The 115,343-nt window shown below is 75.0% G+C and carries 68 protein-coding genes, 3 pseudogenes and 1 riboswitch (1 of these 72 running past the window's edge); of the genes and pseudogenes, 36 read left to right on the top strand and 35 right to left on the bottom strand.

From position 1 onward, the window contains the following. Positions 1–23,653: the 5' portion of a type I polyketide synthase gene (locus RM844_RS05720; protein WP_311666148.1), read on the bottom strand. 5,660 nt of this gene lie to the left of the window's left edge; 23,653 of the gene's 29,313 nt are visible here — the first part of the coding sequence; it begins with the start codon at positions 23,651–23,653; its stop codon lies beyond the left edge, outside the window. 98 nt (positions 23,654–23,751) lie between these two features. Further along, a complete protein-coding gene (locus RM844_RS05715) occupies positions 23,752–36,183 on the bottom strand; it encodes a type I polyketide synthase (protein ID WP_311665483.1) in 12,432 nt (4,143 codons plus the stop codon). A gap of 2,047 nt (positions 36,184–38,230) precedes the next feature. Between RM844_RS05715 and RM844_RS05710 the strand changes: the two genes are divergently transcribed. Continuing rightward, positions 38,231–38,911, top strand: coding sequence for a HEAT repeat domain-containing protein (locus tag RM844_RS05710; protein ID WP_311665481.1), 681 nt, complete (start codon positions 38,231–38,233; stop codon positions 38,909–38,911). Between the two features lie 3 nt (positions 38,912–38,914). Beyond that, positions 38,915–39,904, top strand: coding sequence for a HEAT repeat domain-containing protein (locus RM844_RS05705; protein ID WP_311665479.1), 990 nt, complete (start codon positions 38,915–38,917; stop codon positions 39,902–39,904). A 30-nt stretch (positions 39,905–39,934) separates the two neighbouring features. On the opposite strand, the gene RM844_RS05700 is transcribed toward RM844_RS05705, so the two are convergent. Beyond that, positions 39,935–40,375, bottom strand: a complete 441-nt coding sequence (locus RM844_RS05700) for a MarR family winged helix-turn-helix transcriptional regulator (RefSeq protein WP_311665477.1) — start codon at positions 40,373–40,375, stop codon at positions 39,935–39,937. Positions 40,376–40,463: 88 nt separating this feature from the next. Between RM844_RS05700 and RM844_RS05695 the strand changes: the two genes are divergently transcribed. Further along, complete coding sequence (locus RM844_RS05695; RefSeq protein ID WP_311665475.1) at positions 40,464–41,579, top strand: epoxide hydrolase family protein; 1,116 nt, start codon at positions 40,464–40,466, stop codon at positions 41,577–41,579. 80 nt (positions 41,580–41,659) lie between these two features. Here RM844_RS05695 and RM844_RS05690 read toward each other — a convergent pair whose 3' ends face one another. The 4 genes and pseudogenes from RM844_RS05690 to RM844_RS05675 all read right to left on the bottom strand — a co-directional run bounded on the left by RM844_RS05690 (position 41,660) and on the right by RM844_RS05675 (position 47,872). Further along, positions 41,660–43,267: an RICIN domain-containing protein gene (locus RM844_RS05690; protein ID WP_311665474.1), complete on the bottom strand. Its 1,608-nt coding sequence runs from the start codon at positions 43,265–43,267 to the stop codon at positions 41,660–41,662. A gap of 302 nt (positions 43,268–43,569) precedes the next feature. Continuing rightward, positions 43,570–45,000, bottom strand: a pseudogene (locus RM844_RS05685) (alpha-amylase); the annotation flags it as partial. A 187-nt stretch (positions 45,001–45,187) separates the two neighbouring features. Next, positions 45,188–47,518: a protein kinase domain-containing protein gene (locus tag RM844_RS05680; protein ID WP_311665472.1), complete on the bottom strand. Its 2,331-nt coding sequence runs from the start codon at positions 47,516–47,518 to the stop codon at positions 45,188–45,190. A 171-nt stretch (positions 47,519–47,689) separates the two neighbouring features. Beyond that, positions 47,690–47,872, bottom strand: a complete 183-nt coding sequence (locus RM844_RS05675; protein WP_311665470.1) for a hypothetical protein — start codon at positions 47,870–47,872, stop codon at positions 47,690–47,692. A gap of 134 nt (positions 47,873–48,006) precedes the next feature. Here RM844_RS05675 and RM844_RS05670 point away from each other — a divergent pair. Beyond that, a pseudogene (locus RM844_RS05670) lies at positions 48,007–48,117 on the top strand (IS607 family transposase); the annotation flags it as partial. Then, a pseudogene (locus tag RM844_RS05665) lies at positions 48,110–49,765 on the top strand (IS200/IS605 family accessory protein TnpB-related protein). The pseudogenes RM844_RS05670 and RM844_RS05665, both read left to right, overlap by 8 nt. 435 nt (positions 49,766–50,200) lie before the next feature. On the opposite strand, the gene RM844_RS05660 reads toward RM844_RS05665, so the two are convergent. Both RM844_RS05660 and RM844_RS05655 read right to left on the bottom strand, forming a co-directional pair. After that, positions 50,201–51,328, bottom strand: coding sequence for an NAD(P)-binding domain-containing protein (locus tag RM844_RS05660; RefSeq protein ID WP_311665468.1), 1,128 nt, complete (start codon positions 51,326–51,328; stop codon positions 50,201–50,203). A gap of 141 nt (positions 51,329–51,469) precedes the next feature. Continuing rightward, complete coding sequence (locus RM844_RS05655; protein WP_311665466.1) at positions 51,470–52,459, bottom strand: SDR family oxidoreductase; 990 nt, start codon at positions 52,457–52,459, stop codon at positions 51,470–51,472. A gap of 195 nt (positions 52,460–52,654) precedes the next feature. On the opposite strand from RM844_RS05655, the gene RM844_RS05650 reads away from it, so the two are divergent. Beyond that, a complete protein-coding gene (locus tag RM844_RS05650) occupies positions 52,655–53,137 on the top strand; it encodes an SRPBCC family protein (RefSeq protein ID WP_311665464.1) in 483 nt (160 codons plus the stop codon). After that, positions 53,134–54,750 carry a phytoene desaturase family protein gene (locus tag RM844_RS05645; protein ID WP_311665463.1) on the top strand — a complete coding sequence of 539 codons (1,617 nt, stop codon included), beginning with the start codon at positions 53,134–53,136 and terminating at the stop codon, positions 54,748–54,750. Before RM844_RS05650 ends, RM844_RS05645 begins: the two co-directional genes overlap by 4 nt. Before the next feature lie 163 nt (positions 54,751–54,913). Here RM844_RS05645 and RM844_RS05640 read toward each other — a convergent pair whose 3' ends face one another. After that, positions 54,914–55,381: a hypothetical protein gene (locus tag RM844_RS05640; protein ID WP_311665461.1), complete on the bottom strand. Its 468-nt coding sequence runs from the start codon at positions 55,379–55,381 to the stop codon at positions 54,914–54,916. Further along, entirely contained in the window at positions 55,378–57,738 is a 2,361-nt protein-coding gene (locus RM844_RS05635; protein ID WP_311665459.1) for a molybdopterin oxidoreductase family protein, read from the bottom strand. Before RM844_RS05635 ends, RM844_RS05640 begins: the two co-directional genes overlap by 4 nt. 338 nt (positions 57,739–58,076) lie before the next feature. Between RM844_RS05635 and RM844_RS05630 the strand changes: the two genes are divergently transcribed. The 20 genes from RM844_RS05630 (at position 58,077) to RM844_RS05535 (ending at position 71,495) form a co-directional block, all read left to right on the top strand. After that, a complete protein-coding gene (locus tag RM844_RS05630; RefSeq protein WP_311665457.1) occupies positions 58,077–58,403 on the top strand; it encodes a plasmid stabilization protein in 327 nt (108 codons plus the stop codon). Positions 58,404–58,523: 120 nt separating this feature from the next. Next, the gene (locus tag RM844_RS05625; RefSeq protein ID WP_311665455.1) at positions 58,524–58,814 is read left to right on the top strand and encodes a gas vesicle protein GvpO; all 291 of its coding nucleotides are present in this window, start codon (positions 58,524–58,526) and stop codon (positions 58,812–58,814) included. Between the two features lie 39 nt (positions 58,815–58,853). Next, positions 58,854–59,306, top strand: coding sequence for a gas vesicle protein GvpJ (gvpJ, locus tag RM844_RS05620; RefSeq protein WP_311665453.1), 453 nt, complete (start codon positions 58,854–58,856; stop codon positions 59,304–59,306). Then, positions 59,303–60,193 (top strand): GvpL/GvpF family gas vesicle protein, encoded by an 891-nt coding sequence (locus RM844_RS05615; protein ID WP_311665451.1) that lies wholly within the window; start codon positions 59,303–59,305, stop codon positions 60,191–60,193. Before gvpJ ends, RM844_RS05615 begins: the two co-directional genes overlap by 4 nt. Before the next feature lie 3 nt (positions 60,194–60,196). Next, entirely contained in the window at positions 60,197–60,478 is a 282-nt protein-coding gene (locus RM844_RS05610) for a gas vesicle protein GvpG (RefSeq protein ID WP_311665449.1), read from the top strand. Between the two features lie 48 nt (positions 60,479–60,526). Beyond that, entirely contained in the window at positions 60,527–61,246 is a 720-nt protein-coding gene (locus RM844_RS05605) for a hypothetical protein (protein WP_311665447.1), read from the top strand. Next, on the top strand, positions 61,243–61,611 hold the full coding sequence (locus tag RM844_RS05600) for a gas vesicle protein (RefSeq protein ID WP_311665445.1): 369 nt from the start codon (positions 61,243–61,245) through the stop codon (positions 61,609–61,611). The genes RM844_RS05605 and RM844_RS05600 overlap by 4 nt, the downstream gene beginning before the upstream one ends. Beyond that, positions 61,608–62,495, top strand: coding sequence for a GvpL/GvpF family gas vesicle protein (locus RM844_RS05595; RefSeq protein WP_311665443.1), 888 nt, complete (start codon positions 61,608–61,610; stop codon positions 62,493–62,495). Before RM844_RS05600 ends, RM844_RS05595 begins: the two co-directional genes overlap by 4 nt. Then, positions 62,482–62,712 carry a gas vesicle protein gene (locus RM844_RS05590; protein WP_311665441.1) on the top strand — a complete coding sequence of 77 codons (231 nt, stop codon included), beginning with the start codon at positions 62,482–62,484 and terminating at the stop codon, positions 62,710–62,712. The genes RM844_RS05595 and RM844_RS05590 overlap by 14 nt, the downstream gene beginning before the upstream one ends. A gap of 14 nt (positions 62,713–62,726) precedes the next feature. Next, positions 62,727–62,990: a gas vesicle protein K gene (locus tag RM844_RS05585; RefSeq protein WP_311666147.1), complete on the top strand. Its 264-nt coding sequence runs from the start codon at positions 62,727–62,729 to the stop codon at positions 62,988–62,990. A gap of 363 nt (positions 62,991–63,353) precedes the next feature. Continuing rightward, positions 63,354–63,554 carry a hypothetical protein gene (locus RM844_RS05580; RefSeq protein ID WP_311665439.1) on the top strand — a complete coding sequence of 67 codons (201 nt, stop codon included), beginning with the start codon at positions 63,354–63,356 and terminating at the stop codon, positions 63,552–63,554. Between the two features lie 423 nt (positions 63,555–63,977). After that, positions 63,978–64,142 carry a hypothetical protein gene (locus RM844_RS05575; protein ID WP_311665437.1) on the top strand — a complete coding sequence of 55 codons (165 nt, stop codon included), beginning with the start codon at positions 63,978–63,980 and terminating at the stop codon, positions 64,140–64,142. 35 nt (positions 64,143–64,177) lie between these two features. After that, the gene (locus RM844_RS05570) at positions 64,178–65,221 is read left to right on the top strand and encodes a LacI family DNA-binding transcriptional regulator (protein ID WP_311665435.1); all 1,044 of its coding nucleotides are present in this window, start codon (positions 64,178–64,180) and stop codon (positions 65,219–65,221) included. Continuing rightward, positions 65,214–66,020, top strand: coding sequence for an ABC transporter ATP-binding protein (locus RM844_RS05565; RefSeq protein WP_311665433.1), 807 nt, complete (start codon positions 65,214–65,216; stop codon positions 66,018–66,020). Before RM844_RS05570 ends, RM844_RS05565 begins: the two co-directional genes overlap by 8 nt. Further along, positions 66,007–66,879: an ABC transporter permease gene (locus RM844_RS05560; RefSeq protein ID WP_311665431.1), complete on the top strand. Its 873-nt coding sequence runs from the start codon at positions 66,007–66,009 to the stop codon at positions 66,877–66,879. The genes RM844_RS05565 and RM844_RS05560 overlap by 14 nt, the downstream gene beginning before the upstream one ends. Positions 66,880–66,993: 114 nt before the next feature. Then, a complete protein-coding gene (locus RM844_RS05555; protein ID WP_311665429.1) occupies positions 66,994–68,106 on the top strand; it encodes an ABC transporter substrate-binding protein in 1,113 nt (370 codons plus the stop codon). 75 nt (positions 68,107–68,181) lie between these two features. Further along, entirely contained in the window at positions 68,182–69,006 is an 825-nt protein-coding gene (locus RM844_RS05550) for an N-acyl homoserine lactonase family protein (protein WP_311665427.1), read from the top strand. A 17-nt stretch (positions 69,007–69,023) separates the two neighbouring features. Next, positions 69,024–69,791, top strand: coding sequence for a glutamine amidotransferase (locus RM844_RS05545; RefSeq protein ID WP_311665425.1), 768 nt, complete (start codon positions 69,024–69,026; stop codon positions 69,789–69,791). Then, on the top strand, positions 69,784–70,686 hold the full coding sequence (locus RM844_RS05540; RefSeq protein WP_311665423.1) for a PfkB family carbohydrate kinase: 903 nt from the start codon (positions 69,784–69,786) through the stop codon (positions 70,684–70,686). The genes RM844_RS05545 and RM844_RS05540 overlap by 8 nt, the downstream gene beginning before the upstream one ends. Before the next feature lie 332 nt (positions 70,687–71,018). Continuing rightward, positions 71,019–71,495 (top strand): Rieske (2Fe-2S) protein, encoded by a 477-nt coding sequence (locus tag RM844_RS05535; protein ID WP_311665421.1) that lies wholly within the window; start codon positions 71,019–71,021, stop codon positions 71,493–71,495. Between the two features lie 88 nt (positions 71,496–71,583). Here the strand turns inward: RM844_RS05535 and RM844_RS05530 are convergent, their stop codons facing one another. The 3 genes from RM844_RS05530 to RM844_RS05520 all read right to left on the bottom strand — a co-directional run bounded on the left by RM844_RS05530 (position 71,584) and on the right by RM844_RS05520 (position 75,562). Further along, the gene (locus RM844_RS05530) at positions 71,584–72,753 is read right to left on the bottom strand and encodes a glycoside hydrolase family 64 protein (protein ID WP_394814452.1); all 1,170 of its coding nucleotides are present in this window, start codon (positions 72,751–72,753) and stop codon (positions 71,584–71,586) included. Between the two features lie 302 nt (positions 72,754–73,055). Further along, positions 73,056–73,961, bottom strand: coding sequence for a LysR family transcriptional regulator (locus tag RM844_RS05525; RefSeq protein WP_311665417.1), 906 nt, complete (start codon positions 73,959–73,961; stop codon positions 73,056–73,058). A 269-nt stretch (positions 73,962–74,230) separates the two neighbouring features. Next, entirely contained in the window at positions 74,231–75,562 is a 1,332-nt protein-coding gene (locus RM844_RS05520; protein ID WP_311665415.1) for an aminotransferase class I/II-fold pyridoxal phosphate-dependent enzyme, read from the bottom strand. A 57-nt stretch (positions 75,563–75,619) separates the two neighbouring features. On the opposite strand from RM844_RS05520, the gene RM844_RS05515 reads away from it, so the two are divergent. Both RM844_RS05515 and RM844_RS05510 read left to right on the top strand, forming a co-directional pair. Further along, entirely contained in the window at positions 75,620–76,285 is a 666-nt protein-coding gene (locus RM844_RS05515; RefSeq protein ID WP_311665413.1) for a pyridoxamine 5'-phosphate oxidase family protein, read from the top strand. Between the two features lie 205 nt (positions 76,286–76,490). After that, positions 76,491–77,207, top strand: a complete 717-nt coding sequence (locus tag RM844_RS05510) for a DUF4232 domain-containing protein (RefSeq protein WP_311665411.1) — start codon at positions 76,491–76,493, stop codon at positions 77,205–77,207. A 61-nt stretch (positions 77,208–77,268) separates the two neighbouring features. Here the strand turns inward: RM844_RS05510 and RM844_RS05505 are convergent, their stop codons facing one another. Continuing rightward, positions 77,269–78,093 carry a CPBP family intramembrane glutamic endopeptidase gene (locus RM844_RS05505; protein ID WP_311665409.1) on the bottom strand — a complete coding sequence of 275 codons (825 nt, stop codon included), beginning with the start codon at positions 78,091–78,093 and terminating at the stop codon, positions 77,269–77,271. 52 nt (positions 78,094–78,145) lie between these two features. Then, positions 78,146–79,633, bottom strand: coding sequence for a glutamate--cysteine ligase (locus tag RM844_RS05500; RefSeq protein ID WP_311665407.1), 1,488 nt, complete (start codon positions 79,631–79,633; stop codon positions 78,146–78,148). Between the two features lie 273 nt (positions 79,634–79,906). Here RM844_RS05500 and RM844_RS05495 point away from each other — a divergent pair, with 273 nt between their 5' ends. Further along, positions 79,907–80,476 (top strand): hypothetical protein, encoded by a 570-nt coding sequence (locus RM844_RS05495; protein WP_311665406.1) that lies wholly within the window; start codon positions 79,907–79,909, stop codon positions 80,474–80,476. A 57-nt stretch (positions 80,477–80,533) separates the two neighbouring features. Here RM844_RS05495 and gcvP read toward each other — a convergent pair whose 3' ends face one another. Then, entirely contained in the window at positions 80,534–83,425 is a 2,892-nt protein-coding gene (gene gcvP, locus RM844_RS05490; protein WP_311665404.1) for an aminomethyl-transferring glycine dehydrogenase, read from the bottom strand. Positions 83,426–83,605: 180 nt separating this feature from the next. After that, positions 83,606–83,703: riboswitch (glycine riboswitch) on the bottom strand. A gap of 154 nt (positions 83,704–83,857) precedes the next feature. Between gcvP and RM844_RS05485 the strand changes: the two genes are divergently transcribed. Then, on the top strand, positions 83,858–84,247 hold the full coding sequence (locus RM844_RS05485; RefSeq protein WP_311665402.1) for a PRC-barrel domain-containing protein: 390 nt from the start codon (positions 83,858–83,860) through the stop codon (positions 84,245–84,247). Here the strand turns inward: RM844_RS05485 and RM844_RS05480 are convergent. The 9 genes from RM844_RS05480 to RM844_RS05440 form a co-directional block, all read right to left on the bottom strand. After that, positions 84,151–85,638, bottom strand: coding sequence for a DNA polymerase IV (locus RM844_RS05480; protein ID WP_311665400.1), 1,488 nt, complete (start codon positions 85,636–85,638; stop codon positions 84,151–84,153). The genes RM844_RS05485 and RM844_RS05480 overlap by 97 nt on opposite strands. 85 nt (positions 85,639–85,723) lie before the next feature. After that, positions 85,724–86,344 carry a MerR family transcriptional regulator gene (locus RM844_RS05475; RefSeq protein ID WP_394814446.1) on the bottom strand — a complete coding sequence of 207 codons (621 nt, stop codon included), beginning with the start codon at positions 86,342–86,344 and terminating at the stop codon, positions 85,724–85,726. Between the two features lie 143 nt (positions 86,345–86,487). Then, the gene (locus RM844_RS05470) at positions 86,488–86,961 is read right to left on the bottom strand and encodes a bifunctional nuclease family protein (RefSeq protein WP_311665398.1); all 474 of its coding nucleotides are present in this window, start codon (positions 86,959–86,961) and stop codon (positions 86,488–86,490) included. 73 nt (positions 86,962–87,034) lie between these two features. Continuing rightward, complete coding sequence (locus RM844_RS05465; protein WP_311665396.1) at positions 87,035–87,739, bottom strand: FHA domain-containing protein; 705 nt, start codon at positions 87,737–87,739, stop codon at positions 87,035–87,037. A gap of 114 nt (positions 87,740–87,853) precedes the next feature. After that, positions 87,854–88,723 (bottom strand): DUF881 domain-containing protein, encoded by an 870-nt coding sequence (locus RM844_RS05460; RefSeq protein ID WP_311665394.1) that lies wholly within the window; start codon positions 88,721–88,723, stop codon positions 87,854–87,856. Positions 88,724–88,728: 5 nt separating this feature from the next. After that, positions 88,729–89,061, bottom strand: a complete 333-nt coding sequence (locus RM844_RS05455; protein WP_311665392.1) for a small basic family protein — start codon at positions 89,059–89,061, stop codon at positions 88,729–88,731. Beyond that, the gene (locus tag RM844_RS05450) at positions 89,058–89,993 is read right to left on the bottom strand and encodes a DUF881 domain-containing protein (protein ID WP_311665390.1); all 936 of its coding nucleotides are present in this window, start codon (positions 89,991–89,993) and stop codon (positions 89,058–89,060) included. The genes RM844_RS05455 and RM844_RS05450 overlap by 4 nt, the downstream gene beginning before the upstream one ends. Positions 89,994–90,047: 54 nt before the next feature. Further along, complete coding sequence (locus tag RM844_RS05445; protein WP_311665388.1) at positions 90,048–92,543, bottom strand: mannose-1-phosphate guanyltransferase; 2,496 nt, start codon at positions 92,541–92,543, stop codon at positions 90,048–90,050. Between the two features lie 136 nt (positions 92,544–92,679). Next, positions 92,680–93,288, bottom strand: a complete 609-nt coding sequence (locus tag RM844_RS05440; protein ID WP_311665386.1) for a CDP-alcohol phosphatidyltransferase family protein — start codon at positions 93,286–93,288, stop codon at positions 92,680–92,682. Positions 93,289–93,490: 202 nt separating this feature from the next. Here RM844_RS05440 and ptsP point away from each other — a divergent pair, with 202 nt between their 5' ends. After that, complete coding sequence (gene ptsP, locus RM844_RS05435; RefSeq protein ID WP_311665384.1) at positions 93,491–95,167, top strand: phosphoenolpyruvate--protein phosphotransferase; 1,677 nt, start codon at positions 93,491–93,493, stop codon at positions 95,165–95,167. A gap of 20 nt (positions 95,168–95,187) precedes the next feature. Here the strand turns inward: ptsP and RM844_RS05430 are convergent, their stop codons facing one another. Together RM844_RS05430 and RM844_RS05425 are read right to left on the bottom strand one after the other, a co-directional pair. Further along, a complete protein-coding gene (locus RM844_RS05430; RefSeq protein ID WP_311665382.1) occupies positions 95,188–96,126 on the bottom strand; it encodes a hypothetical protein in 939 nt (312 codons plus the stop codon). A 546-nt stretch (positions 96,127–96,672) separates the two neighbouring features. Beyond that, positions 96,673–98,697 carry an acetoacetate--CoA ligase gene (locus tag RM844_RS05425; RefSeq protein ID WP_311665380.1) on the bottom strand — a complete coding sequence of 675 codons (2,025 nt, stop codon included), beginning with the start codon at positions 98,695–98,697 and terminating at the stop codon, positions 96,673–96,675. A 146-nt stretch (positions 98,698–98,843) separates the two neighbouring features. Between RM844_RS05425 and RM844_RS05420 the strand changes: the two genes are divergently transcribed. Next, complete coding sequence (locus RM844_RS05420; protein WP_311665378.1) at positions 98,844–99,587, top strand: M15 family metallopeptidase; 744 nt, start codon at positions 98,844–98,846, stop codon at positions 99,585–99,587. A gap of 235 nt (positions 99,588–99,822) precedes the next feature. Here RM844_RS05420 and RM844_RS05415 read toward each other — a convergent pair whose 3' ends face one another. Together RM844_RS05415 and RM844_RS05410 are read right to left on the bottom strand one after the other, a co-directional pair. Then, a complete protein-coding gene (locus RM844_RS05415) occupies positions 99,823–100,260 on the bottom strand; it encodes a roadblock/LC7 domain-containing protein (protein ID WP_311665376.1) in 438 nt (145 codons plus the stop codon). Positions 100,261–100,286: 26 nt separating this feature from the next. Next, entirely contained in the window at positions 100,287–102,710 is a 2,424-nt protein-coding gene (locus RM844_RS05410; protein WP_311665374.1) for a sensor histidine kinase, read from the bottom strand. Positions 102,711–102,939: 229 nt separating this feature from the next. Here RM844_RS05410 and RM844_RS05405 point away from each other — a divergent pair, with 229 nt between their 5' ends. Beyond that, complete coding sequence (locus tag RM844_RS05405) at positions 102,940–103,362, top strand: hypothetical protein (RefSeq protein ID WP_311665372.1); 423 nt, start codon at positions 102,940–102,942, stop codon at positions 103,360–103,362. On the opposite strand, the gene RM844_RS05400 is transcribed toward RM844_RS05405, so the two are convergent. The 3 genes from RM844_RS05400 to RM844_RS05390 form a co-directional block, all read right to left on the bottom strand. Continuing rightward, on the bottom strand, positions 103,254–107,960 hold the full coding sequence (locus RM844_RS05400; protein ID WP_311665370.1) for a coiled-coil domain-containing protein: 4,707 nt from the start codon (positions 107,958–107,960) through the stop codon (positions 103,254–103,256). The genes RM844_RS05405 and RM844_RS05400 overlap by 109 nt on opposite strands. A gap of 76 nt (positions 107,961–108,036) precedes the next feature. Beyond that, complete coding sequence (locus RM844_RS05395) at positions 108,037–108,885, bottom strand: hypothetical protein (protein WP_311665368.1); 849 nt, start codon at positions 108,883–108,885, stop codon at positions 108,037–108,039. Further along, positions 108,882–110,438: a hypothetical protein gene (locus RM844_RS05390; RefSeq protein WP_311665366.1), complete on the bottom strand. Its 1,557-nt coding sequence runs from the start codon at positions 110,436–110,438 to the stop codon at positions 108,882–108,884. The genes RM844_RS05395 and RM844_RS05390 overlap by 4 nt, the downstream gene beginning before the upstream one ends. Before the next feature lie 211 nt (positions 110,439–110,649). On the opposite strand from RM844_RS05390, the gene RM844_RS05385 reads away from it, so the two are divergent. Further along, a complete protein-coding gene (locus RM844_RS05385) occupies positions 110,650–111,027 on the top strand; it encodes a nuclear transport factor 2 family protein (RefSeq protein WP_311665364.1) in 378 nt (125 codons plus the stop codon). A gap of 48 nt (positions 111,028–111,075) precedes the next feature. Here RM844_RS05385 and RM844_RS05380 read toward each other — a convergent pair whose 3' ends face one another. Next, positions 111,076–113,706 carry an ATP-binding SpoIIE family protein phosphatase gene (locus tag RM844_RS05380; protein WP_311665362.1) on the bottom strand — a complete coding sequence of 877 codons (2,631 nt, stop codon included), beginning with the start codon at positions 113,704–113,706 and terminating at the stop codon, positions 111,076–111,078. A gap of 220 nt (positions 113,707–113,926) precedes the next feature. On the opposite strand from RM844_RS05380, the gene RM844_RS05375 reads away from it, so the two are divergent. Then, positions 113,927–114,397, top strand: a complete 471-nt coding sequence (locus RM844_RS05375; RefSeq protein ID WP_311665360.1) for a cyclic nucleotide-binding domain-containing protein — start codon at positions 113,927–113,929, stop codon at positions 114,395–114,397. Between the two features lie 16 nt (positions 114,398–114,413). Here the strand turns inward: RM844_RS05375 and RM844_RS05370 are convergent, their stop codons facing one another. Then, a complete protein-coding gene (locus tag RM844_RS05370; RefSeq protein WP_311665358.1) occupies positions 114,414–115,061 on the bottom strand; it encodes a nitroreductase family protein in 648 nt (215 codons plus the stop codon). Positions 115,062–115,343 lie beyond the last annotated feature (282 nt).

Below are 115,343 nucleotides of genomic sequence, written 5' to 3'. Positions count from 1 at the left end.
ACCCCAGCTCGCGGAAGGCCCGTTCGGGGTCCACCGCGTCGGCCGACGCGTGCCCCAGCACGGCCGCCGCCTCCGCCAGCACCAGCGCGCGCACCAGCTCCCCGCGCCGCGCCGGGTCCAGGCCGGCGAGCCGGGCCCGCAGCGCGGCCCCCGCGCCGCCGTCCCCATCACCGGAACCGTCACCGGCCCCGTCACCGTTCCGGTCGGCGAGCGCGGCCCGCGCCTCCGGCAGCTCGGCCAGCAGCCGGCTCGGCCGTCCCACCGTGAACGCCGGCGCGAACCGCTCCCAGTCCACGTCCACCAGCACCGTGCCGGCCGCGCCGCCGCCCACCGCGTCGGCGACCGCGTCCACCGCCAGCTCCGGGGCCAGCGCAGGCAGCCCCCGCCTGGCCAGCTGCCGGCGGGCCTCCGCGTCCGCCATCCCGCCGCCGTCCCAGGGGCCCCAGGCCACCGCCGTGCCCGGCAGCCCGCGCGCCACCCGGTGCGCGGCCAGCGCGTCCAGGTAGGCGTTGGCCGCGCCATAGGCGCCCTGCCCGCCACCGCCCCACACGCCGGCGATCGACGAGTAGGCGAGGAACGCGTCCAACGGCACGTCCGCCAGCAGCTCGTGCAGGTGCGCGGCGCCCGCCACCTTGGCGGTGACCGCGTCCGCGAAGCCCGTCAGGTCCAGCTCACCCACCGGCGCCCCGTCGTCGGTACCGGCCGCGTGCACCACCGCGCGCACCTGGTCGCCGGCCGCGGCCAGCCGGTCCAGCAGCGCCGCCAGCCCGTCCCGGTCGGCGATGTCCACCGCCGCCACCGTCACCCGCGCACCCAACGCCACCAGCTCGGCCTCCACCTCGGCGGCACCCGCCGCCGCCGGGCCGCGCCGGCTCACCAACACCAGATGCTCCGCCCCCCGCTCCGCCAGCCACCGCGCCGTCCTGGCACCCAACGCCCCCAGACCACCGGTCACCAGCACCGTCCCGCGCGGCACCCACCCGGCGCCGTCCGCCGACCGCCCGGCCCGCCGCAGCCGCCGCGCGAACCCGGCCGCGCCGCGCACCGCGACCTCGTCCTCCCCGCCGCCCAACAGCCCGACCAACCGGTCGGCCACCGTCCCGTCCCACACCGCCGGCAGATCCACCAACCCGCCCCACCGGTCCGGGTGTTCCAACGCCACCGCCCGACCCAGCCCCCACACCAACGACTGGCCGAAGCCCGTCACCTCGTCGCCCTCGACCGCCGCCGCCGCGCCCGCCGTCAGGCACCACAGCGGCGCCGACAGCGCGGCATCACCCAACGCCTGCACCAGCGCCAGCGTGGCCGCCACCCCGTTCGGCACCGCCGGGTGCGCCGGGTGCGGTGCCTCGTCCAACGCCAACAGCGAGAGCACGCCGTTCAGTTCGCCGTCCGCCCCGGGGGCGACGGCGGCGGTCAGCGCCGCCGCCAGGCCGGCGCGGTCCCACGCGTCCGGCTCGACCAGCGTCAGGTCGAGACCCCGCTCGGCAAGCAGGCCACGCAGCACGGCGGCACGCTCCTCGCCCGGCGGTGCCACCAGCAGCCAGCGGCCGACCGCCGGCACCAGGGCCCGAGCCTGGACCGGCTGCCACTCGACGGCGTAACGCCAGCCGTCCACCGTCGACTTGGCCCGGTTCGCCCGCCGCCACGAGGACAACACCGGGGCCGCCGCGCGCAGCGCCTCGGCCGCCGCCTCGTCGGTGATCCCCAACGACGCGGCCAGCCCGGCCGCCTCCGCGCCAGCCGAGTCCGCCGAGTTCTCCAAGTCCTCCAACGCGGCCCAGAACCGCGCCTCGTCCACATCCGCCGGCCCGGGCTCGCCGGCCCCGGCCGGCGCGTCCAGCCAGTAACGCTGGTGCTGGAAGGCGTAGGTCGGCAGCTCGAGCCGGGGGGCGTGGGCGGTGTCGAGGACGGTCGGCCAGTCGACGCCGATGCCTCGGGTGTGGGCTTGGGCGAGGGCGGCGAGCAGCGCCGGCTCCTCCTCGCGGTCGGCGCGCAGCGCCGGGACGAACGCGGCGTCGAGGCCGTCCGGCGTGGCCTCCTGGCCGAGGGTGGTGAGGGTGCCGCCGGGGCCGATCTCGACGAAGGTGCGGATGCCCTGGTCGGTGAGGGTGGCGATGGCGTCGGCGAAACGGACCGTCTCGCGGACGTGCCGGACCCAGTAGTCGGGGGTGGCCAGTTCCTCGGCGGAGACGGGCTGGCCGGTGAGGGTGGAGACCAGGGGGAGGGTGGTCGGCTGGTAGCTGACGCTGTCCAGCACGTGGCGGAAGTCAGCCAGCATGGGGTCCATCAGCGGGGAGTGGAACGCGTGGCTGACCCGCAACCTGGTGACCTTCCGGCCCTCGGCCTCCCAGTGGGCGGCGACGGTGGCGATACCGTCCTCGGCCCCGGAAACGACCACGGCCGACGGTCCGTTGACGGCGGCGATGCCGACGCCGTCGGTGAGGGTGTCCGTGATCTCGGCCTCGGTGGCGCGGATGGCGACCATCGCGCCGCCGGCCGGCAACGCCTGCATCAGGCCGGCCCGGGCAGCGACCACCTTGGCGGCATCCGCCAGGGACCACAGCCCGGCCACGTGGACGGCGGCCAGTTCGCCGATGGAGTGGCCGGCCAGCACATCGGGCCGGATACCCCAGGACTCCAGCAGGCGGAAGAGCGCCACCTCGATGGCGAAGAGGGCGGGTTGGGTGAAGCCGGTCTGGTTCAGCGCCTCCTGGTCGTCACCGAACAGGGCCTCCCGCACGGTCGGGTCGAACTCGGCCAGCACCTCGTCCAACGCCGATGTGAACACCGGGTAGCGGGCGGCGAGTTGACGGCCCATGCCGAGCCGTTGCGAGCCCTGCCCGGAGAAGAGGAAGCCGACGCCACCGGTGGCAACGGAGCCGCTGAAGACGCCCGTTGACGGCCGGCCCTCGGCCAGCGCGGCCAGCCCGTCCAGCAGCGCCGCCCGGTCCTGGCCGAGCACCACCGCCCGGTGGTCGAAGGCCGTGCGTGCGGTGGCCAGCGAGTGAGCGACATCGACCGGGCTGAACTCCGGCCTGATGCTGAGGTGTTCGCGCAGTCGGGCGGCCTGGGCGCGGAGCGCCTCGGGGCCGCGGGCGGAGACCAGCCACGGCACCAGCCCGTCGCTCGACCGCGGAGCGTACTCCGGCTCCGGGACCTGCTCGATGATGGTGTGCGCGTTGGTACCACTGACGCCGAACGAGGAGACGGCCGCCCGGCGTCGCTGCCCCGTCGCCGGCCACGGCCGGGCCTCGGTCAGCAACTCGACTGCCCCCGCCGACCAGTCCACGTTGGCCGAGGGCGCACCGACGTGCAGGGTCGGGGGCAGCTGACCATGGCGCATCGCCATCACCATCTTGATCACCCCGGCGACGCCGGCCGCCGCCTGGGTGTGCCCGATGTTCGACTTGATGGAGCCCAGCCACAGCGGCTCGTCCCCCGACCGGTCCTGACCGTAGGTGGCCAACAGCGCCTGCGCCTCGATCGGGTCACCCAGGGTGGTGCCGGTGCCGTGCGCCTCCACCGCGTCCACATCCGCAGCCCGCAACCCGGCCGAGGCCAACGCCTGCCGAATCACCCGCTGTTGGGACGGGCCGTTCGGGGCCGTCAGGCCGTTGGACGCGCCGTCCTGGTTGATCGCCGAGCCCCGGATCACCGCGAGCACCGGGTGCCCGTTCCGGCGCGCGTCCGAAAGCCGCTCGACCAGCAGCATCCCGACGCCCTCGCCCCAGCCGGTGCCGTCCGCGTCGTCGGAGAACGACTTGCAGCGGCCGTCGGCGGCCAGGCCGCGCTGGCGACTGAAGTCGACAAAGGTACCCGGCGTGGCCATCACCGCGACGCCGCCGGCCAGCGCCATCGAGCACTCCCCCGACCGCAGGGCCTGCGCCGCCCAGTGCAGCGCGACCAGCGAGGACGAGCAGGCCGTGTCCACGGTCACCGCGGGGCCTTCGAGGCCCAGCGCGTAGGCGACCCGGCCGGAGGCGATGCTGCCGGCGCCGCCCGTTCCGAGGTAGCCCTCGACGCCCTCCGGCACCTCCCCGAGCCGGGCCGCGTAGTCGTGGTACATCATCCCGGCGAACACCCCGACCGCGTTGCCCCGCATCGACTCGGGGTCGATGCCGGCCCGTTCGAACGCCTCCCAGGAGGTCTCCAGCAGCAGCCGCTGCTGCGGGTCCATCGCGAGCGCCTCACGCGGCGAGATCCCGAAGAACGCCGGGTCGAACTGGTCCGCGTCGTGCAGGAAGCCGCCCTCGCGGGTGTAAGAGGTGCCGGTGTGGTCGGGGTCGGGGTGGTAGAGCGCGTCAAGGTCCCAGCCCCGGTTGGTGGGGAACTCGCTGATCGCGTCCACACCGTCGAGCACCAACCGCCACAACTCCTCGGGGGAGTTGACGCCGCCCGGGTAGCGGCAGGCCATGCCGACGATCGCGATCGGCTCGTCCGTCACGGTGGTCGCGAGAGCGGTGCGGCCGTGGTCGGCCGCGTCGAGCACCTCGCCCAGCAGCTCGGTGCCCAGGAAGGCCGCGAGGGCGGCGGGCGTCGGGTAGTCGAAGACCAGGGTCGCGGGCAGCCGCAGTTCGGTGGCCGCGTTGAGGTGGTTGCGCAGCTCGACCGAGCTGAGCGAGTCGAAGCCCAGCTCACGGAAGGCACGTTCGGGCGCCACGGCGTGCACGGAGCTGTGGCCGAGGACCGTCGCGGCATGGGTGCGGACCAGCTCCAACAGCGCCTTCTCCCGCTCCGCCTCGCTCAGCGCGGCGAGCGACTGGGCCAACGCCGAGCCGGCGGCTGCCGAACCGGCGGCGGCCGTCCGGCGGGCCGGGGCGCGCACCAGGCCGCGCAGCAACGGCGGAACGGCCTGCGTACGCGCCTGGCGGCGCAGGGTCGGCAGGTCCAGCGGCAGCGGAACGAGGGCGGGCCGCTCCGTCGAGCCGGCCGCGTCGAGGAGGGCCAGGCCCTCGGCGGGACCGATGGGGACCAGGCCACTCCCGGTGATCCGCCGGGTGTCACCCGCGTCCAGGCTGCCCGCCATGCCACCGTCGGTGTCCCACAGACCCCAGGCCAGCGAGGTGGCGGGCAGACCTTCGGCGGCGCGCTGTTCAGCGAGGGCGTCGAGGAACGCGTTGGCCGCCGCGTAGTTCCCCTGACCCGGGCCGCCGAGCACACCGGCCACCGAGGAGAACACCACGAAGGCCGCGAGGTCCAGGTCCTTGGTCTGCTGGTGCAGGTGCCAGGCGGCGTCCACCTTGGGGCGGAAGACCGCGTCGATGCGCTCGGGGGTGAGCGAACCGATCGTGCCGTCGTCCAACACGCCGGCGGTGTGCACCACCGCGGATATCTCCCTGCCGGCCAGCAGCTCGGCCACGGCGGCACGGTCGGCGACATCACAGGCCGCGAAGGCCACCTCAGCACCCAGCACTTCGAGATCAGCACCCAGTTCGGCAGCACCCTCCGCATCGGCACCGCGCCGACTCACCAACAGCAGCCTCCGCACGCCCCGTTCAGCCACCAGATGCCGAGCCACCAGACCGCCCAGCGTGCCCGTCGCACCCGTCACCAACACCGTGCCGTCACCGAAACCGGGGTCCTCCACCGCCCGTTGGGGGACTCGGGCCAGCCTCGGTATGCGTATCTCGCCCTCGCGCACGGCCAGTTGTGGCTCACCAGTCGCCAGCACCACCGGCAACACCGCGTCCAAAACGCCCTGCTCGTCCAGATCCAGCAACACGATCCGGTCCGGATTCTCCGACTGCGCCGACCGCACCAACCCCCACACCGCCGCCTGCGCCACATCCGACACCGGCGCGACCGCACCCCGCGTGACCACCACCAACCGGCCGTCGTCGGCCGCACTCTCGTCCGCCAACCAGGACTGCACCGCCTCCAACGCCCAGTACGCCGCCGCGCGCGCCTCACCCACCGGATCAACACCGGAGCCGACCGGGCAGGATGCCACCCGCACATCGACCAGCCTGGAATCCACGTCCTCCGGCATCGGCAGCGCGAGCCAGTCGATGCCCAACAGCCCTTCTACGCCCGCCTGTTCGATAGTCGCCGGCCGCAACACCACCGAGTCCACGGAGGCGACCGGCGCGCCGGTGCCGTCCGCCACCACCAGCGACACCCCACCGGTGGCCAGCGAGGCCAGCCGGACCCGCAGCACCGTCGCCCCGGCCGCGTGCAGCCGCACACCCGACCAGGCGAACGGCAACCCACCGGCCTCGCCCGTCAGCCCGACGGCGTGCAACGCGGCGTCCAACAGCGCCGGATGCAGCCCGAAGCCCGCTGCCTTCACCCCGTCTGGGAGGGCAACCTCGGCGAACACCTCACCACCCGAGCGCCAGGCGGCCCGCAGACCCCGGAACACCGGACCGTAGCCGAAGCCGCCGGCGGCCATCCGCTCGTAGAACCCGTCCAGGTCGAGCGCCTCGGCCCCGGCCGGCGGCCACTCCGCCAACGTGCCCGCCGTCGACCGGCCACCAGCCCGCAACACACCCGTCGCATGCCGCGTCCACGCCCGGCCATCATCGTCAGACTCGGCATCGCTGGAGTGGAAGGTCAGCTCGCGCCGCCCCGAGCCGTCCTCGGCACCAACCCACACCTGCACCCGCACCGCGCCACTCGCCGGCAGGACCAGCGGCGTCTCCAACGTCAACTCCTCCACCAGATCACACCCGACCTGGTCACCCGCCCGCACCGCCAACTCAACAAACGCCGTACCCGGCAGCAGAACCTGACCCTGGACCGCGTGATCAGCCAGCCACGGGTGCGTCCGCACCGACAACCGCCCCGTCAACAGCGTCCCGTCCGTGCCCCCCACTGCCACCGCCGCACCCAGCAGCGGGTGCTCGGCCGCGCCCAACCCGGCCGCCGCGACATCGCCGATCAGCGGCAGCGCGTCGGGCCAGAACCGCTGGTGGCGGAAGGCGTAGGTCGGCAGGTCGACCCGGCGGGCGCCGGTACCGGCGAAGAACGCCGACCAGTCCACGGGAACGCCGCGCACCTGCGCCTCGGCGAGGGCGCTGAGCAGCGCCGCCGGCTCCGGCCGGTCCGCGCGCAGGGCCGGCATGAAGGCGGCGTCGGGCGCGGTCTCCTGACCGAGGGCGGTCAGCGTGCCACCCGGGCCGACCTCGACGAAGGTCCCGACCCCCTCCCCCAGCAACGAGCCCACCGCGTCGGCGAACCGGACCGTCTCGCGGACGTGCCGCACCCAGTAGTCGGGGGCGGCCAGTTCATCGGCGGAGACCGGCTGGCCGGTGAGCGTGGAGACCAGGGGCAACGCCGGCGTGCGGTAGGTCACCGACTCCAGCACCCGCCGGAACTCCGCCAGCATCGGCTCCATCAACGGCGAGTGGAAGGCGTGGCTGACCCGCAGCCGGGTGACCTTCCGCCCCTCCGCCTCCCAGTGCGCGGCGACAGTGGCGATATCGTCCCCGGCACCGGAAACAACCACGGACGACGGCCCGTTGACCGCGGCGATACCCACATGGCCCGTCAGGGTCGGCGCGACCTCGGCCTCGCTGGCCCGGATCGCCACCATCGCCCCACCGGCCGGCAACGCCTGCATCAGGCCGGCGCGAGCGGCAACCACCTTCGCGGCGTCGGCCAGGGACCACAGCCCCGCCACATGGGCGGCGGCCAACTCACCGATGGAATGGCCAGCGAGGACGTCCGGCCGGACACCCCAGGAATCCAGCAACCGGAAGAGCGCCACCTCGACGGCGAAGAGCGCCGGCTGGGTGAACCCGGTCTGATGCAACGCCTCCTCGTCATCGCCGTGCAGGGTTGCGCGGACCGTCGGATCGAACTCGGCCAGCGCCTCGTCCAACGCCGACGCGAACACCGGGTAGACAGCGGCCAGCTCACGCCCCATACCCAACCGCTGCGAGCCCTGACCGGAGAAAAGGAAAGCCACCCGGCCCGGCGCGTCCGCGATGCCGCTGGTCACCGCGCCGCTCGGCCGGCCCTCGGCCAACGCGGTCAGCGCCTCCCGGAAGGTCGCCAGATCGTCGGCCACCAGCACCGCCCGGTGCTCCAACACCGACCGGGACGTCGCCAACGAGAACCCGATGTCAGCCGGCGCGTGCTCGTCCACCACCGCGAGCAGCCGCACCGCCTGCTCCCGCAGGGCCGCCGCGTCCCGGGCGGAGAGCAGCCAGGGCAACACCGCCGGAGCCACGTCGACCACCGGAGCCGGCGCCGACTCCACCTCCGCCACGGCGGGGGCCTGCTCGATGATGGTGTGCGCGTTGGTGCCACTGAACCCGAAGGACGAAATCCCGGCCCGCCAGGGGTGCCCGTGCTGCGGCCAGGGGCGGGCCTCGGTGAGCAGTTCGACGCTGCCGGCCGACCAGTCCACGTGGCTGGACGGCTGGTCCACGTGCAGGGTGCCGGGCAGCACACCGTGCCGCATCGCCATCACCATCTTGATCACGCCCGCGACGCCAGCCGCCGCCTGGGTGTGCCCGATGTTGGACTTCACCGAGCCGAGCCACAGCGGCTCACCGCCGGCCCGGTCCTGGCCGTAGGTGGCCAGCAGCGCCTGCGCCTCAATCGGGTCGCCGAGCCGGGTGCCGGTGCCGTGCGCCTCCACCACGTCCACGTCCCCGGCCTGGAGTCCGGCCGACGCCAAAGCCTGCCGGATCACCCGCTGTTGAGAGGGGCCGTTGGGGGCGGTCAGCCCGTTGGACGCGCCGTCCTGGTTGACCGCCGAACCCCGGACGACAGCCAGCACCTGGTGCCCGTTGCGCCGCGCGTCCGAGAGCCGTTCGACGAAGAGCATGCCGACGCCCTCGCCCCAGCCGGTGCCGTCCGCGGCGTCCGCGAACGCCTTGCACCGGCCGTCCAGGGACAGCCCGCGTTGCCGGCTGAACTCGATGAACGCGCCCGGCGTGGACATCACCGTCACGCCGCCGGCCAGGGCCAGCTCGCACTCGCCGGAGCGGAGCGCCTGGACGGCCTGGTGCAGGGCGACCAGCGAGGAAGAGCAGGCGGTGTCCACGGTGACCGCCGGGCCCTCGAAGCCGAAGGTGTAGGCGAGCCGGCCGGAGATGACGCTGGCGGCGTTGCCGGTGGCCAGGTAGCCGCCCACCTCCTCGGCCGCGCCGCCGAGCAGCGTCCCGTAGTCCTGCACGTTCGAGCCGACGAAGACGCCCACCCGCTCTCCGCGCAACGCCTCCGGATCGATGCCGGCGCGCTCCAGTACCTCCCAGGAGGTCTCCAGCAGCAGCCGCTGCTGCGGGTCCATGGCCAGCGCCTCGCGCGGCGAGATCCCGAAGAAGTCGGCGTCGAAGCCGCCCACGTCCGACAGGAACGCGCCCAGCCGCAGGTAGGTCGTGCCGGCCGCGTCCGGGTCGGGGTCGTAGAGCGCCGCCAGGTCCCAGCCCCGGTCGGTGGGGAACTCGGCGACCGCGTCACCGCCCTCCATCACCAGACGCCAGAGGTCCTCGGGCGAGGCGACGCCGCCGGGGAAGCGGCAGGCCATGCCGACGATGGCGATCGGCTCGTCCGTCGCCCCGGTGACCGCGAGGGGCGTGGTCGGGGTGGTGCCGGTGCCTACCAGTTGGGTGCGCAGATGGCCGGCGAGGGCGGTGGCGGTCGGGTAGTCGAAGACCAGGGTGGCGGGCAGCGCCACGCCCGTCGCCTCGCTCAGCCGGCCGCGCAGCTCCACCGCGGTGAGCGAGTCGAAGCCCAGCTCGCGGAAGGCGCGGGTCTCCGGTATGCCGGCGCCGGAGGCGAGGCCGAGGACGGCGGCGGCCTCGTCGCGGATCAGCTCGGTGAGCTGCCGCCGCTGCTCGGCCTCGTCGAGCCCGGCCAGCCGGGCAGCCAGTGCGGAGGGGGCGGCGTCCGTCGTGTCGCTCTCGAACGCGGCCTGGAAGGTGGGGAGTTCGCTGAGCAGTGGGCTGGGACGCTGGGCCGTGAAGGTGGCGGCGAACCGGTCCCACTCGACGTCGGCGACCACCAGGTTGCCGTCGCCGCGCTCCAGGGCGGTGGCCAGCCCGGCGATGGCCACGGCCGGCGGCATCGTGGGCAGGCCGAGGCGGCGCAGCTGCCCGGCCACGTCCTGGCCGGCGTTGGCGACCATGCCGCCGTCGGCCCAGGGGCCCCAGGCGATGGCGGTGGCCGGCAGGCCATTGGCCCTGCGGTGCTCGGCGAGGGCGTCCAGGTAGGCGTTGGCGGCCGCGTAGGCGCTCTGCCGGCCGCTGCCCCAGACGCCGGCGATGGAGGAGAAGAGGACGAAGACGTCCAGCGGGCGGTCGGCCAGCAGCTCGTGCAGATGACGGGCGCCCTCGACCTTGGCGGCCAGCACCTCGGCGAACTCGCCCGGGTTCTCCGGGTCCACCTCGGCCAGGGGGCCGGAACGCTCGATGCCGGCGGCGTGCACGACGGCGGTCAACGACGGGATACCGTCGAGGAGTTCGGCGACCGCGGCGCGGTCGGTGAGGTCGCAGGCGGCGAACGTCACCTCGACACCCAACGCGGTCAGTTCGGCGTACAGCTCCTCGGCACCGGCGGTGGCCCCGCCCCGACGGCCGACCAGCACCAGGTGCTCGGCGCCATGCGCGGCCAACCAACGGGCGGTCCGCGTACCCAACGCGCCCAGGCCGCCGGTCACCAGCACCGTGCCGCGCGGCGTCCAACCCCCGCCAGGTGCGGTGGTGTTGACCGGCGCGGGAACCAACCGGCGGGCCAGCAGCCCACCGGCGCGCACCGCCACCTGATCCTCACCGCTGCCCCCGGCCAAAACCGCCGCCAGCAACTCCCCGGCACGCTCATCCCACTCCGCCGGCAGGTCCACCAAACCACCCCAACGACCCGGCAGTTCCAGCGCCGCCACCCGACCCAGACCCCACACCACCGCCTGCTCAAAACCGCCGACCGAATCACCCGCCACGGCCCACACCGCCCCCGACGTCACCGACCACAGCGGCACCGACACACCCGCCGCGCCCAGCACCCGCAACGCCGCGACGGTGTCGAGCAACCCCGTCTCGGCCAGGCCCAACAGGGAGACCACGCCGGTCAGTTCGGGCAGGTCGTCCGTCAGGTCGTCCACCGTGCCGAGCTGAACCTGCGCGCCGTGGGCGGCCAGCACGTCCCGCACCCAACCGGCGCGCTCCTCACCCGCCGGCGCGACCACCAACCAGACACCGTCCAGCGTCGCGGGCCCGGCGGCCACCGGCCGCCACTCCACCCGGTACCGCCAGCCGTCCGCGGTGGTCTGGTCCTGCTGTTCCTGCCGCCAGGTGGCGAGCCGGGGCAGCGCGGCGCTCAGCGGCTCGTCGGCCGACAGGTGCAGGGTGTGGCCCAGTTCGGTCAGGTCGCCGTCCTCGACGGCGGCCCAGAAGCGGGCCTCCACCGGCGACATCGGCTCGCCGCCGCCCGTCGCGGGGGCCGCGGCGGCCAGCCAGTACCGCTCGCGCTGGAACGGGTAGGTCGGCAGGTCGACACGTTGGGCGCCACTGCCGGCGAAGAACGCCGACCAGTCCACCGGCACGCCCCGGGCATGGAGCGCGCCGACCGTGCTGACCAGCGCGTTCTCCTCCGGCCTGGCCGCGCGCAGCGCGGGCAGGAACACCGCGTCGGGCGCGTTGCCCAGGCCGAGGGCGGCGAGGGTGCCGCCGGGGCCGATCTCGACGAAGGTGCGGACGCCCTCGCCGGTCAGCGAGGTGACGGCGTCGGCGAAGCGGACCGTCTCGCGGACGTGCCGCACCCAGTAGTCGGGGGTGGCCAGTTCCTCGGCGGAGACCGGCCGGCCGGTGAGGGTGGAGACGAGGGGAAGGGATGTCGGTTGGTAGCTGACGTCTTCGAGTGCGCGGCGGAAGTCGGCCAGCATGGGGTCCATCAGCGGGGAGTGGAACGCGTGGCTGACCCGCAGCCGGGTGACCTTCCGCCCTTCCGCCCGCCAGTACTCGGCGACCTCCGTGACCTCCGCCTCGGCGCCCGAAACGACCACCGAGGACGGCCCGTTGACCGCCGCGATGCCGACGGTTGCCGGCAGCCCGGGCAACACCTCCGCCTCGCTGGCCTGGAGCGCGACCATGGCGCCGCCGGCCGGCAACGCCTGCATCAGGCCGGCGCGGGCGGCCACCACCCTGGCGGCGTCGGCCAGGGACCAGAGCCCGGCGACATGGGCGGCGGCCAGTTCGCCGATGGAGTGGCCGGCCAGTACGTCGGGCCGCACGCCCCAGGACTCCAGGAGCCGGAAGAGCGCCACCTCGACGGCGAAGAGCGCCGGCTGGGTGACCCCGGTCTGATTCAGCACATCCTGGTCGTCACCCTCGATGGCCGCACGGACCGCCGGGTCGAACTCCCCCAGCACCTCATCCAGGGCCGACGCGAACACGGGGTAAGCGGCGGCCAGTTCGCGCCCCATACCGAGCCGCTGCGCGCCCTGCCCCGCGAAGAGGAAGCCCAGTCGGCCAGGCTGGTCGGCGACTTCACCGCGCACCATGGCGCCGGTGGAGCGGCCCTCGGCCAGCGCGGCCAGGGCCTCCCGGAAGGTCGCCAGGTCGTTGGCCACCAGCACCGCCCGGTGCTCCAGCGCCGACCGGGACGTCGCCAACGAGAAGCCGACGTCGAGCGGGTCCAGCTCCGCCACGCCGGCGTCCAGCCGCTCGGCCAGCTGCCGCAGCGCCTCCGCGTTCCGGGCCGACAGCACCCAGGGCAGCACCCTGCCCTCGGGCCAGCGGGGTGCGGGCTCCGTCCCCCGCACGGCCTCGGGGGCCTGCTCGATGATGGTGTGCGCGTTGGTGCCGCTGAACCCGAAGGACGAGACGCCGGCCCGCCGAGGCCGGTCAACGGCCGGCCAGGCGCGGTCGTCGGTCAGCAGCTCGACCGCGCCGGCGGACCAGTTGACATGCGAGGACGGCTCATCGACATGCAGGGTGCGGGGCAGCACGCCGTGCTTCATGGCCAGCACCATCTTGATCACGCCCGCGACGCCGGCGGCCGCCTGGGTGTGCCCGATGTTGGACTTCACCGAGCCGAGCCACAGCGGCTCGTCGCCGGTCCGACCCTGGCCGTAGGTGGCCAGCAGCGCCTGCGCCTCGATCGGGTCGCCCAACGTGGTGCCGGTGCCGTGCGCCTCCACCACGTCCACGTCCCCGGCCTGGAGTCCGGCCGACGCCAACGCCTGCCGGATCACCCGCTGTTGAGAGGGACCGTTGGGAGCCGTGAGGCCGTTGGAGGCGCCGTCCTGGTTTACCGCCGAACCCCGCACCACGGCCAGCACCTGGTGCCCGTTGCGCCGCGCGTCCGAGAGCCGCTCGACGAAGAGCATGCCGACGCCCTCGCCCCAACCGGTGCCGTCCGCGCTCTCCGCGAACGCCTTGCACCGGCCGTCGACGGCCAGGCCACGCTGCCGGCTGAACTCGACGAAGGCGCCCGGCGTGGACATCACCGTCACCCCACCGGCCAGCGCCAGCTCGCACTCGCCGGAGCGGAGCGCCTGAACGGCGAGGTGGAGGGCGACCAGCGACGAGGAGCAGGCCGTGTCCACGGTGACCGCCGGGCCCTCGAAGCCGAAGGTGTAGGAGAGCCGGCCGGACATGACACTCGCCGAGCTGCCGGTGGCCAGGTAGCCACCGGTGTCCTCGGCCGCGGCGCCCAACACCCTGCCGTAGTCCTGCATGTTGGAGCCGACGAAGACGCCCACCCGTTCGCCGCGCAGCGTGCCGGGGTCGATGCCGGCCCGTTCCAGCAGCTCCCAGGAGGTCTCCAGCAGCAGCCGCTGCTGCGGGTCCATGGCCAGCGCCTCACGCGGCGAAATGCCGAAGAAGGCGGGGTCGAACTCGGCCGCCCGGTCGAGGAAGGCGCCCCGGCGGCTGTAGCTGGTGCCGGGGTGGCCGGGCTCCGGGTGGTAGAGCGCCGCCAGGTCCCAACCCCGGTCGGTGGGGAAGTCCGAGATGGCGTCCCCGCCGGAGCGCAGCGCCCGCCACAGGTCCTCGGGGGACCCAATGCCGCCGGGAAAGCGGCAGGCCATGGCCACGATGGCGATCGGCTCGTCCGCCACGCCCGAGACGGCGGTCGGCGTGTCGAGGTCGGCCACCGTGAGGTCAGTGCCGGCGAGTTCGGCGCGCAGGAAGCTCGCGAGGGCGGCGGCCGTCGGATAGTCGAAGACCAGGGTGGCCGGCAGCGTCACGCCGGTGACCTCGCTCAGCCGGCCGCGCAGCTCCATCGCGGTGAACGAGTCGAAACCCAACTCACGGAACGCGCGGTTGGCGGAGAACGCGTCGCCGGAGACGTGCCCCAGGACCGTCGCCGCCTCGTACCGCACCAACTCGGTCAGCTGCCGCTCCTGCTCGGCCGCGTCCAACCCGGCCAGCCGCTCCGCCAACGCGGAGACACCGGCGTCCGTCGCATCGCTCTCGAACGCGGCCCGCACCTCGGGGAGTTCACCAAGCAGCGGGCTGGGCCGCTGGGCCATGAAGGTGCCAGCGAACCGGTCCCAGTCCACGTCCGCCACGACGACGTTGCCGTCGCCGTGCTCCAGTGCGGTGGCCAGGGCGGCGATGGCGGCCTCGGGGGCCAGGGGTGCGAGGCCGAGGCGGCGCAGTCGGCCGGCCGCGTCGCCGCCGGCGTTGGCCACCATGCCGCCGCCGTCCCACGGGCCCCAGGCGATGGCGGTCGCCGGCAGGCCAACGGCCCCGCGATGCTCGGCGAGGGCGTCCAGGTAGGCGTTGGCCGCCGCATAGGCGGCCTGTCCCCCGCTGCCCCAGACGCCGGCGATGGAGGAGAAGAGCACGAAGGCGTCCAGCGGGCGATCAGCCAGCAGCTCGTGCAGATGCCGCGCCCCATCGACCTTGGCCGCCAACACCTCGGCGAGTTCAGTCGCGTCGAGGTCGGCGACGGCGGCCGAGCGTTCGATGCCGGCGGCGTGCACGACGGCGGTCAACGACGGGATACCGTCGAGGAGCTCGGCGACGGCGGCGCGGTCGGTGAGGTCGCAGGCGGCGAACGTCACCTCGACACCCAACGCGGCGAGTTCGGCGGCCAGTTCCTCCGCGCCGGCGGTGGCCCCGCCCCGACGGCCGGCCAGCACCAGGTGCTCGGCGCCATGCGCGGCCAACCAACGGGCGGTCCGCGCCCCCAACGCGCCCAGTCCGCCGGTCACCAGCACCGTGCCGCGCGGCGTCCAACCCCCGCCAGATGCGGTGATGTTGACCGGCGCGGGAACCAACCGGCGGGCCAGCAGCCCACCGGCGCGCACCGCCACCTGATCCTCGCCACTGCCCCCGGCCAGGACCGAAGCCAACAGCTCCCCGGCCCGGTCGTCCCACTCCGCCGGCAGGTCCACCAAGCCACCCCAGCGGCCCGGCAGTTCCAGCGCCGCCACCCGACCCAGACCCCACACCACCGCCTGCTCAAAACCGGCCACCGGATCACCCGGCACGGCCGCCACCGCCCCCGACGTCACCGACCACAGCGGCACCGACACACCCGCCGCGCCCAGCACCCGCAATGCGGCAATGGTGTCCGCCAAATCCAACAGCGAGACCACGCCCGCAAGTTCCGGCAGCTCAGCCGACAGGTCGTTCACCGTGGCGAGCTGGACCTCGGCGCCGTGCGCGGTCAGCGCGTCGCGCACCCAGGTTGCGCGCTCCTCACCGGCCGGCGCGACCACCAGCCAGACACCCGACAGCATTGCGAGCTCGGCCGTCACCGGCCGCCACTCCACGCGATACCGCCAGCCCTCCGCCGCCGACCGATCCCGCTGTTCCCTCCGCCAGCTCGCGAGCCGGGGCAGCACCGCGCTCAACGGCTCGTCCGAGGACACGTCGAGGGCGCGGGCCAGCTCAGTGAGGTCGTTGCCCTCCACGGCGTCCCAGAAGCGCGACTCAACCGGCGACATCCGCTCGTCGCCAGCCACGCCGGCGGCGGGCGCGTCCAGCCAGTACCGCTCCCGTTGGAACGCGTACGTCGGCAACTCGACCCGCCGGGCACCACCACCGCCGAAGAACGCCGACCAGTCCAACGCCACACCCCGCACATGGAGTTGGCCCACCGCCGTCAACGCGGCCACCGGCTCCGCCCGATCCGACCGCAACACCGGCACAAACACCGCCTCCGGCGCCGACTCCACCCCCAACGCCGCCAACGTCCCACCAGGACCCACCTCAACAAAGGTCCCCACACCCTCACCGACCAGCGAGGACACCGCGTCCGCGAACCGCACCGCCTCCCGCACATGCCGCACCCAGTACTCCGCCGACCCCAACTCCTCAGCCGACGCCAACCGCCCCGTCAGCGTGGAGACGATCGGCAGGGTCGGCGCCCCGTACGACACCGACTCCAACACCCGCCGGAACCCATCCAACATCGGCTCCATAAGCGGCGAATGGAACGCATGACTGACCCGCAACCGGGTCACCTTCCGCCCCTCCGCCCGCCAGTGCTCTGCCACCACCTCGACATCCTGGGCCGCACCCGAAACGACCACCGACGACGGCCCGTTGACCGCCGCGACACCCACCTCCCCGGTCAGCGTCGGGGCCACCTCCGCCTCACTCGCCCGGATCGCCACCATCGCCCCACCCGACGGCAACGCCTGCATCAGGCCGGCTCGCGCCGCCACCACCCGCGCCGCATCCGCCAACGACCACACCCCCGCCACATGCGCAGCCGCCAACTCACCAATCGAGTGCCCGGCCAACACATCCGCCCGCACCCCCCACGACTCCAACAACCGGAACAACGCCACCTCGACCGCGAAAAGCGCGGGCTGTGTGCACCCGGTCTGGTGCAACGCCGCTTCGTCCTCGCCGAACAACGCGTCCCGGACCGACGGCTCGAACTCCCCCAACACCTCATCCAACGCCACCCCGAACACCGGGAACCGAGCCGCCAACTCCCGCCCCATCCCCAACCGCTGCGAACCCTGACCCGAAAACAGGAAACCCAACCGACCCGGCTCGTCAGCGACCCCGGTAACCACGGCGCCACTGCTCCGGCCCTCGGCCAAGGCGGCCAACGCGACCTGGAACTCCGCCCGTTCGCCGGCCACCAGCACCGCCCGGTGGTCCAACGTCGCACGCGAGGTCACCAGCGCGTGGCCGACGTCAACCGGCTCGACCGCATCGAGGTCGGCAACGGCGGCGGCCAACCGGGCCGCCTGCGCCCGCAGCCCCGGCGCGCTGCGGGCCGACAGCACCCAGGGCAGGACGGTCCCGAGCGGCAACTCGACCGGCCGGTCAGCGGTTTGGGACGCCTCGGGGGCCTGCTCGATGATGGTGTGCGCGTTGGTGCCACTGAACCCGAACGAGGAGATCCCGGCCCGCCGGGGGCGGTCCACGGCCGGCCAGGCGCGCCGGTCGGTGAGGAGTTCCACCGCGCCGGCCGACCAGTCCACATGGCTGGACGGCTGGTCCACGTGCAGGGTGCCGGGCAGCACCCCGTGCCGCATCGCCATCACCATCTTGATCACGCCCGCGACGCCGGCCGCCGCCTGGGTGTGCCCGATGTTGGACTTCACCGAGCCCAACCACAGCGGCTCGTCGCCGGTCCGACCCTGGCCGTAGGTGGCCAGCAGCGCCTGCGCCTCAATCGGGTCACCAAGCCGGGTGCCGGTGCCGTGCGCCTCGACTGCGTCCACGTCCCCGGCCTGGAGCCCGGCCGACGCCAACGCCTGCCGGATCACCCGCTGTTGGGACGGACCGTTGGGGGCGGTCAGCCCGTTGGACGCGCCGTCCTGGTTGACCGCCGAACCGCGCACCACGGCCAGCACCTGGTGACCGTTGCGCCGCGCGTCCGAGAGCCGCTCGACCAGCAGCATCCCGACGCCCTCGCCCCAGCCGGTGCCGTCGGCGGCGTCCGCGAACGCCTTGCACCGGCCGTCGACGGCCAGGCCACGCTGTCGGCTGAACTCGATGAAGGCGGCCGGCGTGGACATCACCGTCACCCCGCCGGCCAGCGCCAGCTCGCACTCCCCGCGCTGGAGCGCCTGAACGGCGGAGTGCAGGGCGACCAGCGACGAGGAGCAGGCCGTGTCCACGGTGACGGCCGGGCCTTCGAGACCGAAGGTGTAGGACAGGCGGCCGGAGATGACGCTGGCCGCGTTGCCCGTGCCGGCGTAGCCCTCGACGCCGGGCTGGGTGGCGGCCAGCGTCGCGTAGTCCTGGCCGTTGGTACCGACGAAGACGCCGGCCCGGCTGCCCCGCACGGTGTCCGGGTCGATGCCGGCCCGTTCGAACGCCTCCCAGGAGGTCTCCAGCAGCAGCCGCTGCTGCGGGTCCATGGCGAGCGCCTCGCGCGGCGAGATCCCGAAGAACGCCGGGTCGAAATCGGCCGCCCGGTCGAGGAAGGCGCCCAGCCTGCTGTAGCTGGTGCCGGGGTGCGTCGGGTCCGGGTGGTAGAGCGAGGACAGGTCCCAGCCCCGGTCGGTGGGGAACTCGGCGACCGCGTCGCCACCCTCGACGACCAGTCGCCACAGGTCCTCGGGGGACTCGACGCCGCCGGGGAAGCGGCAGGCCATGCCGACGATGGCGATCGGCTCGTCCGTCGCCGCCGGGGCCGGCCCCTCGGGGGCGGCGGCCAGTACCCCGCCGAGCAGTTCGGCGCCCAAGTGCGCGGCGAGCGCGGCGGGGGTCGGGTAGTCGTAGACCAGGGTGGCGGGCAGCCGGAGTTCGGTCGCCGCGTTGAGCCGGTTGCGCAGTTCCACGGAGCTGAGCGAGTCGAAGCCCAGCTCCTTGAACGGGCGGTCGGGGGTGATGGCCCGCGTGGAGCTGTGGCCGAGGGCGGCGGCCACCCGGTCGCGCACCAGGTCCAGCAGCGCCTTCTCCCGCTCGGCGGCGGTCAGGCCGGCGAGCGACTGGGCCAGCGCGGACCCGGCGACGGCGACGGCGGAGCCGGCGGCGGCCGTCCGGCGGGCCGGGGCGCGGACCAGGCCGCGCAGCAGTGGCGGGACGGGCTGGGTACGCGCCTGGCGGCGCAAGGTCGACAGGTCGAGCGGCAGCGGGACGAGCGCGGCCCGGCCGGTCGTGGCGGCCGCGTCGAGCAGCGCCCGCCCCTGGTCGGCGCCGATGGGGACCAGACCGGCGTCGGTGATGCGCCGCACGTCGCCCGCGTCGAGGCTGCCGGCCATGCCGCCGCCGTCGGCGGCCCACAGGCCCCAGGCGAGGGAGGTGGCGGGCAGGCCGGCGGCGTGCCGGTGCTGGGCGAGGGCGTCGAGGAAGGCGTTGGCCGCCGCGTAGTTGCCCTGCCCGGGGCCGCCGAGGACGCCGGCGGCGGAGGAGAAGAGCACGAAGGCGGCCAGGTCCAGGTCGCGGGTGAGTTCGTGCAGGTGCCAGGCCGCGTCCACCTTCGGGCGGAAGACCGCGTCGATGCGGTCGGGGGTGAGCGAGCCGATGGTGCCGTCGTCCAACACGCCCGCGGTGTGCACCACCGCCGATATCTCCCGGCCGGCCAACAGCTCGGCCACCGCGTCCCGGTCGGCGACATCGCAGGCCGCGAAAACCACCTCAGCACCCAACGCTTCGAGATCAGCGCCCAGTTCAGCCGCACCCTCAGCATCGGCACCACGCCGGCTCACCAACAGCAGACTGCGCACACCCCGTTCGGCCACCAAATGCCGAGCCACCAGACCACCCAGGGTCCCCGTCGCACCCGTCACCAACACCGTGCCGTCACCGAAACCGGGGTCCTCCACCGCCCGTTGAACGACCCGGGCGAGCCTGGGTATGCGTATCTCGCCCTCGCGCACGGCCAGTTGTGGCTCACCAGTCGCCAGCACCACCGGCAACACCGCGTCCAAAACGCCCTGCTCGTCCAGATCCAGCAACACGATCCGGTCCGGATTCTCCGACTGCGCCGACCGCACCAACCCCCACACCGCCGCCTGCGCCACATCCGACACCGGCGCGACCGCACCCCGCGTGACCACCACCAACCGGCCGTCGTCGGCCGCACTCTCGTCCGCCAACCAGGACTGCACCGCCTCCAACGCCCAGTACGCCGCCGCGCGCGCCTCACCCACCGGATCAACACCGGAGCCGACCGGGCAGGATGCCACCCGCACACCGGCCAACTCCGAAACCGCACCCTCAGGAGCCGGCACGGACACCCAGTCGATACCGAACAGCCCCTCGACACCGGCCTGTTCGACCGTCGCCGGCCGCAGCACCACCGAGTCGACGGATGCCACGGGGGCACCCGCGCCGTCGGCCAGGGCCAGCGACACCCCGCCCGTGCCGGTGGCCGCCAGCCGGACCCGCAGCACCGACGCCCCGGCCGCGTGCAGCCGCACACCCGACCAGGCGAACGGCAACCCACCAGCCTCGCCCGTCAGCCCGACCGCGTGCAACGCGGCATCCAGCAGCGCCGGATGCAGCCCGAAGCCGTCGACCCCGACCCCTTCGGGGAGGGTGACCTCGGCGAACACCTCGTCGCCGCGCCGCCAGGCGGCCCGCAGGCCCTGGAAGACCGGGCCGTGATCGAAACCCGACGCGAGCAGCCCGGCGTAGAGGCCGTCGAGGTCGGCGACCTTGGCGCCGGCCGGCGGCCACTCGGCGAGCGACGCCCCGACCGCCGGCGGGCCGTCCCGCAGCACGCCGGTGGCGTGCCGGGTCCACGACCGGCCGTCGTCATCGGACTCGCCCTCGCTGGAGTAGACGGTCACCTCGCGCCGCCCCGTGGCATCCGCCGCACCGACCCACACCTGCACCCGCACCGCGCCACTCGCCGGCAGGACCAGCGGCGTCTCCACCGCCAACTCCTCCACCAGATCACAACCGACCTGATCACCCGCCCGCACCGCCAACTCAACAAACGCCGTGCCCGGCAGCAACACCACGCCCTGGACCGCGTAGTCGGCCAGCCACGGGTGCGTCCGCACCGACAACCGACCCGTCAACAGCACCCCGTCCGTGCCGCCCACCGCCACCGCCGCACCCAACAACGGGTGCTCGGCCGCGCCCAACCCGGCCGCCGCCACATCGCCGACCAGCGCGGGCGCGTCCAGCCAGTACCGCTCCCGTTGGAACGCGTACGTCGGCAACTCGACCCGCCGGGCACCACCACCGCCAAAGAACGCCGACCAGTCCAACGCCACACCCCGCACATGGAGTTGGCCCACCGCCGTCAACGCGGCCACCGGCTCCGCCCGATCCGACCGCAACACCGGAACGAACACCGCCTCCGGCGCCGACTCCGCCCCCAACGCCGCCAACGTCCCACCAGGACCCACCTCAACAAAGGTCCCCACACCCTCACCGGCCAGCGTGGCCACCGCGTCGGCGAACCGCACCGCCTCCCGCACATGCCGCACCCAGTACTCCGCCGACCCCAACTCCTCAGCCGACGCCAACCGCCCCGTCAACGTGGAGACGATCGGCAGGGTCGGCGCCCCGTACGACACCGACTCCAACACCCGCCGGAACCCATCCAACATCGGCTCCATAAGCGGCGAATGGAACGCGTGACTGACCCGGAGCCGGGTCACCTTCCGGCCCTCCGCCCGCCAGTGCTCGGCGACCGCCGCAACATCCAACTCGGCACCCGAAACCACCACCGACGAGGGCCCGTTGACCGCCGCGACACCCACCTCCCCGGTCAGCGTCGGGGCCACCTCCGCCTCACTCGCCCGGATCGCCACCATCGCCCCACCCGACGGCAACGCCTGCATCAGGCCGGCTCGCGCCGCCACCACCCGCGCCGCATCGGCCAACGACCACACCCCCGCCACATGCGCGGCCGCCAACTCACCAATCGAGTGCCCGGCCAACACATCCGCCCGCACCCCCCACGACTCCAACAACCGGAACAACGCCACCTCGACCGCGAAAAGCGCGGGCTGTGTGCACCCGGTCTGGTGCAACGCCGCTTCGTCGTCGCCGAACAGCGCGTCCCGGACCGCCGGGTCGAACTCCCCCAACACCTCATCCAACGCCGCCCCGAACACCGGGAACCGAGCAGCCAACTCCCGCCCCATCCCCAACCGCTGCGAACCCTGACCCGAGAACAGAAACCCCAACCGGCCCGGGGTGACCTGGCCCAGGGTGAGCCCCGGGTGGTCGTCGCGGCCCTCGGCCAGGGCCGCCAACCCGGCCTGGAACTCGGCCGGTTCGGTGGCGACCAGCACCGCGCGGTGTGGGAGGGCGGTGCGGGTGGTGGCCAGGGCGTGGCCGACGTCGGCGGGCCGCTGGTCGCTGAGGGCGGCGGCGAGGCGGGCGGCCTGGGCGCGGAGCGCTTCGGGGGTGTGGCCGGCGAGCGGCCAGGGCAGCGGCACGGCGTCGCCGGGGTGCGGGTCCGCCTTGTCGGCCGGGGGCGCCGGGTCGGCGGGGGGTGCCTGTTCGAGGATGAGGTGGGCGTTGGTGCCGCTGACGCCGAAGGAGGAGACGCCGGCGCGGCGGGGTTCGCCGGTCTCCGGCCAGGGGCGGTGTTCGGTGAGCAGTTCGACCGCGCCGGCCGACCAGTCGACGTGGCTGGACGGCTGGTCCACGTGCAGGGTGCGGGGCAGTTCGCCGTGCCGCATGGCGAGGACCATCTTGATGACGCCGCCGACGCCGGCGGCGGCCTGGGAGTGGCCGATGTTGGACTTGAGGGAGCCCAGCCAGAGGGGTTCGCCGGTGCGGCCCTGGCCGTAGGTGGCGAGCAGGGCCTGCGCCTCGATGGGGTCGCCGAGGGTGGTGCCGGTGCCGTGTGCCTCGACCGCGTCGACCTGGGCTGGGGTGAGGCGGGCGGACGCCAACGCCTGGTTGATGACGGCCTGTTGGGCCGGGCCGTTGGGGGCGGTGAGGCCGTTGGAGGCGCCGTCCTGGTTGATGGCGGAGCCGCGGATGACGGCGAGGATCGGGTGGCCGTTGCGGCGGGCGTCGGAGAGGCGTTCGACGAGCAGCATGCCGACGCCCTCGCCCCAGCCGGTGCCGTCGGCGCCTTCGGCGAAGGACTTGCAGCGGCCGTCGACGGAGAGGGCGCGCTGTCGGCTGTACTCGACGAAGGTGCGCGGGGTGGACATGAAGGTGGCGCCGCCGGCGAGGGCGAGGGTGCACTCCTCGCGGCGGAGCGCGACCATCGCGAGGTGCAGGGCGACGAGGGAGGAGGAGCAGGCGGTGTCGACGGTGACGGCGGGGCCGGTGAGGCCGAGGGTGTAGGCGACGCGGCCGGAGGCGATGCTGGCGGCGCTGCCGTTGGAGAGGTAGCCCTCGTAGCCTTCCGGGGCCTGGGGCAGTCGGGTGGCGTAGTCGTTGTAGACGAGGCCGGCGAAAACGCCGGTCCTGGTGTCCCGGGCGCTGGCGGGGTCGATGCCGGCGCGTTCGAACGCCTCCCAGGAGGTTTCCAGCAGGAGCCGCTGCTGCGGGTCGGTGGCGAGGGCCTCGCGGGGGCTGATGCCGAAGAACGCGGGGTCGAAGTCGGCGGCCCGGTCGAGGAATCCGCCGTGTCGGGTGAGGGAGGTGCCGGCGTGGTCGGGGTCGGGGTGGTGGAGTTCGTCGACGTTCCAGCCGCGGTCGGTGGGGAACTCGGTGACGACGTCGGTGCCGGCGCGCAGCACCCGCCACAGGTCTTCCGGGGACTCGACCCCGCCGGGGTAGCGGCAGCTCATCCCGATGATGGCGATGGGTTCGTGGTCCCGCTCCTCGACCTCGCGCAGCCGGCGGCGGGCGCTGCGCAGGTCGTTGGTGGCCCGCTTGAGGTAGTCGCGGAGCTTGGCCTCGTTCTCCATCTGGGGTGTGCTCCTTAGCGCGGTGCGGGTCGCGGTGGGGCGGGTCGCGGTGGGGCCGGCGGGTTCGGCGGCGTCGGGTTCGGCGGGGTGCTGGTCGGTCACGAGGTCTCTAGCTCGTTGTCGAGGTAGCCGAAGAGTTCGTCGTCGGTGGCCTCGTCGAGGTCGGCGCCGGGGTGCGGGTCGGGGCCGGTCTCGGGGGTCTGGCCGCCGCCGGTCCTGGTGTCGCTCCAGCGGGCGAGGAGGGCGCGCAGCCGCAGGTCGACCTTGGTGGCGGTGCCGTCGTCCGCGAGGTCGAACAGGGCGTGCTCCAGCTGGTCGAGCTGGTCGAGGAGGCCGGTCTCCCGCGCGGGTTGGCCGCCGGGCAGCAGGGTGAGCAGGTGCCGGCTGATGGCGGCGGCCGAGGGGTGGTCGAAGACGAGGGTGGTGGGGAGCCGCAGTCCGGTGGTGGTGGTGAGGCGGTTGCGGAGTTCCACCGAGGTGAGGGAGTCGAAGCCGAGGTCGCGCAGGGCGCGCCCGGGGTCGACCTGGCTGCCGGTGGCGTGCCCGAGTACGGCGGCGACCTGGGCGCAGACCAGGTTGAGCACGGTCTGTTCGCGGTCGGCCGGCGGCTGGCCGGCGAGGGTCTCGGCGAGGGTCTCGGAGGCGGCGGGTCCGGTGTCGGTGGCGCGGCGGGCGGGGGCGCGGACCAGGCCGCGCAGCACGGGCGGCAGGGTGCCGTCGGCGGCCTGGCCGCGGAGGGTGGCGGTGTCGAGGAGCACGGGGACGAGGGTGGGGCGGTCGTGGTGGGTGGCGGCGTCGAGGAGGGCGAGGGCGTCGGCGGTGGGCAGCGGGCGGATGCCGGAGCGGCCGAGCCGGGCGCGGTCGCCGGCGTCGAGGCCGGCGGTCATGCCGCTGGCGGCGGCCCACATGCCCCAGGCGAGGGAGACGCCGGGCCGGCCGGCGGCGCGCCGGCGTTGGACGAGCGCGTCGAGCGCGACGTTGGCGGCGGCGTAGCTGGCCTGGCCGGCGCTGCCGAGGACGCCGGCGGCGGAGGAGAAGACGACGAACGCGGTGAGGTCGGCGTCGCGGGTGAGGGCGTCGAGGTGGCGCAGGCCGTCGACCTTGGGGCCGAGGACCCGGTCGAGTCGTTCGGGGGTGAGGGCGGGCAGCACGCCGTCGTCGACGACGCCGGCGGCGTGCACGACGGCGCCGAGGGGTCGGTCGAGGGCGGCGAGCAGGGCGGCGACGGCGGCCCGGTCGGCGAGGTCGCAGGCGGCGACGGTCACTTCGGCGCCGAGGGCGGCCAGTTCGTCGCGGAGTTGCTCGGCGCCTTCGGTGGCCAGGCCGCGGCGGCCGGCGAGGGCGAGGTGCCGGACGCCGTGTGCGGTGACCAGGTGGCGGGCGACGAGCGCGCCGAGGGTACCGAGGCCGCCGGTGACCAGGACGGTGCGGTCGGGGTCGAAGGGCGCCGGGTGGCCGGCGGGCCGCCGGTGGTGGGGGGCGGTGGCCCTGGTCAGCCGGGGCGCCGTCAACCGGCCTTCTTGCAGGGCGAGTTGTGGTTCCTCGGTGGCGAGGGCGGCGGGCAGGGCGCGGGTGCTGGCGGGGGTGCCGTCGAGGTCGAGGAGCACGAACCGGCCGGGGTTCTCGGTCTGGGCGGAGCGGAGCAGGCCCCAGACGGCGGCCTGCGCCGGGTCGGGGGTCTCGGGGTGGACGGCGCCGTGGGTGACCAGGACGAGGCGGGTGTGTGCGGTCCGTTCGTCGGCGAGCCAGCGTTGGGTGAGGGTCAGGGCCCAGGTCAGGGCGGCCCGGATGGGGTCGCCGGCGCTGGCCTGGTCGGCCGCGCGGGGGCAGGGGGCGAGCAGCTCGGTGACGCCGTCGAGGTGGTCGAGGGCCAGGTCCAGGTCCAGGCCCGGGTCGCGGTGGTCGGGGGCGGCGTCGGGGTCGGGGTCGGTGGGCAGGGTGGGCAGGTCGAGGGCGGGACCCAGGCCGAGCGGGTCGGGGCCGAGGACGGCGCGGCCGGCTGGTGCCGCGCCGGCGGTGGCGGGGGCGACGGGGGTCCAGGTCAGGGTGAACAGCGCGTCGGCTGGGTGGAGTTCGGCGGGCTGGTCGGCGGCCGGCCGCAGCTGGAGCGCGGCGACGGTGACGACGGGCCGGCCGGCCGGGTCGGCGAGGGTCAGCGCGCCGGCGTCGGGGGCCGTCGGGGACCAGCGCACCCGCAGCGCGGTCGCGCCGGTGGCGTGCAGCCGGGCGCCGGTGAAGTGGTGGGGGACGAGGGGGACTTCGGAGGTGTCGTCGGCCCGGTCCCGGCTGGCTGGCCGGGCGGTGGTCAGGGCGGCGTCGAGCAGCGCGGGGTGCAGGGCGAAGCCGTCGTCGGCCGGCTCGTCGATGGCCACCTCGGCGTACCGGTCGCCGGCCAGCCGCCAGCCGCCGCCCGGCTCGGCCGGGGTGGCGCCGGGCGGCGGCCAGGCCGCCAACTCGCCTACGGGACCGGTGTCGTTCGGGGTCGCGTCGGCCAACGCGAGGGTGCCCGTGGCGTGTTCGGTCCAGGTGTCGTCCCGGTCGGCGTCCTCGGGCCGGGAGTGGACGCGGACGGTTCGGGCGCCGTCGGCGGCCGGGCCGACCGTGACGCGCAGCGCCAGGCCACCCCGGTCGGGCAGCGACAGCGGGGCACGCAGGGCGAGTTCGGCGACCGTGTCGAGCCCGTGGTGGGCGGCGGCGTGCAGGGCGAGGTCGAGGAGGCCGGTGGGCGGGAGGTGCCGCCGGCCGGCGAGCCACGGCAGGGCGTGGGCGGCCAGCCGGCCGGTGAGCACGGTGCCCGCGCCGTCGGGCAGTTCGACGGCGGCGCGCAGCAGCGGGTGGTCGCCGGTGGCGACGCCGAGGGCGGCCGGCGCCCCGCCGCCGGCCGGGGCGACCGCCGCGGTCAGCCAGTACCGCCGGTGCTGGAAGGGGTAGGTGGGCAGGTCGACGCGGCGGCCCCGGCCGCCGGTCGCGGCGGCCAGGTCCAGGCGGGCGCCGCGGACGTGCAGCCGCGCGGCGGCGTGCGCCAGGGTCTCCACCTCGGGCCGGTCGGCGCGCAGCGTCGGCACGAACACCGCGTCGGGCGCGCTGTCCTGGCCCATCGCGGCGAGCACCCCGCCGGGCCCCACCTCCAGCGCGGTGGTCACGCCCTGGGCGGTGAGGGCGGTGACGGCGTCGGCGAACCGGACGGGCTGCCGCACGTGCCGCACCCAGTAGTCGGGCGAGCCCAACTCCTCGGCGGTGGCCGGCTGTCCGGTCAGCGTCGAGACGACGGGCAGGGTCGGCGGGTGGAAGGTGACGGACTCCAGCACCCGGCGGAACGCGGCCAGCATCGGCTCCATCAGCGGCGAGTGGAAGGCGTGGCTGACCCGCAGCCTGGTCACCTTGCGGCCGTCCGCCTTGAGTCGGTCGGCGAGGTCGAGGACCTCCAGTTCGCGGCCGGAGAGGACCAGCGCGTGCGGGCCGTTGATGGCGGCGATCCCGACGTGTTCGGAGCACTCGGGGGCGATCTCCGCCTCGGTGGCCTGGACGGCGATCATCACGCCGCTGGCCGGCAGGGCCTGCATCAGGGCGCCGCGCGCGGCGATCACCGCGCAGGCGTCGGGCAGCGAGAGGACGCCGGCGACGTGCGCGGCGGCGAGTTCGCCGATGGAGTGGCCGGCGAGCGCGTCGGGCGCCAGGCCCCAGGACTCCCACAGCCGGTAGAGGGCGACCTCGACGGCGAACAGCGCCGGCTGGGCGAACTCGGTGCGGTCCAGGGCCTTCTGGTCGTCGCCGAAGACGACGTCGCGCAGCGGCACCGGCAGCAGCGGGTCGAGGTGGGCGAAGACCGCGTCGAGGGCGTCGGCGAAGGCGGGGTGCGCCCGGTACAGGTCGCGGCCCATGCCGACGCGCTGCGAGCCCTGGCCGGAGAAGAGCACGGCGAGCCGGCCGCCGTCCGGGGTGCCGAGCGGCACCGCCGGGTGGTCGAGGCCGGCGGCCAACGCGTCGAGGCCGGCGCGGAGTTGGGCCGGGTCGGCGCCGAGGACGACGGCTCGGTGGTCGAGCGCGGCCCGGCCGGTGGCCAGGGTGGCGGCGACATCGGCCGGGGCGAGTTCGGGGCGGGCGTCGAGGGTGGCGGCCAGCCGGGCGGCCTGGGCGCGCAGCGCCGTGGCGTCCCGGGCGGACAGCGGCCAGGCCAGCGGCGCCCCGGCCGGCTCGGCGGCCGGCGCGGCCGGGGCCTCGGGGATTTCGGCGTGCTCGGGCGCCTCGGCCTGTTCGAGGATGACGTGGCCGTTGGTGCCGCTGACGCCGAACGCGGAGACCGCGGCCCGGCGCGGCCGGCCGGTCGCCGGCCAGGGCCGCTGGTCGGCGAGGAGCTCCACGGCGCCCGTCGTCCAGTCCACGTGCCGGGAGGGCTGGTCCACGTGCAGGGTGCGGGGCAGCACGCCGTGCCGCATGGCCAGCACCATCTTGATGACGCCGGCGATGCCGGAGGCGGCCTGGGTGTGACCGATGTTGGACTTGACGGCGCCCAGCAGCAGCGGCCGGTCGGCGGGCCGGCCCCGGCCGTAGGTGGCCAGCAGGGCCTGCGCCTCGATCGGGTCGCCGAGCCGGGTGCCGGTGCCGTGGCCCTCGACGGCGTCCACCTCGTCCGGGGTCAGGCCGGCGTTGGCGAGCGCGGCGTGGATGACGCGCTGCTGGGCCGGCCCGTTGGGGGCGGACAGCCCGTTGGACGCGCCGTCCTGGTTGGTGGCGGAGCCGCGGACCACGGCCAGCACCTGGTGGCCGTTGGCGCGGGCGTCGGAGAGCCGCTCCAGCAGGACGAGGCCGGCGCCCTCGCCCCAGCCGACGCCGTCGGCGGCGTCCGCGAACGGCTTGCAGCGGCCGTCGGGCGCCAGCCCGCCCTGCCGGCTGAACTCGGCGAACGCGGTGGGGGCCACCATGACGGCGGCGCCGCCGGCCAGCGCCATCGCGCACTCGCCCGAACGCAGCGCCTGCACGGCGAGGTTGACGGCGACCAGCGCGGAGGAGCAGGCGGTGTCCACGGTGACGGCCGGGCCGCGCAGGCCGAGTGTGTAGGCGATCCGGCCGGAGACGACGCTCAGCGCGTCGCCGGTCAGCCGGTAGCCGTCCATCTCGGGCGCGGCCTGCTCCAGGGTGCCGGCGTAGCCCTGCGGGGAGGCGCCGACGAAGACGCCGGTGAGGCTGTCGCGGGCGGTGGCCGGGTCGATGCCGGCCCGTTCGAAGGTCTCCCAGGCGAGTTCGAGCACCTGCCGCTGCTGCGGGTCCATGGCCAGCGCCTCGCGCGGGGAGATGCCGAAGAAGTCGGCGTCGAAGCCGCCGGCGTCGGCGAGGAAGGCGCCCTCCAGGGTGCGGCTGCGGCCCTCGGCCTCGGCGTCGGCCGGGTAGAGCCGGTCCGGGTCCCAGCCGCGGTCGTCGGGGAACGGGCCGACGGCGTCCCGGCCGGCCAGCAGCAGCGACCACAGGTCCTCGGGCGAGGTGACGCCGCCGGGGAAGCGGCAGCTCATGGCGACCACCGCGATCGGCTCGTGCGGGTCGCGTGGCGCGGCCACGGCCGGGCCGGCGGCCTGGGCGGCGGCGCGCTCGCCGCCGACCTGGGTGCGCAGGTGGCGGGCGAGGGCGTCCGGCGTGGGGTGGTCGAAGACGACGGTGGTGGGCAGCCGGGTGCCGGTGGCGGCGTTGAGGCGCCTGCGGACCTCGACGGCGGTGAGCGAGTCGAAGCCCAGCTCGCGGAACGGCCGGTCGGGGGTGACCGCGTCCGGCCCGTCGTGGCCGAGGACCGCGGCGGCGTGGCCGCGGACCAGGTCGAGCAGCAGCCGGTGCTGGTCGGGTTCGGTGAGCCCGGCGAGCCGGTCGGCGAGGCCGCCGCCGAGGGCCGGCTCGGCGGCCGGCTCGGCGGCGGTCAGGGCGGCGACCGCCGGCAGATCGCCGATCAACGGGCGGGCCCGGGCGGCGGTGAAGCCGGGGGCGAACCGCTCCCAGTCGATGTCGGCGACGGTCAGCGTGGTCTCGTCGCCGGTCAGGGCGGTGGCGAGGGCGCCGACCGCCAGGTCGGGCCGCATGGGGCGCATCCCCCGGCGGCGCAGCTGCTCGTTGAGGTCGCCGGCGGCCATGCCGTCGCCGGCCCACATGCCCCAGGAGACGGAGGTGGCGGGCAGCCCGGCGGCGCGGCGCTGCCCGGCGAGCGCGTCGAGGTAGGCGTTGGCGGCGCCGTAGGCGCCGAGTTCGCCGCTGCCCCAGACGGCGGAGCCGGAGGAGAACAGCACGAACGCGTCGAGGTCCCGGCCGGCGGTCAGCGCGTGCAGGTGGGCGGCGCCGCCGGCCTTGGCGGCCAGCGCGTACGCCAGGTCGGCGGTGGTGGTGTCGGCGAGCGGCCTGGAGGGGACGGTGCCGGCGGCGTGGAAGACGGAACGGACCGGGGTGCCGGCACCGTCCAGCCGGTCGAACAGCGCGGTGAGCGCGGCCGGGTCGGCGGCGTCGCAGGCGGCGAGGGTGACCCGGGCGCCGAGGGCGGTCAGTTCGGCGGCCAGCGCGTCGGCGCCGGGCGCGTCCGGGCCGCCGCGGCTGGCCAGCACGAGGTGTTCGGCGCCGTTGCCGGCCAGCCAGCGGGCGACATGGCCGCCGATGGCGCCGGTGCCGCCGGTGATCAGCGCGGTGCCGGTGGCCCGCCAGGCGGGGGCCGGCGCCGGCGCGGGGGCGGGGACCAGGCGGCGGGCGGCGACGCCGGAGGCGCGGATCGCCAGCTGATCCTCGTCGTCGCGGCCGGCGAGGACGGCGGCGAGCCGGGCCGCGGCCCGGGCGTCTGGGCTCTCCGGCAGGTCGACGAGACCGCCCCAGCGGTCGGGGTGCTCCAAGCCGAGGGCCAGGCCAAGTCCCCAGGTCTGGGCCTGGGTTGGGTGGGTCGGCGGGTCGGAGCGGCCGGTGGCGACGGCGCCGGTGGTGGCCAGCCACAGCGGGGCGGCGACGCCGGCGGCGCCCAGCGTCCGGATCAGCGCGAGGGTCGCGGCCAGGCCGGCGGGAACGGCCGGCGCGGCCGGGTCGGGGGTCTCGTCCAACGCCAGCAGGGAGAGCACGCCGCCGAGCGGCCGGTCGGGGGTGGGCAGCGTGCCGGGGGTGCCGTCGCTGGTCAGGACGTCGGCGCCGTGCGCGCGCAGCGCCTCGACGGCGGCCGCGTGCCACGGGTGGCCGGCGGTGGCCGGCGAGCTGACCAGCAGCCAGGTGCCGGTCAGCGTCGGCGTGGTGGCGGCGGGCAGCGGGCGCCAGCTGATCCGGTGGCGCCAGCCGTCGGCGGTGGCGCGGTCCCGGTGGCGGCGGCGCCAGTCGGCGAGGCTGGGCAGCACGTCGGTGAGCGGGGCGTCGGCCGGCACGTCCAGGGTGCTGGCCAGGTCGCCGCGCTCGACGGCGGACCAGAACGCGGCCTGCGCCGGGTCCTCGGCCTCGGTGGCCGGGCCGGCGGTGTCCTCGATCCAGAACCGGCGGCGCTGGAACGGGTAGGTGGGCACCTCGACATGGCGCCCGGCGGGCACCACGGAGCGCCAGTCGAAGGGCAGGCCGGCGACGTACGCCTCGGCGGCGGACAGCAGGAACCGGTCGAGGTCGCCGTCGCTGCGGCGCAGGGTGCCGACGACGACGGCGTCGCCGCCGGTGGCCTCCAGCGTCTCGCGGACGCCGAGGCCGAGCACCGGGTGCGGGCTGCACTCGACGAACGCGCCGACGCCGCGGTCGAGGAGGCCGAGGGTGGCCTCCTCGAAGCGGACGGTGTCCCGCAAGTTGCGGTACCAGTAGGCGGCGTCCAGCTCGGGGCCGGTCAGCCACTCGCCGGTGACGGTGGAGAGCATCGGGACACTGGCCGGCGCCGGCTCGACGCCGGCCAGCGCGGCGCGCAACTCGTCCTGGATGGCCTCGACATGGGGTGAGTGGGAGGCGTAGTCGACGGGGACGCGGCGGGCCCGGATCTCGTCGGCGGCGCAGTGTGCCATCAGCTGGTCGAGGGCGTCGGCGTCGCCGGCGACCACCACGGAGCCGGGCCCGTTGACGGCGGCGACCGAAATCCGGCCGTCCCACGCCGCCAGCAACTCCCGCGCCCGGTCGGCGGGGAGGGCGAGGGAGACCATGCCACCCCGCCCGGACAGCGCGAGGATGGCCCGGCTGCGCAGCGCCACCACCCGGGCCGCGTCGTCCAGGGTCAACGCACCCGCCACATGCGCGGCGGCGATCTCGCCCTGCGAGTGCCCGACCACCGCGTCCGGCTCGACACCGTGCGCCCGCCAGAGCGCCGCCAGCGACACCATCACCGCGAACAGCGCCGGCTGCACCACATCCACCCGCTCCAGGGCGGCGGCGTCCGCCAGGACCTCCCACAGCGACCAGTCGACGTGCGGGGCGAGGGCCTCGGCGCAGGCGTCGAGCGAGGCGCGGAAGGCGGGCGAGGCGGCGGCCAGCGCGGTGCCCATGCCGAGCCACTGGGAGCCCTGGCCGGGGAAGACGAACGCGACCCGACCGGTGGGTCGGGCGACGCCCACCGCGACGCGGGCCGACTCGGTGCCGCCGGCCAGCGCGGTCAGCGCGTCGGCGCCGCCGGCCACCACCACGGCGCGGTGCTCGAACTCGGCCCGGGACAGCAGCGTACTGGCCAGGTCGGCCGGCGCCAACCGCTGGGCGAACGGGGCGAGTTGGGCGGCGTGCGCGGCCAGCGCCGTGGCGCTGCGGGCGGTCAGCACCAGCGGCGCGGGGCGGGCGGCGAGCGCCGAAGTCTCGACCGGTATCCCGTCCGCCGTCTCACCCGGTATCCCCTCCGGCAGCTCCGTGGGGGGCTCGTCCGGGGCCTGCTCCAGCACGGCGTGCGCGTTGGTGCCGCTGATACCGAACGAGGAGACGCCGGCCCGGCGCGGGCGGCCGGTCGCCGGCCACGGCGTGGCCTCGGTGACCAGCGACACCGCGCCGGCCGACCAGTCCACGTGCGGGGTCGGCTCGGTGATGTGCAGGCTGCGCGGCAGCGTGCCGTGCCGCAGTGCGAGGACCATCTTGATCAGGCCGGCGACGCCGGACGCCGCCTGGGTGTGCCCGATGTTGGACTTGACCGAGCCGAGCCAGAGCGGCCGTCCTTCGTCGCGGCCCTGGCCGTAGGTGGCCAGCAGCGCGTCCGCCTCGATCGGGTCGCCCAGCCGGGTGCCGGTGCCGTGCGCCTCCACCGCGTCCACCTCGGTGGCCGAGACGCCCGCGTTGGCCAGGGCCTGCCGGATCACCCGCCGCTGGGCCGGGCCGCTGGGCGCGGTCAGCCCGTTGGACGCGCCGTCCTGGTTGATGGCGGTGCCGCGGATCAGGGCGAGCACCGGGTGCCCGTTGCGCCGGGCGTCGGAGAGCCGCTCCAACAACACCATGCTGGCGCCCTCGGCGAGGCCGAAGCCGTCCGCGCTGGCCGAGAACGCCTTGCACCGGCCGTCAGGGGCGAGCGCCCGCTGCCGGCTGAACTCGACGAACATGCCGGGCGACGACATCACCGTCACCCCGCCGGTCAGCGCCAGCGGGCACTCGCCGCGCCGCAGCGACTGCACCGCCAGGTGCAGCGCGACCAGCGAGGAGGAGCAGGCCGTGTCGACCGTGACGGCCGGCCCGGCCAGCCCGAAGGTGTAGGAGAGCCGGCCGGAGGCGACGCTGCCGGTGTTGCCGGTCAGCAGGTAGCCCTCCAGGTCGGCCGGCGCCTCGTGCAGCCGGGGCCCGTAGTCCATGGTCATCGCGCCGAGGAAGACCCCGGCCTGGCTGCCGCGCAGCTCCCCCGCGTCGATGCCGGCCCGCTCCACCGCCTCCCAGGCGACTTCGAGGAGCAGCCGCTGCTGCGGGTCCATGGCGAGCGCCTCGCGCGGCGAGACGCCGAAGAACTCCGGGTCGAACCGGGGGACGTCGGCGAGGAAGCCGGCCTCCCGCTGGTAGTAGCCGCCGGGCCGCTCGGCGTCCTCGTCGTAGCGGCCGTCCAACCGCCAGCCCCGGTCGGTGGGGAACGCGGTGACCCCGTCGCCGCCGGCCGACAGCAGCTCCCACAGGTCCTCGGGCGAGGCGACGCCGCCGGGCAGCCGGCAGCTCATCGCGACCACCGCGATCGGCTCGTCGTCGCCGGCCACCTGGTGGACGACCGGCTCGTCGGCCTCGGCCGGGGCGCCGCGCAGCACCCGGTCCAGGTGCGCGGCCAGCCCCCGGCAGGTCGGGTTGTCGAAGACGGCGGAGACCGGCAGCCGCAGGCCGGTGGCCGCGTTGAGCAGGTTGCGCAGCGCCATCGCGCCCGCCGAGTCGACGCCCAGCTCCAGCAGCGGCGCGTCCGGGTCGGCGGTCGCGGCCAGGTCGCCGCGGACGACGGCGGCGACCTGCGCGCGGACCAGGTCCAGCAGGACCCCGGCCCGGTCGGGCGCGGCGGCCAGCCGGTCGGCCAGCTCGTCGGCCGGCGAGCTCGCCGGGCCGGCCGGCGCGGCGCCCAACGGGTAGCCGGGGAGCGGCACCTGGCGGACGTCCCGGCCGGCGAAGACCGCCGGCCAGTCCGGCCGCACGCCGTGCGCGTGCAGCTCGGCGAGGGCGGCGGTCACCTGGTCGAGGCCGCCCCGGTCGCGGCGCAGGGTGCCAACGGCGACGGCCGGCACCCCGGCGTCCTCGGCGGTCTCCTGCACCGCCCGGGTCAGCACCGGGTGCGGGCTGGGCTCCAGCAGCAGGCGGTGGCCGGCGGCCAGCGCCGCCCGGGTGGCGCGCTCGAACTCGGCGGTGCCGCGCAGGTTCCGGCACCAGTGGTCGACGGTGAGGGTGGCCGGCTCGACCAGGCCGCCGGCGGTGGCCAGGTAGAGCGGCACGTCGGTGGGGCGCGGCGCGATCCCGGCGAGGTCGGCGCGCAGCGCGTCCAGCACCGCGTCGACCTGGCGGCCGTGCGCGGCCAGCCGGATGGCGATGCCCCTGGCTTTCACGCCGTCGGCGGCCAGCTCGGCCAGCAGCGCGGTCGCCGCCTCCTCGGTACCGGAGACCAGCACCGAGCCGGGGGCGTGCACGGCGGCCAGGTCGAGGTCCGGGTAGCGGACCAGCCGGGCCCGCACCTCGTCGGCCGAGGCCAACACGGAGAGCATCACGCCGCGTTCCAGCAGCGCCACCTGGGCGCGGCTGAACCGGGCCACCGCCCGGGCGCCGTCCTCGACGGAGAGCGCGCCGGCGACGGTGGCGGCCGGGATCTCGCCGACGCTGGAGCCGATGACCGCGTCCGGCCGCACGCCCCAGGAGCGCCACAGCGCGGACAGCGCGACCATCATGGCCCAGAGCGCCGGCTGCCCGACCTCCGGCCGGTCCAGCGAGGGCGCGTCCACGGTGCCGCGCAGCACGTCCAGCACCGGCCAGTCCACGTGTGGGGCGAGCGCCGCCGCGCAGGCGTGCAGCTGCTCGGTGAAGACCGGTTCGGCGTCGAGGAGTTCGGCGGCCATGCCGAGCCACTGCGGGCCGTGCCCGGGGAAGACGAAGGCGAGGCCGCCGGCCGCCGGCAGGGCGGGGCCTCCGGTGGCCAGGCCGGGCACCGGACGGCCGGCGCCCAGCGCGGCCAACTCATCGGCGAGCCGGTCCCGTTCGGCGCCGACGAGGACGGCGCGGTGGGCCAGTGCCGGCCGGGTGGTGGCCAGCGTGTGGGCGAGGTCGGCGAGCGGCAGGGTCGGCTCGCCGGCCAGCAGCGCGGCGAGTTCGGCGGCGCGCGCCCGCAGCGCGTCCGGGCTGTGTGCCGACACGGTGACCGGAACGGGCGGCCCGGCCGGCGCGGCCCGCCCGGGCCCGGGCCGGCCCGCCCGCACCGCCGCCTCGACCAGCGCGGGCACCTCGGCGGGCCAGTCCGCGTCGGCCGTCAGCCGGTAGCCGAAGGTGTCGGTGCGGGCCAGGTCGGCGCGGGCCAGCACGACGAAGGCGCCGCCGGCGCCGACCAGGGCGCGGTCGCAGGCGCCGGACCGCAGGGCGGCGAGCGCGGCGGCCAGCGGCTGCCGGCCGGTCAGGCGCGGGCCGCGCAGGCCGAGCGCGGCGGCCAGGGCGTCGACCGGGGCGGCCGGCTGCCCGGGCGGGGCCGGCTCGGTGACCGGGGGGTGCACCAGGGTGGCGGCCTGGGCGGGCGGTTGGGCCGGGGCCGCTGGTGGGCCGGCCGGCGGGGCGGCGGCCGGAGGGGCCGCCAACTCGGCTGTGGGAGACGTCGGTTGGCCGGCCGGGCCCGTCGGGGCGCCCGTGCGGTCGGGGGCCGGGCCCGAGGCGGCGGGGCTGTCGGCGGTGGCGGCCCCGGGCTCGGGGGTGGCGGCGGGGTCGGCGGGGTCGGCGGCCAGGTAGACGCCGATGGCGGTGGGGTCGTCGGCGGCCAGGCCCGCGTCCTCGCAGGCCGTCCACGCCGCCGCCAGTGCGGCCGCCCGTTCCTCGGGCAGCGGCCGGCCGGTCAGCTCGGCCAGGGCGCCGGGATCGTGGTCCGCCCGCGCCGGAGTGGCGGGCGCGGCCCCGATGACGACGACGGTGTTGGTGTCCAGTACTCCGGATTCGCGCATGGCAGCCTCTGCCCTCGTCAGTCGTCCACCAGAAAAACGAAACACACGTACGATTGGCCCGCGATATTCGGCGACGCCGCTGCGACAACGGCGGCAATTCAAAGCCTGTTCCGCTCGCATTGTCAACACGCACTCGGACCGGGTTGGTTCCGGAACTTGATGCCGGCATTCCCACCACGGGGCCCAGGTCAGGAATGCCCGGGCGATGCGGCGCCGAAGCGTCGCGCAACTTGAGGACGCACCGATTTTACGGTCCGGACTCGCCGAATTAACTCACCCTTCGAAGCCGCCCAGGCGCGCGGGAGACGCACCTACCGTCGCGGCGACCGGACGGGGCACACCCGCCAAGGCTGGCGGGTTAACGTTCGGCCGACACACCGGAAACCGCTCGTCAGACGGTTGTCATATGCCAGCCACACACTCCGGCTTAACGTGCCACCGGGAGCCCACATTCACCGAGTAACCCCGATTTCACATACGCTCCACGCATCGGCCACAGGGCGCGGCACAGCGTGCCCGCCGCGCACGCCGGAGCGCACTCCAAAGGCCCGGGATGCCGCGCTTCCCGGCACGGTTTCTGTTCACCGGATGAATTCCCGGTGCACCACGGGCGGGTCACCACGGCCGGCCCAGGGCTCCGCGCACACCCCGCTGAGGTGGGGGAACGGCCGGACAACCGGCCCCACCGCCCACCGCGCGCCGACCGGTGGCACCGCCGCCCCGGCTTCGGCGCCGCACGCCGAAGGAGCCGGCAAAGCACGGCACCGACGAACTGGCCGACCCCTGATAAGGGTACGGAAAACACCGCACGGTGCGCGTGGGGCAAGGCACCCCGGGCGGGACGCCACACGCCGTCGGAACGCGCTTTATTAACCGGTGTTACCGCTTCATAGAATGCGCTTGCCCTAACCGGCACGGCCACGGCGGCGCACACCTGCAAGCACCTGAACCCAGGTCATGGGTCACTGCATATTGCCCCCCTTTTGATGGACTCCGCGAGCCGATCGGCCCGATACAGAAGATCAAGGGAACGACGCTCCACGCAGCCTGATTGACCGCATGGGCGGATCGCACAAGATCGGATGAAAGTCATGCCCAGGATCTTGCGCCTGCCTCAACGGTATCCGCATGGGCGTTGCCCGCGCCAGGCACTCCGCCTGTGGTTATGGTGCGCCAATCAACCGGTCACCAGCGGCACGTGGAGTCGGCCACCCGGCATCGCGGATATCGCCCCGGATACACCGTTGCGAATAGTGGGCACAGCCACCACCTGGCACGATCCAAAAGGTTCGCGGCCGCGAACCACGGGCAGGGCTGTCCGAAACCTCGGACATGGCAGCGGGCATCCGGCGGACGGGCGTGACGCACCGTGCCCGAAGCGGCACGCCTCCACTCCGCTTTTGCCCGCTTGCGGTCCGTGTCCGATCGGTCGCCGCACCCCCGGAGCGACCCGCCCGGGCGCGGTACGGGCGCCGCACGCCGGCCGCCCCCGGGCACCCGACGGCGACCGCCGGGGCCCAGAAGGTGAGCGGTGGCCCGCGGCCGCACGCGGCCGAGACGGCGCACCAAGGCACCCTCGCGGCGCCCCCACTCGCCCGACCGTCGGGCGCCCGGGGCGGGCGAGAGCCGGAGAAGTTCTGTGACGTGCCGTCACATGCTGGCCATGCGCGGCCACTTGACGTTCACGCGCGCTCGCAGGGGACGGCCGAAGGGGAGCAGCACTGACCCGTCACGACGGCGTGGCACCGCCGGTCCGACGGCGGGGCCACCCGACCGGCGACCGCCCCGCCCGCAACGGGCGTCGAGGCGACGACGGGGACGGGGGCGGCCGGCCCTGGCCGTCCATCGTCCCCCGAAGCCAGCGCCCGCGGGGCTCGCCCGCGAGGCGCCGAAGCCGACGGAGACGCACTGGAGCACCCGGGTGTCGCCGGTGCGGCCGCGGCCGGTGGGGAGCGGCGGAGCAGGGTGGCGCACGCGTCCGGCGGGGTGCGCCGCTTGACCTTGTCACGGTGACAGGCTCTGCACTGGACGCGGAGGTGGTTCTTCGATGACCAGGCAGACAGGACGACAGCGGGAGACCGGACCGCGGGAGACCGTACCGGGACTGGCGGACGGCCGGCCCTCGGTGCGGCTGCGGGCGGCGTTGGCGGCCGGCACGGCGCCCGACCCGGGGTATGTCGAGCACCTGGTGGCACGCTGCGCGGTGGAGCCCGACTTCTCTGTCCGGGAGATGCTGACCTGGGCCCTCACCCGACACCCCGCCGACCGCACGGTGCCCACGCTGGTCGCCGAGGTCCGCGCACCGGGCGCCCAGGCCAGGGCCCAGGCGTGGCACACGCTCTCCAAGATCGGCGACCGGCGGGCCTGGCCGGCGGTCACCCCGGCCGCGCTGGCCGACCCGGACGACGAGGCGGCCAGGAGCGCCTGGCGGGCGGCGGTCACCCTGGTGCCGGCCGACGCGGCCGGCCCGCTGGCCACGCTACTGTCGGGCCAGCTCGGACGCGGCCCACGGGAGACCCGGCGGAGCCTCAGCCGGGCGCTGATCGCGCTCGGCGAGGCGATGGACGCCCCGCTGCGCGCGGCGCTGACCGACCCCGACCCGCGGGTGCGGGCGCACGCGATCGCCACGGAACGGCTGGCCCGCGACCCCGAGTCCGGGTTCGACAGCGCGATCGAGGAGGCCAGGCGCGTGGTCGCGCTCGGCCCGACCGACGGGAGCGAGCGGTAGAACGTGTTGATCGGCGAGGTGGCCCGGCGGTCCGGGGTGAGCGCCCGGATGCTCCGGCACTACGACGCGCTCGGCCTCGTCCGGCCGACCGGTCGGACCCACGGCGGTTACCGGGAGTACGCCCCGGCCGACATCCAGCGGATCTTCCAGGTGGAGAGCCTGCGCTCGCTCGGGCTCTCGCTCCGCGAGGTCGGACAGGCGCTCGACCGCCCGGACTTCGCGCCCGGCGCGCTGGTCGCCGACCTGATCCGCCGGACCAGGGAACGCATCGCGGCCGAGACCGAACTGCTCGACCGGCTCCGCCACCTCGACGCGGCGGAGCCGGCCGGCTGGGAGGACGTGCTGCGGGTCGTCCCGCTGCTCCAGGCGCTCGGCTCGGAGCACGCCGGCCAACGCCAACGGGCCGCCCTGACCGCCGATCCCCCGGCCTCGGCGACCGCCCTCGCCGAGGCCGCGCTGCGGGAGGCCGACCCGGTGGTGGCCGGCGCCCTGCGCTGGGCGCTGGCCAGGGCCGGCGAGGCCGCCCTGCCGCCGCTGGCGGCCGGCTTGGCCGCCGCCGCGCCCGAGGTGCGGCGGCGGGCCGCCCAGACCATCGCCGAGTTCCCCCAGGAGGCGGCGACCGCGCTGCTCCGGTCGGCCCTCGCCGACCAGGACCCGGCGGTCCGCGCGGACGCGGCGCTGGCCCTCGGCGCCCGGGGCGCGGCCGAGGCGATCGGTCCCCTGGTCGGGCTGCTGGTCGAGGCGGCCAGCGACGCCGCGGCGGCCGACGCGCTCAGCGCGCTGGTCAGCCAACGCCCGGCGCTGGCGGACCGGGTGGCCGCCGCGATCGCCGGCACCGAGGCCGATCCGCCCGGCCGGCTGCGGCTGGCCCAGGCCCTGGCCGACCTGCCGGGGACGCGCGCGACGGCCGCCCTGACGGCCCTCACCCAGGACCCGGACCGCACCGTCGCCCGCACCGCCGCCGCCGTCCTGACCACCCGTCCACCGGACTGACCCGGGCCGGGCGCCGGGTCGCGGCCCGGGTCAGTCCGGTTGGTGGTGGGCCAGCAGGCGGCCGAGGAGGGTGGTCAGGGTGTCGCGGTCGGCGGCGCTCAGCGGGGCCAGCAGCTCGTCCTGCACCTGGTCGAGTGCCGTGTCCAGGCGGCCCAGTTGGGCGCGGCCCGGCTCGGTGATGGTCACCCGGTTGCGGCGGCCGTGGTGCGGGTCGGGGGCCCGGTCCACCTGGCCCAGCTCGACGAGTTGGTTGACGGCTGTCACCACGTCGCTGCGGTCGATCCGGCAGCGGCGGCCCAACTCGGCCTGGCTGGCCGGGCCGTACTCGTGCAGCGCGGCGAGCAGCCGGTAGTGGTAGGCGCGCGCGCCGGCGCTGGCGAAGGCGGCGAACACCAGTCGGCCGCTGCGGCCGGCGAGTTGGCTCAGCAGCCAGCTGGGGCGGGCGGCCAGCCGCTCGGGGGTCTCGTCCATGGCGACCACCCTAACCGTGTTGGTGCTACCAACACTCCGGGGCTAGTGTTGGCGCCACCAACACTGACTCCCGAGCGCAGGAGGCGCCGTGTCCGACCCCGCCATCACCCCCTTCCGCATCGACGTGCCGCAGGCCGCGCTGGACGACCTGACCGACCGGCTGGCCCGCACCCGCTGGCCCAACGAAGTCGCCGACGCCGGCTGGGACTACGGCTTCCCGCTGGCCCGGCTCCGGGAGTTGGCCGAGTACTGGCGCACCGGCTACGACTGGCGCGCGCACGAGGCCCGGGTCAACGAACTGCCGCAGTACACCACGGAGATCGACGGCCAACGCGTCCACTTCGCGCATCTGCGGTCGCCCCGGCCGGACGCCCTGCCGCTGCTGCTGACGCACGGCTGGCCCGGCTCCTTCCTGGAGTTCCTGGACGTGGTCGAGCCGCTCTCCCGCGACTTCCACCTGGTCATCCCGTCCATCCCCGGCTACGGCTTCTCCGGGCCGACCCACGAACGCGGCTGGGACATCACCCGGGTGGCCCGGGCCTGGGCCGAGCTGATGCGCCGGCTCGGCTACCAGCGGTACGGCGCGCAGGGCGGGGACTTCGGCTCCGGGATCTCCACGACGCTCGGCGCGCTGGCGCCGGACCGGGTCGTCGGGGTGCACGTCAACTACCTGCCGACGAGGCCCGACCCGGCGGCCGACATCACGCTCTCCGCGGCCGACGAGGAGCGGCTGGCCAAGGTCAGGGAGCTGATGGCGCGGCGCCCGCCGTACCAGGCGCTCCAGGCCGCCACCCCGCAGACCATCGGCTACGCGCTCACCGACTCGCCGGTCGGCCAACTCGCCTGGATCGCCGAGCGGTTCGCGCAGTGGACAGACCCGCGGGCGCCGGTCAGCGACGAGCGGATCCTCACCAACGTCACGCTGTACTGGCTGACCGCCACCGCCGCCTCGTCGGCACGGCTGCACCGGGAGTCGCCGCGCCGGTCCGAGCCGTGCCCGGTGCCGCTCGGCGTGGCGGTCTTCGCGCACGACATCACCCGGTCGGTGCGCCCGTTGGCCGAGCGGCGGTTCGACGTCCGGCACTGGTCGGAGTTCGACCGGGGCGGCCACTTCGCCGCGATGGAGGTACCGGAGCTGTTCGTCGAGGACGTCCGGGAGTTCTTCCTGAACGTGCTCGGGGCCGGGTCGGGGGCCGGGGCCTGAGCCCGGGCGGGGCGGGATACCGGGCGGGGAGGGCCGTCCGGGCCGGCGGCGGCCGGCCCGGACAGCGACGCACTACGGGCTCAACAGGTGTTGCGGCTGGTGTTGTTGAGGGTCAGGTTGCGGTAGACGATGTTCTCCCCGCACGGGCTCTCGCGGAGCGCGCTGTTGGTCAGGGTCAGGTTCTGCAGGGTGATGTCCCGGTTGTTGGGGAACTCCGACCGGGCCGCGAGCCGGACCTCGCCGCCGCCGGTGATGGTGCCACCCCGGCTGGCGATGTCCACGTTGTAGCAGTTCTCGATCAGGATCGCGTTGTTGCCGGTGTTGCTCAGCGTGATCTGCTCGATGACGGCGCCGCCGCTCTCCGAGACGCAGAACACGCCGCGCCCGCCACCCCGGGCGATCACCTCGCCGACCCGGATGTTGGTCGGGTAGGCGTCACCGATCCGGCCGTTCCGGTTGGCCATCCGGAACGCCGCGTAGCCGGTGCCGGTGCCGGCGTTCTCCGCGTCCACCCGGGTGATCGCCGCGTTGGTGGTGTCGTTGAGCAGCACCCCGGACTCGCCGACCGAACGGGCGGTGACGGTGCCGACGCTCAGCCCGTCCACCCCGTAGGTCTCCAGGGCGTGGCTGCCGGCGCCGGAGACGTAGAGGTTGTTGACCCGCACGTTGCTGGACGGCACGTCGCGGTTCCCGTGGTTGTCGATCCGCACCCCGAGCCCGCCGGACAGCCGCATGTCGATCTGGCCCAGGGCGATGTCGTTGACGCTGCGCAGGAAGATGCCGTAGAGCGGCGCGCCGGTCAGGGTCAGGTGGCCCACCTCGATGCCGGTGGTGCCACGGGAGTAGATCGGCGCGTGGTCACTGGCCGTCGCCCCGGTCACGTGGATGGTGCCGCACACGTCGATCGCGGTGTGACTGGGCAGCGAGACCCGGGTGTTGGCCTGGAAGGTGCCCGAACCGCGCACCACCACCCGCTCCTTGCTGCCCCGGTTCGGGGTGAGGCTGTTGACGGCGGCCTGCATGGCGTCCCGCATGCTGCTGCCGGTGTAGACGGTGCCGCCGTTGCGGTGGGCGGTCCAGGTGCTGCCGTTGAGCACCGCCTCGGCGTGGTAAGTGCCGGTGCCGCAGCTGTCGTTGACCGGCACGAGCGCCCACTGCTGGTTGGCGCCGTCGAGGTCGGCGAACTGCGAGAGGCGGGCGCCGTCCGTGGTGGACCACTCCCAGACCTCCAGCGCCTTCCCGCTGTTGCGGTTGATCAGCTGGACGTAGCCGTTACCGGAGTCAGTGACGGCGAACCGCTGGTTGCTCGCGTTGCCGTCGGCCCACTGCTGGACGTTGGCACCGTCCGCGGTCGAACCGCCGGCGATCTCCAGCACCTTGCCGCTGTGCCGGGACCGCAGCCGGTAGCTGCCGTCGCCCGAGTCGACGAACTGCCACTGCTGCCAGGCGCCGTCGTTGCGGGACCACTGGACCAGGGGGGCGCCGTCCCCGGTGGCCAGGTCGTACACGTCGAGTGCCTTGCCACTGTGCCTGTTGACCAGGACGTACCAGCCGTTCGGATCCACGGTGGCCGCGCTGGCGGATGACGCCGGCAGGGCGACCAGCGACACCCCGGCCAGGACCGCGACCAACGCGGCGGCACACAGGCTGCGCACGCCGCGCAGGGCGCGCAGACTTCGGAGGAACATGGCGGCTCCTTCTGCACTGAAGGGGAGAGGGGAGAGCGGGAACGCCTCGCACCGACCCATGAATCGATTCATGAGCGATGCGCGACCACGGGAGCGCTCCCACGCGCGGCCGCAAGGTAGCAGGTTGATCATGCTCTGGACAAGAGGAACGTCCGAACGGGCGGGCACCGGACGGGCGTTGGCCCGCCCCGGCCGGCCGCTGCCGGCCGCCGTGTAGCGGCGCGCACGTGCCGGCGGAGCGGGAACGGCGCCCCGGCCGGTGGGGTCGGGGCGCCGCGGTGGGTCGGTGGTGGGGCTGGTCAGCAGGTGCGGGCCCCGGTGTGCAGGGCGAGGGCGGTGTCGGGGGCGAGGGTGGCGGTGAACCGGCCCGAGCCGTCGACGGTGACCGAACGGCCGCTCTGCACGTCGCAGTAGCCGCCGGCGGCCAGGGAGGTCTGGAAGGTCTGGGTCAGGGCGCCGGACTCGTGGTTGATGACCAGGAAGGCCCGGTCGCCGCGGCCGAAGGCGATGGCGTCGTTGCCGTTGTCCCACCAGTTGGTGACGGCCTGGCCGTGGCTGGCGTTGCGGAAGCCGACCATGCTCTCCACCTCGGGCCAGGCGTGCTGGCACTTCCAGCCGTCCTGCCAACAGGCGTTCACCTGGCCGTTGTTGGGCGGGCCCGCGTCGTGGTCGGAGAACTCGTAGCCGGAGTGCACGTCGGGCGCGCCGTAGGGCCAGGCCAGCATGAAGACCTGGGCCAGCGTGTAGTTGGCGCCGTTGCGGTAGTTGAGGGTGGAGCCGTTGCGCTCGGTGTCGTGGTTGTCCACGAAGACCGCGGTGCCCTGGTTGGGCATGTAGCCCCAGCCCTCGCCGAAGTTGTTGAGGTAGGCGAGGCGTTCGTTCTCGAAGACCCGCTTGAGGTCCCGGCCGTAGCGGAACTCCTGGACGTCGCCGGTGGCCCGGTACTCGTCGGGGGAGATCGCCTCGCCGGCGCCGAAGATCGCCTCCTGCTTCCAGTAGACGTTCGGGTTGCTCAGCCGGGAGCGGATGTTGGCCAGGTCGCCGGCGGGGATGTGCTTGACCGCGTCCACCCGGAAGCCGGCCACGCCGAGGGAGAGCAGGTCGTTGAGGTAGTCGGCGATGCGCTGCCGGACGTAGTCCTTGCCGGTGTTCAGGTCGGCCAGGCCGACCAGTTCGCAGTTCTGGACGTTGTAGCGGTCGCCGTAGTTGTTGCCGATGTCCCGGCGGCAGTCGTTGAAGTCCCAGTCGCTGTAGGGCGCGGCCGGGTAGTCGTACTTGGTGTAGGCGGAGCCGCCGGTGCCGGTGCCGGAGCCGGCCGACATGTGGTTGATGACCGCGTCGACGATCACGCCGACGCCGGCGTCGCGACAGCTGGCGACCATGCTCCGGAACTGGTCCCGGTTGCCCAGGCGGCTGTCGATCCGGTAGCTGACGGGCTGGTAGTTGGTCCACCACTGGTGGCCCTGGATCTGCTCCTGCGGCGGGGACACCTGGACGTAGCCGTACCCGGCCGGGCCGAGGCGGGTGGCGCACTCGCGGGCGATGGAGTCGAAGTTCCAGTTGAACAGCACGGCGGTGACGTCCCGGTTGCCCGGAGGCGCCGCCTGGGCCGCCGGGGTAGCGGCGGTCAGGGAGAAGACGGTGGCGGTGGCGGTGACCAGGCCGGCCAGCAGCGCGCTGCCGAGTCGCCTGAGTCTTCGGACGCGGGACCTGCCCCGAACGGGCGCGGACATGAAGCCTCCCAGGGTGTGTGGTGCGGCTGCCGAGCGGCCACGCGCCTCGCCCGCAGGACCAGCAACGCAACTTGTTGCGCAAGGACTTGCAGGCGCACCGTAGAGCGCGCCGCGGGGGTGGTCAATACCCCGCGCGGCAAGAGGAAGGTCCGGCCGGCCGGGCGCGGTGGCCCGGCCGGCGGCACGTTCAGAAGGTCAGGGACCAGGCGTTGAGCGTGCCGGTGTCCGCGCGGAGGGTGTCCTCGATCCGCAGCTCCCAGGTGCCGTTGGCCGGCACCCCCGAGGCGTCGATGTGGTAGTCGTGCGGCTCGTCGAAGGCCTCCAGCTCGAAGGCGCTCCCGTCGGGGGCGACCAGCTCCATGTCCAGGTCGCGGATGTAGCTGTGGTCGATGTCCACCCAGACGCCCAGCGCCCCGGGCGCGTTGCCGGTCAGGCCGGTGACCTCGATCGGCGAGGTCACCGAGGCGCGGTCCTCGATCTCCATGGAGTCGGTGTTCTCGAAGGTGCCGCCGCCGGCGGCGGACTCCTCCCCCACCTCCTGGAGGTCGCCCGGACCGAACCGCAGCGACCAGGAGTTGAGCGTGCCGGTGTCAGAAGAGAGCCGGTCCTCGACGCGCAGCCGCCACTGGCCGCTGGCCGGGACCGCCGAGGCGTCCACCGTGTACTCGTGCGGCTCGTCGTACGGCTCCAGGTCGAAGGACGTGCCGTCCGGGGCGAACAGCTCGATCTCCAGGTCCCCGAGGTAGGTGTGCTCCAGGTCCACCGCGACGATCAGCGAGGCCGGCGCGTTGCCGGCCAGGCCGGCGACGTCGATGGACGAGTTCACCGTGCTGCGGTCCTGGATCACCACCGCGTTGCCGTTGCGGTAGGTGCCGCCCTCGGTCGCGGGGATCCCGCCGCCCTCCGGCTGCGGCTCGCCGTTCCGGCTGCCGCCGGAACCGAACCGCAGGGACCAGGAGTTGAGGGTGCCGGTGTCGGCCGACGCGTTGTCCTCGACGCGCAGCCGCCAGGTGCCGTTGGCGGTCACCGCCGAGGCGTCCACCGTGTACTCGTGCGGCTCGTCGAACGGCTCCAGATCGAAGGACGTGCCGTCCGGGGCGAGCAACTCAAGCTCCAGGTCCCCGAGATGGGTGTGGTCGAGGTCCACCGTGACCTCCAGCGCGCTGGGCGCGTTGCCCGCGACGCCGGTCACCTGGATCTCCGACTCGAACGTGTTGTTGTCCTGGATCGAGCGGGCCGTCGTGTTCTCGAAGGCGCCGCCGCCGGCGATCGTCCCGGGGTCGTCGTCCGAGTCCCCCGTCTGGTTGACGACGACCAGCACGACCACCAGCACGCCGAGGGCCATGGCCACCGCCCAGCCCAGCCACCTGGTCGCCGGACTCCCGGCCGGGGGCGGCGGCTGCGGGGCCGGCGGGGCCCACCAGCCGTGTGGCTGGAGCAGGACGCCCGCCCCGGTCGGGCCCGTGGACGGGGGCGGGGTCACCGCGGTCATGGTGGGCAGCGCCTCGGGCGTCGGCGCGGCCAGCGGCACCGACGCCGGGGTGGCCGCCGGGTCCGGCGCGGGCTCCGGCTCGGGGTCGGCCGGCGGGGTGGGGATCGGGGTGGCCGGCGGGGTGGGTGGGGCCTCGGCCGGCACCGACTTGGTGAGCACCACGGTCGGCGGCACGGCGACCGGCCGCCGGGTCGTCGCCGCGGTGTCCGGGTTGTCCAGCAGCTCCAGTGCCTCGGCCACGGTCGGGCGGTCGCCCGGCTCCTTGGCCAGCAGCAGCGTGATGAGCGGGGTCAACGTGCCGGCGTGCTCCGGCGGCGGCGGCTCCTCGTAGGCCACCGCGTGCAGCGCGGCGGGCGTGGAGTTGCGGCCGAACGGGGAGGCGCCCTCGACGGCCTCGTGCAGGGTCACGCCGAGCGAGAACAGGTCGCTGGGCGCCTGCCCCTTCTCGCCGTGCACCCGCTCCGGCGCCATGTAGGGGGCGGAGCCGATGACGCTGCCGGTGACGGTGAGCGTCAGGTCCGTCTCGTGGGTCGCGATCCCGAAGTCGGTGAGCAGGATGTCGCCGTTGTCGCCGAGCAGGACGTTGGCCGGCTTGATGTCCCGGTGCACGATGCCCGCCCGGTGGGCGGCGCCGAGCGCCTTCAGCATGGCCCTGGCCACCTCGGTGGCCTCCGGCACGGTCAACGGGCCCGACTCGCGCAGCCGTTCGCTCAGGGCGCGGCCCACCACGAGCTGCATGGCGATCCACGGCACGTCGTCCTCGACCACGACGTCGTGCACGCTGACGATGTGCGGATGGTCGCGGAGCTTGGCCGCGTTCAGTACCTCGCGCTCCGAGCGCCTGAGCCGTTCCTCCTGCTCGACGGGCGAGGCGGAGGACGGGAGTACCAGCTGCTTGACGGCCACGTCCGTCCGCAGGCGCTGGTCGCGGGCCTTCCAGACCCGCCCGAACCCGCCGCGGCCGATGGGCTCCAGGAGTTCGTATCTCCCGCCTATCACCCGTCCCGGGCGCACGGTGTGGTCCATGTAACAGCACTCCCGTGTTCGAACGATGCGGCAGGTGAACAGCGTAGATGACACCGGGCGGCCCGGCGTCCACTTCGGTGCCGGCCGCTGCCGGGCGCCCAACCATCGCCCTGCGGGCAACCGTTGGACGCCCGGGTAGACGCCGTTTCCCCGGCGTCGGGTTCCCGGGGTTCAGGCGCGGGAGCGGCCGACGTAGAGGTCCCTGGCGTGGTAGAGGGTGTCGGTGGTCGGGCCGGAGGAGCCGGAGGAGCCCTCCATCTGGAGGTTGACAATGATCCACAGCGGTTGGCCGACGAAGCCGGCGCCGCGGTGCTGGCCGACCCAGGTGTCGTCCGAGTAGTAGTGGATGTCCACGTCGGTGGCGTTGACCCGCGCGATCCAGGCGCGGTAGCCGTGCCAGGCGCCGGGGTCGGCGACGTTGACGATGGTGTTGGACCAGCCGCCGGCGGCGTTCCGGTAGGTGTTGAACCAGTTCCGGGCGTCGCCCTCTGGTGTGGGACATGGTGGAGGTTGTGACCTCGTTCTGTGTCCGCCTGTATGGTCGTCGTTCCGCGAAGAACCGCGCGGAGAAGGCTCTTGCGGCGGCGGCCGATGGCTGAGCCGAGGAAGCAGCGGCTCCGCAGGCTCGAGGTGCCGTTCGTGGTGCTGGGTCCGTCCGGGGTGGCGATCCGTGACCGCCTCAAGCACCTCACCTCCGAGGATGACAGGGTGTTGCGCCTGACCGGCGAATACCTTGGGCGTCTGGCCTCGTTGGACCTCAAGGCCCGCTGCGCGGACGGGTTGGACCATGACTCGGATGCGTGGGCGGTTCGTAAGCGGGGCCTTACCGCCGTATCGTCGTCGCGGTGGGCCGGGTCGATCACGAGGGCCAGCCACGATCAGTGGGCGCTGTCGAGGCGTTGCCAACTCGCCCACATCCAAGGGCTTGAGGCCGGGGCGCGGACGCTGACGCACCGCCTGTCTCAGCCGCTCGGTGAGAAGGGCACCAAGCGGGCCCTGGGCGGCTACCGCTCGAAGAGCGAGTGGTTCCAGAAAACCCGGCGTCTGAGGATCCTGGAACACCGCCTCGACGTGGCCCGCGCTGAGCGTGAGGCCGGCGTCGTGCACGTCGTGCGCGGCGGCCGCAAACTCCTGAACACCCGGCGCGACCTTGCCGCCGCTCAGCTCACCGAAGGTGAATGGCGTGAGCGGTGGGAGGCGGAGCGCTGGTTTCTCGCCGCTGACGGCGAGTCCGGGAAGCCCTTCGGGAACGAGACGATCCGCGTGACGCCGGACGGGGAGGTCAGCATCAAGCTGCCCGCCCCGCTCGCGCACCTGGCCAACGCCGAACACGGCCGGTACCTGCTCACCTCGAAGATCGCGTTCACCCGCCGGGGAGCCGAGTGGGCTGATCGTGTGGAAGCGAACCGGGCCGTCGCCTACCGCATCCACCACGACGTCCAGCGCGGACGCTGGTACCTCACCGCGTCCTGGCAGCGCCCCGGCCTCCAGGCGATCCCGCTCGAAGCCGCCCGCGCCAAGGGCATGATCGGCGTGGACACGAACGCCGACCACTTCGCCGCCTATCGCCTCGACTCGCACGGCAACCCCATCGGCGACCCGCGCCGATTCTTCTACGACCTGTCCGGAACCGCCGACCACCGTGACGCCCAGATCCGGCACGCCATCAGCCAACTCCTGCACTGGACCCACCGGTGCGGTGTCAAGGCCATCGGTCTGGAGAACCTCGACTTCACCGCCGAGAAGACCCGCGAGAAACACGGCCGCAAGAAGAAGTTCCGCCAGCTGATCTCCGGTATCCCCACCGGCAAGCTCAAAGCCCGACTCGTCTCCATGGCCGCCGAGATGGACCTGTCCATCGTGGCTGTGGACCCGGCCTACACCTCCATGTGGGGCGATGAGCACTGGCGCAAGCCCCTGAGCAACAAGACACGCACGATGTCCCGTCACGATGCCGCCGGCATCGCGATCGGGCGACGCGCCCTCGGACACCCGATCCGGCGACGGGCGGCACCGCCCCGTGACGACCAGAGTGATCGTCACGGGCATCGGACCGCCCAGGCCGGACCAGGGATACGAGGGCGTGAGGAAACCCGCCCACCCGTCACGGAACGTGCACACGATGCACGCCACCGGATCGGGGAACAGCGAACGCGGGAGACCAGCGCATCCAACACCGTTCGGGATGCGCGCAGTTCCGGGAGCCGGCAGCAAATATCACTCCTGGACACTGTTGAGGAACGGTAGCGGTAGTGCCAGTTGGCCTCCAGGGTGGCGTAGTCGGCGAACGAGTCGCTGATGACCGTCTCCCAGGTGGCGGCGGCGGCTGGGCGGGGGAAGCCCAGCGCGGCGCCGGCGAGGCCGGCGCCGCCGGCTGCCAGAAAGCGTCGTCGTGAGTGCGTCACTGCTCTCGAACCTTCCTCGGCGGAGGTGTGGGGGCCCGCTCGCCGGCCACGGGGGCGGGCGGTGGCGGGGTGTGCCGCGCGTGGCTCGGACGCGTGCCGGTGGGGGGCGCGGCGGTGCTGGCGTCCCCGTCCGGGTCGACGCCGCTCGCGCGCCGGGAAGGCGCCGCGCGGGTGCCGCCACCGTCCCGCTCGGGCATGTCCCGGTCAACCAGGGTGGGGCGGAACGGTCAGCTTCGGTCAGCAGCGATCGACCGGGGTCGGCCGGGTCCGGCCGGCCTCAGCCGGCGGCGGCCGGCCGGTTCGCCAGGGCGAGGCGGCGGTCGATGGCGCGGACCGCGTCACGGCCGGCGCGGTTGGCGCCGACCGTGGACTGCGAGGGCCCGAACCCGATCAGGTGCACCCGTGGCTCCCCGGCCACCTCGGTGCCGCGCAGGGCGATCCCGCCGCGTTCGTTGCGCAGTCCCAGCGGGTCGAGGTGGCGCAGCGCGGCCTTGAAGCCGGTGGCCCACAGGATCGCGTCGACCGTGGTGAGGGTCCCGTCGGCCTCCCGGACGCCCCGGGGTTCGAGGGCGGTGAACATCGGCCGCCTGGCCAGCGCCCCGCGTGCCTCGGCGGCCCGCGCGTAGGCCGTCCAGGGCAGCCCGGTGTAGGAGACGACGCTGCCGGTGACGTTGCCGGCCGCCACGTCGGCCTGCACCCGCTCGATGGTCTCCCGGCCCTCCACCTCGGGCCGGAAGTCGCCGTCCCGGAAGACCGGCTCCCGCCGGGTGTACCAGAAGGTGGTCGCCACCCGGGAGATCTCCTCCAGCTGCTGGAGCGCGGAGATCCCGCCGCCGACCACCGCGACGCGCAGCCCGGCCAGCTCGGCCGCCGACACGTAGTCGCGGGTGTGCAACTGCCGCCCCAGGAACGTCTCCTGGCCCGGGTAGTGCGGCCGCACCGGGTTGTTCCAGGTGCCGGTCGCGTTGATCACCGTCCGGGTCCGCCAGCGGCCCTCGTCGGTGTCCACCAGCAGGTCACCGGCCGGGTCGGCGTCGGCCCTGGTGACGGCGGTGACGGCGACCGGGCGGCGAATCGGCAGCTCGGTGGCGCGCTCGAAGGCGGCGAAGTAGCCGGGCACCGCGGTGCGGCTCGGCTCCTCCGGGTCGATCGCCGGCTGGGGGAAGCCCGGCAGGTCGAAGATGCCGTTGACGGTCGACATCCGCAGCGACTCCCAGCGGTGCCGCCAGGCGCCGCCGGCGCCGGCCTCCGCGTCCAGCAGCACGAAGGTGCGCGCGCCGGCCGGCTCGGCCAGGGCGCTGACGAAGCCCCGGCGCCGCAGGTGGTAGCCGGCCGACAGGCCGGCCTGGCCGGCCCCGATCACCAGCACCGTGGCGTGGCGCTCGGCGTCCGTCCGCTCGGTCATGCGTGCTCACTCCCGGCCGTGGTCGCTGGTGGCGTGCCCCGCCGGCGGGCCGTTCCGGCCGGTGGCGGGCGCACAGTCACCCCAACACCCGGCCGCCCGGCGGTGTTCCCGGCGCCGGCTCGCGCGGTGGCGGCCCGGCGGTCACCGCCCGCCGGCGGCCCGGCGGGCCGTCAGGGCGCGGGCCGTGGCGACCGCCGCCGCGGCGGCGGCGACCGCGGTGAGGCGGCGCAGGCCGGTCCGGGTGGCGCCGTGCCAGCCGCCGTGCCGGGCCGCGGCCGGCACGGGGCGCAGCACGTTGCCCGCCCCGTCGGGGGCCGATTCGGTGCGGGAGAGGTGGCCCCGGTCCATCCGGTGGGCCAGGAACCACTCCGTGCCGGCCGGCAGCACCACCGACAGCACGCGCAGCGCGCCGGCGGCGGGCCCCACCGACACCTCGCGGCGGGGCGCGCGCACCAGCCGCTCGACGCGCCGCGCCACCCGCTCCGGCCGGTAGACGGGGGGCAGCGGGCGGACGGCGCGGCCCGAGTAGTTGGCGGCGGCGGCGAAGAACGGGGTGTCCAGGCTGGCCGGCAGCACGGTGCAGACCCGCACCTCCCGGTGCCCGGACAGCAGCAGCTCCTGCCGCAGGCAGCCGCCGAGGGCGCGCACCGCGCTCTTGGCCATCACGTAGGCGCTGTTGTAGGGGACGGGGGCGACGCCGACCGCCGAGGCGATGTTGATCACGGTGCCGCGCCCCTGCGCGCGCATCGCGGGGAGGGCGGCGCGCGCCCCGTGCAGGCAGCCGAGCACGTCCGTCTCCAGCACCCGCCTGGCGATGTCCGGGGGCACCGACTCGACCGAGCCGAACGCGGCGACCGCGGCGCAGTTGACCCACACGTCGATCCGGCCGTAGGTCTCCAGCGCCCGCCGGGCCAGGGCGTCCACGGCGGCGGCACTGGTCACGTCGGTGGGCACGGCCAGCGCGCGGGCGCCCCGGTGCCGGCGGCAGCGGCGGGCCACCCGTTCCAGCTCGGCGCCCCGCCGGGCGGCGAGGACCACCGCGCAGCCGCGCGCGGCGAACCGTTCGGCGCAGATCCGCCCCACGCCGCTGCTGGCACCGGTGATGACGACCACCCTGTCGCGCACGCGCATGTCCGTTCCTCTTCGCCCGGGCCGCGTCCTTCGGCCGGCGGCGTTCGGGCTGCCGGGCCGGCGGGAAGCTGCTTTCCTCCATAGAAGCAGCGCGCTCCGCCGGATGCCGGCAAGGGGCGGGGCCGCCGTCCGGCGCGTCTCCGGACCGCCCACCGGTTCGCCGAACCGGTTCGCCCAGACCGCCCGGGAGCAGGCATGGCCGTGAGACACCGACTGATCGCCCGTCCGCCAGCGGCGGTCTGGGACGTGCTCGGCGACGCCTCCCGGTACGCGGACTGGGTGGTCGGCACCCGCGCGTCCGAGCCGGCCGAGGGCACCTGGCCCGAGGTGGGCTCGGCGCTGTCGTACACCGTGCGGCTGGCCGGCCGGGACCTGCACGGCCGCACCTGGGTGCGGCGCTGCGAGCCGCCGCGCGCGCTGGAGCTGGAGGCGGACAGCGGCCCGCTGGGGACGGCGCGGATCGCGCTGGACATCCGGCCGTGGGGCGCCGAGACGCTGGTGATCATGGACGAGCACCCGTTGCGCGGCCTCGGCGGGCGGCTGCACAACGCGGTGCTGGACGCGGCGCAGCAGCTGCGGCACCGGGGCATGCTCAAGCGGCTGGCGCGGCTGGTCGAGGAGCGGGAGCCGGCGGCCACCTCCGGCCCGGTGCCGCACGCGCCGCGGGCCAGGCCGTGACGGACGCGGTGGTGGTGGGGGCCGGGCCCAACGGCCTGGTGGCGGCCAACCTGCTGGCGGACGCCGGCTGGTCGGTCGAGGTGCTGGAGGCGGAGCCCGAGCCGGGCGGCGCGGTGCGCAGCGACCGCGGGGTGCACCCGGAGTACGTGAGCGATGTGTTCAGCGCGTTCTATCCACTGGCCGCCGCCTCCCCGGTGCTGGCCGCGCTGCGGCTGGACCGGGAGGGGCTGCGGTGGAGCCACGCGCCGCGGGTGCTGGCCCATCCGCTGTCGGACGGCCGGTGCGCGGTGCTGGGGCACGACCGGGCGGAGACCGCGGCCTCGCTGGACGCGTTCGCGCCCGGGGACGGCCGCGCCTGGGAGGCGCTCACGGCGCTCTGGGACGAGCTTCGGGAGGACCTGCTGGGCGCCCTGTTCACGCCCTTTCCGCCGCTGCGGGCCGGGGCGCGGCTGGCGGCGCGGCTGCGGGCGGCGGGCGGACTGCGGGTCGCGCGGCGGCTGCTGCTGCCGGTCCGGCGGCTGGGCGTGGAGGAGTTCCGGGGCGAGGGCGGGCGGCTGCTGCTGGCGGGCAGCGCGCTGCACGCGGACCTGCCGCCGGAGGCGGCGCTCAGCGGCGGCTTCGGCTGGCTGATGGCCATGCTGGGCCAGACCCACGGCTTCCCCGTGCCGGCCGGCGGCTCGGGGGAGCTGACGGCGGCGCTGGTGCGGCGGCTGCGCCGGCGGGGGGTGACGGTCCGCTGCGGGGAGCGGGTCACCGAGGTGGTGGTGCGCGGCGGGCGGGCCGTCGGGGTGCGGACCGCGACGGGCGCGGCGGTGCCGGCGCGGCGCGCGGTGCTGGCCGACGTCGCGGCGCCGCGGCTGTTCCTGGACCTGGTCGGGGAGGCGCATCTGCCGGGGCAGGTGCTGGCCGACCTGCGGCGGTTCCAGTGGGACCACGCCACCTTCAAGGTGGACTGGGCGCTGACCGGGCCGATCCCCTGGACCGCGCCCGGGGTCGCCGGCGCCGGCACGGTGCATCTGGCGGACGGCGTGGACGAGTTGACCCGGTTCGCCGCCCAGCTCGCCACCGGGGCGGTGCCGGACCGCCCGTTCCTGCTGCTCGGGCAGATGACCACGGCCGACCGCAGCCGCTCCCCCGCCGGCACCGAGTCGGCGTGGGCCTACACCCACGTGCCGCACCGGGTGCGCTCGGACGCCGGCCCCTCGGGGGTGACCGGGCGGTGGGACGAGCGGGAGCGGGCTGCGCTGGCCGACCGGATGGAGGCGCTGGTGGAGCGGTACGCGCCCGGCTTCCGGGAGCGGATCGCGGCCCGCCGGGTGCTGGCCCCGCCGACGTTCGAGGCGGCCGACGCCAACCTGGTGGGCGGCGCCATCAACGGGGGCACCACCAGCCTGCACCAGCAGCTGATGTTCCGGCCGTTGCCGGGCGCCGGGCGGCCGGAGACTCCGGTGCGCGGGCTGTACCTGGCGTCCGCCTCCGCCCACCCGGGGGGCGGGGTGCACGGCGCGCCGGGCGCCAACGCGGCCCGCGCCGCGCTGCGCGCCGGCCCGGGCACGGCGCGGCTGCTGACCGCGACCCAGCGGCTGCTGGGCGGCGGGCCGGCCCGGGGCTGACCTGCCAGCGGGACGGTGGGTCAGTAGGGCGGTAAGTCGACAGGCCGGCAGGTCGGCAGGTCGGCACGTCACCGAGGCGACCGGGCGACGCGGCAGCCCGTCGAGACGTCAGTCGGTCGGAGGGTCAGACCCACCAGCGGCGTCACCACGAGCGTCATCACTGTCAGTCGGTCAGCAACTGCGGGCTGAGCACCTTTAGTTGGGCGTTGGCCCAGCGGGCCTGCCGCAGCGTCTCCGGATGGCAGGAGCCGGCCAGGGCGAGCAGCTCCGGCCGCCGCCTGGCCTGCGCGACCTGGGCGAGCAGCTCCCAGTCCACGGAGAGCGCGACCGCCCGCAGGTGCAGGGTGCGCAGCTGGCCCAGGAGTTCCCGGCCCGGGGTGCCGTGCAGGACGGGGTGCCGCGGCCCCGGTTCCGGACCCGACCCCGGGCCAGTGGGCGGCGGGCCGGCCGGCAGTGCGCCGTCGGCCGCCGCCTCGATCGCCGCCTCGTGCCGCCGGCACCAGCCGGCCAGGTCCCGGGCGACGTGGTGGATCTCGTGCTCCTCCCGGTGCCGGTCGGCGACCGTGCGGAGGTGCTGGCCGAGCGCCCGTTCCTGGTCGCGCAGCGCGCCCAGCAGGGCCGTGCCGGTCACCGTGCCTCCCTGGGTGCCGTCGGGCCGACCCGCCGCAGGCGGGCCGCCGCGGTCTTGAAGAGCGGCTGTTTGGAGGCCGGGTCCCAGTCGGTCGGGGTGAGCTCGTTGGCGGCCCTCGGCGCCGTGTCGGGGCCGGGCCCCGAGCCGGCCGGGGTGTCCCAGTAGCCGTAGTGGAACGGCAGGAACAGCACGCCGGGCCGGATGCCGGTGATCCTGGCCGGGGCCCGGACGTAGCCGCGGGCGGTGCTCACCTCGACCAGGTCGCCGGCCGCGACGCCGGCCGCCGCGGCGTCCGCCGACGCCAGCTCCACCCACACGTCGGGGGCGGCGGCCTGGAGTTCGGGGGCGCGTCCGGTCTTGGTCCGGGTGTGGAAGTGGTGAACGGTGCGGCCGGTGACCAGGACCAGCGGGTGGTCGGCCGTCGGCGGCTCGTGCGGCGGCAGGTGGTCGGCGGCCCGGATGACAGCCCTGCCGAACGGGTTGAGCGCCCGGTAGTCGGTCTCCTCGAACGGGGCGCCGGTGACCAGGTCACGGCCGTAGCTCTCGCACTGGTCCGGCGCGCTGAAGAACCGGCCGTCCGCGTAGAGGCGTTCGGTGCCGTCGGGCCGGTCCGCCGTGCACGGCCACTGGACGCCGCCGCGCTCCCGCAGCAGGGGGTAGCTGAGGCCGCTGTAGTCGCAGGGCCGGCCGCGGCTGCACTCCCGCCACGCGGCGAACGCGGACTCCGCGTCATGCCAGTGCACCAGCGGGCCGCCGTCCCGGTCCCGCAGGTCGAGCCGTGCCGCGTAGTCGAGGAAGATGTCGAGGTCGGGGCGGGCCTCGCCGGGTGGCTCCACGGCCTTCTCCGACAGGTGCACGGTGCGGTCCGCGTTGGTGAGGGTGCCGGTCTTCTCCCCCCAGGTCGCGGCGGGCAGCACCACGTCGGCGAACCTGGCGGTCTCGGTGAGGTACAGGTCCTGGACCACCAGGAAGAGGCTGTCCCTGGCCAGGATCGCCCGGACCCGGGCCAGCTCGGGCAGCGAGACCGCCGGGTTGGTGCCGGAGACCCACAGCATCCGCAGCGAGCCCTGTTCCGCGTAGCGCAGCATCCGCATCGCGTGGGTGGGCGGCCCGTAGTGCGGGATCCGCTCCGGCTCGACGTTCCACACCCGGGCCAGCTCGGCGACGTGCGCGTCGTTGGCCCAGTTGCGGAAGCCCGGCAGGTCGCCGTTGGCACCGCACTCGCGGGTGTTCTGGGCGCTGGGCTGGCCGTTCATCTGCAGCACACCACAGCCAGGCCGGCCCAGCATGCCGCGCAGCAGGTGCAGGTTGTTGACCTGCACGGCGGCCGCGGTCGCCTGGTGGGACTGGTAGAAGCCCTGGAGCACGGTGGACAGCAGCCGGCGGGCACCGCCCAGCACGGCCGCGGCCCGCCGGATCTCCACGGCCGGCACGTCGCAGACGGCCTCGGTCGCCTCCGGGGTGCAGGGCGCGACGCGGGCCCGCAGCTCCTCGAAGCCGACGGTGTACGCCGCCAGGTAGTCGTGGTCGAGCCAGCCGCCCGCGATGACCGCGTGCAGCAGGCCGTTCATCAGGGCGAGGTTGGTGCCGGGCAGCGGCGCCAGGTGCACGGTGGCGGCCCGGGCGACCGGCGTCGGGCGGGGGGCGACGCAGACCAGGGCGGGCGGCCGGGGCCCGGCGAGCCGGTCCAGGACACGGCTCCACAGCACCGTCTGGGTCTCGGCCATGTTGTGGCCGAAGAGCGCGATCACGTCGGCGTGGTCGATGTCGCTGTACGACCCGGGCTGGCCGTCGCAGCCGAAGCTCTCCTTGAGCGCCTCGGCCGCCGTCGCGGTGCACAGCCGGGTGTTCCCGTCGAGGTGGGCGGTGCCCAGGCCACCGTGCGCGATGACGGCGAGCGTGTAGTACTCCTCCAGGAACAGCTGGCCGGTGGTGTAGAAGCCGAGGGCCGACGGGCCGGCGTCGGCCAGCAGCCGCCGGGTGCGGGCCACGATCCGGTCCATCGCGGTGTCCCAGTCGGTGGGGACCAGCCGCCCGCCGTCCCGCACCAGTGGCCGGGTCAGCCGGTCGGGCGAGGCGTTGGCCTGCCAGCCGAAGAGGTCCTTGGGGCCGAGCCGCCCGTGGTTGACCCGGTCCCGGGCGCGGCCGCGCACGCCGACGATCCGGCCGTCCCGGACCGCGATGTCCATCGCGTCGCCGTTGGAGTGCAGGACGGAGGCGGCGGGCACCCAGCGCTGCACATCCTCCTCGCCGGTGCCGGCGGCGAGGTGCGAGTCCACCCGCACCGGCCAGCGCTGGCCCGGCCCGTAGGGGGTGCGGGCTCCCCAGGGGTCCGCGATGCTGTCCCGGTCCGCCATCGCGCTCCTGTCCGCCCTGGTCCGTTCCTCGGCCCGCGTCTCCGGCCGGCCGCCCGGTCCGGCGGGCGCCGGGGCGGCCGTGTCGAGGATGGCCCGGCGTCGGACGGGACGGCTGCCGGCCGGACCTCGCGGCGGCGGATACCACTCGTCCGCCCCCGGCCGGCCACCCGGACGGGGCCGCCGGGGGCGGGCCCGGCGGCTGGCGGCCGCGCGTGCGGGACCCGGGCGCACCGCACACACTGACGACCGGGGCACCGGCCGGGGCGGACGTGCGGCCGGCCACCACCGCCGGCCACCACCGCCCCGGAACGCCCCCGCCACCACCGAGAGGAGTCGTCATGCCAGCGGGCTCGAACAAGAAGCGGGAACGGCAGTACGAACACGTCGAGGCCGGCGCCCGGCGCCGGGGGGAGTCACCCGGCCGGGCGAAGGAGATCGCGGCCCGGACCGTCAACAAGGAACGCGCCCGGACGGGCGAGTCCAGGACGTCCAGCCGGGTCTCCACCCGCGACCCGAAGTCGGCCTCCCAACGCGGCGGCCAACGCTCCCACCGGGGCGCCCAGGGCCCGACCAGGGACCAGCTCTACGCGGAGGCCAGGAAACGCGGCGTCCAGGGGCGGTCCTCGATGGACAAGGAACAGCTGCGCCGCGCCCTCGGCCGCTGACCGGCGCCGGCCGCCAACCGGGCCCGCACCGCCAGGACCACCACCCGAGCGGCCCGGGCGGTGCGGCCCAACGGCCCAACCCGGCGTGCGGTGCCGGCCGCGCCGTGGCGGGATGAGGACATGTCCCACCACACAGACAAGCAGCGTCCCGGGCCCATCAGGGGCCCCGTCGGCGCGGCCCGCCGGGCCGGCCGCCGCGTGTCCGCGTTGACCGGGCACGAGGTCGACGGCGTCTCCGCCGTCAGCCCGCACGAGGACGGCTGGCGGGTGCGCGTCGACGTCGTCGAGGTGCCGCGCATCCCGGACACCACCAGCCTCATGGCCACCTACGAGGTGGAGCTCGACCACGACGGCCATCTCATCCAGTACGAGCGGGTGCGCCGCTACCGCAGGTGCGCCACCGACGACTGAGCCACCCCGCCCCACCGCGGCACCGACCGAGGGAGAGCCATGAGCACGACCACGACCACCTACCGGGACGACGTCGCCTGCGCGCCCCGCACCGGGACCCTCTACGACGTCATCGACATCATTCTCGACCGGGGCATGGTCATCGACGTCTTCCTGCGCGTCTCCCTGGTCGGCATCGAGATCGTCAAGATCGACATACGCATCGTCATCGCCAGCGTCGACACCTACCTGCGGTTCGCCGAGGCCTGCAACCGCATCGACCTGGACGCGGACCCCCGCAGCCGCACCGTGCCTGAGCTCTTCGGCACCGGCTCCGGCGGCGGCATCGCCAAGAAGGCCGCCGAGAAGGGCACCAAGAAGGCCGTCGAGTCCGGCGAGGACAAGGTCAAGGAGAGCGCCGGGCACGCGAAGAAGGCCGTCGGCGCGACGAAGAAGGCGGCGAGCAGCGCCAAGAAGAAGGCCAAGAAGGCCGTTCCCGGCAGGAGTGAGTGAGTCTCTCGATGGACCAGGTCTACACGTACGGCGTCGTCCGCACCGGCCACCGGCTACCGCCGGAGCTGACCGGCGTGGGCGCGCCCCCCGAACCGCTGCGCGCGCTGCCCGTGGGGCCGTTGACCGCCGTGGTCAGCGCCGCGCCGGCGGGGCTGCTGGCCCGCCGCCGCGATCTGCTCGCCCACCAGCGGACGCTGCTGGCGCTGGCCGCCACCGGCCCCGTCATCCCGATGCGGTTCGGCTCGGTCGCCCCGGACGAGGACACCCTGCGGGCCCGGCTGACCGAGTCACCGGAGGAACGGCTCGCCGTCCTGGACCGGCTGGACGGCCGGATCGAGCTGAATCTGAAGGCGCTCGTCGTCGAGGACTCCCTGCCCGAACTTCTGCGCTCGGACCGGCAGTTGCGCCGACTGCACCAGGAGGCCAGGGCCCGGCCCGGGTACGAGAACAGCGTCCGGCTGGGGCAGGCCGTCGCCGAGGGCCTCAGCCGCCGGGCCGCCCGGGCCGCGGCCCGGGTCCTGGCGCTGGTCAGGCCACTCGCCGAGGCCACCGCCGCCGGCCCCGAGGTGGAGGGCTGCGTCCTCAACCTGTCCTTCCTGCTCGGCGCCGGCACCGAGGGCCGGTTCCGGGCCACCGTCGAGACGGCGGCGGCCGAACTGGCCGGGCAGGTGGAGCTACGGCTGTCGGACGCGTTGCCCTGCTTCAGCTTCACCGAGGCCCAGGCGAGCGCCCGCCCCGAGCCGGCGGAGCGCCGCCGCGCGCCGGCCGCCGGTGCTGGTGTTGGTGCTGGTGCTGGTGCGGGTGCTGGTGCGGGTGCGGGTGCCGCGGCCGTCGCAGAGGCCGCCACGGCGACCGTCGCCAGGACCGCCGCCGTTGGGCGGTCCTGACCGATGGGGCTGATCTCCGGACTGCTGTTGCTGCCCCTGGCGCCCGTGCGGGCCACCGCCTGGTGCGCGGAGCGGATCGCGGACGCCGCGGAGGCCGAGACGTACGACCCGGCCCCGCTGATGACACAACTGCGGGCGCTGCACCGGGCGTTGGAGGACGGCGAGATCGGCGAGGCGGAGTTCGAGACCAGGGAGGAACAGCTGCTGCTCGCCATCCAGCAGCGCCAGGACCCCGCGCACCAGGCTCCGCCCCGTCCCGTCGCCCCGGACCACCCCGCCGACTGACCCCCGCACGCCGCACGCCGCACCGCGCAGGAAAGGGCTTCCGCACCGATGGACCACACCAAGGCCGCGCTGTCCGTCGGCCTCGCCGGCGGGTATCTGCTCGGCCGCAACCGCAAGGCCAAGCTGGCCTTCGTGATCGCCACCTATGTGGTGGGCCGCCGCTTCCCGCTCACCCCGCGGCACCTGGCGGCGGAGGGCGCCCGCCGGCTGCGCGACCACCCGCGCTACGCGGAGCTGAGCGAACACGTTCGGGGCGATCTGCTGTCGGCCGGCCGGCACGCCGTGACGGCGGCGGCGAACAGCCGCCTCACCTCACTCTCGGACGCCCTGCGGAAGAGCACCGCGGCGCTGCACGAAGCGGCCGGCGAACGACGTTCCCCACCACCGTCCCGCCAGCCGCCCGAAGCGGCGACGGACGACGACCGGCCGGCGGATGACGACCAACAAGCGTCGGCGGAGGGGGAGTTCGAGGAGTCGGCGGACGCGGCGGACGTGGACGAGGCGGACGGCCCTGAGGACGGGGACGGCGTCGAGGAGGAGGACGAGGACGAGGGGGACCTCGACGACGAGGCGGACCTGGCTGAGGAGGCGGAAGGGCAGGACGAGGAGGACGAGGAGGACGAGGAGGAGGACGACGACGAAGCCGACGACGGCGCGGACGAGGACGAAGCGGACGAGGACGAAGAAGAAGACGACGAGGACGACGACGAGGGCGGGGACGACGAAGCCGAGGACGCGGACAGCGGACGGAGACGAGGTCACCGATGACACGCCGGACAGCCCAACCCCTGGAGGCGTACGAGCCGTTGGAGCCGTACCCGCCCCGCACCGCCAACCTCGCGGACATCCTGGAGCGGATCCTGGACAAGGGCGTGGTCATCGCGGGCGACATCAAGATCGACCTGCTCGACATCGAGCTGCTGACCATCCGGGTCCGGCTGTTCATCTCCTCCGTCGACACCGCCCGCAAGGCGGGCATCGACTGGTGGGAGACCGAGCCCGCGCTCTCCTCACGCGCCGCCAGGGACGCCCTCTACGACGAGAACCGGAAACTGCGCGAGCGGCTGAGCGAGTTGGAGACCGGCGGCGACGAAGCGTGCCTGGCCCGGCCGAAGGAGTCCGATCCCGCATGACCGAGTCCACCGCCGCCACCGCGACTGTCCCCACCTCCGCCGCCGCCTCCGTCGTGGACGAGGCGGGCGCCAACCCGGTCTGCGTCTTCGCCGTCTGCCGGCCACTCCCCGACGGGGCGCTGGACGGGGTGCCGGGCCATCCGGGCGGCGGGCCGCCCCGGCTGCTGGTCGCCGGGGCGCTCGCGGCGGTCGTCCAGGAGGTGCCCGCCGCCGAGTTCGCCGCCGGGAGGCTCACCGAACGGCTCGCCGATCCAAGGGAGTTGGAACGCTGCGCCCGCGCGCATCACGCGGTCGTCACCGCCGTCGCCCGCGCCACCCCGGTGGTGCCGCTGCCGCTCGCCACGCTCTACCTCGGGGCCGCCCGCGCGTTGGCCGCCGTGGCCGAGCGGGCGGACGACTTCGCCCGGGTGCTGGACCGGCTGGGCGACCGGGCCGAGTGGGGGGTCAAGGTCAGCGCCGTCCCGGGCGGCCCCGCCGGGCCGGACGCCGCGCCCCGGCCCGCTCCCCCGGCGGCCCGGCCGGCCGACGGACGGGCCTACCTGGACCGGGTGCGCGGCCGGCAGCGGGACCGCCAACAGCGGCAGGAGGCCGCCTGGTCGGCCGCCGAGCGGAGCTACGCCAGACTCCGCCGCTGCGCGGTGGCCGCCCGCCGGCTCCGCCCGCAGGACCCGGTGCTGGCCGGCGGCGGACCGCGCCAGCTGCTGAACGCCGCACTGCTGCTCGACGCCGACCGGGTCGCCGAACTGCGTGCGGTGGCGGCCGAGTTGGCGGCCGATCCGGCGATCTCCCGGCACGCGCGGATCGAGGTGACGGGCCCGTGGGTGCCCTACTCCTTCGCCCGGCTCGACGACGAGGAGGAGGACGCCGCCGATGCCCACCGCTGAGGTCGTGCCCTGGCAGGGCGAACAGGGCCCGTACGGCCCGATCGGGGTGCCGCTGGTGGACCTGCTGGACCGGGTGATGGCCACCGGGGTGGTGATCAGCGGCGACGTGGTGCTCGCCATCGCCGAGGTGCCGCTGGTCCGGCTGTCGCTGCACGCCCTGCTCTCCTCGGTCAGCGACCGGGTGCCGGCGCCCTGGGCGGACGGGGGCCCGTGGTGACCGGGGACCGCCGGATGGACCTGGACGAGGACTCGGTGGGGCGCGACCTGGTGGCACTGGTGCTGACCGTGGTCGAGCTGCTGCGCCAGCTGATGGAACGGCAGGCGCTGCGCCGGGTGGACTCCGGGGAACTGTCCGATGACCAGATCGACCGCATCGGCACCACGTTGATGCTGCTCGAAGGGCGGATGGACGAGCTGCGCGACACCTTCGGGCTGCGCCCGGAGGACCTCAACCTCGATCTGGGGCCGCTCGGTTCGCTGCTGCCCCGCGACTGAACGTACCGCGGGTCACGATGCCCGCCGGGGCGGCTCATGGGTCAGTCCGGCAGTCGGGCGCGGATCGCGGCGGCCGTGCCGGCGGCGTCCCGGCGCGGCAGCGCGCAGGGCCCCCGGCAGCCCGGCTCCGTCGTACGGCGACAGCCACCCGGGACGGAAAGGCCCGGCCCCGGGGCGGCCGTCCGCGGCAGCGGCGTCGGGACGTCGCACAGCGCGGGAGGCCCCTTCCGGCTTCCGCGGGTAGCCACCACCGGCGAGCAGGAGCGAGTCATCCACTCGGCGTCCCGTTCCGCCGGCAGCTCGCCACCGGCAGGCAGCGGGCGCTGGCCGGTCACCACCCGTCGCGACGGGTCGCGGCGATCGGTGACGAGCAAGCACCGGGTCGTGGTCGGCGAGCGGCTCGGCCGGCTCCACCCCGTGGTCCAGCAGGAAGGGCCGCCCGGACGCCCCCGGGCTACCGCCAACCTGGCTGGTGCGGCAGACCCGTTGGGCCCAGCCAACGGTGCGCAGGTCGGCGGCGAACGCGGGCTGGTCGCCCCGGCGCGCGGCATCCGCGCGGAGTGACTCCGCGACCGGCCGCGCCTGGAGTTCGTCGGCCACCGCGACGGCCTGCCCTCGCACGCGCACCCACCACCCGCACCACCCACAGCGCGCAGCCAGGGATCGGCCCGAACGCCCGTGCAGCGCCCGCCTGTTGGCCAGTCACACCAGCTGCTCTGACGCGCCGTCGGTGACGGCCGGACGCCCCCGGTCCCATCGCCCACCGCGGACCAACCGACCGACTTCCCGACCGACCTCCCGACCGACCAACCGGACACCCGCCCGGAAGGCACCCCACTCCCTGCCGAGCCGACCGGACCACGCCCGTCGCGAGCCGCCGGCGCCGGCCACCGCACCTCCCGGGCCGGGCACGCACCCCGCGAGGGCCCCGCGAACGGTTGGGTAACTAGCAGGTTTCACCTCTTGGCGACCGCCCACCTGAGGTCTATGGTGACCCAAAGCGCTTTGCCAAACCGCTTTGCCAACCGCATCGCCTCACTCAGCGTGTCCGTCCCCAGCGTGTCCACACCCAATGCCTCCGCCGCCGGCGTTTCCTTCGCCGACGTTTCCGCCGCCAGCGTCTTCACCGCCAGTGACAGCAAGCAGCAGTAGCAGCACCAGCGAGCAGCAGGGAGAACCCACCGGTCATGGTCTCGATAGCCGATGTCGCCGCACGTGCGGGCGTGAGCCCGACGACGGTCTCGCACGCGCTCAGTGGCAAGCGCAAGGTGAGCGACCGGGTGCGGGCCCGGGTGGAGAGCGCGATGCAGGAGCTCGGCTACGTACCCAGCCGCTCCGCGCAGAACCTCGCCATCGGCCGGACCCGGGTGGTGGGGCTGATCGTCCCGGACATCCGCAACAGCTTCTTCGCCGACCTCACCCACGGCGTGGAGGCCGCCGCGATCCGCCACGGCTACAACGTCATCCTCTGCACCACCGGCTTCGATCACGCCCGCGAGGTCGACTACCTGGCCATGATCCGCTCCCGGGCGGTGGACGGCCTGATCTACGCCGCCGGCGCGCCACCGACCAACTCCCAGCTGGGCGCGCTCCTCGGCGATCTGCCGCTGGTGCTGGTGGACGAGGAGGTGCCGGGCGCCAGCGCCCCGTCCTTCGTCTCGGACAACCTGGCCGGCGGTCGGCTGGCCGCCGAGCACCTGCTCGGCCTCGGGCACCGCAGGGCCCTGGTGATCGCCGCCGACGGCGGGCTGGTCAGCAGCGACCTGCGGGTGGCCGGCTTCCGGGAGTGCTGGGAGGCCAGCGGGGCCGAGCCGCCGCTGCTCGCCTCCGGGGCCTTCACCGAGGAGGGCGGCCGGGCGGCGATCGGCCGGCATCCCGAGGTCGGCGCGGCCGACGGCCCCACCGCCGTCTTCGCGGTCAACGACCTGATGGCGCTGGGCGCGATCGGCGCGCTCCAGCAGGCCGGGGTGGACGTCCCCGGCCGGGTGTCGGTGGTCGGGTTCGACGACATCCCGGCGGGGCGTTACGCGCATCCGCGGCTGACCACGGTCCGGCAGGACGTGGACGAGCTGGGGCGGCGCGCCGCGCTCGCGCTCATCGCGGCGTTGGCGGACGAGCCGGCGGAGCGGACGGACCAGCCCGACCGGCACGTGCTGCCGGTCTCTCTCACCGTGCGGCAGTCCACCGCGGCTCCCACCACGGACCAAGGAAAGGTGGTAAACCGTGGCTGACAACTCCCCCGACACCGGCGTCGCCCGCGCGGCCGGCATCTCCGTCGAGCGGGTCTCCAAGGTGTTCACGACGGCGCGCAAGCGCACGGTCGCGCTGAACGAGACCGACCTGGAGATCGCCGCGAACGAGATCGTCTGCGTCGTCGGCCCCAGCGGCTGCGGCAAGACGACCCTGCTCAACCTGGTCGCCGGGTTCCTGGCGCCCACCTCGGGCCGCATCTCCGTGGGGTCGCGGCCGGTCACGGGGCCCGGCGCCGACCGGGCCGTGGTCTTCCAGGCCGACGCGGTCTTCCCGTGGCTGACCGTCGGCGCGAACGTCGGCTACGGCATGCGGATGCAGGGCCTGGACCGGGCCGAACGGGCCGCCCGCACCGAGCACTACCTGGAGCTGGTCGGCCTGGCCGACTTCCGCTCCGCCTACCCGAAGGAGTTGTCCGGCGGGATGCGCAAGCGGGTGGACCTGGCCCGCGCCTACGCCAGCGGCCCCCGGGTGCTGCTGCTGGACGAACCCTTCGGCGCCCTCGACCTGTTCACCAAGGAGGCGATGTGGCTCGCGCTCCAGGGCGTGCTGCGGGCCGAGCCGAAGACCATCGTCTTCGTCACCCACGACATCGAGGAGGCGCTCTTCCTCGGCGACCGGGTGGTGGTGATGACCCCTCGGCCGGCGCGGGTGCACAGCGTCGTCGACGTCCCGTTCGGCGGCGAGCGCGATCTGGACCTGCGGGCCGGACCCGAGTTCCAGGCGCTCCGCAACGAGATCGCCCACACCCTCAGGGAGGTTCACGATGACGCAGCATGAGGCGTCCGGCCCGGCGTCCGCCGTGGACGTCGGCCCACCCGCCGCCACCGGCCCGCTCGCCCCGGCCACCGACCTGTCCGGCGACCCGTCCGCCGGCGAACGACGCCCCCGCGACTTCGGCCGGCTGATCAGCCTCGGCGTGGTGGTGGCGCTGCTGGCGCTGTGGTGGGTGCTCACCACCGGGACCGAGACCATCGGGCAGCTCTACTTCCCCAGCCCGGAGTCGCTGTGGGAGGCGGTGACGACGCTGCGGACCCAGCTGCTGGACGACGCGTTGGCGACGCTGTGGCGGGTGGTGTTCTCCTGGGTCGGCGGCTCGGCGCTGGGCGTCGCGGTGGGCCTGCTGATGGCCCGCGCCCGCTGGCTGTTCCACGTGCTGAACCCGGTCATCGAGGCGGTCCGGCCGGTGCCGCCGGTGGCGCTGATCCCGTTCGTCATCCTCTGGTTCGGCATCGGGGACAACGGCAAGATCTTCCTCGGCGCGCTGGCCTGCTTCATGGTCATGGTGGTCAACACGACGGTGGCCTGCGGCAACGTCTCGCCGGTCTACGTGCAGGCCGCCAGGTCGCTGGGGGCCAGCCGCAACCAGGTGTACCGGACGGTCGTCCTGCCGGCCATCGTGCCGGAGATCCTCTCCGGGTTCCGGATCGGCAGCGCGCTCGCCTTCGCGGTGGTGGTGGCCGCCGAGTTCCAGGGCGCCGACGAGGGCATCGGCCGGCTCATCATGAGCGCCAGCCGGACGCTGAACACCTCCGTGGTGCTGCTCGGCACCGTCGTGATCGCGGTTCTCGCGGTCGCGCTCGACCTGCTGATCTCCCGGATCAGCCGCTATGTGACCCGCTGGTCGGCCAACCGCTGACCCGCCCGTTCCCCGGGACGTTCCCCCGATCCACCCGCACCGCCCCCACTCCCCGACCCCCTGCCCGACCGCACCGCACTCAGGAGCGGAGCTCACAGCACCCCAAGGATCATCATGCGAAAGACGAGCATCGCCGCGGCGCTTCCCGCCCTGGCACTGGTGGTGGCACTCGCCGGCTGCGGTTCCTCCGAGGAGGACACCGCCGCCGACGGCCTGACGACGATCGACGTGGGCATCTCCCCGTTCCAGGACACCTACCTGCCGATCATCGGCCAGGAGATGGGCTGGTTCGAGGAGGCCGGCCTCAATGTGGAACTGCGCTCGCTGGCGTGGAACGCGGCGATGCCCGCCCTGATCTCCGGTGACGTGGACATAGCCGTGAACAACACCACCGGCGTGGTCTCCGTGGCCAACGCCGACCCCGAGGTGGTGTACGCCTACGGCTGGAACCCGTTCACCGAGGGGTCCGCGCTGATGATCCGCCCGGACGGCGGCCTGGAGTCGGTGGACGCGCTGGAGGAGCGGCTGGGCGACCGGGACGCGGCCCGCACCGCGATGATCGAGTCGCTGGCCGGCAGGACCATCGTGACCACCCTCTCCACCGACATGGGCAAGCAGATCAACGACGCGCTCGCCTCGGTCGGGATGGACTCCGGGGACGTGACCTTCGTGGACATGGACCCGGACGCGGGGCTGGCCGCGTTCCTCTCCGGCACCGGCGACGCCTACCTCGGCGGGGTGCCGCAGCGGGCCACCGCGCTGGAGGCCGACATGGAGATCGGCCTGGCCGGCCCCGACCTGGCCGCCCCGCCGATCAACGGGGCCGTCACCACCCGGTCGTTCGTGACCGAGGAGGAGGACGCGCTGCTGGCGTTCATCGACGTGATGCACCGGATCATCCGGTACTGCGACGCCGAGACCGAGGCGTGTGCCACCACCATCACCGACCGGCTGAACGAGGAGACCGCCGCCGGGCTCACCGTCGAGGGCTTCGAGGAGTACTGGCAGAACATCGAGCTGTACGCGCCGAACGCGGCGGCCGCCGAGGAGATGATCCTCGACGAGGCCGGCGTCTCCTACTGGCGGAGCACCTGGGACAGCGACAACGCCTACCTGGTGGAGACCGACGCGATCCCGGCCGAGGTGCCGGCCGAGGACAACTTCCTGATGCCCCAGGTGTGGCAGGCGTACGTGGACGCGTACGGCGCCGACCAGACCGACTACTGACCCGCCGGGCGCCCACCCCCGGCGGCCGGCACCGGCCCCGGGGGACGCCCGGCCCCCACGGAAGGACAGCGCGCGATGGGCGTGAGAATCCATCACATCGTCACCGGTGAGCTGGAGAGCAGCCTGCCGGTCTCCCTACTCAACTCGGGGGCGCACCCCGACGTGCCGCACGAGCGGCGGCTGCCGTACGGCTTCCGCGACGACATCGTCCGCCGGGACGGCTCGACGCACTCGGGCGTCATGGTGCCGGTGCCGGTGTGGCTGATCGAGGGCACCGAGGAGACCATCCTGATCGACACCGGGCTCGGCGACATCGACGAGGTCTCCGCGATGCAGAGCCGCTACGGGGTGGACTTCGTCGCCTCCCGCACCCCGGACCAGGACCTGGTGGCGGGGCTGGCCCGGCACGGCGTCCGGCCCGAGGACGTGGACGTGGTGGTGCTGACCCACCTGCACTTCGACCACGTGGGCAACAACGAGCTGTTCCCCAACGCCCGCTTCGTGGTGCAGCGCGACGAGCTGCCGCAGGCCTCGCACCCGCCGCACTTCTGCATGTTCTACTACCCCGAGTACGCCTACAAGATCGACGCGGTCCGGGACCGGCTGACGGTCATCGAGGGCGACCACCAGCTGGACCCGGCGGTCCGGCTGGTCAAGATCGGCGGGCACACCCCCGGCTGCATGGTGGTGATGGTGACCACCGACGTCGGCGTCGTCTGTCTGACCAGCGACGTCATGTACAACTACCGCAATCTCGAACTGAACTGGCCGATGGGCTCCTTCTGGGACCTGCCGGAGCTGATGGCCGGCTACGACCGGCTGCGCGACGAGGCCGACATCATCATCCCCGAGCACGACTGGCAGTTCCTTCAGGAACACCCCAGCGGCACCATCGGCTGAAGGAACGAGGCACCCCCGTGAAGAAGGCACTGCTGCTCGGCGAGTCCTGGACGACTCACATGATCCACCAGAAGGGCTTCGACTCCTTCACCACCACCGAGTACGTGGAGGGCGGCCAGGAGTTCCGGGCCGCGCTGGAGGACGACGGCTGGCGGGTCACCCACCTGCCCGCGCACACCATCGAGACCCACTTCCCCAGCTCCCCCGAGGAGTTGGCCGCCTACGACCTCGTGGTGATCAGCGATGTCGGCGCCAACACCTTCCTGCTCAGCCGCGCGGTCTTCGGCCGCAGCGAGCGGGAGCCGAACAAGCTGGAGCAGATCCGCGACTACGTGCTCGCCGGCGGCGGGCTCCTGATGGTCGGCGGCTACCTCTCCTTCTCCGGCATAGACGCCAAGGCGAACTACGCGCGCAGCCCACTGGGCGACATCCTGCCGGTCGAGGTGCTGGAGACCGACGACCGGGCCGAACACCCGGAGGGCGCGCCGGTCCTGGTGCAGGCGCCGGAGCACGCCGCGCTGGGCGGCGTCGGCGCCGACTGGCCGGCGCTGCTGGGCTACAACCGCACCCGGGAGCGGGCCGGCGCCGAGGTGCTGGTGCGGGTGAAGGAGGACCCGCTGGTCGCCCTGGGCACCGCGGGGAAGGGCCGCACCGGCGTGTTCACCTCGGACATGTCGCCGCACTGGGCGCCGCCGCCGTTCATGGCCTGGTCCGGGTACGCGCCGATGTGGCGGGCGTTGGCCGGCTGGGTGGCCGGCGAGGGCTCCGGTGTCGCCGGTGGCTGAGCGGGCCCCGGCCGGTGGGGCGGCGGACGGACCGGCCGTCGCGGTCGTCGGGTCGGCCAACATCGACCTGATCGCTACGGTCGAGGCCGCCCCGGCCGCCGGCGAGACCGTGCTCGCCACCGGCTACGCGGAGGAGATCGGCGGCAAGGGCCTCAACCAGGCGGTGGCCGCCGCCAGTTCCGTGCCGACGGCGCTGGTCGCCGCGGTCGGCGACGACCCGGAGGGCGAGCGGGTGCGGGCGCACGCCCGGGCCCGCGGGGTGGACGTGCGGGAGGTGGGCGGCGTGTCGGCCCGCACCGGGCGCGCCCTGATCACCCTCTTCGACCAGGACAACGTCATCGTCGTGGCGCCGCTGGCCAACGCCGGGTTGACCGCCCCGGCGGTGGACGCCGCGCTGCGGCGGCTGCGGCCGGCGGTGGTGCTGACGCAGTTCGAGATCTCCGAGGCCGCGGTGCGGGCCGCCGCGCTGTGGTGCCGCAGGTCAGGCGCCCGGCTGCTGATCAACCCCAGCCCGGTGCGCCGGGTGGCGGACGAGGTGCTGGCGCTGGCCGACCCGCTGGTGGTCAACCTGGGCGAGGCGGCGGCGTTGGCCGGGGTCGGGCCGGGCGAGGCGGCCGGCGCCGATCCGGCGGCGCTGGCCGGCCGGTTGGCGCCCCGGGTGCGGTCGGTGGTGGTGACCGCGGGGCCGGGCGGCGCCTGGGTCGGCGACGGCGGGCCGGCCCGGCACCTGCCGGTGCCGGAGCGGGTCGAGGTGGTGGACTCCTCGGGCGCCGGCGACGCGTTCGCCGGCCGGCTGGCGGCGGCGCTGGCCGTCGGCGACGGCCTGGACGCGGCGGTGCGGTCGGCGGTGGCTGCGGCCACCCGCCTGGTCGCCACCCCACGGGAACGGCGCTGACCGACCGGGACGTTCACTCGCACGGGGACGGTCGACGGCCGCGTCGGCGCCTCCCCCGGGGCCGGTTCCGGAGCCTGCTTCGGGGCTCCGCGAGGAGGTTCGCAAAGAGGTCAGCGCCGGGGGTGTGCGCCGGCGCCTTGAGTTCGCTCGACGGGCGCTAACCGGTCGGTGCCTGGCGTGAACCGGCCGGAGGCGGCGTCGGCCGGCCGAGGCGGGCGCCGGCTCCGCTACCCTCGCCGCTGCCGGGTAGAGGGAAACCGCGTACGGGTCCCCCTTACCCACGCGCGGGTTCCCAGCGACCCCCGGAGGCGCTCCGGGAGATGGAGAGAGACATGAACGGTCCGGTGACCACCCGAAGGGCGGCGGTGCTGGCCGGAGCGGCCGGCCTGGCCGCGGCGGCGTTGACGGCCTGTGGCTCCGACGACGGCGAGTCGAACGACGAGGACGGCCCGTCGGAGAGCGGCGGTCCGACGGAGTCCGGCTCGGACGCGCCGGAGAGCGAGGCCCCGGCGGAGGGCGGCGGCGAGGAGCTGGTGGCCACCAGCGAGGTGCCGGTCGGCGGGGGCACGATCCTGACCGACCCGCAGGTGGTGGTGACGCAGCCGACGGAGGGCGAGTTCGTGGCCTTCTCCTCGATCTGCACCCACCAGGGCTGCCCGGTCTCCCAGATCGCCGAGGGCGCCATCATCTGTACCTGCCACAACAGCCGCTTCGACATCAGGGACGGCTCGGTGTTGGAGGGCCCGGCCATGGCGCCGCTGCCCGCCGAGCCGATCACCGTGGACGGCGAGCGCGTGCTGCGCGGCTGAGCCGGGCCGACGCGCGGCAAGGCGCCGCCGGCGGCCGGCCGTCGAGCGGCCGGTCCACCGGCGGCGCCAGGCGCTGCCGCGGTCCCGGTCAGTCGGCCGGGGCCAGGGTCATGAACGCCGCGGCCGGGTCGCCGTCGTGCACCAGCGACTCGTGGGCGCCGACGTCGTCGAAGGCGAACGCGTACGCCTTGCCGTCCACCATCTGCTCGTGGATCGCGCGGGCGTAGTGGTTGGTGACGGCGTCCTGGTAGAACTGGGAGTTGTCCGGGTCGGGCTGCTGGGAGTTGGTCAGCAGCGTGGTGCGGTTGAACCCGGCGCACAGGGTGCGCGACAGCGGGCCGCGGACCTGGTCGTTGGGGGCGTCCAGGTGCTTGTGGCAGCCGAAGACGCTGTCGGTGTCCGGCTTCTGGAAGCTGGTCACCACCGCGCCCGAGGCGTCGGTGAAGTTCATCACGTCACCCTCTACGGTGCCCCGGTAGACGTTGTCCGGCTCGTGCGCGATCGGCACCACCGTCAGCGTGTTGGAGCGGTAGTGCTCCCACACCCGGTCGATGTAGTCGGCCATCGCGTCGGCCGGCACGTCGCCGGTGCCCACCCCGTGGCCCGGGGAGAGCACCCGCAGCGGGGTGCCGTTCTGGTCGGTGTGCACCAGGTTGCCCCAGCCCGCGTCGGTGACCGCGTCGAAGACGGCGGAGTAGCCGCCGGGCTTCAGCTCACCGGTGGTGCGGACGGTGCCGTTCTGCTCCTCGACGCCGACCGTGTAGGGCACGGTGAACATGTCGACCTGGGTGCTGTTGATCCACAGGCCGGCGTCGTTCAGCGTGTACTCGGACCAGTTGAAGAGGATGTCGCGGTTCGGGTCGCTCGGGTTCTGCACGGCCGGCTGCACCAGGCCGTCCGGGGTGAGCGCGAAGTTCAGCTTCTCGCCGACCGAGAAGTAGACCCGCCCGGAGAACTTGGGCAGTTGGATGGTGACCGACCCGCCGGCGGCCGGCCCCGGGATCGAGGCGTCCGGCGCGGGGACGGGCGGGTTGCCGCCGGCAGGCCAGGCGTGGAAGGTGCCGGACGCGTCGGCGTAGCCGAGCCGGCCGCTGCTCAGTTCGGTGCCCAGGTTGTAGATGTAGATGGGCTCGGCGCGGCCCGAGTCGTTGGTGATGGTGAACGGAATGGTGTCGGGCACGGCCGCCGCCTCGGGCGCCGGTCCCGAGACGGTGAGACCCGTCGCGACGACCAGGCCGGCGACGGCGGCCACCAGCATTTTTCGCAAGCGGAACACCACGTCCTCCTTGTCTGCTTCTCCGGGCGGACCCTCGTCGCACGCGCGTGCCGTTCTCGGCGCTCCGCCGGGCGGCGCGCGCCCGCCGGTCCCACGGCGGGTCGCCCACCCGCCGGTCCCGAGGTCGCTGGAACCGGGCGCGCGCGGCGTGACCAGAGCAATCCCGGTGGGGGATGAGAGCGCTCTCACCGTCTCCTTAAGGCTGTGTACCTGTCAATAGCGGGGGCGGCCGGGGGCCGGTTCCGGGACGGGCCGCGCGCCGGGGCGCGTGCGCCGACCGCGGGTCAGTCGGCGGGAGTTGGCACCGCGTCGCGCAGCGCGGCGACGGCGGCGCGGATCGCCGGGCGCCCTTCCGCGCCCTCCCGCCAGACCGCGTACACCCGGCGGGTGATGGTCTCCCGCGCCGGGATCAGCGCCACCCCGTCCGGCAGCGGGGTCCGCCCCAGCCTGGGCGCCACCGCGACCCCCAACCCGGCCGCGATCAAAGCCAGTTGCGTGTGGTGCTCGGCGGCGGTGTGCACGATCCGCGGCTCCACACCGCGCCCGCGCAGGGTGAACATCAGCCAGTCGTGGCAGATCGCGCCCGGCGGCCAGGAGACCCACGGTTCGTCGGCCACCTCGGTCAGGTCCAACTCGGCGCGCCCGGCCAGCCGATGGTCAGCCGGCAGCGCGATGTCCGCCACGTCGTCGAAGAGCACCCGCCGGGCCAGCCCGCCCGGCAGCGCCAACGGGCGGTTGTACCAGTCGAGCACCACGGCCAGGTCGATGTCGCCGCGCGCCAGCACCGTCAGCGCGGCCTCCGGCTCCATCTCGCGCAGCGCGGGGCGCAGCCGCGGATGCGCCACCCGCAGTGCGGCCAGCGCGGCCGGGAACAGCCCGCGCGCGGCGGTGGCGAACGCGCCGACCCGCAGCTCGCCGACCGCCTGGCCGCGCTGCGCGTCCAGGTCCGCCTGCGCCAACTCCACCTGGGAGAGGATGCGTTCGGCGTGCTCGGCGAGCAGCCGGCCGGCGTCGGTGAGCCGGATGCCCCGGCCGTTCCTGGCCAGCAACCGCTGGCCGGTCTCCCGCTCCAGCTTGGCCAGCTGCTGGGAGACGGCCGAGGTGGTCACCCGCAGCGCCAACGCGGCGCCACTCACCGAACCGTGGTTCCGCACGGCGTGCAACACCCGCAGGCGGTCGATGTTCAACATGTCAGCGATGCTACAGAGTGCGTCGTGATTCTCCGCAGTGTTTCTTCATCGCGGGGCGCGGTGCGGGAGGTGCGGGCGGCGCGGGTGAAGGCGCGGGCCCGCGACGCGCGGCCCCCCCTGCGGCCTTCCGTCCGGGCGAAGCCGGGACGGGGATGCGGCCGCTGCCCCCGGGCCAGGCGGGTCCGGGCAACGGGGCGCGGCCCCCGGCCCGGCCGGCCTCACCCGGCGTCAACCCCCGTCAACCCGCTACCCGCCAGGCCGCCAACCGGTCAGCCGAGGCGGCTGCCGCTCGCCGGGCGGACGGCGTGCGCCACCAGGTCGGCGAGGGGGGCGACCTCCGCCTCGGTCAGCTCGGCCACGGTGAGCCGGATCGCCGGCGGCGAGCCGATCCGGAACCGGGCGCCGGGGGCCACCACCCAGCCGGCGCGCAGCAGTTGGGCGACGGCCGCGGTCTCGTCCGGCACCTGGACCCAGACGTTGAGGCCGCTGGCGCCGCGCGCCGGCACGCCCCGCTCGGCCAGCGCGGTCAGCATCGCCCGGCGGCGCGCGTCGTAGCGGGCCGCCACCGCCGACTGGTCCACCGCCCCGGTCCGCCACAGGTCGGCGGCCGTCCACTGGAGCAGCTGGCTGACCCAGCCGGGCCCCAGCCGCTGCCGGCCGGCCAGTCGGTCAACCGTGGCCGGGTCCCCGGTGACCACGGCCAACCGCAGGTCGGGGCCGTGCGACTTGGCCAGCGAGTGCACCAGCGCCCAGCGCTCGCCGGCACCCGCCACGGGCGCCAGCGGCGCCGAGACGATGCCCCGCCCGTGGTCGTCCTCCATGACCAGGACCTCGGGATGCTCGGCGAGCACGGCGCGCAGCTCGCCGGCGCGCGCCGGCGTGATGGCCGCCCCCGTCGGGTTCTGCGCGCGGGCGGTCAGCACCAGCGCGCGCGCCCCCGCGCGCAGGGCGCGGGCCAGCCCCTCCGGTTGGAGCCCGGCGTCGTCCAGCGGGCAGGGCACCGGGCGCAGCCCGAGCGCGGCGACCAGGTCGAGCAGCGCGCCCCAGCCCGGGTCCTCGACGGCGATCGCGTCGCCGGGGCGCAGCCAGGCGGCCAGCACCCGCTCGATGCCGTCCAGGGCACCCGAGGTGACGGCGATCGGCCCGGCCGGAACGCCGTCCGCGTCGAACCTGGCCCGGGCCAGCGCGGCCAGCTCCGGGTCGACGGCCGGGGCGCCGTACCGGACGGGGGCCAGGTCGGCCCGTTCAGCGGCCCGGGCCAACGCCGGGCCCAACGGCGGCAGCAGCGCCGGGTCCGGGTTGCCCGTCGAGATGTCCCGGGCGTCCGGCGGCACCTCGAAGGGCATGGCCTCGCGCGGCGCGCTCGCCGGCCGGGCCCGCACCCGGCTGCCCCGGCGGCCGTCGGTCTCGATCACCCCGCGCTCCCGCAGGCCCCGGTAGGCGGCGGCCACGGTGTTCGCGTTGACCCCCAGCTCGGCGGCCAACGCCCGCTGGGCGGGCAGCGGTTGACCGGGCTTGAGGGAGCCGTCGCCGATCGCCCGCTCGACGCTGGCGGCAATCTCGGCGGCGCCCCGGCCGGTGATCCGATATTCTCCTAGCACAAAGCATAGTTTGCACTAGTGCAATGAAGAACGCAAGACGAACCACGGGAGCGAGCCATGACCGCCACCACCCCACCGGACAGCTATGCGCCAGCCGCGTCGACCACCCCCACCCGGGCGCGGCAGCGGGTCTCCTACGACCGGGAGTTGGTGCACGGCATCCTGGACGGCACCTACCTCTGCCACCTGGGCTTCGTGGCCGACGGCCGGCCGGTGGTCCTGCCCACGCTGCACGCCAGGGACGGGGAGCGGCTCTACCTGCACGGCTCCACCGGCGCCCGGGCGCTGCGGCACGGGGAGCTGCCGGTCTGCGTGACGGTCACCCACGTGGACGGGCTGGTGCTGGCCAGGTCCGCTTTCCACCACTCGATCAACTACCGCTCGGTGCTGGTGCACGGCACCGCCCGGCGGGTGACGGACGAGGCCCGGGCCAGGGCGGCGTTGGACACCCTGGTCAACGCGGTGGTGCCGGGGCGGGCCGCCGACTGCCGGCCGGCGGACGGCAGGGAGCTGGCGGCGACCGCCGTGCTGGAGCTGGAGCTGGCCGAGGTCTCGGCCAAGGTCAGGGCCGGCGGCCCCAACGACGACCCGGCCGACCTGGGGCTGCCGCACTGGAGCGGGGTCATGCCGGTGCGGACGGCGTACGGCACCCCGGTGCCGGCGGCGGACGGCGGCAGCCGGCCCGAGCTGCCGGCCTACCTGCGGGAGCGGATCGCCGGCTGAGTCCGGCGGCACCCGTCGGAACGGGTGGCGGGGGCCGGGCGCGGGAAGAACCACGGTCGGGCGCCGGCGCGCGCGGTACCGATCGCGCCCTCAAGTGCCCCGTCACCACCCCGGGTTGCCGGCGGCCGACGGAACCCGTCGCGGCTCCGGCACGTCGGACCTGACAGCACTCCTCCGCAACCAGTCGAGACTCCCCGGAGGATCCATGACCCCACGGACGACCCCACCGGCTCTCTCCACCCCCCGAGTTGCCCCCCGACCGTCCCCCACTCCCGCCCCCGCCCGGGCCGCCCGCCGCCGGGCCGCCGCCGGCGCCGCCCTGCTGGCGGCGGTCGGTCTGCTCGCCGCCGGCTGCGCGGCGGACGAACAGACCGAGCCCGTCTCCGCCGAGGAGGTTGACGCGCGTCCACAGGCGAACGCCGAGGCTCAGACCGCCCCCGCGACCGAGGCCGACGAATCCTCGCCGGCCGGCGACCAGGAGGCGGCGAACGCCGCCGACTGGTGCGCCACCGAGGCGCTGGCGGCCGCCCTGACCCCGCTGGAGGCCGCCGCCGGCAACCGCTACGCGGCCCTGGTGCTGACCAACACGACGGACGCCAGCTGCCGCACCCAGGGCTGGCCCGGCCTCGAACTGACCGCGAACGACGGCACGGCGCTGCCCACGACCACGGTCAGGGACGACTCCCAGGAGCCCGGGCAGCTGACCCTGGCCCCCGGCGAGAGCGCCTGGACCCAACTGCACTGGACGGTGGTGCCGGGCGAGGTCGACACGGCGGACGGCGGCTGCGGCCCCGAGCCCGCCGAGCTGCGGGTGATACCGCCGGACACCTACGACGCGACGCCGGCCGACTGGGAGTTGGGCGCGGTCTGCGGCGCCGGCCGGATCGAGGCGCTGCCCCTGGCGGCGGGCGACGGGCCCTGACGGCTCGCCGCGCCGGGGTGGGCGGCGGGCCGGCAGCGCCCGCCGCCCACGCCAGCCGAGGTCAGAGCGTGGGCAGCCAGTCCACCCGGCCGGCCAGCAGCCCGTAGCCGACGAAGGCCACGATGTCGATCAGGGCGTGCGCCACGACCAGCGGCATCACCCGCCCCCAGCGCCGGTAGAGCCAGACGAAGATCACGCCCATCGCGACGTTGCCGAAGAAGCCGCCGATGCCCTGGTAGAGGTGGTAGGTGCCGCGCAGCAGCGCGCTGACGACCAGCGAGCCGGTCGCGCTCCAGCCCAGCTGGTCCAGCCGGCGCAGCAGGAAGCCCACCACGATCACCTCCTCCAGCACCGAGTTCTGCACGGCGGAGGCGATCAGCACCGGGTACTTCCACCAGACCTCGGGCAGCGACTCGGGCACCACCGTGAGGTTGGCGCCGGCCGCGTGCGCGCCCAGGTAGAGCGCCAGGCCGCTGCCGCCGATGCCGGCCGCCACCACGGCGCCCCAGGCCAGGTCGAAGCGCGGGCGCCGCAGGTCGAAGCCGAGCAGCCGCAACCCCCCGCCGCCGTAGCCGTGCTCGCGCAGCAGCAGGTGCGCGACGAGCGCCACCGGCACCAGCGCCGTGCTGATGCTCACCAACTGCCAGGCCAGGTCCAGCCAGGGGCGGTCGGGGGCGCGCGAGGAGTTGAGGTTGGCCGCCTGCTCGCTCAGTCCGCCGGGGCGGGTGATCACCCCGGTGAAGCTGATCAGCGCCCGCACGGCGCTGGCGCCCAGCGAGACGCCGAGCACCAGCAGCAGTTCGTGGCGCAGCGCGCGCGGCGGCAGCCCACCGGGCGCCTCCCGCGGCGGCTCGGGCGCCGCCCCTTCCTGACGCGTGAGCCGCACTCCGCCTCCCGTTCGGCGCGCCCGACGCCCGGCGCGCGCCGGCCGGCCGGCGTCAGGCGCTGGTCGGCCAGTCGTGCACGGGGGTCTCGGTCCGCGCCAGTTCGCAGTACCGCCGCACGACGCCCCGCAGGGCCGTCGCCCGGTCCTTTCCGTCCGCCACCAACTGGTGGTAGACGGCAGTCTGCCAGCCCGCCCCGGTGACCCCGCGCCGGCACCGCCCTTCGATGACCGACAGGTAGCGGTCCCGGTCGGCCGGGGTCACGCCCCAGGCGTCCAGGCCAGAGGCGGCCAGCGGCAGCAGGATCTCGGCGACCAGCTCGGCGGCCGGCAGCTCCCGGACGCCGGCCGGGCCCGGCCAGCCGAGCCGGGCCCCGATGCCGTGCCGGCAGGCGGCCAGGAAGTTCCGCTCGGCCTGGGCGAACGGCAGCCGCCGCCAGACCGGTTCCGGCTCGTCGGCCAGCGCCCGCACCAGACCGTAGTAGAAGGCCGCGTTGGCGATGGTGTCCAGCACGGTCGGCCCGGTGGACAGCACCCGGTTCTCCACCCGCAGGTGGGGCACCCCGTCAACGACCGCGTAGACCGGGCGGTTCCAGCGGTAGACGGTGCCGTTGTGCAGCGCCAGCTCGCCGAGCGCCGGCGTGCCGCCGGCGGCCAGCACCGCCTTCGGGTCCTCGTCGCCGAGCAGCGGCAGCAGCGCCGGGAAGTAGCGGACGCTCTCCTGGAAGAGATCGGTGACCGAGTCGATCCAGCGTTCGCCGAACCAGGCGCGCGGGCGCACGCCCTGGGCGGCCAGCTCCGGCGGCCGGGCGTCGGTGGCCTGGAGGAAGAAGATCGGCCGCGACTCGTGCCACAGCTCCCGGCCGAAGACGAACGGCGCGTTGGCGCCCAGCGCGACCTGCGCGGCGGCGGCGACCTGCGCGGCGTTCCACACCGGCGCGAACCGCTCCGGGGTGACCTGGAGGTGGAACTGCACGGAGGTGCAGGCCGACTCGGGGGCTATCGAGTCGAAGCTGCGGTGCAGTCGCTCGGCGCCGGTGATGTCGAGGTTGATGGCCTCGCCGCGGGCCGCCATGATCTGGTCGTTGAGCAGCGTGTAGCGGTCGCCGAGCGACAGGCTGCCGGGCACCATCTGTTCCGCCGTGATGGTGGGCAGCACCCCGGTCATCACCACCTGGGCGTCGAATTCCCCGGCCATTCGGTCCGCGTATCGCAACGCGATACGCAGCTCTTCGGCCAAATCCTCGAACACGCCACCGGCCAGTTCGTGCGGTGACATATTCAGCTCGATGGTGAATTTCCCCAGCTCGCTCTGGAAATCGCGGGTCGCCATGCGGCCGAGAACCGCCTCGTTGACCATTCTGGGCGACCCGTCGGAGTCGGCCAGACAGAGTTCGACCTCCACCCCGATCCGGTCCCTGGTGTCGCGGAACCGCTCTTCGGCGAGCAGCGTGTCCAGCGCGTCGAGACAGGCGCGCAGCCGGTCCCTGAAGCGCGCCCTGGCGGTCAGATCGAACCGGTCCGCCGCGACCTTCTCCCCCATGGGGCACCTCCTGAGTCGAGCGATGCGCGCCCTCGATCATGCCCACGTCACCACGGAGGTAACACGTGACGCGCACCTCACCCTTCCCGTCGCCGGCATATTCCTCCGGCAAGTAACAGCGCGGAACGCCCCATTTGGCGTCCGGATTTACCCTTGCCGAAACACTGCGGTATGGCTAGTGGAAACACCGGACAAACCGGGTCGGTATAAAATCAAAGCACGGCGTGTCACCTATGAGAAGGCGACCTACTCCGCAGCGAGAGGCGACCCACCATGCCCCTGAGTATCCCCCCGGTTCCCCCGGTCGTGGAACGCACCATCGACGAGGCACTGCGCTCCGCCGCCGTGCCCGCCCCACGCGGTCTCCGTTTCGACCGCGATGCCCTGACGCCCACCCTGCCCCTGCCGGTGCACCGGCTGGAGCGGCTGACGGCGCCGTCCGAGCCCCCGACGGCGCGGTTGACCGGCTGGCGGTACCTGCTGGCCCAGGACGGCCGGGCGGTGGGCACCGCCGAGTGCCGGACCGCCGCGGACGGCTGGACGTTCGCGCACTTCGGCGAGGGCCCCTACATCGCCTCGACCGAGCGCGCGCTCCGGCTCGCGGCCGAGCAGCCCGCTCCCTACCAGCCCCGCCTGTTGTCCGTCCCGGAGCTGTACATGCTCACCCTGTGGCTGCATCCGGACCCGGACGCCGACCCGGCCACCGGCCACCCGGGCGGGAGCGATCCGCTGATCCCGTTGGCGCCGGCGCCGCCGGGCATCGCCGCCGAGCGGCTGATCACCGTCGACACCCTGGTGACCCTGGTCGCCAACCGCCTGACCCCGCTGGGCCTGGCCAGCTGAGCGCGCGGCCCCGCCACCCCCGCGCGGGGGTGGCGGGGCCGACGGGCGCCGGCGCCGCTACTCGGCCAACTCCTCGATGGGCGGGCAGGAACAGACCAGGTTCCGGTCGCCGAAGGCCCCGTCGATCCGGCGCACCGGCGGCCAGTACTTGCCGTGCCCGGTGGTCTCGGCCGGGTAGGCGGCCTCCCGCCGGGAGTACGGATGCGGCCAGTCCCCGGCCAACTGCTCGGCCGTGTGCGGGGCGTTGGCCAGCGGGTTGTCGTCCTTGGGCCACTCCCCCGAGGCCACCTTGTCGATCTCGCCCCGAATGGCGATCATCGCCGCACAGAACCGGTCCAGTTCGGCCAGGTCCTCGCTCTCGGTGGGCTCGATCATCAACGTGCCGGCCACCGGGAACGACATGGTCGGCGCGTGGAAGCCGTAGTCGATCAGCCGCTTGGCGACGTCGTCGATGGTGACCCCGGTCGCCTTCGTCAGCGGGCGCACGTCGATCACGCACTCGTGCGCCACCAGCCCGCCGGGGCCGGTGTACAGCACCGGGAAGTGCGGCTCCAGCCGCCTGGCCACGTAGTTGGCGCTGAGCACCGCGACCTGGGTGGCGCGGCGCAGCCCCGCCGCCCCCATCAGCCGGACGTACGCCCAGGAGATCGGCAGGATGCCGGCCGAGCCCCAGGGCGCCGCCGAGACCGGGCCGCTGCCCACCGGGCCCGCGTCCGGCTGCGCCGGGTGCCCCGGCAGGTAGGGCGCGAGATGGGCGCGGACCGCCACCGGACCCACGCCGGGGCCGCCCCCGCCGTGCGGGATGCAGAACGTCTTGTGCAGGTTCAGGTGCGAGACGTCGGCCCCGAACCGGCCCGGCCTGGCCAGCCCCACCAGCGCGTTGAGGTTGGCGCCGTCCACGTAGACCTGGCCGCCGGCGTCGTGCACCGCGGCGCAGACCTCGCCGATGTGCTCCTCGAAGACGCCGTGCGTGGACGGGTAGGTCACCATCAGCACGGCCAACTCGTCGCGGTGCCGCTCGATCTTCGCCCGCAGGTCGGCCAGGTCCACGTCGCCGCTCTCGCTGGTGGCCACGACCACCACCCGCATCCCGGCCAGCACCGCGCTCGCCGCGTTGGTGCCGTGCGCCGAGGACGGGATCAGGCAGACCGTGCGCTGCTCCTGGCCGGCGGCCCGGTGGTGCGCGCGGACCGCGAGCAGGCCGGCCAACTCGCCCTGGGAGCCGGCGTTCGGCTGCAGCGAGACCGCGTCGTATCCGGTGATCTCGGCCAGCCGGCTCTCCAACTCGTGGATCAGGGCCAGATAGCCGCCGGCCTGCTCCAGCGGGGCGAACGGGTGCAGCCCGGCGAACTCCGGCCAGGTGATGGCCGCCATCTCCACCGTGGCGTTGAGCTTCATGGTGCACGAGCCCAGCGGGATCATGCCCCGGTCCAGCGCGTAGTCCTGGTCGGCCAGCCGACGCAGGTAACGCAGCATCGCCGTCTCCGAGCGGTGCTCGTGGAAGACCGGGTGGGTGAGGTAGTCGTCCGCGCGCAGCAGCGCCGCCGGCAGCGCGTCCGGCACCCGGGCGTCCAGCTCCGCGATGTCAGCGGCACCGGCCGGCACCCCGAACGCGGCCCAGACGGCGACCAGCTCGGCGCGGGTGGTGGTCTCGTCGCAGGCCACGCCGACCAGGTCGGCGTCCACCTGCCGCAGGTTGATGCCGGCCGCGCGGGCGGCGGCCACCACCTCGGCGGCCCGGCCCGGCACCCGCGCGGTGACCGTGTCGAAGAACTCCGGGTGCGCCACCTCGACGCCGCCCTCGCGCAGCCCGGCCGCCAGCAGCGCCGCCAGCCGGTGGGTGCGGCGGGCGATCGCGGCCAGCCCGTCGGGGCCGTGGTAGACCGCGTACAGGCCGGCCATCACGGCAAGCAGCACCTGCGCGGTGCAGATGTTGCTGGTGGCCCGCTCCCGGCGGATGTGCTGCTCCCGGGTCTGGAGCGCCAGCCGGTAGGCGGAGCGGCCGGCCGCGTCCCGGGAGACACCGACCAGCCGGCCCGGCAGGTTCCTGGCGTACTCGGCGCGGACCGACATGTAGCCGGCGTGCGGGCCGCCGAAGGCCATCGGCACGCCGAACCGCTGGCTGGTGCCCACCGCGATGTCGGCGCCCAGCGAGCCGGGCGAGGCCAGCACGGTCAGCGCCAGCAGGTCGGCCGCGACCGTGACCACCGCGCCCAGCTCGTGCGCCCGCTCGATCAGCGCCCGCGGGTCGCGCACCGCGCCCGACGCCCCCGGGTACTGGAGCAGCACGCCGAAGACCCCGCGCTCGACCGCCTCGGCCGGGATGCCCTCGCTCAGGTCGGCGACCAGCACCTCGACACCGGTCGGCTCGGCCCTGGTCCGCACCACGGCGATGGTCTGCGGCAGACAGTCCGCGTCCACCAGGAAGACGCCGCCCCGGTCCCGGCCGACCCGGCGGGCCAACGCCATCGCCTCGGCCGCCGCGGTGCCCTCGTCCAGCAGCGAGGCGCCGGCCGTGGGCAGCCCGGTCAGGTCGGCCACCACGGTCTGGAAGTTGAGCAGCGCCTCCAGCCGGCCCTGGGAGATCTCCGGCTGGTACGGGGTGTAGGCGGTGTACCAGGCCGGGTTCTCCAGCACGTTGCGCTGGATCACCGGCGGGGTGAAGGTGCCGTGGTAGCCCAGGCCGATCATGGCCCGCAGCACCGTGTTCCGGCCGGCCAGGGCACGCAGCTCGGCGAGCACGGCCGCCTCGTCCAGCGGCTCGGGCAGGTCCAGCGCCTCGGTGCTGCGGATCGCCTCGGGGACGGCCGCGGCGCTCAGCTCGTCCAGCGAGCCGAAGCCCACCTGGGCGAGCATCTTGGCCACCGCGCCCCGGTCGGGCCCGATATGCCGGTCGGCGAAGGGGATGCCCTGCTCCAGGGCGGTGAGCGGGGTACGGGAAGCGGTCATCGGTGGAGGCTCCTTGGGCCGTGGGCGACCTACGGGCGCCAGGCGACACTGCCCGGCAGCCTCCCCCTCTGTCATACGACCTGAGAGCTTCACTCCGCGCCACCGCGCCAAGCTTGCACCGTCGGTGAGGATGGCCACAGAGCCAGGGCTCCGCCACGCCACCCTGCTTTCCAGAGTGGTTTCCCCCGCGCGGTACGTGGGCCTGAGAGATTCCGGGGAGGATTTGCTCCTTCGGCGCCCGCCGCCCGGGGGCGACAGGACTCTCCCGCACGGAGTTGACAACCACTCCTGAGACTACCAGCGCGCCTCCCCCCGGATTAAGGGGCCGGTCCTCGACTGGCCGGCCGCCGGAAAGTGCCCTTGGCTGGGTCTGGGACCCGCTCCAGCGGGCACCAGCCCTCCAACCGTCCCAGCCGCGCAGCGGGAGGAAACGTGCGAACCGACATCGATCCGCGCAGCCTGATCGGCCGGAAGGCGTTCGACCGCCACGGCACCAAGATCGGCACCGTGGACGAGGTGTACCTGGACGACGCGACCGGCGTCCCCGAGTGGGCGGCCGTGCGCACCGGCCTCTTCACCCGGGACGCCTTCGTCCCGCTGGCACCCAGCGAACTGGAGGGGAAGGGGCTGCGGGTGCCGTTCGACCGGGCGCTGATCCGCCGGGCCCCCGACCTGGGCGTGGGCCGCCACCTCTCGCCCGAGCAGGAGCTGCGGCTCTACCGCCACTACGGGCTCGACCTGCCGGCGGCCCCCGGCCGGCCGCCGGCGCCGGACACCGACTTCGGCCGGCTGGCCGCCGCGCCGGACGACCCGGAGGGCTGACCGCCCGAGGCCCCGGACGGCCGAGCCCCGGACAACTCGGCGGGGCCGGGCGGCGGGCCGCCCGGCGGCAACGGCTCGCCGCGCCGCAACTCCGGATCGTCCACCGGGAAGGTGCGCACCCGACCCGGCCGGACGTCCTCGGGCCGCTCGAAGCGGACCGTGACCCGGCCGACGCCGCTGCCCTGCACCCAACCGGGGCCGAACCGCTCGTGCGTCACGTCCAGACCGGGCAGCCAGCGCCGGTCGGGCTCCGGCTCGGCCGGCTCCGCCTGGACGGCCGGGACCGGCTCCGCCGGCTCGGGACCCGCCGGGCCGCGCTGCGCCGACTGGGCGAAGAGGTCCTCCTGGGTGAAGTCCGCCAGCGCGCTGACGCCCACGCCGAGCAGCCGCACCCCCGCCGTGGTGTCCACCAGCTCCAGCAGCCGCTCGGCGGCCTCCCGTACCACCGCCAGGTCGTCCGTGGGGCCGCGCAGCGTCTCCGAGCGGGTCAGCGTGGTGAAGTCGTACCGCCTGACCTTCAGCACCACCGTGCGGCCGGACCGGCCGGCGGCGCGCAGCCGGGCCACACAGCGCTCGGCCAGCCGGCCCACCTCGAACCTGATCCGGGCCCGGTCCGTCACGTCCACCTGGAAGGTGTCCTCCACCGAGATGGACTTGGTGTCCCGCTCGGCGACCACCGGGCGGTCGTCGACGCCCAGCGCCATCCGGTAGATCCCGCCGCCGTGCGCCTTGCCCAGCAGCCGCAGCAGCTCGGGCTCGCCGGCCTCGACCGTCTCCTCGATGGTGTGGATGCCGGCCCGGCGCAGCGTCTCGGCGGTGGCCGGGCCGACCCCGGGCAGCGTCCGGACCGGGAGCGGCGCCAGCAGCTCCCGCTCCGTGCCCGGCGCTATCAGCACCAGGCCGTCCGGCTTGGCCTGCTCGGAGGCGATCTTGGCCAGCATCTTGGCGCCGGCCAGCCCCACCGAGCCCGTCACCCCCGTGACCGCCAGGATCTCCCCCCGCAGCCGCTCCCCCACCGCCCGCGCCTCGGCGGCGGTGGCCGCGCTGCCGCCGGCCGCCAGATCGACGAAGGCCTCGTCCAGGCTGAGCGGCTCGACCAGCGGGGAGAGCCGGGCGAGCAGGCCCATCACCTGCTCGCTGACCCGCCGGTAGACCTCGAACCTGGGCACCAGATAGGCGCCGTTGGGACAGAGCCGCCGCGCCTGGGCGGTCGGCATCGCCGAGCGGACCCCGAACCTGCGGGCCTCGTAGGACGCGGTGGCCACCACCCCGCGTGGCCCGATGCCGCCGACGACCACGGCCTTGCCGCGCAGGCTGGGCTTGGCCGCCTGCTCGACCGAGGCGAAGAAGGCGTCCATGTCGAGGTGGAGGATGGTTGGCTGACCCCTCACCCGTCCGATGGTGCCCCATGGCACTGACAATCAGCGCGCGATCCGGCCGGTCCGCCGGTCGAGTGGTCGCGCGGGACGCCCGGCGTCAGCCGACGCGGTTGCGGCGGCGGGCCAGCTCGTCGCCCGGGTGCTCCGGCGGGGCCACCCGCTCCCCGGTGTCCACCCGCTCCGCGTGCAGCTGGGCCAGCGCGGCCTCCACATCGCCCCAGACGGCCCCGACCGCGATGCCGAAGACCCCCCGGCCCCCGCGCAGCAGCTCGGCCAGCTCGTCCGGGGAGGAACAGCGGTAGACGGCGGCGCCGTCGCTCATCAGCGTCATCTGGGACAGCTCGGCCAGCTCGGCGGTGCGCAGCGCCTGGGCGGTGGCCCGGATCGACTGGAGCGAGACGCCGGCGTCCAGCAGCCGCTTGACGATCTTGAGGACCAGCACGTCGCGGAAGCTGTAGAGCCGCTGCCCGCCGTGGCCGGGGGCCGGCCGGACGCTGGGCTGGACCAGCCCGGTGCGGGCCCAGTAGTCGAGCTGCCGGTAGGTGATGCCGGCCGCGGCGCAGGCGCTGGGCCCCTGGTAGCCGAGCGACTCCTCGGCCGGGGCCCGCCCCCGGGGCGCCGCCTGGGGCGCGACCGACTGCCGCAAACCCGGCCGGGGCGCCGCACCCGGCAGCGCCGTGGTGCCCCCGACCGCCCTGCTGTCGCCGTTACCTGTCACGCCGGCCTCCGTTCCGCATGCCCCGACCGTGTCCTCGTCACTCACCTGCTGTCACGATGAGTACGCACACAGCGCTCCTCCCAAGACATGCCCCATTGACGCTAGGGACCCACACATGGCGCGTCAACGATCGCCACGCGCCGCTACTGGCTGCTGGTACCGAAGTCCTCGGGGGAGATCTGGTCAAGGAACTCGCGGAACCGTTCCACCTCGTCCTCCTGCTCGTCCGGGATGATGATCCCGGCATCGTCGAGGACGGCGTCGCTGCCGTAGATCGGCGTGCCGACGCGCAGCGCGAGCGCTATCGCGTCCGACGGGCGGGCGCTGACCTCGACCCCGCTGGCGAAGACCAGCTCGGCGTAGAACACCCCGTCGCGCAGATCGGTGATCCGCACGGCGCTGAGTTCCTGGTCCACCGCCTCGAGGACGTTCTTGAAGAGGTCGTGCGTCAGCGGCCGGGGCGGAGTCATCCCCTGCTGGGCGAACGCGATGGCGGTCGCCTCACCCGGTCCGATCCAGATCGGGAGGTAGCGATCGCCACCGACTTCTCGGAGGAGCACGATGGGCTGGCTGTTGGGCATCTCCACCCGCACACCCACGACGTCGAGCTGATTCACACAGCAACCCTAGGCCGTGCCCGGTGCATTTGGATAGTCGAACCCCGTTCCCGTGCGCTGCCGCGCCGCACCCTCAGTACCCCTGACGCCCGGCGTAGTACACCATGCGGTACTTGCCGATCTGCACCTCGTCGCCGTTGGAGAGGGTGACCGAGTCGATCGGCTCGCGGTTCACGTAGGTGCCGTTCAGGCTGCCGACATCGCCGACGGTGAAGCCGCCCTCCGGGGTACGCCGGAACTCGACGTGCCGCCGGGAGACCGTGACGTCGTCCAGGAAGATGTCGCTCTGCGGGTGCCGGCCGGCGGTGGTCACATCGCTGTCCAGGAGGAAGCGGCTGCCCGAGTTCGGCCCACGGCGAACGACCAGCAGGGCGGAGCCGGCGGGCAGCGCGTCCACGGCGGCCTGGGCCTCCGGCGAGAGCACCGGCGCCGGGTGCTGCGCGGTCGCCTCGGGGTCGTACGCCTCCAGGCTGGCGATGGAGATCGTGGAGGTGGTCTCGGACGTGCCCTCGCCACCGGGGCGCAGCGCGGCGCCGCAGTACGAACAGAAACGGCTGTTGGGGGTGTTGGCGTGGCCGCAGCGGCCACAGGCGGGGCCGGCGGCGGCCCCGTGCCCCTGGTCCGCTATCCCACCGGGCCCGGCGACCTCGTCCCGGAACAACGGCCGCCCCGGCTCGGACGGCGGCGCAGGAGGCTGGCCTTGCTGGCGGGCGCGGGCCCCCGCGGCACTGTGCGTACCGCTCTTACGCCTGCCGAACAACCTAGCGAAAAAACTCACCAGCGATCCCCTCGCACCTAGCCCGTCCCGCCGAGGAGCGGGACGGTCCATTCTCTCTCTCCACCGACCACACACGTCATCCTGACAACGTGGGTGGTCTCCCTTCAGTTTCCCTCACCGCGCGACACCGTGATCGACAGCCCCCGCGACGTCGAGGTTCAGTGCTGATGACGACTGAGCGTAGTCAGGCTGCTCCGCCGATCGCAAGGCATCCACGGTGACGGTCTCGGGCCGGGTCACGGTGACCGTGGCCTGCTTGTTCTCCAGGGACTGCACCACGCCCCCCGGAATGTTCAGCGCCGGCTCCAGATCCTGCGGCCGGCCGATCGCGTCGATCACGAACGGCGCACGAACCCGCTCGCCATCCACGTGTACCCCACCGTTGTGGTCCACGAACGAGGTACTCGCGATCACCCGCACCCCGTTGATCTGGAGCGCCTCGGCGCCCGCCGCCCGCAACTCCTGGACGGCGTCGAGGAGCATGTCGGCCTGGACCGCGCCCGTCGGGTCGTCGACGCGCAGCGTGATACCCGGGCCTTCGGCAGCCACCGTACCCGCCAGCACACCCAGTTGGCGCTCACGCTCCCGGCTTTGCCGGCGGGCCTCCTCGGCCTGGTCGGTGCTGTTCTCCAGCTCCGCGCGCTGGTCCTCCAGGGTGCTCTTCTCGTCCTCCAGCCGGGCCGACCGGTCCTCCAGGTCGCTCAGGATGCGCACCAGGTCCTCCGGGCGCGCCCCGCGCAGCGCGGTGTCCTCGCTGCCGGCGGCCCTGACCTGGATGGCCAGGCCCAGGCCCAGCACGAAGAGCAGCACCGCGGCGACCAGTTGGCCCCGGCTGGCGCGCGGCGGCCAGAGCGCGGCCCGCAGCGCGGCGCGCCCGGTGGGGCGGCGCGGCGCCCCGGTCGCGGCCTGCGCATCGGGCCCGGGCGCGGTCCTGGGCCCGGCCTCGGCCTTGGGGTGGGGATCGGGATCGGGGGTGCCGGTCATCGGCCTCACGCCCCGAACACGTGGCGCCGGATGGCCGCCGCGTTGGAGAAGATCCGGATACCCAGGACCACCACCACCCCGGTGGAGAGCTGGGCACCGACGCCCAGTTTGTCGCCGAGGAAGACGATCAGCGCGGCCACCACCACGTTGGAGAGGAAGGAGACGACGAAGACCTTGTCGTCGAAGACCCCGTCCAGCGTGGCGCGCAGGCCGCCGAAGACCGCGTCCAGCGCGGCCACCACGGCGATCGGCAGGTAGGGCTCCATCCCGGTGGGCACCACGGGGCGGGTCACCACGCCGATCAGGACGCCCAGCACCAGGCCCAGCACGGCGATCACGGGGCGGTCACCTCTTCCGCTTCCTCGGTGTCCGGGGAGACCCCGGGGTCCGCCGGCTCGGCGAGCGGGCGGGCGCTGCGGGTGGTCAGGCTCGGAGCGGCCGGCAGCCGCAGCTCGTCCCTGGTCGAACGCTCCACCCTGATGTCGTAGTTCTCCTGGAGGGTCGCCAGGTAGCGGCCGGCCCCGGTGGCCTGGAAGGCGTCCAGGAGGCTGTCGGGGTCGCCGATGGCGAGCACCGTGTAGGGCGGGACCAGGGGGCGGTTGTCGACCAGCACGGCGTCGCCCGCCGCCCGGATGGCGGAGAGCGCGGTCAGCCGCTGGTCGTTGATGGCGACCGCCTCGGCGCCGGCCTCCCACAGGCCGTTGACCACCCGTTGCAGGTCCCGGTCGCGCACCCGGCCGGTCTGTGCGAAGCCGTCGACGCGCGGGCCGCCGGAGGCGGTCTGGCCGGCGTCCCTGGCGTCGTTGACGACCAGCTCGACGCCGGGGCCGCTGACCGGGCTGGCGCCAGCCAACAGGGCGACCAGCTCGGCGCGTTCGGCGTCCGGGCCGCTGAGCGCCACCCGCTGGCGGGCCGCCACGTCGGTGCGGAGCGTCTCCACCTCGGCCTGGAGCGCGTCCAGCCGGTCGGTGCCCTCGGTCACCCGGGTCAGCAACTCCTCACGCTCCCGGGCGACCGTGGGCGCCGACTCACGGGCCTGCGCGGCGCCGAGCGTGACCACCGCGCCGGCCAGCACCAGCCCGCAGGCCAGCCAGAGCTTCGCGCGGGTGGCGCGCGGCAGCTCCGACCGGCCCGACTCCCGCCGCCTGGCCGCCGCCTGGGCATAGCCCTCGTCGAGGGTGTTGCTCATGACGGTGGTCAGCAACGACATGGAGGCGTCGGGGCGCGCGCGGGGGGCGGCCCCGGGCTCCTGCTGAGACATGGCGCACATGGTGACACGCCGGTTGTCCAGAGATCGAATCGGGCCGGCCCCGCGGCCCCCGGCTCAGGCCTCCGCGCTGTCCACCACACCGCACCAGTGGTCCAGCAGCTCCTGGGCCGCCGCGTCGTCCGGACCCTCGGCCCACAGGTGGGTGACGGCCTCCGCCGGGTCGGGCAACACCAGCACCCAGCGGCCGTCGGACTCCACCACCCGGACGCCGTCCGTGGTGTCCACCGAACGGTCGCCGGCCGCCTCGACGACCCGCCGCATCACCAGGCCCTTGACCGCCCAGGGGGTGACCACGTCCCGGCGCAGCACGTGCGCGCGCGGGATGCGGGCGTCGATCTGGCTGAGCGACAGCTGGGTGCGGGCGACCAGCCCGAGCAAGCGGGCGAAGGCGGCCGTGGCGTCGAAGACGCTGCTGAACTCCGGGATGATGAGGCCGCCCCGGCCGTCCCCGCCGAAGACCGCGTCGTCCAGGTGCGCCGCCCGGGTCAGGTCGTCGGGGGACGTCGTCGTCCAGTCGACCTGGGTGCCGTGGTAGGCGGCGACCTGCTCGGCGATCCGGGTGGTGGTCACCGGGAGGGCGACCCGGCCGCCGCGGCGCTCGGCCGCGATCAGGTCCAACAGCACCAGCAGCGCCCGCTGGTCCTCGATGATCCGGCCGCGCTCGTCGACCAGCGCCAGCCGCTCGCCCACCGGGTCGAAGCGGACGCCGAAGGCGGCGCGGGCCGAGGAGACGATCTCGCCCAGCCGGACCAGGCCGGCGCGGCGGGTCTCGGCGCTCTCCGTCGGCCGGGCCTCGTCCAGGCCCGGGTTGATGGTGAGGGCGTCGACGCCGAGCCGGCCCAGCAGGCTGGGCAGGACCAGGCCGGCGCTGCCGTTGGCGGCGTCCACCACGACCTTGATGCCGGACTCGGCGATCCCCGAGGTGTCAACGGCGCGCAGCACCGAGCCGGTGTAGCCGTCGAAGACGCTGGCCGGGAAGCGCAGGTCGCCGATCTCGCCGGGGAAGGCCCGCCGGTACTCCTGGCGGGCGTAGACCCGGTCGAGCTTGCGCTGTCTGGCCTGGGAGAGGTCGGCGCCGCGCTCGTCGAAGAACATGATGTCCACCGAGTCGGGGACGCCGGGGGTGGTGCGGATCATGACGCCGCCGGCGCTGCCGCGGGCGGTCTGCTGGCGGGCCACCGGCAACGGCACGTTCTCCAGGTCCCTGACGTCGATGGCGGAGGCCTGGAGGGCGGAGATCACGGCGCGTTTCAGGGCCCGGGCGCCACGGGAGTGGTCCCGGGCCGTGGTGACCGTCGCGCCCTTCTTGAGAGTGGTGGCGTAGGCGCTGGCGAGCCGGACCACCAGCTCCGGGGTGATCTCGACGTTGAGGATGCCGGAGACGCCGCGGGCGCCGAAGAGCTGGGCCTGCCCCCTGGCCTCCCAGATGACCGAGGTGTTGACGAAGGCGCCGGCCTCCACCGTCTTGAACGGGTAGACCCGGACGTTGCCCTGGACGATGGACTCCTCGCCGACCAGGCACTCGTCGCCGATGACCGCGCCGTCCTCGATCCGGGCGGCGCGCATCACGTCGGTGTTCTTGCCGATGACGCAGCCGCGCAGGTTGCTGCCCGGGCCGATGTAGACGTTGTCGTGGACGACGGCGCGGTGCAGGAAGGCGTCCGCCTTCACGACCACGTTGGAGCCGATGACGGTGTGTTCGCGGACCTCGGAGCCGGCCTCGATCTTGGCGTAGTCGCCGACGTAGAGCGGGCCGCGGAGCTTGGCGTCCGGGTGCACCTCGGCGCCCTCGGCGATCCACACGCCGGGCGAGATCTCGAAGCCGTCGATCTCGACGTCGACCTTGCCCTCCAGGACGTCGGCCTGGGCCTTCACATAGCTCTCGTGGGTGCCGACGTCCTCCCAGTAGCCCTCGGCCACATAGCCGAAGATCGGGCGGCCCTCCTTCATCAGGCGGGGGAAGACGTCACCCGACCAGTCGACGGAGACGTCCGGGTCGACGTAGTCGAAGACCTCGGGCTCCATCACGTAGATGCCGGTGTTCACCGTGTCGGAGAAGACCTGACCCCAGGTCGGCTTCTCCAGGAACCGCTCGACCCGGCCCTCGTCGTCGACGATGGTGATGCCGAACTCCAGCGGGTTGGGAACGCGGGTCAGGCAGACGGTGACCAGGGCCCCGCGCTCACGGTGAAAACGAATCAGCTCGGTGAGGTCGAAATCGGTGAGCGCGTCTCCGGAAATGACGAGAAAGGAGTCATCCTTGAGCGCTTCCTCGGCGTTCTTCACACTTCCGGCCGTGCCCAGTGGTTTCTCCTCGTGGGCGTAGGTGAGGTCCATTCCCAACTCCTCACCGTCGCCGAAGTAGTTCTTCACGAGGGAGGCGAGGAACTGGACCGTGACCACGGTCTCGGAGAGTCCGTGCCGCTTCAGCAGGCGGAGCACGTGCTCCATGATGGGACGGTTGGCCACGGGCAGCAGTGGTTTGGGCATGCTCGCGGTCATGGGGCGAAGCCGGGTGCCTTCGCCACCAGCCATTACGACGGCCTTCATATCGGAAGTGTCCTCCTTGGGGATCCGACAGTCATTCCGACTGTGCCCATAGGAAGGGGCCCGGGCCTGGGTGGCTCCCCGGAAGATCGCGACACAAACGGGCGCCAGGCCCCTGCGACGCTGCCAGGGCATTTACTCAGTCGGCCGTGGCATCCGCCGCGAGGAGACGGCGGACCTGGACCACGTAGAGGATCCCTGCCCACCAGTAGAGCGCTGTACCCCAGCCGGCGAACGCCCATCCGAAAATAGCAGCGAGTGATGCCAGCAGACCAGTTGAGTCACTGAGCAGCAGGAGGGGGAAGGCGTACATCAGATTGAAGGTGGCCGCTTTGCCCAGGAAGTTGACCTGCGGCGGGGCGTAGCCGTGGCGGTCCAGCAGCCAGACCGTCACCAGCAGCATCAGCTCCCTGGCGAGCAGCAGCGCGGTCAGCCAGAGCGGGAGGATCTCGCGCCAGGTGAGGCCGACCAGGGTGGAGAGGATGTAGAGCCGGTCGGCCGCCGGGTCCAGCACCCGGCCCAGGGCGCTGATCTGGTTCCACCGGCGGGCGAGCTTGCCGTCGAGGTAGTCGGTGACGGCGCTGAAGGTCAGCACCAGCAGCGCCCAGCCGTCCATCCTGGGGCCGCCGAAGACCGGGGAGAGCACCAGCCACAGGAAGACGGGGACGCCCAACAGGCGGGCCATGCTCAGCAGGTTGGGGATGGTCCAGATCCGGTCGGTCTGAACGCGCGTCTCCTGGACCTCCACCCGGAAGCCTCCCAATCGCCCCGTGCCGTCGCCAACGCGGTCTGACCTTACCCGGCCCCGCCCGGACGGGAGACGGCGGGGACGCGGCCGGCGACGGGCCGGCCGGGCCGGGGCCGGGGCGGCCGACCGACGCCCGGGCGGTGCGGAGGACGGCGGGGGAATACGCTGGTGGACAACCGACGCGAGGCGGGTGTGAACGGGCGTGACGGAGACCAGGCTGCGGGGGGTCGGAGTCAGCCACGGCGTGGCCATCGGGCAGGCCAGGCACATGGGCACGACCGTGCTCGAACCGCCGCAGCGCCGGATCGGCCCCGCCGAGGCGCCCCGCGAGCTGGCCAGGGCCAGGCGCGCCGCCCAGGCGGTGGCCGCGGACCTGCGGGCCCGGGGCACGCTGGCCGGCGGCGAGGCGCACGCCGTGCTGGAGGCCCAGGCGTTGATGGCCGAGGACCCGGAGCTGCTGGCCGACACGGAGCGCCGGATCAGCGTGGGCAGCAGCGCCGAGCGGGCCGTCTACGACGCGCTGGCCGCCTACCGCGCGCTGCTGGCCGGGGCCGGCGAGTACCTCGCCGGGCGGGTGGCCGACCTGGACGACGTGCGCAACCGGATCATCGCCCGGCTGCTGGGCCTGCCGACGCCCGGGGTGCCGGACAGCGACGAGCCCTATGTGCTGATCGCCCGTGACCTGGCCCCGGCGGACACGGCGTTGCTCGACACCTCGCTGGTGCTCGGCTTCCTCACCGAGGAGGGCGGGCCCACCAGCCACAGCGCGATCCTGGCCCGGGCGCTGGGCGTCCCCGCCGTGGTGGCCGTGCCGGGCGCCGGGGAGATTCCCTCCGGCGTCGTCGTCGCCGTGGACGGCTCCACGGGCGAGGTGGTGCTGGAGCCGTCCGAGGAGCGGCGGGACCGGCTGGCGGAGGCGGCGGCCCGGCGGCGGGCGGCGCTCGCTCGGGCGACGGGCCCGGGCGCGACCTCGGACGGCCACCGGGTGCCGCTGCTGGCCAACATCGGGGGCCCGGCGGACGTGCCGGCGGCGGTCGCGGCCGGCGCCGAGGGGGTTGGGCTGTTCCGCACGGAGCTGCTCTTCCTCTCCGGCGGGGAGCGTCCGCCGGCGGTCGAGGAGCAGGCGCGGGTCTACCGCGAGGTGCTGGCGGCCTTCCCCGAGGGCCGGGTGGTGGTGCGGATGTTGGACGCCGGCGCCGACAAGCCGCTGGACTTCCTCGGCTCGGGCGCGGCGGAGCCGAACCCGGCGCTCGGGGTGCGGGGGCTGCGGGCGCTGCTGGCGCGTCCCGAGGTGCTGGCGGACCAGCTGGCGGCGCTCGGCGAGGCCGCCGCCGGGCTGCCGGTGCACCTGGAGGTGATGGCGCCGATGGTGGCCGACCGGGCGGACGCCGCGGCCTTCGCCGCCGCCTGCCGGGCGGCGGGGCTCGGGGCGGCGCGCGGCGCCATGGTGGAGATCCCGGCGGCGGCGCTGCGGGCCAGGGCGCTGCTGCAGGAGGTGGACTTCCTCTCGGTGGGGACCAACGACCTGGCGCAGTACGCCTTCGCCGCCGACCGGCAACTGGGCGCCGTCGCCCGCTGGCAGGACCCGTGGCAGCCGGCGCTGCTGGACCTGGTGGCGCTGGCGGCCGAGGCGGCCGGCGCCGAGGGGCGCTCCTGCGGGATCTGCGGGGAGGCGGCGGCCGACCCGGCGCTGGCCTGCGTGCTGACCGGGCTCGGGGCGACCAGCCTGTCCATGGGCGCGGCCGCCATCCCCCGGGTGCGGGCGACGCTGGCCAAGCACACCCTGGCGCAGTGCCGGCGGGCCGCCGCGGCGGCGCGGGCCGCCGACGGCGCCGGGGCGGCCAGGGCCGCGGCGCAGGCGGTGCTCTCCGGCGAGTGAGCCGCCGGCGGGCCGCCGGCTCACGGCGCCGGACAGTCGTCGGCGGGCGGCCGGGGGGCCGGCCGGTAGCGGACACCGTGCTCGGGGGGCAACGGCTCGCCACTGGTCGGGTCGGTGCAGTAGGCGGCGAAGATCTCCGCCTCGCCGAGCGGATGCAGCCAGCCGCCGGCCAGCCGCCAGCCGCGCACCGACTGGCGTGGCGTGCCGCCGGACGGCGCGCCCGGGCCGGAGCGCAGCACCAGCCCGCCGCCGGCCCCGGTGGCCAGCCCGACGGCGAGCACCGTGCACAGCACGGCGGCCTGTCGCTCGGAGAACGCGGCGGCCGGCCACGGCCTGGCGCGGGCGGCCGAGCCCACCGGCGGCACGGAGGCGTCCGCGGCGCCCCGGCCGGCGCCGGCCGGGGCGTTGGGCCGACCGGCCGGCGAGGGCGCGCCCGGGGGAGCCACGTCGAGGCTGGCGCTGAGCGGGGCGTGCGGCAGGAGCACGCTGCACACCAGGTGGTGGCTGGCGGGGCCGGCCCAGGCCAGCGTCCAGGTCAGTAGCCGGGCCGCCCGGGCGAAGGCGCAGCGCCGCTGCGGGGTGCCACAGCGGGGGCAGGCCCCGGCCGCGGCGAGCAGCCGGGCGCCGCGCTCCCAGGTGTACGCCGGATGGTCGGCCGGGGACGGACCGGACGCCGCCCAGCCGGCGCGGGCTCCGGGCGGCCGCGACGGCCCTGGGCGCCGCCCCGGCGGCCCGGCCCGCCGGGCGTCCCCGGGGCGGCGGGCGCCCCGGGCCCGCCGTCCGGGACGTCGCGCCCCGCCGTCCGACCGGCCGTCCGCGCCGTCGGCGGCGTCGGCGGCGCCTCCGTCCGCGCCGCCGTTCGGGCTGCCATTCGAGCCGTCGTCGCGCGCGGCGAGCAGGCCGGCTCCGCCGGACTGGCGGAAGGGCCAGGTCGCGCCGGGTACACCGGACTGGCCCAACCCGCCCTGTCCGGCGGCTTGGCCGAACCCACCGGGAGCATCAAACCCGCCGCCCCGGCCGGGCCAGGCGACAACGCCGAGCCCACCGGGCCGGCCGACGCCGCCGAGCACACCAGGCTCATCGGCCGCACCGGATCCACCGGACGGCCCGAACGCGCCCGGCCCGCCGGCAGCGCCGAACCCACGGGAAGCAACGAACCCGCCAGACCACCTGGCCCCACCAAGCCCGCCTACCACGCCGGCCGCACCGAGTCTCCCCGACCAACCGGCCGCACCGAATGCGCCGAACCCAGCCCCCCTGTCGCCCCCGACGAACCCACCGGCCCCAGCCGCTCTACCCACTCCACAGAGCCCGTCGCACCCGCCAGCCACGCCGGGCCCGCCAGACCCACAAGCCCCGCCGGCCCCAGCGGACCAACCAGCCACGCCGAGCCCACCAGACCCGCCAACCACACCGAACTCACCAGTCCCGCCGGACCCGCCGACCCCGTGCATCCCGTCGAACCGTCCCATGACCCCTACCTCCACGGTCGAGCAACCAACTAGTCACTCACCGTAGCGGTCGTCACTGACAGTCGCCCTCCGCTGGGCCAGGCGGGCGAAGAAGCGCAGCAGTTCCGGGTCGTCGACCGCGCCCAGGTTGGCCGCCCGCTCCAGCTCGACGCCCTGGAAGAGCCGCTTCACCGGTACTTCGAGGCGCTTGCCGGTGCGGGTGTGCGGCACCCCGGGGATCGGCAGGATCTCGTCCGGCAGGTGGCGGGGCGACAGCCGTCGCCGGATGGTGGCGGCGATCCGGTCGCGCAGCTCCTGGTCCAGCTCCGCGCCCTCGGCCAGGGCCACGAAGAGCGGCATCCAGTAGCCGCCGTCCGGCTGTTCGACGCCGATCACCAGCGACTCGCGGATCTCCGGCAGCGTCTCGACGGCCTCGTAGATGTCGGCCGAACCCATCCGCACGCCCTGCCGGTTGAGGGTGGAGTCGGAGCGGCCGTGGATGATCACGCCACCGTGCGAGGTGTGGGTGATCCAGTCGCCGTGCCGCCACACGCCGGGGTACACGTCGAAGTAGCTGTCGTGGTACCGCGAGCCGTCCGGGTCGTTCCAGAAGCCGACCGGCATGGAGGGCATCGGGGTGCCCACCACCAGCTCGCCGACCTCGTCGATCAGCGGGGTTCCGGTGGCGTCCCAGGCGGCCAGGTCGGTGCCAAGGCACGGCGCCTGCAACTCCCCCACGTGCACCGGGAGGGTCGGAACGCCGCCGGCGAAGCAGCTGCACACGTCGGTGCCGCCGCTGACCGAGGCGATCCACAGGTCGGCGCCGGCCTCCTCGTGCAGCCAGCGGAAACCGTCCGGCGGCAGCGGGGAGCCGGTGGTGGCCACGCAGCGGGTGGCGGCCAGGTCGAGATCCCGCGCCGGGTGCACGTCCTTCTTGGCGCAGGCGGTCACATAAGCGGCCGAGGTGCCGAAGACGGTGGCCCGGGTGCGCTCCGCGACCCGCCACTGGACGTCGGCCGTCGGCTGGGCCGGGGCGCCGTCGTAGAGCACCGCGGTGGTGCCGGTGAGCAGGCTGGAGGCGAGGAAGTTCCACATCATCCAGCCGGTCGAGGTGTACCAGAACAGCCGGTCGGCGGGGCCGAGGTCGAGGTGCAGGCCGAGCTGTTTGAGGTGCTCCAGCAGGATGCCGCCCTGGGACTGGACGATCGCCTTGGGCAGTCCGGTGGTGCCGGAGGAGTACAGGACCCACAGCGGGTGGTCGAACGGCACCTGCTCGAAAACCGGCTCGGTCGGCTCGGCGGTCGCCTCCGCCCAGGTCAGGGCATCCGCCGGCGGGTCGCCGCCGAGCAGCGGGACGTGCACCACGGCGCGCAACGAGGGCAGCCCGGCGCGCAGTTCCGCCACGGTCTCGGCGCGCGGGTGCGCGCGCCCGGCGAACCGGTAGCCGTCCACGGTGATCAGCACGGCGGGCTCGACCTGCTGGAAGCGGTCCAGCACGCTGCGCGCGCCGAAGTCGGGGGCGCACGAGGTCCAGACCGCGCCCACCGCCGCGCTGGCCAGCAGCGCCACCACGGCCTCCGGCACGTTCGGCAGGTAGCCGCAGACCCGGTCGCCGGGGCGCACGCCCTGCGCGCGCAGGGTGGCGGCGAGCGCCCCGACCTGGAGCCGCAGCTCGGTCCAGCCGACCGGGCGGGGCGTCAGGTCCTCCCCGACGGCCAGCAGCGCCGGCCCCGCGGCCGCCGCCGGGTCGGCCGGGCCACGCAGCGCGTGCTCCGCGTAGTTGAGGGTGGCGCCGGGGAACCAGCGGGCCCCCGGCATCCGCGGATCGGCGAGCACCGCCGACGGCGGGGTGGCGAAGCGGACGTCGAAGAACTCCGTGACGGCCCGCCAGAACGCCTCCAGATCGGTGACCGACCAGCGGTGCAGCGCCGCGTAGCTGGCCTCCGGGTCACCCGGGGTGGGCGGCGGGGCGCCGTGCCGCTCGGCCGCGACGGCCTGGAAGCGGGTGATCCGGGCGGCGGCCACCCGCTCCTGGCTCGGCCGCCACAGCGGCTGGTCGGTACGGGCTTCGCTGGTCATGGGCGGCTCCGGGGTGCGACGACAGTGGCGCTTGACCGGGACGATGCCAGCTCGGCCCGGCCGGCACCAGTGTGTCGCCACCCGAATGCCGGGCCAACGCCCCCTGCCGGGTTTCCGGCCAGCCGGCGCGCTGGTAGGCGTGAAGAGTGCGCTCCCCCCGGGTGCTGGCCACCCTGCCGCCGGCCGTGCTGGCCACCGTGCTGCTCGGCGCGCTGGCCGGCTCGGTGGCGCCGGCCAGGACGTCGGCGGAGACCGGCCGGGCGCCCGAGGAGTTCGTGGCGCTGCGGACGGTGGCGCCCGAGATCCAGCAGGACATCCGGTACGCCGGCGGTCACAACTTCGTGGGCGAGCCGATCGACGGCTACCGGGAGGGCGAGTGCCTGCTGGTGGAGGCCGCCGCCCGGGCGCTGGCCCGGGCGCAGCGCGCGCTGGCGCGGGACGATCTCGGCCTGCGGGTCTTCGACTGCTACCGGCCGCAACGGGCCGTCGACCACTTCCTGGACTGGGCGGCCGACCCGGACGCCACCGAGGGGGAGGCGGAGTTCTACCCCCGGGTACCCAAGGACCAGCTCTTCGACGAGGGGTACCTGGCCGAACGGTCCGGGCACAGCAGGGGCGGCACGGTGGACCTCACCCTGGTGGACGCCGACGGCCACGCCGTCGACATGGGCACCGGCTTCGACTTCTTCGACCCGGCCTCGCACCCGGACTCCACCGAGCCCGACCCGGCGCAGCGCCGGGCCAGGGAACGACTGCGGGCGGCGCTCACCGAGCAGGGCTTCACCCCGATCGACACCGAGTGGTGGCACTTCGGCTTCGCCGATGAGCCGTTCCCAGACGAGCACTTCGACTTCCCGGTGGACCGCTCCGTGCTGCGGGACGGCGACTGAGGGGCCGAAACCCGGCGGTCGGGAACGGCCGGTGGAAAAGGTGTCGGCGGGCTCCGGAGCCACCCCCGTCGGTCCCGGAACCCGCCGTCACGTGTATCGGACGCCGCTTCCGCGCCAATGGTTCGCCTACTCCCCCGCTTTGTCACCCGTTCGCGACATTCCGCGTCCGCGCGGCCGGGAACCGACCCCGGGCCGACCGGCGCCGCGGCCCGTGCCCCCGGGCACGGCCGGCCCGTCAGGGGCGGCGCGGCGGGATGGCGAGCTGCGGGCCGAGCCGCTTGACCAGCAGTGCCATCTCGTAGGCGACCTGGCCGACTTCGGCGTCCGCGGTGGTCAGCACGGCCAGCGCGCTGCCCGAGCCGGCCGCCGTCACCAGCAGGAAGGCGTCGTCCAGCTCGACCAGGGTCTGCCGGGCGGTGCCGGTCTCGAAGTGTTGGCCGACGCCGCGCGCCAGGCTGTGGAAGCCGGAGGCCACGGCGGCCAGTTGCTCACCGTCCACCCGTCCCAGGGAACGGGAGGAGCCACGGGCCAGGCCGTCGGCGGCCAGCAGCAGAGCGTGCGTGACGCCGGGCACCCGCGCCACCAGCTCGTCCAACAACGGGTCGATGGATTCGGCCGTCGACTGGCCCCGCGGTGTGGTGCGGTCGGCGGCCGGGGGCTCGGGTGCGGTCATGCGTCCTGCCTTCGGGATGGGCGTGTTCAGGGGCTCGTGGTGGGTGGCGGCTCGTCCCGCTCGGTCTGCTCGGTGTGCTGCCGGCCGCGGCGCCAACCGCGTTGCAGCGCGGCCAGTCTGGTGCGCAGCTCGTCCGCGTCCAGCTCGGGGGCCGCCTCCGGGTCCGGGTGCCCGCCGGGCTCGCCGCCGGGCGGCGGGGCCGGCTCCGGCGCCCGCTCGGCGGCCGGACGGCGGACCCGGCGGGGCAGGCCGGCGCCGGTGCGGGCGTCGCCCTGGCCGGCGGCCCTGGCCGGCGTCGGGGCGCCGCCCCGCGGCTCGCCCGGCGCCCGGCCCACGGTGCGCCCGTGGTCGGCGACCAGCACCGGTGCGGTGGGGGCCCGGGGCGGGCCGGACCGGTCGTCGGGGCGGGGGTAGTCGGCGGCGTGCTCCCCGGTGCTGGTCGGCGGGCCGGCCAGCTCGTCCTCCGGGTCGTCGCCCACCGCGGCCTGCAACTCGACCGGCCCGTCCACCGGGCCGTCCAGCAGCGCCGGCCGGCCGGGCGCCCGGGGCAGCCGCTCCCTGGCGGGCGGCGGCTCGGCCGGCTCGGAGAGCAACTCGCCCGGGATCAGGGTGACCGCGGTGGTGCCGCCGTACGGCGACTCGCGCAGCGCGACCCTGATGTGGTGCCGCTCGGCCAGCCTGGCCACCACGAACAGCCCGATCCGGTCGGTGTCGGAGAGCTGGAACTCGGTGATCTCGGTGAGGCGTTGGTTGGCCTCGCGCAGCGCGTCCGCGGTCATCCCGAGGCCGCGGTCGTGGATCTCCAGCGTGACGCCGTGCGGCACCCGCTCGCCCGAGACCTGCACGGTGGTGTGCGGGGGCGAGAACACCGTGGCGTTCTCCAGGAGTTCGGCGATCAGCTGGACCAGGTCGGCTACCGCGCCGCCGGCCACCACCAGCGGTGGCAGGCGGCGGATCTCCACCCGCTCGAAGTCCTCGATCTCCTCGACCGCGGCCCGCACCAGCTCCGAGAGGTGCTCGGGCTTGCGCCAGTGGCGGGCCGGGGCGGCGCCGGAGAGGATCACCAGGCCCTCGGCGTGCCGGCGCATCTTGGTGCTGAGGTGGTCGAGCCGGACCAGGTCGACCCGCGCCTCCCGGTCCTGGCTGCGCCGCTCCAGCGTCTCCAGCAGGTGCAGCTGGCGGTGGAGCAGCACCTGGCTGCGGCGGGCCAGGTTGACGAACACCTCGGAGACGCCGCGCCGGGTGTAGGAGCGCTCGACGGACGCCGAGACGGCCTCCCGCTGCAGGGTGTTGAGGGCGCGCCCGATCTGGCCTATCTCGTCCTCGCCGTACTCCAGGCGGGGTGCCTCGGTCTCCACGTCCACGTGCTCGCCGGCCGCCAGCCGGCGGGTCACGCCGGGGAGCCGGACCTCGGCGGTGTCCCTGGCCTCCCGGGCCAGGTCCGTCAGGTCCCGGCCGAGGGAGCGGCCACCGCGCAGCGCCACCAGCGCGGCGACCACCACGGCCGCCAGGCCGAGGCCGCCGACCAGCGCGGCCCGCAGCACCACGGGGGTGGTCGAGGAGTCCAGCCGGTCGCTGAGCCGGCCCGCCGCGTCCCTGGCCAGCGCGCCGGTGCCGTCCAGCACGTCGGCGGTGCTCTGTGCCCAGTGCTCGGGCAGCGGGGTGCCGCCCCCGGCGAGCACCTGGGACTCGGCCTCGGCGAGGATCCGGGCGGTGCCGCTGTCCCAGAAGTTCTGGTGGCCCTGCCGGTCGTCCAGCGGCAGGTCGGGCAGGGCGTGCGCGTAGGTGGTCTGCCGCCTGGTGATCAGGTCGCTCAGCGCCCGGCGGTCGTCCTCGGTGCTGCGACCGGTGCCCAACACCCCGGCGACCAGGGCGTCTTCCTGGGAGAGGTACTCACGGGCCTGGGCCAGGCCGGCCACCGCGGCCGAGTGCCGTTCGTCCCCGGCGTCCTCCGTGGGCGGCAGCGCGGCCAGCAGCCGCAGGCCGGCCGCGGCCAGGTCGCTGTAGGCGTCCAGCGCGCCGGAGAGCGGGATGGTGTTGCTGTCCGTCTGGCCGCGCAGCCGCTCCAGCTCGTCCAACGTCCGGCGCAGCCCGTCCAGTCGGCTGCCGGCGGCGTTCGACAGGTCGCCCTCGGTGCCGGCCGCGGCGCGCCGCAGCCGGCGCAGCGCGGCGTCCGTGTCCTCCCTGGCCTCGGTCAACGCGGCCAGCCCCTCGGCGCGGCGCGGGTCGGCCAGGTAGACCATGGCGTCCCGGCGCTCGTCCTGGAGGGCGGCGACCGTGCCCTGCACCGGCTCGGTCAGCCGCTCGGCGGCCGAGGCCGTGTCCCGCGCGGCGAAGGCGGCCGGCACGGTGAGCACCGCCGCCGTCGCCCACAGCACCACCAGAGCGAGGAGCGGGACCAACACCAGCGTCCAGATCCTGCTTTGGATCGACTTGCCCCGAACGCGCATACCCTCCCCTTGCTCTGCTCGGGCCGCTCCCGGACGCGGTGGGGGTGACCGATCGACAGCGCGAGCCTACTACCGGCCACCGCACCGGGTCCGGTAACTGTCCGGTAATCATGGGAGTTGGCCCGGTGGGCGCCTCATCCTGGCCGGTGACCGGCGGGGGCGCAAGGCGTTCTACCATGGACCGCGAGGACATATCCGCGCATCTCACCGTGCAGGGAGCGAGAGCGGCGTGTATGCGAGACCCCGACTTCCGGATCCGGTACGCACCGCGGCGGTGCGGGCGGTGATCATCATCGCGCTGACGCTCAGCCAGCTCGTGGTGGTGCTGCTCGCGCTGTTCGCCGGCGCCTGGCTGGTGCTCCCGATGGCCATCTCGACCCTGGTCAGCGCCGTGGTGGCGACCTGGGCCGTGCTGGACATCTGGGTCACCTCGCAGTCCTGGCGGCAGCGCAACGGCGTCGTCTCCGTGCCCAGCAGCGTGGCCAGGGCCGGCGCCCGGGCCCGGCGGGCCGAGCGCCGGGCGGCCAGGAAGGCGGCGCGTCGTCACGGCCGGGCCGCCGGCTCCGGGGCGTCGGCGGACGCCGGCGCTGGCACCGAAGAGGCGGACGCGGCCGGCGGGTTGGACGTGCTGGGTGGCGGCGGCCTGCGGTAGACCCGGGTGGCCGTCACCTCGCCGTGCACCGGCTCGTCGCCCGCCGCGGTGCGCGGGAGGCCGGGCCGCAGGTGCTCCTCGACGCTGATGTACTTCAGCCCGGCCCGCAGGTCCGCGTCGTTCCGCAGCCGGATCACCAGCGGGAACTCGGCCAGCGCCGTGGTGTCGAACAGGCCGGTGGTGTAGAGCAGTTGAACGCCCAGCGCGTCGGCCACCGCGCGCTGCAGCTCCAGCAGGTACGTCGCGTTGGCCCGGCCGATGGGGTTGTCCAGGAAGAGCGTGCCCGCGTGCCGGTGCCGGTCCCGGCCGCGGTCGTTGCCGCGCAGCGCGGCCATCGTGCAGTACAGGGCGATGGCGGCGGTCAGCAGCTGGCCGCCGGAGAAGACGTCGCCCATCTGCCCCACCGGCACCCGCTCGGCCCGCAGCACCGCGTCCGGCTTGAGGATCTCCACCCGCACGCCCCGGGGCCGCAGCGCCGCGTGCACCCCGCGCAGCAGCAGCGACATGCCGTCCCTGCGCAGGTCCGCGTTCTTCCGGACAGCGGCCCTGGTCACCTCGTCCACCACCTCGCCCAGCCGCTCGGTGAGCGTCGACTGGTCCGGCTCGTCGAACCGGATGCGCAGGAACTCCTGCCCCGACCACTCCCCCAGCCCCTCGGGCAGCCGGGACAGCCGCTGCGCGGACCTGAGCGTGGCCAGGGCGGACTCCACCAGCCCGCGCAGCCGGTCCACGATGCCGTCGCGGTTCCGCTCCAGCTGGGTCAACTCGTCGCCCAGCACCCGCAGTCGGGGAGCGAACGCGGCGGCCCAGGCCGCGGCGTGGCCGGGCAGCGCGGCCGTGGGCAGCTCCCGGATCTGCGCCCGGGCCGGCGTGCGGACCTGCTCGTAGCGGCTGGCGTTGGCGTGCCGCACCAGCTGGTCGCAGGCCTCCCGGACGGCGGACTCGGCGGCGGCCAGGCCACCACCGGCGGCGCGCAGCGCGCGGCGGGCGTCGCCGGCCGCCGACCTGGCCTCGGCGAGGGAGCCGGGGTAGGGCTCGGGCGCGGCCGGCGGCTCGCCCGGCTCGTCGGCCGGCTCCCTGGCCTGGTCGCCGAGCAGGGCGGCGATCTCGGCGAAGCCGTCGGCCGCGGCCAGCGCCTCCGCGTGCTGCTCGGCCAGCCGGCGGTGCGCCTCCTCGGCGCTGGCCAGGGCCTCGTCCCTGGCGGCCAACTCGGCCTCGGCGGCCCGCAGCAGGGTGGCGGCGCGCCCCGCGTCCGCCGGCACCCGCTCGGCGGGCAGCTCGATATGGGCCTCGCCCTCGGCCGGCGCCAGCCGCTCGGCCTCGCCGCGCAGCCGGCCGAGCCGCTCACTGGCGGCGGCCGACCGCCCTTCGAGCAGCTGCACCTGGGACTCGGCACGGGCCGCGGCGGCCTGCCTGGCCGGGCCGTCGGCGCCCTCGGGGCCGTCGAGCAGCTTCGCGGCGCGGGTGCGGACCTTGTTGCTCAGCCGGGCCAGGGCGGCCCGGGCGGCGGACTCGTCGCCCTCGGCGCGGGCCTGCTCGGCGCGCAGGTCGGCGCCGACGCCGACCTTCTCGTAGAGCCGGGACGCCGAGCGGTACGCCTCGCGCAGCGCCGGCAGCGAGGACTCGGCGCCGTCGGCCGGCTGCTCGGGCTCCTGGGCCGGCTGCTCGGGCGCGCCGGAGACCTCGGCCCGCTCGGCGCGCAGCGCGTTGGCCGTGCGGCGGGCGTCGTCGGCGGCGCGCTGCGCGGCGCGGCGGTCCTCGTCGGCGGCCTGCGCGGCGGCCAGCCGCTCGGCCGCGCCCGCCTCGGCCTCGGCGGCCTCGGCGGCCAACTCCCGCAGCCGGGACTGCCATCGGCCGCGCTCCCGCAGCCGGTGCGCCAGGCCGGCCAGGGCGTCGGCGGAGCGGCGGGCGCGCTGCGCGGCCTCCTGCCGCTCGTCCCTGGCGCGGGCGGCCTCGCCGGCCGACTCGCCGGCCTCGGCCGCCGCGGTGACGGCGGCGACCCGGCGGGCCGCGGCCTCCTCGGCGGCCGCGGCCGTCTCCGCGGCGCGCGCGGCCAGCTCGGCCAGCCGGCCGGCGGGGCAGCCGGCCCGCCAGGAGGCGAGCCGGGCGGCCAGCGCCCGGTCCTGGCCGACCCTGGCCGCCAACATCCTGATGTCGGCGTCGCGTTCGCCGGCGCGGGCGCGCAGCGTCTGGCGCTCGTCGTCGGCGGCCCGCTCGTCGTGCATCGCCGGGTTCGGTGGGACGAGGAAGATGCCGCTGTCCGGGCCGCCGGGCGGCGGGGTGGGCGCCAGCAGGGCGGCGGCGGTGCCGACGGCGACGGCCGAGCGGGGCAGCAGCGCGGCCTCGGCCAGCGCCTCCCTGGCCCGGGCGTGGCTGGCCTGGTCGGTGATGACCACGCCGTCCACCAGCTCGGGGCGGGCGGCGAGCACCGCCGCGTGGTCGGCCGGGTCGACCGCCTGGGCGAGGTAGCGCCAGCCGGGCAGCGCCGGGATGCCGTGCTCGCCGAGGTACTCGACGGTGGCCAGCACGTCGGGGCCGGGCGGCAGCAGGCCGCCGTCGCCGAGGGCGGCCAGGATGCGGGTGTCGTCGGCGGCCTCGGTACGCAGCTCGAAGAGCCGGCGCTCCGTCGACTCCAGGGCGGAGTCGAGGAGTTGGGCGAGGGTCTCGGCGTTGGCGTCCAGCCCGGCGACGCCCAGCCCGGGACCGTCGGCGGCGCTGTCGGTGGCCCCGGACGCCGGGGCCTCGGGGTCCGCCGGCAGGCCGAGCAGCGCGGCCAGCCGGGGCTCGGCGGCCAGCGCGCGGGCCGTGGCGCGCTCGCCGGCCAGCGCCGCCTCGGCGGCCTCGGCGGCGTCGGCCGCGCGGGCCGCGGCCAGCTCGGCGGCGGCCCGCTCGGCCTCGCGCTCCCTGGCCAGCTCGCCGGACCGGGCGGCGACGTCCCGGGCCGACTCGAAGGCGGCCACCGCGGCCCGCTCCGCGTCGGCGGCGGCCAGCGCCGCGCGGGCCGGGTCGGCGCCGGGTCCTGCGGCCAGCCAGCCGGCCTCCACCGCCTGGGCGGTCTCCTGCTCGACCTCGGCGAGCCGCTGCCGCAGATGCTCCGCCTCACTGCGGGCGCGCTGGGCCGCCGTCGCGCCGGCCGTGGCGTCCCGGTGGGCCGTCTCCGCCGCCTGGAGCAGGGTCGCCGAGCGCTCCTCCTGCTCGGCGGCGGCGCGCTCGCCGCGCTCGGCCGCCGTGTGCAGGGCCGCGACCAGGGCGCTGGCGGCCCGGCCGCGGGCGGCCAGGGCGGGCGCCGCGTCCCGCTCTGCCTCCTGGATGGCGGCGGCCACCCGGGCCGCCCGGTCGGCGGCGGCGCGGTGCTGGAGCACCGTCTCGGCGGCCTGCCAGGCGGCCTGCTGGGTGCGGGCCTCGGTCAGCTCCCGGCGCTGGGCCGCGGCCGCCTGCTCGGCGGCGGCCAGCGCCAACGAGGCGTGCCGGTAGGCCAGTTCGGCGGCGGTACGGTCGGCGACGGCGCGCCGGCGCGTGGCCTCGGCGACGGCCTCAGCGCCGTGCGCGGCGCGCTCGGCCAGCTCGGCGGCGAGCCCGCGCTCCCGCTCGGCCCGGGCGTCCAGCCGCCGGGTCAGCGCCCGGGCGCGGTGCTCGGCGGCCGTGTGCACCGAGCGGGCCCCCTCGCGGGCGTCGGCCGCCTCGCCGACCCGGTGCAGCAACTCGACGGAGCCGGCGGTGAAGTCGCGCTCGGCGGTCAGCTCGGCGCGCCGGCCCAGCTTGTCGGCGAAGCCGTGCACCAGGTCGGCCAGGCCGTCGGTGTCCTTCGGGTCGCTGACGGCGCGGAGCAGCAGGTCGGTGAAGTCCGCGTCGTTCTTCACCGCGAAGAGGCCGGCCGCCTCGCCCTCGTCGGCGTTCATCTCCCGCTGGTAGCGGAAGAGTTCCGGGTCGAGGCCGAGGCCGCCCAGGTGCTCGATCCAGCGCTCGTGGACCTCCTCCCAGACCACGTCGAGGTTGGGGTAGGCCCGGTCGGTCTCGGTGAGGACGTCCCGGAAGCCCTTCATGGTGCGGCGCCGGCCGCGCGCGCCCGAGCTGCCGTCGGCCGGGTCCTCCCGACGCAGGGCGGTGGACTCGGCGACCGGCAGCGAGTCCAGGCTCATGCCGGCGCCCGGCCGGAACGAGTACCAGGCCTCGGCGAACTTGCGGGGGTCGCTGGAGACCTGCCGGCCACGCCACTCGCTGACCTTGCCGACCACCACGGTCTCGCCGGTGCGGGTGTGCTGCCACTCCAGCGCGACGTGGCCGCAGTCGTCGGCGAGCAGGAACTTGCGCAGCACGCCGGAGCTGGCGCCGCCCAGGGTGTTGCGGTGGCCGGGCAGCATCACCGAGAAGATCAGCTTGAGCAGCACCGACTTGCCGCCGCCGTTCTCCAGGAAGAGCACGCCGGCGGGCGCCGGGCGCAGCGGCGGGCCGGCCGGCTCCTCCTCGAAGAAGTCCGCCTGGGCGGGCGCCGGCTCCGGCACGGGCGCGCCGACGCCGCGCAGGTCGAGGACGGTGTCGGCGTAGCGGGCCCCGGCTGGGCCGATGGAGTAGAGACGGACCCGGGACAGCTCGTACATGGCGGGGACTCTCGTGGTTCTCGGACGGGATCGGGAGACGGTCGGGCGGGGGGGTGCGGGGCCGGGGGCGCGGCGGTCAGCGGTGGAACGGGAGGCCGGCGCCCGCCACCAGGTCGAGCGAGTCGTCGGACGGGGACGGCAGCAGCGCGCCGGCACCGTCGCTGACCGGGACCAGCCCCAGCTCGGTCAGCTCGGACATGGCGGCCGAGGCGGCCAACTCCCGGACCTGGAGCTGGTAACGCGGGGTGGTGCGGTAGGTGCCGCCCTGGTCGTCGCCGGTGCGGTGCAGGAAGCCCGCGTCGGCGAGGAAGGCCACCGCCTTGCCGACGATGCCGGTGGTGGAACCGGCCAGCCGACGGGAGTCCTTGGTGGCGCCCGTCGCGCTGCGCCGGGCGTAGACCCGCCAGGCGGCCTCCAGGCCCGGCTCCTCGCTGGCCGGGTCCGTGTTCTCCCCGCGCTCGGCGGCGCGCTCCGCCAGCCGCTGGCAGGCGTGCCGGACGAAGCCCTCCACGCCGTGCACCGAGATCCGGCCCAGGTAGTCGTCGTCCGCCAGGTCGGCAGGGCGGGGGAACGCCAGCGCGGCGACGGCCAGATGGGCCAGGCCGTGCAGGAAGCGGTCCGTCGGGTCGGCCGTGGTGCGGCGGGCGTACTCCCCCATCCGCACCGCGAAGACCGAGTCCTCGGCGGCGGCCACCGCCATCCCGGCGCGCGGCGAGACCTCCAGCACCACCAGGCCGAGGCCAGTCGCCACCGCGTCGGCGATCCGGGCGAACGGCGGCTCCTCCTGGTAGCGCCGCAGCAGCGCCGCGTACTCGGCGTCCCTGGCGGGCGGCAGCTTGGGCTGGAGCCCGAAGGCGACCAGCCGGGCGGCGTCGGCGGTGTCGGCTGGGGTGAGCGGGGTGTTGCCCGCGGCTGGGGTGGTCATGAGCTGCTCTCCGTGCGTGCGGCGGCCATGCCGGCCGCGTCCAGCAGGGCGGTGCCGACGATGAGGTCGGCGCCGCCGAAGTCCCGGTCGTTGAGCGGGGTGCCGTCGTCCACCGCGAACAGCAGCCGCCGCTCGCCCTGCCGGTAGGCGGTGCCCACCGGGGGGCTGGCCGCGTGCGCCGCCAACAGGGCGATCAGGTGCGGTAGTTCGGCGTCCCGGGCGCGGGCTTCGGCGAGCAGCCCGGAGAGCCGTCTCGGCGCGTCGGGCGGCAGCCGCAGCAGCTCCATGGCCTGGCTCAGCTGGGCGTCGCTGAACCGGCTGTCGTCCGGGGTGGCGACCAGGTCGGGCTCGGGCAGCTCGGCGCCCAGGTGCTCGCGGGGCGCCGGCGGGGTGAGGAGCTGCTCCGTCAGGTCGGTCAGCCGGACCGCGCCGGGCGGCCGGGGGCCGGTGCCGCGGGCGAAGTAGGCGTCGGTGACCCGGGTGGCGTCGCCGACGGGCAGCGGCAGCAGCGGCGCCAGCAGCTGGCCGTAGAGGTCGGTACCGGCGCGGGCGGCCGGCATGGCGAACGCCTGCCGGTCCTGCTCGGCCCGGAACAGCGGCCCGGCCTCCAACAGCCGGGACTGGAGCTGGGTGTGCCGCCGGATGCAGTCCCGCACGATGTCCACCAGCTCGGCGGCGCGCAGCTTGTGCTCCGGGTCGGACGCCTCGTCGCGGGCGTGCCTGATGTGCGTGAGGATGGCGTTCTCGTGCCGGTAGCGGTCGGCGATGTGGTCCAGCGCCTCGTTGATCAGCTCGGGCACCGCGTGCAGCCAGTCCACCGCCCGGACGTCCCGCCGGGTCGTCTCCAGGGTGCGGCGGAGCGTCTCCGCGTACTGGACGGTGCGGTATCTGGCCTGCTCGGCCGCGAGTTGGGCGTCGGCGAGCCGGCCCCGGTTGATCAGCACCTCCAGCTTCACCTCGGCGGCGATCTGGGCGCTGGTGACGTCCGTGTCGAGGGCGCCGACCAGGACGTTGACCGCCTCGTCCGTGGTGCGCAGGTACACCTCGCCGGCCCGGCCCTGGACCTCCTCGACCAGCTTGAAGTCGTAGTCCCTGCGGGTGTATTCGCCGTCGGCGCCGAACGTGCCGTAGACGGCGCGGAAGCCGCGGTCCACGCTGCCGACGTTGATCAGGTTGTCCAGCACCCAGCGGGCCACCCGGCGGTGCTCGACGGTGGGGCGGGTGGGGGCCTGGGCGGCGATCCGCGGCAGCAGCCGGGCGATCACGTCCTCGTGCTCGGCGCCGGTGTCGAAGTCCATGCTGAGGGTGACCAGGTCGATCGCGGCCAGCGCCACCTCGGCCATGGCGTAACGGGCGTACTCGCCGGCCAGGTTGGCCTTGCGGACGTCGAGGTCGTGCAGGGGGGCGGTGCAGGCCAGGGCGCGCAGCCGGCGGGCCAGCCCCTCGTCCGCCGCGGGGCCGGGCGCGAGCCGGGCCGCGGGCGGCCGGCCGGCGCCGGGGCCGGCGGGGGCGGGGACGCCGGCGGTGCTGCCGGTCGGTGATGGTGCGGTCACGTGGCACACCCTAGGCCGTGCCACCGACAACGCTCGATTCGGCACGGATGCGGCTGTTGTCCCCGAGGCCGGCGCCCGGCCCGCAACAACCGTGCTGACCTGGGGTTTTGGCGGTCCGAACGGTGGCTGGTGCCGAGACCGGGACAGCCCACCGTGATCGGCGGGCGACTGGCGGGACGAGCGCACGCGAAACGGCTGGTATTACTGGGGCATGCACGAAGAGACCGCACGCTCCGCGATCGACACGTTCATCTCCGCGTTCAACGCCTCGGACGACAACTACGTGACCGCCCTGCTCTCCCAGGCTCTGACCTCGGACGTAGTCTTCTGGGGGCCGTTGGGTCGCAGCGAAGGCATCGCCGCGGTCGAGCAGTTCGTGCTGGACATCCGGCACCACCCGGCGGGGACCGGCACGATGGTGCGCTGCTCAGCGGTGGACATGCCGCACGATTGGGCCCGGTACCAGTGGGTCTTCACCACGCCGGCCGGCGGCCCCCGCCTGGCGGGAACGGACATCGTCCATCTGCGGCGGAGCCTCATCGACCAGGTCATCGTCTTCGCGGGGGAGATCGAGCCGCCCGCCCCCTGAGTCATCCCTCTGCCGCTGGTCCTCTCCTGAACCGGCCTCCTGCCAGCACTAGCCGAGGGGCTGCTCGGTCCAGATGGTCTTGCCGGTCGCGGTGTAGCGGCTGCCCCAGCGGTGGGCGAGTTGGGCGACCAGGAACAGTCCTCGGCCGCCCTCGTCGGTGGGGCGGGCCCGGCGCAGGTGCGGCTGCGTCTCGCTGGGGTCGGAGACCTCGCAGATCAGCGCCTCGTCCCGGATCAGCCGCACCCCGACCGGCCCGCCGGCGTACCGGATGGCGTTGGTGATCAGCTCGCTGATGATCAGCTCGGTGGGGAAGGCGAGTTCGCTGAGGTCCCACTCCCTGAGCTGGCCGAGGACCAGGTCACGGGCGCGGCCCACCACGGCCGGCTCGGCGGGCAGTTGCCAGTGGGCGGTGGTGCCGGGCGGCAGCGGCCGGACCCGGGCGACCAGCAGGGCGACGTCGTTGGCGGGGGCGCGTTCCGGCAGCAGCCGGTCCAGGACGGCGCGGCCGACCTCGGCCGGGGGCCGTTCCGCCGTGGCGCCCTCGGTGAGTTGGTGCCGCAGCGCGGCGACGCGTTCGGGCTCCACGGCCTTGCCGGTACCGGATTCGGACGCGCTACCGGCATCGGATTCGGCGTCCGTGCCGGAGTCGGTCTCGTCGGCACCGGTTCCGGATTCGGTTCCGGCTCCGGATTCGGCTTCGGCTTCGGTGGCGCCGTCGGCGTCCGCGTCCCCGCGCGGGCCGCCGTCCGGCGGGGCGGCGCCGGGGTCCGTGTGCAGGGTGACCAGTTCCTCGCTGAAGAAGGCCAGCACGCTGTCCGGTCCCAGCCGCAGCGTGAACGTCTCGTAGGGCTCGCCGCCGACGCCGAGCGCCGGCCCCGGCTTCAACGGGAGCGTCTCGGCCTCCGTGCCCGGCTGGGCCACCATCGGCGGGGTCCGGCCGGCGCTGGCCAGCGAGCACTCGCCGCTGACCGGGTCGTAGACGCAGTACAGGCAGGTGGCGCCGATGGCGCCGAGCTGGCCCTCCCGGGCCTCCTCCGCCGGCGCGAACTCGGCCAGTCGGACGGCCAGGTCGTTCAGTCGGGTCAGCAGTTCGTCCGGGGCCAGGTCCAGGTCGGCCAGGGTCTGCACGGCGGTCCGCAGCCGGCCCATGGTGGCGGTCGCGTTGAGCCCGTGGCTGGCCACGTCGCCGATGACGAAGGCCACCCGGGCCGAGGAGAGCGGGATCACGTCGTACCAGCTGCCGCCGATGCCGGCGGTGGTCTCGGCCGGCACGTAGTGCCCGGCGGTGCTGGCGGCGGTGACCTCGAAGTCGGGGGGCGGCAGCAGGCTGCGTTGCAACGTCTCCAGGGTGCGGTGCTCGCGGGTGTAGCGGCGGGCGTTGTCCAGGCTGAGCGCGGCCCGGGAGCCGACCTCCTCGGCCAGATCGGCGTCGGCCCCGTTGAACGGCTCCCGGTCCGCGGAGCGCCACAGCGCCAGCGTGCCCAGCACCTGGCCCCTGGCGCGCAGTGGCACCACCATCAGTGAGCCGGGCGAACGGGGCAGCAGCAGCCGGGCGGTGCTCTCCGCGACGGGCGGCTCCTCGTCGGCGCGCACCGTGCGCAGCGCGGCGGCGGCCTGGTTGCGGATCGCCTCGGGGCCGGTCGCGTCGTCCCGCATCTCGATCCGGAAGACCGCGCCCAGCGGCTGCACCTCGTCCGGCCAGTCGCCGCCGAAGCCCTGGGCCGTCGCGACCCGGCGCACCCGTTCCCCGGACAGCGAGGTGGGGCCGGGCTCGTCGCCGGTCAGCACCCGGTCGCCCAGGTCGACGGCGGCCAGGTCGGCGTAGTCGGGCACCAGCACCCGGGCGAGTTCCTGCGCGTTGCGGGTGACGTCGAGCGAGGGGCCGATCCGTTGGGCGGCCCGGTGCAGCAGGGCCAGCCGCAGCTGGGTCTGGTGCTCCTCGGTGACGTCGGTGTAGACGCTGACCACGCCGAGCCGCTGCGCCTGGGAGTCCTTCAGCCGCAGCGAGGTGACCGACAGCTTGCGTTCCTGTTCCGGGGCCCTGGGACTGCGGTAGGAGTGCTCCCAGTTGATCAGCGGCTCGCCGCTGGTCAGCACCCTGGCCAGCTTCTCGCCGACCGCCCGGGTGTCCGCCGGCGTCATCATCCGGTCCAGCGGGATGGGGTGCTCGGCGGTCGGCTCGGGCAGCGGCTCCCCCCGCTCCCGGATGCCGTTCCACTCGCGCAGCGCGTTGGCGTCCATGTTGAGCCGGGTGACCGCCAGCTGTTCGTCGTGGATGGCCAGCCCGACCTGCTGCTGGGAGAAGAGCGCCCGCACCACGGACTGGTCCTCCTCCTGCTGCCGGGCGGTGCCGGCCTCGGTCAGCGTGACCAGGTGCCGGACCGGCTCGCCGATCAGCGGGGGGAAGACGTCCAGCCGCGCCTCGACGTGGTGGCCGGCCCGGTGCGGGACGCGGACCGGCCAGCGGCCGGGCCTGCCCCGCTGGGCGGCGGCGCACGCGTCGGCGTCGGAGACCAGCTCGTTCATCGGGCTGCCGAGCAGTTCCTCGGGCGGCACCCCGGTGAGCCACTCCGACTCGGGGGACACGGCGAGCACCGTCCCGTCGGCGCCCACCTCCAGCAACACCACCGACTGCCCGGGCGGACGGCCCAGGTCACCGGGGTTCGGGATCGCGCACACGTTCCTCCCTCGGGTCGCGGGCGGCGGCCCTCGCCCCCACTGTCCCGGACGTGGCGGCAGCCGGCGACTTCGCCGGGCCGGTCGGGGATGCGGGACTGCTCCGTTGGGAGTGCAATGGAGGGCAACGGGTGGCGGCGGGGGCCCGGCGCGCGGGGCGGCGGGCCCGGGCGGCGTCACCTCGGTACCGACCCCCCACACGGTGGGGCGGAGGGAGGCGGCGATGACCGCTCCACGACGGCTGCTGCGGGTGTTGCCGGCGGGCCACAGGGAACGGCTGATGACGCTGGCCAGCGAGGTGTCCTTCGAGCAGAGCCAGCGGATCTTCGAGGAGCGCGGCACGGCCGACCGGTTCTGGATCGTCAGGTCCGGGACGGTCACGCTGGACCTGCGGCTGCGGGGCAGCCGGCCGACGGCCGTGTCCTCCCTGGAGACCGGGGACCTGCTGGGCTGGTCCTGGCTCTTCCCGCCCTTCCAGTGGGACTTCGGCGCCGAGGCGCTGAGCCCGGTGCGTGCCTACGAGTTCCAGGGTCCCGAGGTGCAGGCGCTCTGCGACGAGGACCCGGCCTTCGGCTACGCGCTGCTGCGGGTGGTGGTGGAGATCCTGGCCCACCGGGTGCAGGCGTCCCGCACCCGGCTGCTGGACCTGTTCGCGCCGCACGCCGGGCAGACCGGTTCGCTGGGCGGTCCCTAGCCGGGCCCCAGCCCTCTCACCAGCGGTCCCAGTGCAGGACCTGGTCGCGCGGAACGCGCCGGGCCGGCTTGAAGTCGGTGCCGATGGTGTAGGCCAGCGGGATGAGGGCGGCCAGCATGACCTTCTCGTAGGGCACGCCCAGCACCCGCGCCAGCTCCCGTTCCCGTGGCCCCTGCGCGGTGGTCCAGGTGGTGCCGAGACCGCGGGCCCGGGCGGCCAGCATGAAGCTCCAGACGGCCGGCAGGATCGAGCCCCAGGTGCCGGCCTGCTCGGTCACCGGGGCGTGGTCGGTGCGCCCCTCCACGGCGGGGATGACGAAGGCCGGCACCCGGTGGATGTTCGCGGCCAGGTGGCGCAGGCCGTCGAAGACCCGCTCGGTCGATCCTGGGTGGTAGTTCATCCGCCAGACGTCGCGCTGGGTCAGCGGTTGTCCCGAGGCCAGTGCGAGGGAGCTGAGGAAGAGATCCGCCACGGCCCGCCGCCGCGCGGGCTCGGTCACCACGACGAAGTGCCAGCGCTGTCGGTTGCGGCCGGTGGGCGCCTGGGTCGCCAGGTCCACGCACTCCTCGATCAGCGACCTTGGCACCGGTCGGTCCAGGTCGAGTCGGCGGCGCACGGCGCGGGTGGTCGAGAGCAGCTCGTCGGGGGTCAGGTCCAGCGTCACGGCGGCGGCCTCCATCGGCTCACACATAATCTGCTGACAGATGATTGCCGAGCATACAAAGTCGGTGGTTGGCAGGCAAACAATCTGGTGACAGATGATCTTTGGTAGGGTGCCGGCGGGACCAGAAGGAGGTCACGTGACTCCACCCACGCGTAAACGCGCGGGCTTCCTGCGTCGGTGGCTAGGCCGCCGCGCGGAGGGCCAGCCCGGCCCGGTTGAGGACGTTCGTCGCGCCGACGTGGTCCGCGTTGGCCGCGAACCCGCACGCCGTGCACTGGAACC

This window comes from Streptomyces chisholmiae (genome assembly GCF_031845445.1).
GTDB lineage: Bacteria > Actinomycetota > Actinomycetes > Streptomycetales > Streptomycetaceae > Streptomyces > Streptomyces chisholmiae.
The sequence above is the reverse complement of the archived record's forward strand: the minus strand, read 5'-3'. Positions and strand labels throughout refer to the sequence as shown.

What these genes read in the sequence shown, in the direction of transcription:
- RM844_RS05715 (WP_311665483.1), bottom strand. Translation starts at nt 36,183, where the DNA reads ATGCGCGAATCCGGAGTACTGGACACCAACACCGTCGTCGTCATCGGG.
- RM844_RS05710 (WP_311665481.1), top strand. Translation starts at nt 38,231, where the DNA reads ATGACCAGGCAGACAGGACGACAGCGGGAGACCGGACCGCGGGAGACC.
- RM844_RS05700 (WP_311665477.1), bottom strand. Translation starts at nt 40,375, where the DNA reads ATGGACGAGACCCCCGAGCGGCTGGCCGCCCGCCCCAGCTGGCTGCTG.
- RM844_RS05690 (WP_311665474.1), bottom strand. Translation starts at nt 43,267, where the DNA reads ATGTTCCTCCGAAGTCTGCGCGCCCTGCGCGGCGTGCGCAGCCTGTGT.
- RM844_RS05680 (WP_311665472.1), bottom strand. Translation starts at nt 47,518, where the DNA reads ATGGACCACACCGTGCGCCCGGGACGGGTGATAGGCGGGAGATACGAA.
- RM844_RS05660 (WP_311665468.1), bottom strand. Translation starts at nt 51,328, where the DNA reads ATGACCGAGCGGACGGACGCCGAGCGCCACGCCACGGTGCTGGTGATC.
- RM844_RS05655 (WP_311665466.1), bottom strand. Translation starts at nt 52,459, where the DNA reads ATGCGCGTGCGCGACAGGGTGGTCGTCATCACCGGTGCCAGCAGCGGC.
- RM844_RS05650 (WP_311665464.1), top strand. Translation starts at nt 52,655, where the DNA reads ATGGCCGTGAGACACCGACTGATCGCCCGTCCGCCAGCGGCGGTCTGG.
- RM844_RS05635 (WP_311665459.1), bottom strand. Translation starts at nt 57,738, where the DNA reads ATGGCGGACCGGGACAGCATCGCGGACCCCTGGGGAGCCCGCACCCCC.
- RM844_RS05630 (WP_311665457.1), top strand. Translation starts at nt 58,077, where the DNA reads ATGCCAGCGGGCTCGAACAAGAAGCGGGAACGGCAGTACGAACACGTC.
- RM844_RS05625 (WP_311665455.1), top strand. Translation starts at nt 58,524, where the DNA reads ATGTCCCACCACACAGACAAGCAGCGTCCCGGGCCCATCAGGGGCCCC.
- gvpJ (WP_311665453.1), top strand. Translation starts at nt 58,854, where the DNA reads ATGAGCACGACCACGACCACCTACCGGGACGACGTCGCCTGCGCGCCC.
- RM844_RS05610 (WP_311665449.1), top strand. Translation starts at nt 60,197, where the DNA reads ATGGGGCTGATCTCCGGACTGCTGTTGCTGCCCCTGGCGCCCGTGCGG.
- RM844_RS05605 (WP_311665447.1), top strand. Translation starts at nt 60,527, where the DNA reads ATGGACCACACCAAGGCCGCGCTGTCCGTCGGCCTCGCCGGCGGGTAT.
- RM844_RS05600 (WP_311665445.1), top strand. Translation starts at nt 61,243, where the DNA reads ATGACACGCCGGACAGCCCAACCCCTGGAGGCGTACGAGCCGTTGGAG.
- RM844_RS05595 (WP_311665443.1), top strand. Translation starts at nt 61,608, where the DNA reads ATGACCGAGTCCACCGCCGCCACCGCGACTGTCCCCACCTCCGCCGCC.
- RM844_RS05590 (WP_311665441.1), top strand. Translation starts at nt 62,482, where the DNA reads ATGCCCACCGCTGAGGTCGTGCCCTGGCAGGGCGAACAGGGCCCGTAC.
- RM844_RS05585 (WP_311666147.1), top strand. Translation starts at nt 62,727, where the DNA reads ATGGACCTGGACGAGGACTCGGTGGGGCGCGACCTGGTGGCACTGGTG.
- RM844_RS05575 (WP_311665437.1), top strand. Translation starts at nt 63,978, where the DNA reads ATGGTGACCCAAAGCGCTTTGCCAAACCGCTTTGCCAACCGCATCGCC.
- RM844_RS05570 (WP_311665435.1), top strand. Translation starts at nt 64,178, where the DNA reads ATGGTCTCGATAGCCGATGTCGCCGCACGTGCGGGCGTGAGCCCGACG.
- RM844_RS05560 (WP_311665431.1), top strand. Translation starts at nt 66,007, where the DNA reads ATGACGCAGCATGAGGCGTCCGGCCCGGCGTCCGCCGTGGACGTCGGC.
- RM844_RS05555 (WP_311665429.1), top strand. Translation starts at nt 66,994, where the DNA reads ATGCGAAAGACGAGCATCGCCGCGGCGCTTCCCGCCCTGGCACTGGTG.
- RM844_RS05550 (WP_311665427.1), top strand. Translation starts at nt 68,182, where the DNA reads ATGGGCGTGAGAATCCATCACATCGTCACCGGTGAGCTGGAGAGCAGC.
- RM844_RS05535 (WP_311665421.1), top strand. Translation starts at nt 71,019, where the DNA reads ATGAACGGTCCGGTGACCACCCGAAGGGCGGCGGTGCTGGCCGGAGCG.
- RM844_RS05530 (WP_394814452.1), bottom strand. Translation starts at nt 72,753, where the DNA reads ATGCTGGTGGCCGCCGTCGCCGGCCTGGTCGTCGCGACGGGTCTCACC.
- RM844_RS05525 (WP_311665417.1), bottom strand. Translation starts at nt 73,961, where the DNA reads ATGTTGAACATCGACCGCCTGCGGGTGTTGCACGCCGTGCGGAACCAC.
- RM844_RS05515 (WP_311665413.1), top strand. Translation starts at nt 75,620, where the DNA reads ATGACCGCCACCACCCCACCGGACAGCTATGCGCCAGCCGCGTCGACC.
- RM844_RS05510 (WP_311665411.1), top strand. Translation starts at nt 76,491, where the DNA reads ATGACCCCACGGACGACCCCACCGGCTCTCTCCACCCCCCGAGTTGCC.
- RM844_RS05500 (WP_311665407.1), bottom strand. Translation starts at nt 79,633, where the DNA reads ATGGGGGAGAAGGTCGCGGCGGACCGGTTCGATCTGACCGCCAGGGCG.
- RM844_RS05495 (WP_311665406.1), top strand. Translation starts at nt 79,907, where the DNA reads ATGCCCCTGAGTATCCCCCCGGTTCCCCCGGTCGTGGAACGCACCATC.
- gcvP (WP_311665404.1), bottom strand. Translation starts at nt 83,425, where the DNA reads ATGACCGCTTCCCGTACCCCGCTCACCGCCCTGGAGCAGGGCATCCCC.
- RM844_RS05460 (WP_311665394.1), bottom strand. Translation starts at nt 88,723, where the DNA reads ATGACCGGCACCCCCGATCCCGATCCCCACCCCAAGGCCGAGGCCGGG.
- RM844_RS05450 (WP_311665390.1), bottom strand. Translation starts at nt 89,993, where the DNA reads ATGTGCGCCATGTCTCAGCAGGAGCCCGGGGCCGCCCCCCGCGCGCGC.
- RM844_RS05445 (WP_311665388.1), bottom strand. Translation starts at nt 92,543, where the DNA reads ATGAAGGCCGTCGTAATGGCTGGTGGCGAAGGCACCCGGCTTCGCCCC.
- RM844_RS05425 (WP_311665380.1), bottom strand. Translation starts at nt 98,697, where the DNA reads ATGACCAGCGAAGCCCGTACCGACCAGCCGCTGTGGCGGCCGAGCCAG.
- RM844_RS05415 (WP_311665376.1), bottom strand. Translation starts at nt 100,260, where the DNA reads ATGACCGCACCCGAGCCCCCGGCCGCCGACCGCACCACACCGCGGGGC.
- RM844_RS05410 (WP_311665374.1), bottom strand. Translation starts at nt 102,710, where the DNA reads ATGCGCGTTCGGGGCAAGTCGATCCAAAGCAGGATCTGGACGCTGGTG.
- RM844_RS05400 (WP_311665370.1), bottom strand. Translation starts at nt 107,960, where the DNA reads ATGTACGAGCTGTCCCGGGTCCGTCTCTACTCCATCGGCCCAGCCGGG.
- RM844_RS05395 (WP_311665368.1), bottom strand. Translation starts at nt 108,885, where the DNA reads ATGACCACCCCAGCCGCGGGCAACACCCCGCTCACCCCAGCCGACACC.
- RM844_RS05385 (WP_311665364.1), top strand. Translation starts at nt 110,650, where the DNA reads ATGCACGAAGAGACCGCACGCTCCGCGATCGACACGTTCATCTCCGCG.
- RM844_RS05375 (WP_311665360.1), top strand. Translation starts at nt 113,927, where the DNA reads ATGACCGCTCCACGACGGCTGCTGCGGGTGTTGCCGGCGGGCCACAGG.